The following is a 109,974-nucleotide window of genomic DNA, read 5'->3' on the forward strand; positions in this document are numbered from 1 at the left end:
ATCGTCGTGCGGATGTCCGCTCCCCTGTTCTTCGCCAACGGCACGGTCTTCGCACAGGCCGTCGAGAGAGCCGTCGAGGCCGCAGGCTCCGAGCAGGTGCACAGCCTCGTCGTGGACATGGAGGGCATCACCGATGTCGACGTGACGGCGGCGCACGCCTTCGACGGGCTCCGCACGTGGTTGCGGGACAGGGAGATCGTTCTCGCGTTCAGTCGCACCCGCGTCGGCGCACGTCCTCGCCTCAGCCGCTTCGGGATCATCGGCGACGACGACCCCGTCTACTCGACGAACCGTGCGGCGGTGAGCGCGCTGACCGGCGTCGACCATGGCCCCACCACCACGGAAAGGTCCTGACCATGCTCGCCACCGTCATCGGGGAGATACTGCCCCTCACTCTCGCCATCGCCGTCAGTCCGCTCACGATCGTCGCCGTCATCCTCATGCTGCTCTCGCCGAATGCTCGACGCACGGGGATCGGCTTCCTCCTGGGGTGGGGCATCGGCATCGTGGTGCCCGTGACCGTCTTCGTGCTGGTGGCGGGCGCACTGCCCCCGAAGACCGGTTCCGATGGACCGGACCCGATACGGGCGATCATCCAGTTCGTGCTCGCGGCGCTCCTGCTCCTCCTCGCCGTCGTGCAGTGGCGCAGGCGGCCGGAGCCCGGCGCAGAGCCCGCGCTGCCGACGTGGATGTCGGCCATCGATTCCTTCACCTTCGCGCGCGCCCTGGGGCTCGGCCTGCTGCTCTCGATCCCCCGTCCGAAGAACCTGCTGATCGCCGCCAGCGCGGGAATGCTCATCGGCGGCGCCGGCCTCTCCTCGGCATCCGCCGCGATCGCGACCTCGGTGTTCGTGCTCTGCGCGGTCTCCACGGTGCTCATCCCGGTCGTCGCCTACCTCCTGGCCGCGGAGCGCCTCCGCGCGCCCATGGAGGCGCTCCGCGAGTGGCTCGCGCGGGAGAACGCGGTGATCACGACCGTGCTGCTCGTCGTCATCGGCGTGCTCATGATCGGCAAGGGCCTCGGCTCGCTCTGACTCATCCATCCGTCGGGCCGCGACCTGCGCGCCCGCTCCTCAACGAAAAAAGGAATCACACATGTACTTCTGGGAAATCCTCAGCTGGATGCTCTGGGCCGTCGTCTTCATCAGCTACCTGTTCGCCCTGTTCGCGATCATCACCGACCTGTTCCGGGACCGCGCGCTCAACGGCTGGTGGAAGGCGGTGTGGATCGTCTTCCTGATCTTCCTGCCCTTCCTCACCGCCCTGGTCTACCTCATCGCCCGGGGAGGGGGCATGGCCGAGCGCGGACAGCGGGCGGCAGCGGACGCCGAGGACTCCGCACGGGCCTCACTCCGAGAGCTCGCCGGAAAGAGCCCCAGCGACGAGATCGCCGCCGCTTCGGCGCTCCTGCAGGCCGGCACGATCACCCAGGACGAGTTCGCCCTGCTGAAGTCGAAGGCGCTGTCATGAGCGCGGCCTCCGGTCTCGGACCCGGCACGGCGGGCCCCGCGCCCGTAGCGCGCAACACGTCACCCATCGAGGTCAACGTCCTGAACTTCGCCAGGGCGGAGACCGATCTCATGTTCTCGCGGCTGGATGCCGGCTCGGGCCTCGGCGTATGGAACCACACCTACCAGCTGAAGCCGCTCGACGATCAGCCGATCATCCGCCAGAATCGCGACACCCTGTACAGCAGTTCGATCGTGGACGTCCGGGATGGCGTGACGATCACGATCCCGAACACCCGTGGTCGGTACATCTCCGTGTTCGTGATCAATCAGGACCACTACGGCCAGGCCATCCTCCGCGACCCCGGTGAGCACGTGCTGACCCGCGAACTCGTCGGCACGGACTACGCGGGCATCATCGTGCGCATCCTCGTGGACCCTGCGGACGACGAGGATCTCGCCACGGTGAACCGTCTGCAGGACGCCCTCCGCATCGTCGGAGGCGGCACCGGACCGTTCCCGTTGCCGGTCTACGATCAGGAATCGCACACTGCGACGCGCGCCGCGATCCTCGACCTCGCGCGCGGCGTCAGCAAATACGACCATTCCTTCGGCACGGTAGAAGAGGTGGATCCGATCATGCACCTGCTCGGCACGGCATCCGGCTGGGGTGGACTCCCCGAGTACGAGGCCACCTACATCAGCGTCGACGAGAACCTCCCCGTCGACGAGTACCGGCTCCGCCTCGCCGATGTCCCCGTCGATGCGTTCTGGTCGGTGTCCCTCTACAACGCGGCAGGCTTCTTCGAGGAGAACGCCCTCGGAGTCAACAGCATCAACAGCCTCACGGCGATTCCGGATGCCGACGGCGGCGTCACCGTGCGCTTCGGCGTGCGAGTGGACGGCGTAGCGAACGCCCTGCCGATCATGCCCGGCTGGAACTACGTGTTGCGCCTGTATCGTCCGCGGCCGTCCGTCCTCGACGGCTCCTGGGTCGCGCCCCGTCCGGAGGTTCTCTGAGGAAGACGGGTGGGGGGCGGCCACGCCCCCCACCCGTCTTCCTCCTCTTTCTCCCCCATCCCCGTAAGGACTCGAAGAATGGTCCAGCAGACAGCCGAAGAGCTCACAGAGGAGCTCGCGCGACTCACCGCGGCCAACGCCGAACTCACCCGCGCGCTCGATCAGGAGCGCGAGCGGAGCACCACCGATTCGGAGAAGACTGCCGAGGCTGTTCCGCACACCAGACCACCGCGTCGCTGGGGCCGGACGCTCCTGGCGACGACGCTGATCGCGGTCGGCGTGTTGCTGTCCCCCGTCGCCGTGGTCTCGACCTGGGCGCACGGACAGCTCACCGACACCGCCTACTTCGTCGACACGTTCGCACCGCTGGCGAAGGATCCGGCCGTGCAGGACTTCGTCGCCGACCAGGTCATCGCTGCGATCGAGTCCCAGATCGACATCGATCGCATCGCGGACGACCTCTTCGCCGGTCTCCAGGATCTCGACGTCGGGCCGAGGGCCCAGGAAGCGCTGACGCTTCTGCAGGCTCCTGCCGTGTCCGGCATCCGAACCCTGATGGAGACGACGGTGACGGGCTTCATCACGTCGGACGCCTTCGCGGCGATCTGGGCCGACGCGCTCGAGTTCACCCATCGCCAGCTGGTGAACACGGCCACGGGCAGGGAGGACGCGGCGATCACGATCGGCGCCGGCCAGGTCGAACTGCAGCTCGAGCCGATCATCCAGGCGGTGAAGGACGAGCTCGTCGCCGATGGCTTTCCCCTCGCCGACCGCATTCCGACGATCACTCGGTCGATCGTGATCGCCGAGGGCGATTCCGTCGGCCTCTACCTCGCCGTGTACCACCTCGTCGTCGCGATCGGCGTGTGGGTGCCCTGGCTCATGCTGATCGCCCTCGTCGCGGGCGTGCTGTCGGCTCGCAGCCGGGCGCGCGCGGCGGCCTGGGCATCCGGAGCCGTCCTGGTGATGATGCTGCTGCTGGGGATCGGCGTCGACGCCGGGCGGAACGTGTTCGCGCTGGCCGTTGCCTCCGCCATCCCGCACGACGCGGCGCTGGCCGTCTACAGCGAGGTCCTCGGATTCGTCGCGAGCATGACTCTCGTGCTGGGCACCCTCTCCGCCGCCGTGCTGGTGATCGCGCTCCTCGCAGGCCCGTCGCGCTGGGCTCTCGGTCTCCGACAGCACGCGCGCCGCGCGACCACCGCGTTCAGGAGCAGCGCGGAAGCGCACGGCTTCACCACAGGAGTCTTCGGGGAGCGCGTGGAGCGCGGCAAGAGACCGCTTCGGATCCTCATCGGCGCCTCCTGCGCCGCGTTCATCCTGCTCATGCGGCCACTCACGCCCGGGATGATCGTGGGCACCGCTCTCGTCGGCATCGGCGCGCTCGCGGTCCTCGAGCTCCTCTCGCGTCCGGCACCCGTCCCGACGCGACCAGCACCATCCACCAGCGAAGACCTCTCGAAGGAGATAAGAGCATGAATGACACCCACGACCGCACGGTCCCCCTCGCCAGCGCGCCGAACCTGCGCGATCTCGGCGGGATCCCCACCGAGCACGGGACCGTGAAACGCGGTGTCCTGTATCGGTCGGCGACGCTCTCGTCGCTGACCGATATCGACCAGCACTGGTTCGCCACGGCCGACGTGCGCACGGTGTACGACCTGCGCACAGCGGACGAGGCCGCCGCGTCACCGGACAACCTCCCGGCCGGCACGATGGGCCGGAACCTGGACGTGCTCGCCGACAGCCCGACCAGCGTGGCCGCGGGCCTTGCAGAGCTCGCCGCCGATCCGGGAGCCTTCGCGTCGACTCTCGCGAACGGCCGCGGTGAGGCGCTGTTCGAGGAGACCTATCGCGACCTGGTCCGGATGCCTTCGGCCGTGAGCGCCTACCGCTCGTTCTTCCTGAGCCTGATCGACGGCGACCGTCAGGGTGCTGCCCTGTTCCACTGCACCACCGGCAAGGACCGCACCGGGTGGGCGGCGGCGTCAGTGCTCTCGCTTCTCGGCGCCGACATCGACGACGTGTACGACGACTACCTCCAGACCAACACCGACCTTCTGCCCGCCCTGGAACCGCTGCTGCAGCAGGCGGAGGCACACGGTGTGGAGCGTGACGTGCTCCTTCCCGTCCTCGGTGTGCGCGAGAGCTACCTCGCCGCGGCCTTCGCGGAGGTCGATGAGCGCTTCGGCGGCATGCGCACCTATGCGGCGGAGGGGTTGGGGCTGACCGACGAGGAGATTCACGCACTCTCGGTGCTGCTCACCTGAGCCGCGCGCTCCCGCGCGAAAGCCGACACGTGGCTTCTTCGCCACGGATGCAGAAAAGCCTCGGAGACTGGCGAGAGTCTCCGAGGCTTATCCGTGCACCCCCAGGGACTTGAACCCTGAACCCACTGATTAAGAGAGAGATGAGGTGTGTGCATCGGGCGTACCCGGATCGTGTCGGTTGCGTCTCGGATCCCGCTCGCTACCTGGGCACGACTCGCTCACGACTGACGGAACGTGCTGCACCGTGTACGGACCGTTTGCTAGCAAACAGTTAGCCGATAGCTAGCAAAGACTGCACCCCCCTACCCTCCCGTCTTCGAACGACAGCGCAAGCTAGGCGTAGGTCGCCGCCGCCACAGACATGACGCGCTCAGAAGATCGGGGAGATCAGTGCATCACGACTAACTCATCAAGTAGGCCATGATGTCGGCATGAGCCAATCGAAAGAACCGAGTCGCCATTTCAAGCGCATTGGCATCCTGATGCAAGAATCGCTGGACTTCATCGGCGAATCTGCCGCTCACCACAAGACTCAGATCAAAGTGCTAGCAGTTCCGCGATTTGATCCAGACCACCGGCGCGCGGTGTACGTCGTTCGCGCGCGCGGAGAGCTCGTACCAGTCGAGCTCGAGTACAAGCTCAGCAACATCCTGTTCCAAGCCCGTGCCACGCTTGATCGGGCCGTCTTTGCTGCCTCTCACGCCAACCCTCAACTGACCTGGACGAGGCAAGAAGACGTCCAGACCGCGTTCCCCATCGCCGCGACGGAAGCCATCTGGAACTCGCATGCGGCACGCAAGCACATCGCACATCTCGGGAAACGAAAGATCGCCCAGATACGTTCAATTCAACCGTTCGTGACGGGCGCCTCCCTGCCAGAGCTGCTCAACGACCTTCATCGTTTCGACAAGCATCGAGAACCGCTAACTCTTTCGCTCATCGCTGATCCACAGTTTCCGATGCCGTTCAATCACGTCACAGATCACCCTGCAGGGCCAGGTGAGTGGTGGATCGATTTTGCGCAGCCAAACCCGCCGCTCGCACCCGGCATCGAACTCGTCGAACGTCGAACTACTCGTCCAATGGTCGCCGCCGGGCCCGAGGACATTCCCGTAACGTTGGCTGCACGAATCGGAGGCGAGCTAGTCGACGTGCAGGACTTGCTATGGGACACCATGGAGTATGTGAGCCGCGCCGCCGAAATCCTCGAGGGCCAGAGGCCGACGGTCGCTAACGCGCTGGCAGCCTACTTTGCGGCTGAACGCCGTCAGCTAGCGGCCTTCCAGCGCGGGATGCTCGATGACGATTGGGACGAGTGGCTGAGTATCGCAAACCCCCAGCCTGAGGCTGGCCAGAGCTTTCGTCGTCCGGCGGTCGACCGCGAACATTGAGCAACCGCGACCAACCGAGGACCGGCCACGTGGCAGAAATCACCTAGGCAGAAGAGCCGGGGTGTGCACCATAGAGCGGACGCACCAACTCTCCCAAGTCGATCTCGAATGCCTGGGCGATGCGGAACCATGTGGCCAGAGTGCCAGTCGTCGCTGGCTTCGTAGGGTTGCGCCGGGGACGACCGGACTCGAGGGCCACGATCGTTGCACGACCGACGCCCGATCGCGCAGCCAACTCGTCGTAGCTCCACCCACGGGCATGGCGCAGTTTCGCCAGATGGAGTCGGAGCGCTTCGAAATCGGGGTCAGCTACGGGAGAGGTCACGACACCAGCCCAGCCGTCGGAGCTCTGCGCTACGTTATGGCTAGTCATCACGATGATGGCTAGCCACACTTGAAGGAGACTGACCGTGAAGAGAACCACACCCCGCGTCGCCGCCACGCTTGCACTCGGCATCCTCGCCACCGCGCTCACCGCGTGCTCAGGGGCCCCTGCCTCCTACTCGTCGCCTGAGGCTCTGAAGAGCGCCTACGTCGACGCCGGCGGCGCGTGCGACAAGACGTTGGAAGTAGGCGAGGACATGCTGTCCGAAGGTGCTCACGGGGTCTTCTGCGGGTTCACCATCCTCATTGTGTTCGATGACGAGGATGCGAAGAACCGTTACCTGGCCCGCACCGGCGACGTCGAGAGCTACACAGTCAGCGGTGAGCGCTGGCTCGCCTCGGGGGACGACAGAGACGTGCTCGACAAGCTCGGCGGCTCTCCCGTCGAGTGACAGGGAGATCGCATTCACGCCATGATGAGGGCGTGAATGCGACTCAACTCGAAGCACTTGTCTTGCAAGCGGTCGACGCCGTCAAGGCAGGGGTGAATCCCGAGGACGACCGGATCGAATTCAAGAGGGACTGGCCAGGAATCGACAAAGCACGGCAGCTCGCTGCGGCGGCCAATCAGGCACGAGGTGATCACATCATCTACGTGATTGGGGTCGACGACAAGACTGGCATCGTGCACCCCCTCGACGGCACTGATCCGGCAACATGGTGGGCGCAATTCGAAGCCCGTTTCGATGAGGTGGCCCCCGAGCTTGTACGCCATGTTGCTCTGGCGGTCTCACCTGAGGAGAGAGTGGTCGCCCTACTCTTTCGAACTGATCGAGCGCCGTACTTGGTGAAGGTCGGCGCGGAAGGTGGCGGACAGCTTGAGGTGCCAATCCGTGCTGGGACGAGGACACGCAGCGCCAAGCGTCACGAGCTACTACGAATGCTCTATCCGGCGGTACACGTACCGCAGATCTCAGCCATCGCCGCGGCGCTGTATGTCTTCGACCGCGGCTACTCAGCCCCGCCCGGCGCTTTGGCAATGAGCTTGTGGGTCAAGGCGTACTTCGACTCTTCAGACGATTCGACTCCCTTCCTCCCCTACCACCTTGCCCACGCTGAGGCGATCGGCGGTGAGTTCCACGCTAGGGGCGAGGTCTTCACCGATTCACCCCCTTCAGGCAAGGCCGCTCGTCGTCGTCCCGAGATACGAACCGATGGTGTTGCTGTTGGTGGTCCAGGGACGGCCCCGCTCTACGCCCGCTGGTTTCTCCCTATCGACGCGTTCAGCCAAATACGGGCGATCGCTCGTTGGCGTGTTCGGCTCGCGCTCCCAGTCAGCGGCACAGACAAGATCGCCTCACTCGAGATCGACCTCGGCAATCAGCAACAGGACGTTCAGGATGGCAGGCGCCGGGAGGCGGCCTACGCGTGGTCTCTCTACGGCGATGGGCGCCGCCACGCGTAAAGTAGGTTTCATGTCAAATGACAAGCAAATGACAACGCGAAAGCCCAACGCGAAGTCAATGCAGCGCGTAGCCGACGCGTGGGCGTTACGCGTGCGCGGGTCCACGTGGGACGAGATCGCGGCTGCGGTCGGATACGCGAACGGCCCGAACGCGCTGCGTGCGGTCCGCAACTATGTCGGCCGGCTGCCGGAGCCGTCGATGCCCGAGCTGCGCTCGCTGTGGCGGGAGCGCCTCGAGTTCCTCTGGCCGGTCGCCGTGCGCGATGCCGAGAGTGGCAAGCCGGGGGCGATGCGTGCGGCCGTTGCGGTGGCACAGAGGGCGGCCCAGCTCGACGGCCTGGATCAGCCGCAGCGCGTCGAGGTGAACGCGAGCGCCGCGGAGATCGCGCAGCTGGTGAACCTGCTCTCCCGGTCGCAGGGAGGCGCCACAGAGGCGGACGTCTTCGAGCTTGACGTCATCGACGCCGAAGTCATCGACGGCTGAGCCGCGCCCTGCCGCTCAGCCGTCGATGCTCGGGTTCAGATCGGCCAGCCGCGGTCGGCGTCAGCTTGTCGCGCTTCGGCTTCCTCGAGCGCACGCTGCTCGGCGATGGCGGTGCGCCTGATCTCGTTGACGCGGGCCTGGTAGTCCTGACGCAGGCCATCGGGCAGCGAGCTCGGGTAATTCAGGCGCGCGCTCTCGCGCACCTCGGCCCAGGTATCGGCTGCGTACTCCCAGCGCTCGGCGGTGCCCGGATGCCCCGGGTCGACGAGCTCCGCGAACAGCCGCATGTGCTCGCCGTAGCGGACGCTCATGTCGGCGCCGGACGCCCCGCTAAGCGCTTCGAGCGCGACGGCGCGCAGTCGGAGGATCTCCCTTGATGCGGGGCGCCTGTCTGCAACCTGAGCGCATTCCGCACACCACGGGGCTGGAGCGCCATCCTTCCAGCGGATCGGTGACTGCCGCCAGCCTCGTGAGAGTGCGACACCGCATGCACCGCACGGCCCGTCGGTGCAACGGTGCGCCTCCGTATCGAAGTAGCGCTGGTGCTCAGCGTCCCTGACTGCCTCTGCGAGTGCGTCGCGGGACGTCTCCTTCACGTGCTTCCATGCACCGCCAGCCCAAGCCGATGCAGAGCTGAGCTCCGCGAACCTGCATGCGAAGACCGGGGCGACCTGAGGCAGCGGACGTCCGTCGTCGCCGACGAGTCGCGGCGGCTGCACTGCCCAGAGCGCGTCCTGTGCGATCGTGTCGTTCACGCTCAGCCCGGTCAGTGTGCGCACGACGGCCACGGGATCGTTGCACCCGGTGTGCATGCGCGTCCATCCGTGGAGGGCGGGCAGGCTCTCACGGCGACGCCGGGCATCGATATTGAGTGCGGCTGCCGTTGGCTCGCCGTCGGTGACGCCAGTGCCGGCGGCGACGATTCCGCCGCAGACCGCGCAGACAGCCCGCGGGCGGACAGCTCGGTCGGCGGCGTACTCCGCGAACTTCGCTCGTGCCGCAGCGAGCGGCGTGGTGATTGTGGACATGGGCGGAATCCTCTCGTTGTGCGGAAGAGATGCCGGGGTGACGGGAACCATCGCCACCCCGGCAAGGGCGTGCCGATCGGCGACGCCCACCCGGCCTACGCGCCGGGTGCCTGGTGCGAGGGGCCATGTGGCCATTCGCGAAGTCTGAATCGGTAGGCAGGTGGCTCGGACTTGCTACTCACGCGACGCAGCGTGAGACTTCCGCGCCATTGCGCCCAGCTGATAGCCGCGCCAACGGATCGCTCCGCCCATCCGAGACTCTGCGCGAGCTCCGCGCGCGAGGCGGAGACTTCGCCGCGCGAGTCTGCTCGCCCGCTGAGGGTCGCGAGGAACTCGAGCTCATCGGCAGTCGGCGCGTCGTCGTCGTGAAACGCTTCGAGCAAGCGCGCATGTTCGGCCCCGATCCACTGTGCGCTCATCGGTTCACCGTCCGGCTCTGGGCGAACAGATCCAGCAAGACGGGCGCCCATGCCTCGCGATCGATGGCCGCCATTGTCGTAGCTTCAAGCGGCCTCTCAGGGTTGAACCTCAGCACGCGCTTCGCGATGAGCAGATTCCATGCCTGCTGCGCGGCCTTTACGCCGATCACCTGCTCTGAAACCCGGAGCACGGCGCTCGCTCGCGCATTCGCTCCCGCATTGTCGACGATGGCCATGAGCCGAACGGCGCCGACGATTGGGTCCGGTAGCTTCCGCTGTGCTGCACGAGGCTTGGGCCTCCGCACGGCGAGGACTCGTTGTTGTGCATTGGCGCCTGTCTGCGTGTTTGGGCTTCCTGGCCGCTCAGACCGCGCTGAGCGCCTGGCGGCGATTCTGAGCGCCCAGCGCGCAAGGATCAGCTCATCGACGCCCGGTCCGCCTGCGGAGGCGGTGAGGGAGGCATACAGCTGCTCTGGCACGGCGCAACGCGGATGCATCCCCCCTGCGGCGAGCGCGGCGGGTGTCGGCGCGACGGGACCGCCGCAGAGGTCGCAGCGGAGAGGAAGGACGGAGGCGGTCATGCCTGTGCCTCTCGTTCATTGGCCCACTGCGCGTAGAACGGGCAGCCGGGCTCGTGCAGGACGGCGATGCGTGCGCCGTTCGGGGCCGGACTCGCAATCAGGATGGCGTCGCCGTTGCAGTCGGCGCAGGGGCGGGAGTAGTCGGCACCTGGCGCCGTGGGCAGGTGACTCGTCGGGCGGGTACTCATGGCTGGCTTCCTTCCATCGTGTGCTCGTTGACGTGGGTGAGCATGCCGGGCTCGGCGTGCGTGCGTGCAGCGACCGCTCTCGCTGCGGCGAGCTGAACGTCGGCGGCGGATACCTGTGATTCGAGTTCGCTCACGGCCGCCTCCGCGGCGTCGAGGTGGGTGAACATGTTGGGGATTCGCGCCAGGAAGCGGCTGTGCAGCGCCTCATCCCCCTGCGCGAGCACCGCGAGACGCCTGTCGATCGACTCCCGGCGGCCTCGGTCGCGCTGTCGCACGATCAGGTCTGAGGCCGCGTCGGTCGCGCCCGTCGTGCTCGCCTCTCCGGAGAGCACCTTGGCCGCCTCTGCGATCGCTCGTGTGATGCTCTGGCGAGCGTTCGGCACGCTTGTTGAGACGTGTATCGATGGATCACCTTCATCGACCTGGCAGAAGATGTCATCGCAATCGTCGAGTTCGAGGAGGACACGGAGGTAGGCACTCGCGATGGCGACGAGTGATGTCGCGTAGCCGAGTGCGGTCGCGATGTCATCGAGGGTCAGACCTCGGTAGGTCGCAGCATCCGTCTCCGGATCCGCGTGAAACCAGTTCCGAATGTGGGGGAAGCGCAGTAGCCACGTCTGCCCCTCTCGGGTGAGCGTGCGCACGGTGAGATCGAGAATCGTCATGCCGTCTTCCTTCCTACTGCTCTGATCGCTCGCATTCGCTCCAAGGGGTCTGAGGGCGACGCGCCCGCAGCGGTAGCGGAGGGAGCGGCGGTGTCAGACCCCGCGCTTTCCTTCCCCTCGCCCTCTTCCTCCCTAGGGGTCGGGTCGGGCTCGGGACGGGTACGGGTAGCGGTCACTGACTTGTCATGTGACTGGTCGCGTGACTGGTCACGCACGGCTGAGCAGCGTGTGCATTTCGAGTGGTCGCCAGCGGAGTGCAGCCGACTGCGCTCACGCCAGGTACGGTTCTTCTCTGCGTTGGCCGTCTTGCGCTCCTTGACTATCGCGGCGCTCTCCTGGTCCTTCCACTCGATCTGGTACGAGGTCTCGGCATCGATCCACAGCCCAGCGACCAGTAGTTCCGCAACGACATGCTGAACATCGTCGAGGCCAGCGAGCGCTGCCAACACGGCCGCTGAACGCTTCGGAATGAGACCGTCAAGCAGCATCCGGTTCGCCCACACCAGACCGACGATGTGCAGCCGGAAGGCCTCTGCAGAGAGCCCCATGATGTCTGCGCGGTCGGCGAAGTCGTCAGAGAGGCGAGTCCAGGTCATGGGGTCAGCCTCCCCGTACGCTTTCGGTGTTCGTTGAGGTGCGAACTCCGAGCAACACGACCTCGGGATCGAACCCAAGAGCCCGCAGCACGTCGGAGCCGCGAACGTAGAACCGCGCTCCGATCTGCTGCACGGGAGCCGGGAACTCCCCGAGACGATGCAGCTCGTATGAACGCGCCCGACTCAGTCCGGCGATGAGCCGGCCGGCGGTCGGAAGCGACATACGAGCCGGGATGTCGCGCAGCTCGCCGAGTGCGACGTGCCGGGGTGGTGTCGGTGTGTCCTTGTCCATGCGGTAAGCCTATCCACAAGCAATAATCATTAGTTGCTTTGGTTTATGTGTGACTGCGTATAATCAAGGCATGAACTCTCTCCTGATCCGCCCTCACTTCGCGTACGTATCGCGCTGGGATGACCTTTCGCGACAGTTCGATACACCCGACGCCGCTGCTTTCGTCTCGACCTCCGGCCCGCTCTACAGCGCGTTCCTAGAGAGAACGACACCGCGTCAGATACTGGAGGGAATCACGATTGTCGACTACGACCACGGCGTGCTGTATGAAGTCATCGCCGAGCGCCGAAACGGCGTGCCGACCCTGCTCCGCAAGACGGTTGCACCGTACGGCCGGGATACGTTGAACGATGCCGCTCAGCTCCATGACGGCTTTCTGGCGACCGTCGCAGTCGACTACCTGGAGAACGATGCGCCAAAGACGCCCCTTGGCGCCGTCGAGCGAGAGGTGGAGCCCGAGAACCGCCCTCGCACTACCCGACCCTCGCTCGAGCGAATCGCTAAGTTCGCCCGCGACCAGCAGGCTCTGTACGACGCGGCGCAAGCGGCCGGCGCGAGTCGACAGGAACTGACCAAGCTTGCGGCGCGTCATGCGCTCGCAAAGGCCTTTCACGTGCACGTACAGACCGCCGATGTCTGGCTCAGACAAGCGCGCGAAGCGAAGCTCCTACCAGCAGCCAAAGTAGGGCGACCCAAGAAGGACAAGTCCTGATGAGCATGACGACTGCACGAACCGGCGGCGGCGTTTCCCAGCGCCACACCGCATGCGATTGTGAACGCACCCACACCCCCGGATGCAGCGGCTCCCGCTGCCGGTGTCCGCGCAATCACGGCGCCCGCTGCGCACACCGGGTGCGGCCCGACGGCAAGACGGCGTGCGGCTGCCCCTGGGCGTACGCTGCCAGCGCCGTGCGCGCCGGTAAGCGAGTCCAGGCGACCGGCAGCGGCTACAGCTCGCGCAGTGCGGCGCTCCGCGCTCGCGCGGAGGCGATCGAGACGCTGCGCCGCGCGCCGGCCGCAGCACGCCGCGGCGACACGCTGGGCGAATGGCTGGCGAGCTGGCTCGAACGTCGCTCGAGCGGATCCAACGCACTGCGCCCGGCGACGCTCGCCGAGTACAAGCGCCTGTCCGCGATCATCCGCGACGTGATCGGCGGCGAGCGGCTGCGCGACGTCACGGCAGACACGCTCGACGACCTCGAACGACACCTGCACAAGGCAATCCCCGGCAAGCTCACGACGCACGCCCGCGTCTTCGCCGTGCTGCAGAGCGCGCTCCGCGACGCGTACCGGCGCGGGATGATCGCCGACGACCCCACACGTCGCCGCGACGCCGTGCGGGCGCCGAAGACGCGCCGCGCCATGATGCAGCCGGAGCAGTTCGCTCGGCTCGTCGACTGGATGGCCGGCCGCCGCGAGCGCATGGCACCCGTCTTCTGGGTCGCCGCCGCCACGGGCCTGCGGCGCGGCGAGCTCGCTGGACTCCGCTGGATCGACGTCGACCTCTCAGCGGCGCGGCTGATCGTCGCGCAGCAGGCGGTGCAGGTCGGGCGTGAGGTGATCGTCGGCGCGCCGAAGACGGCAGCGGGCGAAGGTCGAATCGTGATGCTCGACGCGCGCACGGTCGAGACGCTCCGCGATGTGCAGTTGCAGCAGACGAAGGACGCACGAGCGTGGGGCTCGGACTACCGCAACGATGCCGCGCTCGTGTTCACGAACGAAGACGGCTCGGCGCTCGTGCCGGAGCAGCTCACGCGCGCACTCCCCCGCATGATCAAGCGGTACAACGCAGAGCGCCGGGTGTACGCGCTCGACTCCGATCAGGATGCCGCCGAGCTGCAGCGACTCGCACGCGCGCACGGCATGGGCGAGCGTCGCCTCTCGGAGATCCGAGCCGACGAGACGTTGCAGGGCGATGCTCTACCCGCGGTGACGTTCCACAGCTTGCGTCACCTGCACGCATCGATCCTGCTCGCCTCCGGCCGCGGTCTGCAGGCCGTGCAGCGACGTCTGGGCCACAGCTCGATCACGGTGAGCACCGACCTGTACGGGCACATGATCGAGAGCGCCGCGCTGGCCGACGCGGAGGCTGCAGCCGCCCTCATTCCGGCACGGTCACGGGACGTCGGAACGACCTGAACTCAGAGGCTCAGCTAGCAATCAGCTAGCACCGCGACGAATCCGAGCACCCAGCGTCGCGGCGAAGCGTAGCCGTGACACAGAAAGAGCCCCGATCTGGCGAGAGATCGGGGCTTTGTGCACCCCCAGGGACTTGAACCCTGAACCCACTGATTAAGAGTCAGTTGCTCTGCCGATTGAGCTAGAGGTGCGTGGCCCGGTGAATCCCCCGGCCGAGGAATTACATTACCAGCGGATGGGCTCCATGTGAAATCGAGCACATCCCTTCACTCCCGCCGCGCGTGTCGCACTGCGTCCAGCGCGCCGGAGGCCGCTCGCTCCGCCGACTATCCTGGACTGGTGACCGCCTCCCCCAGCGCCGACAGCCTCTCCGCCGACCTCGAACTCGCCCTCCGGCTCGCCGACGCCGCCGATGCGCAGGCGCTGCCACGCTTCGACAGCGCCGACCTCGAGATCTCCACCAAGGCGGACAACTCGCACGTCACCGACGCCGACCTCGCGACGGAGCGCGCGATCCGCGCGATCCTCGAGACCGAGCGCCCCGAGGACGGCATCTTCGGCGAGGAGTTCGGCGCCCAGGGCGACACGCACCGGCAGTGGATCGTCGATCCGATCGACGGCACCGCGAACTTCCTCCGCGGAGTGCCCCTCTGGGGCACCATGATCGCGCTCGCCGTCGACGGCGTGCCGCAGGTCGGCGTGGTCAGCATGCCGGCGCTCGGGCGTCGCTGGTGGGCCTCGACGGGAGCCGGAGCCTGGACGGCGACGGATGCCGGCCCGCGCCGCCTCCGCACGTCCGCCGTCGCCTCCCTCGACGATGCGAGCGTCAGCTTCCAGAGCATCGCGCAGTGGTCGCAAGCGGGTCGCCTCGACACGCTGCTGACCCTGGCCGATCGCGTGTGGCGCGACCGCGCCTACGGCGACGTCTTCGCGTACATGCTGCTCGCGGAGGGGCGCCTGGACATGGTCGCGGAGTTCGACGTCAAGGAGTACGACATCGCCGCCGCCGTGCCGATCGTGCGCGAGGCCGGCGGACGCATGACGGCCTTCGACGGAGCCGAGACGATCTCGGCTCGCTCGACACTGGCAACCAACGGCATCCTTCACGACGCCTTCCTGGAACTCCTGCACGACTGACACTCGACGAGGCCACGAGATGACCCCACGCATCCCCATCGCCGCCGCCGCAACACTCCTTCTCGCGGCGACGCTGACTGCGTGCTCCGGCGGCCCGGATGCGGGCGCCACCCCCACCCCGAAGGCCACGAAGCCTGCTGCGGAGTCGACGGCCGATCCTGCGGCGACCCGGGCTCCGGAGACTCCCGTTGCCGACCCCACGTGCGAGACGATCGTGACAGAGGGAACGGTCGCAGGCCTCACGGACGCGGGATGGACGTCCGAACGCAAGGACTTCATCATCGGCGACATGGCGCTCCCCGACGGCATCCTCTGCTTCTGGGCCGACTTCTCGACCGGCACCGATCACGGCCAGCTGTACGGATGGTCGCCGATCTCCTCCGAAGACGCCGATGCAGCGCAGTCCTCCCTGCTCGCGCAGGGGTGGACGCGCGAAGACGGACCCGAGGGCCGCTACTTCACGGAAGACCCCGAGTTCTCCCTGGGCACCGACGAAGAGGGATACGGCATGACCTACCTCTTCGGCGATGGCTGGGTGAAGCTCGCAGACACGAAGCAGAGTCTGATCCTCATCGACTGGGCGGGCTGACGGCTTTCAGCCATCCAGCATCTTGCCCGGATTGAGGATCCTCCTCGGATCCAGAGCATCCTTGATGGCCCTCATCACGCCGATACCCGACGGATGCTCGTCGATCAGGTCCTGCATCTTGCCCACGCCGACTCCGTGCTCGCCCGTGCAGGTGCCGCCGGCCGCGAGCGCTCTGCGGATCATCCTCGACGTGAGCGCCGCAGCGCGCTCCCTCTCGTCGTCATCGCCGTTCCTGAGCACGAAGGCGAGATGGAAGTTCCCATCTCCCACGTGACCAGCGATCGGCGCCACGAGACCGCTCGCGTCGATGTCCGCCTGCGTCTCCGTGATGCAGTCGGCCAGGTGAGAGATCGGCACGCAGACATCGGTCGACCAGGTGTATGAATCCGGTCTCAGCGCCTGCGCGGCCGGAAGAGCATCATGCCGGACCTTCCAGAACCGCTCGGGATCGTCGCCCTCGATCCGTCGATACTCGAGCATGCCCTGCGCGACCATGATGACCTCGAGCCGCTCCGCCTGATGCGCGATGATCTGCGGATCGCCGCTCAGCTCGACGAAGAGCGTCGGCGCGGCCCGGAAGTCCGTGTGCGAGTACGAGTTCAGCGCCTCGATCTGCACCGTGTCGAGCAGCTCAGCGCGTCCGAGGTCGATCCCCGCATGCAGCGCCCGCTGCACGACGAGGGCGGCGGCTCTCACCGACGGGAAGGAGTACACGGCGAGCTCATGCGCCGCGGGGACGGGCGTGAGGCGCAGAGTCAGCTCGGTGATGATGCCGAGCGTCCCCTCCGATCCGACGAAGAGATGGGTCAGGTCGTAGCCGGCAGCGGACTTCCGCGCCCGACTGCCGGTACGGACGACCGAGCCGTCCGACATGACGACGGTGAGACCGCGCACGTTGTCGGCCATCGTGCCGTGCTTCACCGCATTCGTCCCGCTCGCACGCGTCGCCGCCATGCCGCCGATGGACGCGTCGACCCCCGGGCCCGCCACGAACTGCAGACCGTGGACGGCGAGTGCCGGGTTGAGCTCGCTCCGCCTCACCCCCGCCTCCACGGTCGCGTCGGCCGAATCCGGATCGACATGCAGGATGCGATTCATCCGCATCAGGTCGACGACGACACTCGCGGATCTCGTCGCGTCGTCGAGATCGCTCATGTCCTCGCTGGCGGAGAGGGCGTTCGCTCCACCCTCCAGACCGGTGCCCGCTCCCCGTGCGATCACTGCTATGCCCGCCGCCCCGCAGATCCGCACGGCGGTGGCGACGTCATCCGTCGACTCCGCCAGGACCACGGCCAGCGCGGGCGCCCAAGAGTGACGGGACCGGTCGTGCGAGTAGGCACGGACGTCGGAGAGATCCCGCAGCACGCGTCCTGGCAGCGCGAGCTCCAGCTCCCTGATCGCCGTGTCGGGATCCTTGTCGGCGAGCGCGCCGCCACGGAGTTCGTGCACGTCCATCGCCGACCCCATCACCGCGCACCCTGAGAACGCAGGAACGTGCGTGTGAGCGCGAGCAGGCGGTCGTGCGCCTCGGGAAGCCCGATGGATACGCGGACCCCCTCTCCGGCAAAAGGCCGGACGGCGAGCGCCTGAGCGCTGCACAGAGCCGTGAACTGCTCTGACCCTGCCCCCAGGGGCAACCAGACGAAGTTCCCCTGCGCATCGGGGACGCTCAGGCCGAGAGTCAGAAGCTCGTCCCTGACTCGCGTTCTCTCCCGTACCGTCCGCTCGACGCGATCCCGCACCGCCGGCAGTTCGTCGAGTGAGGCGATCGCCGCCATCTGTCCTGCCTGAGACACGGCGAAGGGGACGGCGACCGTCGTGAGGTGGCGGGCGACCTCCTCCCGAGCCACGCAGTACCCCACCCTCAGCGCGGCGAGTCCATGCGCCTTGGAGAAGGTGCGCAGGATGAGCGCATTCGGGAACTCCCGCTGCAGCGCGAGAGAATCGAGCCGGTCCGCGGTCCGAACGTACTCGATATAGGCCTCATCGATCACCACGAGCACGTGCGCGGGCACCCGAGACAGGAACTCGCGCACCTCGGCGTGGCCCAACGCCGGTCCCGTCGGATTGTTGGGCGTGCAGAGGATCACGATCTTCGTCCGCTCCGTGATCGCGGCGAGCATCCCCTCCAGGTCGTGCGTCAGATCCGGTCTCAGCGGCACGGGCACGGCCCGCGCTCCCGTCTCTCCGATCGAGATCGGGTACGACTCGAAGGACCGCCAGGCGTAGACGATCTCATCCCTGCTGCCGTCCGGTCGCCGTCCGGCGAACACGCGCAGGATGTCGTTCAGGACCGCGAGGCTTCCCGCCCCCGCGACGATGCAGGACGCCGGCACCTGGAGGACCTCGGAGAGCTTCTCGCGGAGCGGAAGCGCCGTGGGATCCGGATAGACGTTGTGTCGGTCGGCGCGACGAATCGCGTCGACGACCGCGGGCAGCGGCTCGAACGGGTTCTCATTGGACGAGAGCTTGAATCCGGTGAGCCCTGCTCTCTGCTGCGCCGGCACACCCGGGCGATAGAGGGGCAACTCCTCGATCTCGGGACGCGGCTGCACCGCTCCCTTCGCGGCTGAGACGGACACGTCAGCTCACCGCGATCTGGCCGGTCTGCGCCGCCGTGTACTCCGGTGGATAGATCATGTCCGCCGGAGGTTTCATCGTCTTCTTCGCCCAGGGATAGTAGACGGCGAACGTGACGACCATCGAGACCGCCCAGGAGATGTCGATTCCGCCGAGGACTCCCGCGAGCGGTCCGTGGAAGTCGCCGAGCATGCTGTAGGTGTCGCTCGTGAGGAAGGGGATCTGCACGAGGATGCCGATGCCGTAGGAGACGATCGCCGTGAGGTTCACGGCGCCGTAGCGGCCGCGACGATCGTAGAGGGCGGGGATGTCGATGCGCTCCTTCGAGATCAGGTAGTAGTCGACGAGGTTGATGATGCTCCACGGGATGAAGACCGCGAGGAGCAGCAGCACGAAGTTCTTGAAGTTGTTGAGGAAGTCGGCGCTGGCGGCGATCGCGATCACCATCGTCAACGCGACGAAGACGATGATGTAGATCGATCGGGCTCGACGCGAGATCCTCGTCTCGGCATTGAAGCTCGTGATCACCGTCACCGTGCTCATGATGCCTCCGTAGGCGTTGAGTGTGTTCGCGGTGAGCTTGCCGACGATGATGACCAGGTAGATCGCGAAGGCCGCGTACGCCGGCCCTGCGAGGTGCCCGACGAAGCCGACGGGCCCCTCCAGCAGCGCGCCACCCGACACGGCGCCGATCAGGATGCCCAGAGTCATCGAGATCTGCGTTCCGGTCACGCTGCCGAGGAAAGTCGACCAGAACGTCGTCGCGACCGACGTGTCGGCCGGGAGGTATCGGGAGTAGTCGGCGACGTACGGCGCATACGTCATCTGCCAGCTCGCCCCGAGTGTGAGGCAGACCATGAAGGTGGCAGGATCCGTGGCCCCGGTGCCGAGCGTCGCGCCGACGTCGTAGTTCGCGAAGAGCTGGATGAACAGGTACGTGAACCCGAGGATGCCCGCTGCCGTGGCGATCCGGCCCAGCACGTGGATGAGCTGATACCCGAAGATCGAGACGATGACCGTCAGCACTCCGAAGATCAGGATGCCGACGATCGGAGCAGATCCTGCGGCGGTCGGGATGCCGAGCAGATGATTGATCGCACTTCCGGAGAGAGCTGCGCCGGTCGAGGCGAACCCGAGGTACATGCAGATCACGAGGACGAGCGGGAGCGTCGCGCCGAGGACGCCGAACTGCGCTCTGCTGGAGATCATCTGCGGCAGCCCCATACGCGGCCCCTGGCCCGAATGCAGTGCCATGGTCACGCCGCCGATGACATTGCCCACGAGGACGGCCAGGATCGCCGTGAGGGGTTCGGCGCGGAAGATCGCGACGGCGATCAAGCCGGTGACGATCGCCGTGATCTGCATGTTCCCGCCGAACCAGAGCGTGAACTGGTTCAGCGGAGTACCGTGCCTCTCGTCCTTCGGCACCATGTCGATGGTCCGGCGCTCGACGGCAAGGGTTCCGGTGCTGGTCGTCTGTTGACTCGTCATCGGGTCAACTCCTTTCGGGTTGGGAGAACGGGCGTCCGTCATTCGCGCGGATCCGGATGCGAATCCGCGCGCCGACGCACGGCGGGTCCTCTCTGTCAGATGTTCAGCTGGTGTCTCGACAGAGCCTGGGCGGCCGAGACGGTCGCGGAGACGGTGGTGCGCATGAGGCGGGCCGCCCGCAGCACTGGTGCCATGGTCGCCACGGCGCCGACCACGCCCCCATCCGCGAACACCGGTGCTGCGACCCCCCAGACCCCCTCGTCGACTTCGCCTGCGCTCATCGCGAACCCCCGCTCGCGCACGTCGGGCAGCAGCGACAGGACGCCGGACGCGGTCGACCCCGCGACTCCATTGCGGGCGAGGATGCCGTCGACCTCTCCCCGCGGCGTGTGCGCGAGGATCGCTTTCGCGCTGGCGCCCGCCACGAGTGGCACGACCTCGCCGACGACGAAGGAGCATCGCAGCACGCTGGACCCGTCCGCCGTGTCGACGCACACCATGTCGTCTCCGCGACGCACGAGGAGTGCCGCGAACTCCAGCGTTCGACCGGCGAGCGTGTGCAGGACGCGCGACGTCGCATCCCCACTGAGCACGCTGCGTCGGTAACGCTCAGCAAGAGAGATCGAGACGATGCCCGCGTGGTATCTGCCTCGCGACGGCCCCTCCTCGATGAGGCCGGCCTCGAGCAGAGACGTGATGCAGCGGTAGACCGCGCTGGCCGGCAGACCGGTGTGCTCGCTGATCTGGGCGACGCGCGGAGCGTCCATTCGCGACATGGCCAGAAGCACCTGCGCGACGCGATCGAAGCTGCCGCTGGGCGGCCCCGCGGGCAAAGCGACCTGAGACATACGTCGGATGCTACAAGGGCGTCATACTCCCAGAAAAAGGGGATTTGCGCTCAGCGAGAATTCATCGGACTGCATTTCAGGAGACCGAAAATCATGTATGCACTAACTGCATCCCGCATATCCCCATTAGTGATGGAATTCTCACCGAAATCACTCTTCGACACGATGGTCGACGGGCACCGTGACGCGCGCGCTCGCCCTGGTGATGGGCACGGGCGGCGGATCGAACATCTCCGAAACGGGACGCCACGGCCCGGAAGGACGGCGACGAGATCCGAACCTCTCAACGTATCGAGTGGATCCCATGCTGTCTGTAGGTAGAAGAGGGGACAGCGAGGAACAGATTTCATCAATACGTTGTGAGTATGAGTCCACCAACGGCATCAGAATCGTCCACGTTCGAATTCTCGCGGCGAGGTCTACTCTTCGGGGCAGGAATCGCGGCAGGAGTCGCAACGCTCGGAGTGCACGCACTCTATCCGGAATCAGCGTCTGCGGCGGGCCAGGTTCTCTGGCCCAACGGGACGACCACCCGGCCGGCCATCTCGAGCCCGTTCGGGCCTCGCACGGCGCCCACCGACGGCGCGTCCACGTACCACCTCGGGTGCGACTTCGTCGGGTACAGCAGCGTCAAGTCGATCGCTGACGGTCGGGTCACGGTTGTCGGCACACCCCCTGGCTGGGGTCCGGGCGGGTTGCAGGTGTGGGTGCAGCACGACGGCTTCCTGACGAGATCGCTGCACCTCGCGTCGACCTCCGTCTCCGTCGGACAGCAGGTCGGCCCGGGCACCCCTCTCGGCATCATGGGCAAGTCCGGAAACGTCACCGGCGTCCATCATCACCTCGAAGTGGTTGTCGGCGGCGCGCAGATCGACCCCGTTCCCTTCATCACCAATCGCATCAACAACACTCCGATTCCTAGTCCCGTCCTGGAGGACAACATGATCCGCATCTCTTCGCCCAGCCGTGGAACCGCTCTGCTCGGCCCCGGCTACTTCCGCCAGCTCAACACCCAGGAGGAGATCGACAACAGCGCACCGCTCGCTTCGGCGATCATCGCCGGCAATGACCGCCAGTTCGACCTGTGGCGGTCGATGGCACTTCATGGCGAGCACGTCTGAGCGCTCGCCTGCCGAATCACCCACAGACGCAAAAAGGCCCGCCTCCCCAGTGATTACTGGGGAGGCGGGCCTCTTGGTTTGCGACAGCGACCTGGTGGAGCTGGGGGGAATCGAACCCCCGTCCAACGCTGAGTCTCCACGCCTTCTCCGGGCGCAGTCTGTGAAGACGTTCTACTCGGCTCCGACCTTTGTCACAGACACCTAAGTCGACAAGCCCAGCCTGGGAAGAGTCCCACGTGACGTCCAGACGCCGTCACGCAGCAAGATTCCTAGATGACGCCAGGATCCGTATCGGAATCACATACGGCCTGACGGACTATCGGGCTCGCTTATGCAGCGAGGGCGAAGTCGTTGCGCTTGGTTTCGGCAACTATTTTTTTGCAGAGAGCGTTTACGAGATAACTCTGCATCCTCGGCCCGCTTCTCGTGGATTCACAGGCGCTGTCGAAACCGATCAGCCCCGTGGTCCTTCTCTCGAAGGAGCCGCTGTCGCACTGTTGACTTTTCAGTTCGGGAGCCGCAGCACCCGAGCATCACAGACTACAACCATTTCGCCTCGTCCGCCATTCCGGCCCCTGGCGTAGAGTCGGCGCATGAGCGAAGTCACGATCACCGTCCGCGGCGAGCACGAGGCTCGTGTCGCCCCCGAACGCGCCACCATCCACGTCGCCGTCCGCGCCGAAGGTTCGGAGCGGACGGAGGTCGTCGACCGACTCACCCGTCTCGCCGACCCGGTTCGCGCCACGCTCGCGGAGCGAAAAGCCGCAGGCACGCTCGTCGATTGGTCGAGCACTCGTCTCTCCGTGCGTGCCGAGCGCCCGTGGAACAACGAGGGCAAGCGTCTCGCGCCGGTCTACTACGCGAGCGTCGACCTATCCGCGATATTCTCCGAGGCATCCGAGCTGTCGATCTGGGTGAGCGACATCTCCCCCTGGGACGGTATCGAGGTCGGTTGGGTCGACTGGCACCTCACGCCTGACACGCGCTCTCGCGTCGAACAGGAGGTCGCCGCATCCGCGGTCGGCGTCGCCGTCACGCGTGCTCAGGCGTACGCGAGCGCACTCGGGCTGAGCGATGTCGTCCCGACCGCGATCGCCGACAACGGGCTGATCTCCGCGGGCCAACCGGTGTCGTCTGCCCCGATGATGATGAAGGCCGCCGCGGCCGACAGCGGCGGCGCAGCACAGTACGAGCCAGAAGAGATCGTCGTGGCGGCCACGGTGGAGGCGCGCTTCGTGGCGCGCTGAGATCGCAACACCGTCCCGAGGGCGCCGCTGCTAGCGTCGGACCATGTCAACGACGGCTACGAGCGGGATGCCGCTGCGCGATTACCGCATCCACCGCTACGTCAACGCGTTCTGCCCCGAGTGCCATGCGGAAGATCCTGACCGCCCCCTCTCCGAAGTGAAGCGCCTGTCGGGTTGGCTGGCCGATCGAGACGGCACGATCTGGCTGGAACGCGGTTGTCGCACCCACGGACTGCAGCGCACACTGTACGACGAGTCCGCGGAGATCCTGCGGTATCTGGAACAGTGGACGGCTCCGACGAAGGTGCACGAGGCCGACTTCACCGGCAACTTCGCCCCTGTGCCCGAGGCCTACCTCTATGGGCTCCCCGAGATGCAGACGCAGCACACCTGCATCCTGCTCGCCGACATCACCGACCACTGCAACCTGCGCTGCCCGACCTGCTTCGCGGAGTCCAGCCCCGCGGCGACGGCGGTCGCTCCGCTCGACGAAGTGCTCGCGTCCGTCGACGCGAAGCTCTCGCGGGAGAACAACCGCATCGACGTGCTGATGCTCTCCGGTGGTGAGCCGACCCTGTACCCGTGGCTCGAACAGCTGCTCGAACAACTCATCGCCCGACCGATCGTCCGCATCCTCATCAACTCGAACGGGCTGCGCATCGCGAACGACGACGAGTTCCTCGCCGCGCTGAAGCGGCACCGCGAGCGCGTGGAGATCTACCTGCAGTACGACGGCGAGGAGCCTGAGACGTCGCGTTTCCACCGCGGCGCCGACATCCGCCACTTCAAGGAGCGGGCGCTCGCCCGACTGTCGGGCGCCGGGATCTTCACGACTCTGACCATGACCGTGGCCCTCGGCGTGAACGACCACGAGATCGGCGCCGTCATCCGCCGAGCCATGGTCACTCCCTACGTCGGAGGCGTGACGATCCAGCCCGTCTTCGGATCAGGACGATCGAGCGGGATCGATGTGATGGAGCGTCTGACCCACACCGGCGTGCTCGCCCGTCTCGGACCGCAGACCGACGGCGAGGTTACCTGGCAGGACCTCACCGCCCTCCCCTGCAGTCACCCGCACTGCTGCTCTGTCGGCTATCTGCTGCGCGACGACTCCGACTCCTGGCGCTCGCTCACCTCGCTCGTCGGTCACGAGCAGCTGAAGCAGTTCCTCGACCTGAACCCCGATCTGATCGCGAACCGGATCGCCGACAGCAACATCAACCAGGCGCTCAAGGACAGCGTGAAGCAGTCGCTTCTCGACCTCCTCAGCGAACAGTCGTCGCTCTCCCATCCGTCGATCGGGTCGCTGTGGAAGGACATCTGCGCCGGCTGCGATCTCGGGATCGGCACGCTCACGAAGCTCGCCACGGCAGCGCTGCCAGGGCAGCACAAGCGTCTGCGGCAGTTCCTCGGCGAGCGGGTGAAGCGCATCACGGTCAAGCCGTTCATGGACATCAACACCATGATCGAGGAGCGCCTGACGCAGTGCTGCGTGCACGTGGCCACGGTCAACGACGAGACCGACGCCCACCAGTGCGCACCGTTCTGCGCCGTGCAGGCGTGGAAGCCGCTGTCCGATCAGAAGCTCTCGACCGCCACAGGTCGCACCTCCCTCCCGCTGATCACGTCTGCCTCGGCGTCATGACCGACTGGCCGCTGAACCAGCGCGACCCGAGCGTCGGAGATCCTCCGAACGCTCGTGATCCGCTGCGGCTGTGCGTCAATGCGACAGTCGCGCTGATCACGTGCGTCCTCGGGCCGATCGCTCTGCTCGGTTTCGCGGGCATGGCCATCGTCGCCTACGCCCAAGCCCGGCGTGCTGGCCTCCTGCGCTCACGCTGCAAGCTCGGCGACACCCGCAACGTGCTCGCCTACCTGATCGTGCTCGCGGTTCTCGCGGCGGTGGCCATCCCGTTCTGGGTGCACCTGTGGATACGGATGCTGGGCTGACGCGTGTTCCCGACACTGAACGACCTGTTCGGCTTCGGCCCGCCCATCGAGACCCACGGGTTCTTCGAGGGGATCGGGATGCTCGCCGGCGGCGTCGTCTTCTGGATCGAAGCGCGTCGGCGAGGCGCGAAGGATCCGCGGATCCCCTACCTCGTGCTCGGCGCGCTGGTCGGAGCCGCGATCTTCGCGCGGCTGGGCACCTGGGCACAGCATCTGGACCCGTCGAAGAACCTCAGCCTGGGTGAGCAGTTCCTGTCGGGCAACGCCTCGATCCTGTCGGCACTGGTCGGCGCGTGGGCCGGGGTGCATGTGACGAAGCGGATCGTCGGCTACCGCGAACGCAGCGGTGATCTGTTCGCCCCCGCCGTCGCGCTCGCACTCGCCATCGGCCGCTTCGGGTGCCTGTTCACCGAGAAGCCCGGAACGCCCACCGGCGGAGACTGGGGCATCGTCCTGACACCCGAGCAGGCGGCGCGAGTGGGCGCACCGGCCGGGGTGGGGCTGCATCCGAGCTTCGTGTACGAGATCGTGTTCCATGCCGCCGCCTTCGCCGTGCTCTGGTTCTGGCTGCGTCATCTCGGCATCCGCAGCGGAGAGACGCTGACGCTGTACATCGCCGCGTATGCGGTCTTCCGCTTCCTCGTCGAGTTCGTCCGCGGCAACGAGGTCGCCTGGCTCGTCTTCACACGTCCGCAACTGTTCCTGCTCCTGACCCTGCCGCTGCTCGCCATCAGGCTTGTCTGGCTGTGGCGAAAGGGCGCGTTCACCCCTGCCGATCGGAGGATCCAGAATGAGCATCAACCCGCCTGACGGCCTTCCCGAAGACCCCGATCCGATCGTTCCGCCGGGGCCGATCGTGCCACCCGGGCCGGTCGTCCCACCCGAGCCCGTCGTACCGCCGGCACCCCCGTCGGCACCGCCCTATCCCGGCTCCGCGCAACCGTACTCGGGAACACCGGCGCCGTACCCCGGCCCGCCGCCGCACCCCGGCCCTCTGCCGCAGCCGGGAACAGCCGGTCAGCCTGCCCTGCCTCCCTATGATCCGTACGCCTACCCGCACCACCCTCAGCAGGGACGAGGACTGGGAAACGGGGCGAAGGTCGGCATCGGCACCGGGATCGGATGCCTGTCGTACATCGTCGCCTTCGTGCTGTTCCTCAGTGTGATCTCAGCGCTCAGTTTTGCGGGCACCGCCGCGTACTTCGTGATCTTCGGGCTCCCGGTCCTGATCGGAATCGGGCTGCTGTTCTCCCCGAGGTCACGAGGCATCGGGGTCGGGATGCTGATCGTCTCGGCGGCCGCATGGCTCATCGTGATCGGGCCGTGCATCGGCCTGATATCGGGCTAATCCGTTCAGTCCCCGTCGGCGAACGGCGCGAGATCTGCCGCGAGCCGCTCCGACACCCGCGCGCGCACGGCGGTTCCCGCCTCGCGGTGCTCGACGGAGAGCAGCATCCCGGTCTCATGGATCGCAGCGACGAGGTCTCCCCTGTCATACGGGATGACGGCATGCACCTCGATCGCCGGCTGAGGCAGCGCCTCCTCGATGGCGGTGCGCAGCTCCTCGATGCCCTCGCCGGAACGCGATGACACGAAGTGCGCGCGCGGCTCCAGGCCGCGGAGCACGAGGCGGTCGTCCTCGCTGATCAGATCGGCCTTGTTGAAGACGACGATCTCCGGCATGTCCCGCACGCCGACGTCGCCCATCACATCGCGGACGGTCTGCAGCTGTCCTGCCGGGTCGGGGTGCGAACCATCGACCACGTGCAGAACGACATCGGCGTCGCCCACCTCTTCGAGCGTCGAACGGAAGGCCTCGACGAGCTGGTGCGGCAGGTTGCGCACGAAGCCCACGGTGTCGGTGAGCGTGTACACGCGACCGTCCGAGGTCTCCGAGCGTCGCACGGTCGCGTCGAGCGTCGCGAACAGCGCGTTCTCGACGAGCACTCCGGCGCTGGTGAGCGCATTCAGGAGACTGGACTTGCCCGCGTTCGTGTAGCCCGCGATCGCCACGGAGGGGATCGTGTTGCGCTTGCGTTCAGCTCGCTTCGCCTCCCGGGCGGGTCCGAAGTCACGGATCTGACGGCGCAACAGCGCCATCTTCGTGCGGATGCGGCGGCGATCGAGTTCGATCTTCGTCTCACCGGGGCCGCGCGAGCCCATACCCGCGCCGCCGGCGCCGACCTGTCCACCGGCCTGCCGGCTCATGGACTCGCCCCAGCCGCGCAGACGAGGAAGGAGATACTCGAGCTGAGCGAGCTCGACCTGGGCCTTGCCCTCGCGGCTCTTCGCGTGCTGGCTGAAGATGTCGAGGATGACCGTGGTGCGGTCGATGACCTTCACCTTGACGACGTCCTCCAGGGCACGACGCTGGCTCGGTGCGAGCTCGGTGTCCGCGATGACGGTGTCCGCGCCGGTCGCCGCGACGATGCCCTTGAGCTCCTGGGCCTTGCCGCGGCCGATGTACGTGGCGGCATCCGGGTGCGGCCTGCGCTGCAGAACCCCGTCGAGCACGACGGCTCCAGCCGTCTCCGCAAGTGCTGCGAGCTCACGCAGGGAGTTCTCGGCGTCCTCCTGCGCTCCCTGCGGGTACACCCCGACGAGCACGACGTTCTCGAGTCGAAGCTGCCGGTACTCGACCTCGGTGACATCCTCGAGCTCGGTGGAGAGGCCGCCCACACGACGCAGCGCATGACGATCTTCGAGATCCCACTGATCTCCGTCCGAACGGGTGTGCGCGGCGGTCGATTCATCCTGCAGCGCCTGTGCGGCGCCGAACACGCGCACCTCCGTGCGCTTCTCGGCGTTCGCGAGAACGCGGTCGACGGCTTCGTCGTCGGTGGAGGGGTTTGTGGTGTCCGTCATCCGTTCCTGATCTCTGGGTTTTGTTGCGAGTCTTAACCTTAGCCCGCCCTGTCCGGTACGCTCACGGTATGGGGTCCGACCATTACTTCACTGCGGCCCCGGCAAGCCCCGAGAACCTGCGGACGATCAGTGTGTCGCTCGCAGGCCGTGAGGTCGACGTCACCACCGCCGGCGGCGTCTTCAGCCCGGATCGGCTGGATGCCGGAACTGCGGTTCTCCTCGCCAACATGCCCCCGGTGCCGCCGGGAGGCCATCTTCTCGACCTCGGCAGCGGCTGGGGTCCCATCACGCTGTCGATGGCGTTGGCCGCTCCGCACGCGACCGTGTGGGCCGTCGACGTGAACGAACGCGCCCTGGACCTCGTGCGGCGCAATGCCGCAGCGCTCGGGCTCACCAATGTCAACGCATCGCTGCCCGATGATGTTCCCGGAGACGTGACGTTCCGCACGATTCGCTCGAATCCTCCGATCCGCGTCGGCAAGAACGAGCTGCACGGGCTTCTGGAACGATGGATCCCCCGGCTGGACGAGCGCAGCGACGCCTGGCTCGTCGTGCAGCGCAATCTCGGGGCGGACTCGCTGCAGCGCTGGATCGCCGCTTCCTTCCATCCCGGGTACAGCGTGTTCCGCACGGCGACCGGCAAGGGCTATCGGATCCTCAAGGTCCGCAAGCACGGGACGCCCCCCACGGAGCCGATCGCACTCACGGGGCTGTGACCCGCGACGGTCACCGCTGAGCGGTCATCCCGAGCAGGCCGGGAAGATCGGCCATGTCCGCGAAGACGGTCGTCCCCTCACCGTCCAGCCAAGAAGGCGGTGTGAGCCCGCCGACGTAGCCGAACGATCGCATTCCGGCCGCACGCGCCGCCGCCACGCCGAAGCGGCTGTCCTCGACGACGACGCACCGGGTCGGCTCGACTCCCATGCGCGACGCCGCATGCAGGAAGAGGTCCGGCGCGGGTTTTCCCTCATCCACGTCGTCGGCGCTGAAGATCCGCCCGTCGAACGTCGGCAGCAGTCCCGTCAAGCCCAGATTCCGTCGGATCTTGTCGTGCGAACCGCTCGAGGCCACGCACATTGCGCCGTCTATCGCGGCGATCGCCGCTTCGACGCCCTCCACCGCGGTGAGGTCGCTCTCGAAGACCTCCAGATACCACTGCTGGTAGGGCGCCTCCCAGTCGTCCGGCAACGGGCGCCCGAGGTGTGCTTCGACGTCGGCGCGGAAGTGAGCAGCAGAGCGCCCGACGAAGCGATGAACGATCTCCTCGGTGGTCAGTGTCCACCCGAGGTCCGCCAGAACCCGTCGATCGACCTCCACGGACAACCGCTCGCTGTCGACGAGCACGCCGTCGCAGTCGAAGATGACCAGGTCGATCGGCTCCGCCACCGACATCAGACCAGATCGACCTCGCCGTGGAACACGAGCGTCGCGGGACCGGACAGCGCGACGTGCTCGCCATCCTCCGCAGGGAACATCCGCACTCCGAGCGTCCCGCCCGGCACCTCGACACGCCAGTTGTTCGGGGCCTTCTCCCCCGCCCAGTACCGGACGGCGAGAGCTGTCGCAGCCACCCCTGTCCCGCAGCTCAGCGTCTCGCCCACACCGCGCTCGGAGACCCGCATCTTCACATGACCGATGCCGTCGCGGACGAGCGGCTCACCCGGGACGACGAACTCCACGTTCGCTCCGGCCGGCAGCGCGGGGTCGAGTTCGGGAGTGCGGTGCAGCTCGAGCGATGCCAGCTCGGCATCCGATGCCAGCGCGACGACGACGTGAGGATTGCCGACGTCGATGCCGAGACCGGGGCGGGTCACGGAGAGCCCGCCTGCGGTGACCAGGGGATCGTCTCCGGAGAGCTTCCAGAGTCCGAGATCGACCTGATATCCGCTCTCGCTGCTCGTCACATCCCGTACTCCGGCGCGCGTGCCGATCGGCAGCGTGGATCCCGGTTCGATCGCGGCGAGTCCCGAACGCACCAGATAGTGTGCGAACACGCGGATGCCGTTGCCGCACATCTCCGCGATCGAACCATCGGCGTTGCGGTAGTCCATGAACCACTCTGCGGCGGGCTCCTCCGCCAGCGCCGCAGCACCGTCAGGGATCGCGGAGGACCGTACGACCCGAAGGATGCCGTCTCCGCCGATGCCGAAGTGGCGATCGCACAGAGCCGCGACCTGTTCGCTCGTGAGGTCGAGTTCCCCATCGGGGTCGGCGATGATGACGAAGTCGTTGCCGGTGCCGTGCCCTTTGGTGAATGCGACCATGTCCCCAGTCTAGGGAGGTCGGCTATGCGTCGGCGATGAGCCGCTTGCCCGTGTTCGCGACGGCGAAGCGTTCGTACCCGAGGGTGTCGTAGAACCCCAGGACGCCCTCGTTGCCTTCGCGCACCATGAGCTGCACCTTCGGGCAGCCCATGTCGAGAAGTCGTGCCTCTGCGTCGTGGACGAGGGCGCGAGCGACTCCCCGACCGCGATGAGAGACCGCGGTGGCGAGGTAGTACAGCCACCCTCGATGACCGTCGTAACCGGCCATCACGCTGCCGACAGGGACACCGGGCATCGACGGATCCTCGGCGACGAGGAAGAGCTCCGGCTGCACCGAGAGCTTTCTCTCTATGTCGATCCTGGGGTCGTTCCATGGTCGCGTGAGACCCGCTTCCGCCCAGAGGGCGATGACGCCCCCGGTGTCGTCGCGGCGGAAGGGTCTCACATGCCAGGTCATGGCCTCCACACTATTGCGCGCGCTCACTCGCCCTTCAGCACCCTGTACCGCCCGCAGACGAAGTTGCGGTTGCGGGCGACGTCGATCAGCTCGAGGTCGAGCGCGCGCGGGAGAAGCGGGGCGCCGGAGCCCAGGGTCACCGGCGCATACTGCACCCAGACCTCGTCGAGGAGACCGGCATCCGCGAACTGCCCCGCCAGGCCGCCGCCGCCGACGATCCACAGGTCCTTCCCGTCGGCAACCTCGATCATCTGGGCGTGCACGTCCCGCACGTCAGATGAGGTGAGGCGCACGTCGCCCGTCTCGGGAAGCGCGAGCTCGCGATGAGTGAACACCCACGTCGGCTGCGCGTAGCCCCACCGGCCTTCTTCGGCGCGCATCACCCACTCGTAGGTCGACGCCCCCATAGCGAGAGCCCCGATCGTCTCGACGAAGCCCGGATAGGCCATCGGCCCGTCCATGTCGATGTCCTGCTTCAGGAGCCATTCCAGCGAATGGTCTGCGGTCGCGATGAAGCCGTCGAGGCTGGACGCCGTGTAGTAGTGGGTGGTCATGCCTCCAGCATGCCGCGGACGTCAGACATCGGCTCGCGCCACTCGATCCCCGGGTACCGCTTGAACCACGACACCTGCCTCCGGGCGTAGCGTCGAGTCAGGGCCTGGGTCTCAGCGATGGCTTCCGCCGGCGTGAGCCGACCGTCGAGTTGTCCGAGTGCCTGTGCGTAGCCGATGGCCCTGCTCGCCGTGACCCCGCTCTCGAGGCCCCGAGCGCGCAGTTCGGCGACCTCGTCGACGAGACCGGCCTCCCACATGCGGTCGACGCGCGCGTCGAGACGCTCGACGAGCGCGGGCCTGTCGATGTGGAGCCCGACGAGCCTGGTCTCGGGATGCCAAAGAACCGGGGCCTCCGGCAGCGCAGCGCCGTGTGTGGTGCCACCCTGCTCCAGCACTTCGAGGGCACGGACGATACGGCGGCCGTTGTGCGGATCGACACGGGCTGCCGTCTCGGGATCAGCCTCACGCAGCCGTGCCATCAGCGCCGCGCCGCCGAGTGACTCCAGCTCGCTCTCCAGTCGCGCTCTAAGCGCGGGGTCGCGAGGCGGGAATCGGAAGTCGAAGACGACGCTCGACACGTAGAGGCCCGATCCTCCGACGAGGATCGCATCACCGCCACGGGAATGGACCTCTTCGATCGCTGCGCGGGCGAGCGGTTGGTACCACGCGACCGCCGCCTCCTCGGTGACGTCCCTCACATCGAGCAGATGGTGCGCGATGCCGCGGCGCTCCTCCGGGGACAACTTCGCGGTGCCGATGTCCATGCCGCGGTAGAACTGCATCGCGTCGGCGTTCACGATCTCCGCGGGGTTGCCGCGTGCGCGGAGCTCCTCGGCGAGATCGAGAGCGAGGTCGCTCTTCCCGGTGCCGGTCGCGCCGACGACCGCCCAGAGACGCGGTCTCGTCACACGCCCACGCGCAGCGTCGGCAGCCCCAGCGAGACCGCGCGCGGCCCGCCGTCCGCCGCCGGAGCGGGCACTGCGCACGATTCGGCCTGCGAGCGGTCCCAGGCGTCTCCGCCGCGGGTGCGCCGGATGCGCAGCGGCCGTCCAGAAGGATCGTCGGCGAGCAGGTGGAACGGAGCAGCGTGCGTGATGGTCACGGTGACGACGTCGCCCGGACGCGGGAGCTCGGAGCCGGGGGTGACTTCGAAATGCACGAGACGGTTGTCCTCGCCGCGACCGGTGAGCCGATGCGTCTCGGCATCCTTCTTGCCTTCGCCGACGGAGACCAGCACCTCGACCTCTCGGCCGACCTGCTTCTGGTTCTCCTCGAGGGAGATGCGCTCCTGCAGGGCGATCAGCCGTTCGTAGCGCTCCTGGACGACGGCCTTGGGAACCTGGTCTGGCATGGTCGCTGCAGGCGTGCCCTCGCGGATCGAATACTGGAACGTGAACGCCCCTGAGAACCGGGACTGCTCGACGACCCGCATGGTGTCTTCGAAGTCCTCGTCGGTCTCGCCGGGGAAGCCCACGATGATGTCGGTGGTGATCGCCGCGTGCGGAATGCGCTCCCGCACGCGCTCGATGATGCCGAGGAACCGTTCGCTGCGGTACGAGCGTCGCATCGCCTTGAGGATGCTGTCGCTGCCCGACTGGAGCGGCATGTGCAGCTGCGGCATGACGCTCGGAGTCTCTGCCATGGCGTCGATCACGTCATCGGTGAATGCGGCGGGGTGCGGACTGGTGAAGCGGATGCGCTCGAGCCCCTCGATCTCACCTGCGGCGCGGAGCAGCTTGCCGAACGCCTGCCGGTCGCCGAACTCGACCCCGTAGGAGTTGACGTTCTGACCGAGCAGCGTGACCTCGATCGCGCCGTCCTCGACGAGCAGTCTGATCTCGTTCAGGATGTCGCCGGGGCGGCGGTCCTTCTCCTTGCCGCGCAGATGCGGGACGATGCAGAAGGTGCAGGTGTTGTTGCAGCCGACCGAGATCGACACCCAGCCGCTGTGTGCCGAGTCGCGCTTCGTCGGGAGCGTCGAGGGGAAGACCTCGAGCGACTCGAGGATCTCGAGTTCAGCCTCGCCGTTGTGACGGGCCCGCTCCAGAAGCCCCGGTAGAGAGCCCATGTTGTGCGTGCCGAAGACCACGTCGACCCACGGCGCCTTGTCGAGCACGGCCTGCTTGTCCATCTGGGCGAGGCATCCGCCGACGGCGATCTGCATGCCGTCCTTGCGGCGCTTGACAGAAGCGAGCTGGCCGAGGGTTCCGTAGAGCTTGCCTGCCGCGTTGTCGCGGACCGCGCACGTGTTGATGATCACGACGTCGGCCTCTGCGCCATCGACCGCCCGGACGTAGCCGGCGCTCTCCAGCGAGCCCGAGAGCCGCTCGGAGTCGTGCACATTCATCTGGCACCCGAAGGTGCGCACTTCGTACGAGCGCTGCCGCCCGTCGCTGTCGACTGCTGCCGACGAGGCATCGATGATCGTCGGTTCACTGCGCGGGATAGTCATGATGGGTCAATTCTACGTTCGAGTGGCATCCTCTCACGCTCAGGAAAGCCCCGTTCCCTTGACCGCGTCGGAACGTCGGCCTGGAACCCGTTGAGATCATGCTCGAAGAGCACGCGGTCGAACGCGACTACTCGAAGCGCACGCCCGAAGAAGGCCGCCGACCGCCGAACTGCTCGGCGGTGACCGTCCGAACCACGTTCGACACCACTCCTCCCGGATAGCCTCGACGAGCGAGCTGGCCGGTGAGTCGGCGCTTCGCGGTCTCCGGATCGAGTCGCGCCAGCGACCGCATCTTGGTGCGAGCGAATTCGAGCGCTCGCTCGATGTCGTCGTCGGGGAGCTCGTCGAGCGCCGCATCGATCACATCGCGAGGGAGGCCACGCTGGGCGAGAGCCCGTGAGACGGCGACCCTCCCCTGCTTCTTCCGCTCCACTCCGGAGGAGACGAGCTGGGCGGCGAGGACCGCATCGTCGAGGTAGCCGCGACGGCAGAAGTCGTCGATCACGTCGTCGATCTGCGCCGCGTCGAGTCGGTGCCCCTGCACCTCGAACCCCTTCAGCACCATCTGCGCTTCCGAGATGGAAAGCGATCTCGCACGCAGCTTGCGAACGAGAAGCTCCTCCGCCGACTCTCGGATCTCGGCCGGATCGAGCCCATCGCCGCCTTCCTCCACCGCATCCGGAGACTGCAGGGCACGCAGTCTCGGAGCGGACCGCTCCAGACCGCCCCGTGCCGGATGACGGTCGCTGGGACGGCCTGCGTCGGCGACGCGACTCGTCGCCGTACGATCGCTCGACGCATCCCAGGTCGACCGCCATGCACCGTCACCGGTGCGGTGAGAGAAGACGTCTTCGACGTTCTCCCCCACCGCACCGGGCTCAGGAGCATCCACGGCAGCGGCCTCACCTTCGACCGGAGCACCGAATCTGTCGCTGCTCGCTGCCGCAGGGTCGCCGAACAGCGGGATCACCGGCGCAATCCGCTCAGACTCGTCCATGGGTCACTCCGATCTTTGAGCAGGGCGGCACGCCCCTTCGGGCCGATACCGCAGCACGATCACGCCGGGCGACGCTCGGCGAGCTCGTCGGCCGGGGCCGCCTCGGCCTGCACACCGATGCCGAGCTTCTGCTTGATCTGGGTTTCGATGGCCAGCGCGATGTCGGGGTTCTTGAGGAGGAACGACCGCGCGTTCTCCTTGCCCTGGCCGAGCTGGTCTCCGTCGTAGGTGTACCAGGAACCGGACTTCTTCACGATGCCGTGTTCGACGCCGAAGTCGATCAGGCTGCCCTCGCGGGAGATACCGATGCCGTAGAGGATGTCGAACTCCGCCTGCTTGAACGGCGGAGCCATCTTGTTCTTGACGACCTTGACGCGCGTACGGTTTCCCACGGCGTCCGTGCCGTCCTTCAGCGTCTCGATACGACGGATGTCGAGGCGGACCGACGCATAGAACTTGAGCGCCTTTCCACCGGCGGTGGTCTCCGGAGACCCGAAGAAGACTCCGATCTTCTCACGCAGCTGGTTGATGAAGATCATCGTCGTGTTGGTCTGGTTCAGGCCACCCGTGAGCTTTCGCAGCGCCTGAGACATGAGTCGGGCCTGGAGACCCACGTGCGAGTCACCCATCTCGCCCTCGATCTCCGCACGAGGCACGAGCGCCGCCACGGAGTCGATGACGATGAGGTCGATGGCACCGGAACGGACGAGCATGTCAGCGATCTCGAGCGCCTGCTCACCCGTATCGGGCTGCGACACGAGAAGAGCGTCGATGTCGACACCGAGCTTCGCCGCGTAGTCGGGGTCGAGCGCATGCTCGGCGTCGATGAACGCTGCGATGCCTCCCGCACGCTGCGCGTTGGCGATCGCGTGGAGGGTCAGGGTCGTCTTACCCGAGGACTCAGGGCCATAGATCTCGACGATGCGGCCACGCGGCAGACCACCGACGCCGAGCGCGACGTCGAGAGCAATGGAACCGGTGGGGATGACGGCGACGGGAGCGCGCTCGTCGCTCCCCAGCCGCATGACCGAACCCTTTCCGAACTGGCGGTCGATCTGAGCGAGTGCTGTCTCGAGGGACTTCTCGCGGTCTGCGGGTGATGGCATGATGTGTTCCTTCTGCTCGCGTGTTGCCGTCTGTAGGCTGTCGCGGCTCTCCCTGGCTGGGTGAACTCTCCGACAAGACGTATGGCGCCGTGGCCATGTCTTCACCGTACGGGGGGCCTCCGACATCGAGTCGGAACACCCACGAACTGTGCAGAACACGGTTCCTGAACCACTTGTGCAGAAGACTACGCGGCATCGAACAGATATTCGAGCAGGTCGCGCTCTCGGCGTGTCGGAATGCGGAGCACTCGAACACTTGTCATCGGTTCAACGCTTGCGCGGTTCCAGACGTCCGGCGCCATGTCGACGCGCCAACGGGACGTCGGTCTCATCGCACAGCGCGAGCCAGATGTCGCGCGGAGGAACACCGGCATCCAGCGCTTCGAGCGCGGTACGACCCGCGAGCTGGGACAGGACGAGGTCATTCACCAGGGAAAGGGCTCTGCCCTGGAACTCCGCATCGACCGCACGGAGGAACTCGCTACGGCGCATGGAGATGCGGGAGACCGATCAGCGCAGCGAGAGCTGCGGCTCGATCGACGCGACCAGATCGTCGGGAACGACGTCAGGGAACACCTGTAGACCCTCGAGCACGGAGATGCGATCTCCGACCTCGCGCATGATGATCGAGATGGGAACGTCGAGCGCATCGGCGACCGACGCGAGGATCTCGCTCGAGGCCTCCTTCTGCCCGCGCTCGACCTCACTGAGATAGCCCAGCGCCACAGACGCCTTGCTTGCGACCTGCCGGAGGGTGCGCCCCTTCTGCAGACGGAAGTCCCTCAGCACATCGCCGATTTCCTGCCTGACAAGAATCATCGGAACCTCCTCCCCGTTCGGTCCGCCGGAGTCTCCTCCGACGAGATCGCCAGTCTAATACCACTGGCATGCACAGAATCTACTCTTTCACCCTGTGGTTTGAATGTGAGCACACTCATGTCAACTTTGCCCTGGGGATTTCTATTCCCCGACGAACTCTCGCAGGATCGCAAGAGCAGCGTCGACAGCCTGGGCTCTGATCGCAGCCCTATCGCCCGTGAACACGAACGCGCGGCTCACCTCCGCGATGGGCGTCGCCACGCCGATGTGCACCGTTCCCACCGGCTGTCCGTCCGGCGAGTCCGGCCCGGCGATGCCCGTCGTCGACACTCCGACATCGGCGGAACGTCCTCCGACGGCCACGGCGCTCCTGACACCCCGCGCCATCTGCGCCGCGACCTCCGAGTGCACAGCCCCGTGCGTGTCGAGCAGGTGTGCGTCAACTCCCAGGAGGGTGTGCTTGACCGGCGTCGCGTAGGCGACGACCCCGCCGAGCAGTACGGCGGACGCGCCGGGGACGCCGACCAGCGCCGAGCAGAGAGCGCCGCCGGTGAGGGACTCCGCGACGCCGAGGGTCCACCCGCGCGCGCCGAGCGCGGCCAGGGCGTCGGAGGCTGCGCTCACGACGCTCGCCGGGCTCCGCGGACCTGGGCGACGATGTAGTCGATGCCGCTGGCGACCGTGAGCACGAGGACGATGACCATGAGGACAGCGGTCACGAGCGTCCACGGCTCTCGTCCGATCAGCACGTGCAGCGGAAGCAGCGCCCACGACAGGGCAACTCCCTGCACAGCCGTCTTGATTTTCCCCATCCAGGCCGCGGCGACCACGTGTTCGTTCACGATCATCAGGCGATGGAGGGTGATGCCCCACTCGCGCACGAGAATGATCGCGACCAGCCACCAGTTCACCTCGCCGAGGATCGCGAGTCCGATGAACCCCGCCCCCGTGAGGAGTTTGTCGGCGATCGGGTCCCACAGCTTGCCGAAGTCGCTGACGATGTCGTATCGGCGAGCGAGGTAGCCGTCTACCCAGTCCGTCGAGATCGCGACGATGAACAGCGCTGCAGCGACCCAGCGCAGAACGATGTCGCCATCCCCGTAGGTGCCGCCGAGCAGAAGAAGCACGAAGAAGACGACGGCGAGCGGGATGCGGGCGATCGTGATCGCATTGGGCAGCTGCCGGGGAATGGACATCAGTCGCGCCCCGTCAGGCCCCAGGCGTCTTCATCGCCCTCTGCCTCGACGACCGGCAGTCCTTCGAACTGCGCCTCGATCGGGTCGTAGGAGTGCGCCGGCACCGCAGGCGCCTGCGCGACCGGAGCCGCCGGCGCGGCCGAGGCCGAGGCCGAGGAAGCTGCGGGCGCGTCGACTCCCCTGAGCTTCGCGAGCACCTGCGGAAGCTGCTCTGCAGTGGCCAGCACGTCGCGGGCCTTCGACCCTTCGGACGGGCCGACGATCTCGCGCGACTCGAGAAGATCCATCAGGCGTCCCGCCTTGGCGAAGCCGACGCGGAGCTTGCGCTGGAGCATCGAGGTGGATCCGAACTGAGAGGACACGATGAGCTCCGCAGCGGCGAGCAGCAGTTCGAGATCGTCGCCGATGTCCTCGTCGACGTCCTTCTTCTTCGCCGGATCCATCGCCTCCTGCACGTCGGAGCGGTACTCCGGGCGCGCCTGGCGGGTGACGTGCTTGACGACGGCGTCGATCTCCTTCTCATCGACCCAGGCGCCCTGCAGACGGAACGGCTTCGACGAACCCATCGGCGAGAACAGGGCGTCGCCCTGGCCGATCAGCTTGTCGGCGCCGGGGCTGTCGAGGATGACGCGGCTGTCCGTCACGCTGGTGACGGCGAAGGCGAGCCGCGACGGCACGTTGGCCTTGATCAGACCGGTCACGACGTCGACGCTCGGCCGCTGCGTGGCGAGCACCAGGTGGATGCCGGAGGCGCGGGCGAGCTGCGTGATCCGCACGATCGAGTCCTCGACGTCTCGCGGGGCGACCATCATGAGATCGGCGAGCTCGTCGACGACGACGAGGAGGTACGGGTACGGCTTGAGCACCCGCTCGCTGCCGACGGGCACCTCCACCTCCCCCGCGCGCACGGCCCGGTTGAAGTCGTCGATGTGGCGGAAGCCGAACGACGCGAGGTCGTCGTACCGCATGTCCATCTCCTTCACGACCCACTGCAGCGCCTCGGCTGCCTTCTTGGGGTTCGTGATGATGGGCGTGATGAGATGCGGCACGCCGGCGTAGCTGGTGAGCTCCACGCGCTTCGGGTCGATCAGCACCATGCGCACGTCGGAGGGGCGCGCGCGCATGAGAAGGCTGGTGATCATCGAGTTCACGAAGCTCGACTTACCCGAGCCGGTGGAACCGGCCACGAGGAGGTGGGGCATCTTGGCGAGGTTCGCCGTGACGAAGTTGCCGCCGACGTCCTTTCCGACGCCGATCGTGAGCGGATGGGTGTTCTTCAGCGCCGCCTGCGATCGCAGGACGTCACCGAGCGCCACCGTCTCGCGGTCGGTGTTGGGGATCTCGATGCCGATCGCGCTCTTGCCGGGGATCGGCGAGAGGATGCGCACGTCGTTCGACGCCACGGCGTAGGCGAAGTTGTTGCTCAGCTGGAGGATCTTCTCGACCTTGACGCCGTGGCCGACTTCGACCTCGTACTGCGTGACCGTCGGACCGCGCGAGAAACCGGTGACCTTGGCGTCGACGTTGAACTGCGACAGGACGCTCGTGATCTGCTCGACGATCCGGTCGTTGGCCTCGGAGCGCGCCACAGAGGGCGGGCCCTCGGCGAGCACGCCGGGAGACGGAAGGATGTAGGGAGCGAGCGGCGCCTGCGGGCCGCCCTCCCCCGGGCCTTCGGTGCCGAAGCCGTCGAGGCCGGGGAGCTCGGGCATCTCGCCCGTGTCGGAGTCGTCGAGGAGCGCGGTCGCCTGCTGCTCCGCCAGCGCGTCGGTCACGGAGCGCACATCGGACAGCACCTCGGTGGCGGCGTCGTAGGGGTCGGCGACGGTGATCGCCTGATCGTAGGCGGGTGTCGCATCGGTCGTGGTGAGCAGCGCCGTGATGTCGTCGGAGTCGAGCGAGCCCTCATCGGGATCCTCCTCGCGACCGGTCTTGTTGCGGCGCCACCACGGCAGGACATCGGGATCGTCGACCTTGTCGGCCTCGTCGATCGCCGCGGCATCCTTCGCCGGCTTCTCGGCGCGCTCCGCGTCGAACATCCAGGCGTACAGGTCGCCGAGGCGCTGCCCGATGCGGTTCGGCGGCGTCTTCGTGAGGATGAGGATGCTGAGACCTGCGAGCAGCGCGAGGACGATGTAGGCGGGGATCGTGGTCAGGTAGCTCAGCGGCTGACCGACCATCCAGCCAAACAGACCACCCGCAGCGCTCAGGGAGACCATGCCCTCCTTGGGCTGCGGCATGCCGCCGGCGATGTGGCAGAAACCGGCCATCGTGATGGCGAAGAGGCCGAAGCCGATGCCGATGCGCCCGTTGTCATGCACCGACGAGGGGTGCCGGAAGAGCCAGCCGGCGAGCAGGAGCAGCAGGACGGGCATCACGAACGCGACGCGCCCGACGAGGAGTCCGACCGAGTAGGCGCTGATGTTGCCCGCGACCTCGTTGCCGATGAAGAACCACTCGTTCACGGCTCCGGCGATGGCTAGCAGGACCAGGAGGAACGGGAATCCGTCACGCCGGTCGTCCTTCTCCAGCGTCTCTGGGCCGAAGGCGCGGAACATACCGCCGACGCCGTGTGCGATGCCGTTCCAGGCACGAACGACGACGGGAGGCTTCTCGGCCTCGTCGATGTACTTCTTCGGCGCGGCCTGGACGCGCGGCGCGGCCTGCCGCTTCGGAGTGGCCTGCCGCTTCGGGCGCGACGGCGCGCTCTCCGATGCGCGCTCGGACTTCGTGGTGCTCCTGGCCATGGGACTCACGTTACGGCCAGCAACCGACAAAGCCGCGTAATGACGCGGCATTCCGGTGATCCGGGCGCTCAGGACAGACGATGCACCATGGTGTCGCGATCGGGCAGAGCGTGCGTGACCACGAAGCCCTCCGACCGGTAGAGAGTGCGCGCGAAGTTGTCGCGCTCGACGCTCAGGCTGAGCCTCCGGTGCCCCTGCTCGCGTGCGCGACTCAGAAGCCGTCGCAGCAGGGCTCGCCCCGCGCCGTGAGCCCGCCAGATCGGCTGCACGCCGATGATCAGCTCGGGGACAGCCGTCTCGACGAAGCCCAGACCCGGATCGCTCGGCGGCAGCATCCGGTACCAGGCCGCCCCGATCGGTCGATCATCGGAGTCGACCGCGACGAAACCGGCATCCGCGGGCCTCATCCACCCGGCGATGTACCGGCGATGCTCGACGGAGGTGAGGATCTCATGCCGAGCACGAGGTGAGCGCCCCCGCCAGTTCGCCGCTTCGACGACCATGTCACCGAGAAAGCTGCCGTCGCTCTGGACGGCGGCGCGGATCGTGAAGTCCTCTGGCATGACCAGAGCCTAAGCCGGTCCCGTTACAACCGGATGACGCGCTCCTGTGAGTCGGAGCCCGCCCTCACGCCTCGATGACGAGAGGGACGATCATCGGACGGCGACGGAGCTTCTGGTTGACCCAGCGCCCGATCGTGCGTCGCACGACCTGCGACAACGCGTGCGTGTCGCGCACGCCGTTGCCCGAGGCCTCCTTGAGCGCCGCGACGATCTTCGGCACGACGTCGTCGAACACGGAGTCGTCCTCGGCGATGCCGCGCGCGTGGATCTCGGGGCCCGAGATGATGCGACCGGTTCCGGCATCCACCACCACGATGACCGAGACGAAGCCCTCCTCGCCGAGGATCCGACGGTCCTTCAGGTCGGCGTCCGTGATCTCTCCGACGGTCGAGCCGTCGACGTACACGAATCCGAGGTCGAGCTGTCCGACGACCTTGGCGTCACCGTCCTTGAGGTCGATCACCGTGCCGTTCGAGGCGATGATCGTGCGCTCCTCGGCGATCCCGGTGTCCTGCGCGAGCTTGGCGTTCGCGATCAGGTGGCGGTACTCGCCGTGCACGGGGAGCACGTTCTTCGGCTTGAGGATGTTGTAGCAGTACAGCAGCTCTCCGGCCGCGGCGTGCCCTGACACGTGCACGCGGGCGTTCGCCTTGTGGACCACGTTCGCGCCGAGCTTGGTGAGCCCGTCGATCACGCGGTACACCGCGTTCTCGTTGCCGGGGATGAGGCTGGAGGCGAGTATGACGGTGTCGCCCTCGCTGACCTCGATCGCGTGGTCCATGTTTGCCATGCGGCTGAGCACGGCCATCGGCTCGCCCTGAGAACCGGTCGACATGTACACGATCTGCTCGTCGGGAAGGTCGCGCGCCTTCTTGAAGTCGATCAGCACGTTGTCGGGCACCTTGAGGTAGCCCAGCTGCTCGGCGATGGTCATGTTGCGCACCATCGAGCGTCCGAGGAACGCGACACGGCGCCCGTGCGCGTGCGCGGCGTCGATGACCTGCTGCACGCGGTGCACGTGGCTGGAGAAGCTCGCGACGATCACCCGACGAGGAGCCTTGCCGATCACCTGATCGAGCACGGGGCCGATCGACCGCTCGGTCGGGGTGAAGCCCGGCACGTCGGCGTTCGTCGAGTCCACGAGGAAGAGGTCGACGCCCTCTTCGCCCAGGCGCGAGAACGCACGGAGATCCGTGATGCGTCCGTCGAGCGGGAGCTGGTCCATCTTGAAGTCGCCGGTGGCGAGCACCATGCCCGCGGGCGTGCGGATCACGACGGCGAGTGCATCGGGGATCGAGTGGTTCACCGCGACGAACTCGAGGTCGAACGGGCCGACCTTCTCCTGCTGCCCCTCCTTCACCGTCAGGGTGAATGCCTTGATCCGGTGCTCCTTGAGCTTCGCCTCGACGAGGGCGAGGGTCAGCCCCGAGCCGATGAGCGGGATGTCGCTCTTCATGCGCAGCAGATAGGGCACGGCGCCGATGTGGTCCTCGTGGCCGTGCGTCAGCACGACGCCGACGATGTCATCGAGGCGGTGTCTGATCGGCTCGAAGTCGGGAAGGATCAGGTCGACGCCCGGCTGGTGCTCCTCGGGGAAGAGCACACCGCAGTCGACGATGAGGATCTTGCCGTCGAACTCGAAGATGGTCATGTTGCGACCGATCTCGCCGAGGCCGCCGAGCGGCGTGACGCGCAGGGTCCCCTCGTCGAGTGCGGCAGGATCTGCGATGGGGATGGACATGCTGTCTCCTCAGTCGGACACTGTGCGCGTCCGTTCGTTCATGGCGACGCGGGTCAGCGCGTCGTGCCGTGCACCTTGGGCAGGGCGCCGCCCGCAGCCGCGTTGCGGTCGGGGCGGAAGTTCGAGAAGTCTGCGCCCGGCACGTCAGTGACGAGAGCGAGCTCGTCCTCGATGAGGGCGGCCTCCCACTCCTCCGGACCGACCAGGGGCAGACGGACGCGCGGGCTCGAGATGCGGCCGAGTCCGTGCAGGATGTACTTCGCCGCCACCGTGCCGGGCACATGCGTCATCGCGGCGCGCACGAGAGGCTCGAGGCGCTTGTGCTCTGCGGTCGCCGTGGCGAGGTCGCCGCGGTTCACCGCGTCGACGATGGTGCGGTACGGGGTGGCGGTGATGTTCGCGGTGACGCCGATGAGGCCCGTCGCGCCGATCGCGAGGTGCGGGAGCACGTTCGCGTCATCGCCCGAGAAGTACATCAGGTCGGTCTGGTTGAGCACCCGGCTGACCTCGGAGAAGTCGCCCTTGGCGTCTTTCACGGCGAGGATGTTGGGGTGCTTCGCGAGGCGCAGGATCGTCTCGTACTTTATGGGCACGCCGGTGCGGCCGGGAATGTCGTAGAGGATCACCGGCAGATCGGTGGCGTCGGCGACGAGCCGGAAGTGCGTGAGGATGCCCGCCTGGGTCGGCTTGTTGTAGTACGGCGTGACGATCATGATGCCGTCGGCACCGGCCTTCTCGCTGGCCTTGTACAGCTCGATCGCGTGCGCGGTCTCGTTGGACCCGCCGCCGGTGATGATCTTCGCGCGTCCCGCCGACACGGACTTGCCGACCTCGACGAGCTTGAGCTTCTCAGGGTCGGTCAGAGTGGAGGTCTCGCCGGTCGTTCCCGTCACGACGATGCCGTCAGCACCCGCGGTGATGACGTCATCCATGTGCTTCTCGACGGCGGGCCAGTCGACTTCGCCGTCGGCCGTCATCGGAGTGACGAGCGCGACGAGAACCTGTCCGAAGGGGTTGCCCGAGTGCGTCATGCCTCCAGCGTATCGGTTCGGATGCCGCTCACGCTGACGAACGAGCCCGGATGACGTCGCCCCGGGCGATGTCGAGCTTCCCTCGGAGCAGAAGACCTGCCATCGTCCCGACGGTCGCCTCGTTCGCCTTCTTGCGGAACATCTCGATGCCGGTGATCTCCGAGACCGCGACCTCGGACGCGCCGCGGTGCACGGTCACCGCGTCACCGACACGGAGCACGCCTGACGAGACCGTGCCGGTGGCGACCTGTCCGCGGCCGGTGATGGTGAAGACGTCCTCCACCGCGAACTCCGCCGCGGATCCCGCTGCGGAGAACGACGGCCGTGCGGCATCCGCTGACGTGCCGTTCGCCAGCCCGGCCAGACGGGCGGCCTCCGCGTCGTTGTACTGCCGCAGCATCTCGTTCGCGTCCTGGGGATCGCGCTTCCTCCCGAACCAGCCCATGAGTCGATCCTAGGCAGACCGGCACCTAGGCTCGTCCCATGGTCTGGGAGACGCACGAATCGACGACGGTCTACGCGAACAGCTGGATCTCGGTCAGGGAGGACCGGGTCACGGGTCCTGCGGGCAACGGCATCTACGGCGTGGTGACGATGAGGAATCCCGCCGTGTTCGTGGTGGCCGTCGACGACGAGGACCGCATCTGCCTGGTCACGCTCGACCGGTACACCACCGGCACATCGATAGAGGTCCCCGCGGGCGGCAGCGACGGCGAGGATCCGCCGGTCGCCGCACGCCGGGAGCTCCTCGAGGAGACGGGGCTCGAGGCGTCGGAGTGGACCGCGATCGGCACCATGAACGCCCTGAACGGCATCGCGGATGCGCCGGAGCACGTGTTCCTCGCCCGTGGCCTCCGGCGTGCGGCCGAAGACCCGAAGCACAGTCAGGCCGAGGAGGGCATCGCCGCCGTCACACGGGTTCCGTTCACGGAGGTGCTGGCGATGATCGCGGACGGACGCATCACCGATGGCGAGACGGTCGCCGCGATCGCGTACGCCGGGATCCGCCTCGGACGCTTCCGCTGATCCCCGTCCTCAGACCCGTCCTCGGCGCGCGACACCCGAGGTGAGCCCACGCGGGAGGATGCGCGTCAGAGCGACGACGGCCTTGTAGCGCAGGGACGGGATCGAGACCGCCCTGCCGCGCGCCGCGTCGCGCAGACCCGCGCGCACGACATCGGGAGCCTGCAGCCACAGGATGCTCGGCACGCCCTCGTGCCCCTGTTCGAGTCCCATGCGCTCGTGGAAGGTCGTGTGCACGAATCCCGGGCACAGGGCCGTCACGGTCACTCCGTCGCGTGCGTACTCCGCGTTCGCCCAGCGGCTGAAGCCGATCAGCCAGCTCTTGCACGCCGAGTAGGTGGAACGGGAGATGAAGCCGGCGACCGAGGCGACGTTGATGATCCTGCCGCCGCGACCGCGCATCGTCTGCAGAGCGGCGTGCATGAGGCGCATGGAGGCCTCGACGTGCACGCGGAGATGGCGCACCTCGTCGGCGATGTCGTTGTCGGCGAACTGCAGCGGAAGGCCGAAGCCGGCGTTGTTGACGAGCAGATCGACGGGGTCCGCGGTGTCGAGCAGCCGGGCGGCCACCCGCTCGACGTCCCCCTCGACGGCGAGGTCGGCGGGGAGCACCTCGACGGCGACACCGTACGCTCCTCGCAGCTCGGTCGCGAACTCCTCGAGGGCGTCGACGGAACGCGCGACCAGGATCAGGTCGGCGCGGCGACGGGCCAGCTGACGGGCGAACTCGGCGCCCAGGCCGGCGCTGGCTCCGGTGATCAGTGCGGTGGGCATCTCAGCGCTCGTATCCGAGGAAGCGGTAGCGGATGCCGGTGCGGGAGGTCTGCCACTCCCCCTCGTCGACGAGACGCCACCCCGCCTTCGACGGGGCGTAAGCGTCGCCCGCGACGTCGACGTCGAGCTCCGTCACCTCGAGACGGTCGGCATCCGCCGACACCTGACGGAAGATCTCGGCGCCGCCGATGACCCATACCCGCTCCTGCCCGCGGACCGCTTCGGCGACGGTGGCTGCGCGCCGCGCACCCTCCCCCGCCCAGTCCTGCTGTCGCGTGATGACGATGTTCTCGCGCCCGGGAAGCGGACGGAACCGCTCCGGCAGCGAATCCCAGGTCTTGCGACCCATCACGACGGGAGCGCCGAGCGTCACGTCCTTGAAGTGCGCGAGGTCCTCGGGAACATGCCACGGCATCCCCCCCTCGGCGCCGATGACGCCTCCGTGCGCCTCCGCCCAGATCAGGCCCACCCACGTCATACGGCCACCGCCGCGCGGATCGGGGCGTGGTGCTGGTAGCCCTCGACGACGAAGTCCTCGTACCGGTAGTCGAGGATCGACTCGGGCGTCCGCGCGAAGCGGAGCGTCGGATAGGGGTACGCCTCACGCGAGAGCTGCTCGCGCACCTGCTCGACGTGGTTGTCGTAGATGTGGCAGTCGCCACCGGTCCAGACGAAGTCGCCGGGCTCGAGGCCGACCTGCTGCGCGACCATCAGCGTGAGGAGCGCGTAGGAGGCGATGTTGAACGGGACGCCGAGGAAGAGGTCGGCGCTGCGCTGATACAGCTGGCACGACAGCTTGCCGTCGGCGACGTAGAACTGGAACAGGGCGTGGCACGGAGCCAGCGCCATGTCGGGGATGTCGGCGGGGTTCCAGGCCGACACGATGAGCCGACGCGAGTCGGGGGTGGCCCTGATCTGCTCGATCACCTCGGACAACTGGTCGATGCTCTCGCCGTCCGGCGTCGGCCACGAGCGCCACTGCACTCCGTAGACAGGACCGAGGTCGCCCTCGGCATCCGCCCATTCGTCCCAGATGGTGACGCCGTTCTCCTGCAGCCATCGCACGTTCGAGTCGCCGCGCAGGAACCAGAGCAGTTCGTACGCGATGGACTTGAAGTGCACGCGCTTCGTGGTGATGAGCGGGAAGCCCTTCGCGAGGTCGAAGCGGATCTGCCGTCCGAACACGCTCGTGGTGCCGGTTCCGGTGCGATCCGACTTGTGCGTGCCGGTCTCCAGCACGTCGCGGAGCAGGTCTTCGTACGGCGTCAGGACGGCTTCGCTCATGACAGCCAGACTACCGTCCCCACGCGGAACGAGCTCGGGCGTCTTACTCCGAAACATCGACCCCGTCGGGGGCGGGACGGACGTACGCTCTTCGCATGTCGCCACTTCTCGCCCTTGCGATCGCGGGAGTCCTCCTCGTGGTCGCCGTGCTCGTCGGAGTGGTCCTGCGCGTGCTCGACGGTCGCCGGCGAGGGGGCGGACATCTGCGATTCGACCCCGCGGATGCCGCCGCAGAGCTGGGCGCCAAGGCCACGCTCGTGCAGTTCAGCACGGAGATGTGCGCGCGATGCCCGCAGGTCAGGCGGATGCTCAGCACAATCGCCACGCAGGACGACGGGCTCGCTCACATCGAGGTCGACTTGACCCATCGCCCTGACCTGTCCACGCGCTACCGGGTGCTGCAGACGCCGACGACGTTCCTCGTCGACGGCTCGGGAGCCGTCCGCGCACGATTCAACGGCGTACCGCACCGGCACGCCCTCACCGAAGCCCTCGCCGCCGTCTGAGGCACAGTCTGGAGTCCCCCATGTCCACTCCCGCCGGCATCGACCCCCGCGGCCCCCGCTTCGCCGCGACGATCACGACCGTGCTGCTGCTCGCGGCCACGTTCCTCGGACTCATCGGGATCTCCACCGCACGCGCGGGCTTCGGCTGGTTCGCCTATCAGCCGCTGGCGGACGCGACGTTCCCCTCGGACGGGTGGGCGCTCTCATCGGCGTCTCTCGTGCAGCGCGTGTTCGACCCCGCGTTCCTGCTCACGCTCGTGATCGCCCTGCTCTTCCTGTGGAGCGTCGTGTCTCCGTCGACCGCCCCCTGGGGCGTTCTCTTCCGCAGAGCCGTGCGCCCTCGCCTCGCTCCCCCGACCGAGCTCGAAGACCCGCGCCCTCCGCGATTCGCTCAGGGAGTGGGCCTCTTCGTGGTCACGATCGGACTCGTGCTCCACCTGCTCGGCGTGCCGTGGGCACTCCCCATCGCGACGGCCGCCGCCTTCATCGCCGCTTTCCTGAACGCCGCGTTCGGACTCTGCCTGGGTTGCCAGCTCTACCTGCTGCTCCAGCGCGCCGGGCTCGTCGGTAGGGCCGCCTCCCCCGCCTGAGCGCGCTGTTCCGCAGGGTCGCCCCGGTAGGTAGGCTGGCCGGGACGCGACGCTGCCGCTCGGGCAGTGCGAGAACCGGAGGTCACCATGCCCGTCACCAGCGAAGCCACCAGCACCTGGACCGGATCGCTCATGGAAGGCTCGGGCACCGTCGCGTTCTCGTCGTCGAACCTGGGCACCTTCCCGATCGACTGGAAGGCCCGCAGCGAAGGCAGCGACACCACCACCACGCCGGAGGAGCTCATCGCGGCCGCCCATGCGTCCTGCTTCAGCATGGCGCTCTCGCACGCCCTCGCCGAGAACGGCACCCCGCCGGAGCGCGTGAACACGAGCGCATCGGTCACCTTCAAGCCCGGCACCGGCATCACCGGCAGCCACCTCAACGTGAACGCCTCCGTGCCGGGGCTCACCCCCGAGCAGTTCCAGGAGATCGCCGAGGGTGCCAAGGTCGGCTGCCCCGTGTCTCAGGCGCTCGCGGGCATCGAGATCACCCTCGAGGCGACGCTCGCCTGATCAGGCGCGTTCGAGGCGGATCGCCTCGCGGATGCTGGCCCGGGCGTCCTTGCGGCGCCCGGCGGCATCCTGCACCACACCGAGCCGATAGCGTGCACGCCAGTCGTCCGGCGCCTCCTCGGCGGCCGCGGTGTACTTCGCGATCATCGGCTCCACGTCCTCGCGGGGCAGACGTCCGCTCGCGCTGACCTCGCCCTCCGCCTCCGGCATCCCGCCCTCGGCGTCGAGCGCACGACCCAGCCGATCAGCGGCGAACCCGAAGCGCGTCTCGCGATAGAGCGCCCACGCGCCGATCAGCGGCATCACCAGGAGCGCGACGCCGATCGCGATGGCGATGGGCTCGCCCGTCATCAGCATGACGATGGCGCGCTGCCCCACGACGACGAGATACAGCGCCAGGCAGGCGCCCATCACGGCGACGCCGATACGCGACATCATGATCGGATGCCGATGTCGATCATGTTCTCCAGCCCCACGACCACGCCGGTCGCGGTCAACGCATGCGGCACGGCCAGGCGGATGCCGGGGGCGTAGGCGAGAGCGGAGTCGACGGTGTCGTGCGTGAACGTCAGCGACTCTCCCGGTCCGGAGAGGATGACCTCCTGCTTCGCGATGACCCCGGGGCGTCGCAGCGAGTGGATCGGCACACTGCCGACCTGCTGGCCACGGGCGCGCTGGTCGGCGTGCGGGGCGCTCACCGGCCCCTGCTCCGCACGCGCAGCGGCGATCAGCTCCGCCGTGCGCACGGCGGTGCCGCTGGGGGAATCGATCTTCGAGGCGTGGTGAGCCTCGATGATCTCGGCAGAGCCGAAGAACGGGGCGGCTGCCGCTGCGAGAGCCGATCCCAGCACCGACCCCAGCGAGAAGTTCGGGATGAACACGGCGCCCGTCCCCGCGGCCTCGACGAGCGGACGGACGAGAGCGATGCGCTCCGCCGACCAGCCGGAGGTGGCGACGAGCACGTTGATGCCGCGTTCGACCGCTGCGCGCACGACGTCGATGCTGATCTGGGGCGTCGTCGCGTCGATGACGAGATCGACGCCGTCCATCTCCGAGAGGTCGCTCGACGACGTCAGCACGCGGCTCACCTCGATCCCGTCGAGCTCGTCGATCACCGCGTGGATGATCTTCCCGAGCTTTCCGGTTCCGCCGACGAGTGCAACGTGCTGGGTCATGGGTCCAGTCTATTTCGGGTGGAGCAGCGCCCGGTCCGCAGCGGAATCCGCCCGCAGTTCGCGTCTCCTGCTCAGACGGGCATGCCGTCGGGGATGCCCGTGCGGAGCTCCACCGGGAGGTGCCCGGTGTCGTTGTGCGTGAGGAGCGTCCAGGGACGCCCCTGCTTCTGAGCGATCACGGTGAGCCCGCAGTGGGCCTGGTTGAGGGTCATCCAGCGCCACTCGGGCGCGCCCAGCACCTCCCGGACGAACCAGGAGATCACGAAGTTGTGCGTGATGAGCACCTCGTGCACGTCACCGGTCTTGCGCACGAGGAACTCGTTCACCGCGTCGGCCATCTGCGCACCGCCCGCCTCGATCTCCGCCTCGGTGACCGAGCCGAAGAAGGGCTCGAACGCCGCAGGCGTCTCCTCCGTCATGCCGGTGGGAACGCAGTCGAAGAGCAGCGCCGTCGGCTCGGGGTCGACGGACGGGAGGCGCTCGGCGACCGCACGCGCCGTCTCGTTCGCCCGCAGCAGCGGCGAATGCCACACCGCGTCGAGAGGGAGCCCGGAGAGGCGGTCGGCGATCAGCTCCGCCTGACGCTGCCCCCTGGGCGAGAGGGGTCCGTCGGCGAGGCCGTGCTCGGCATCCTGATGTTCACCGTGTCTGACCAGATATATGTAGTGCGTCACAACTCGCTCGCTTCATCGCCAGCATCTGCCGGGCTTCACTCCACCATATGCCAGGTATGTGACGGCCGCGTGACGACGCTCAGTTGCCCGCGCGAGTGAGGTCGGCGACCTGCGCGCGGGACAGCGTGACCCCTGCGCCCTGCATGAGCTCGTCGACGTGATCGGTCGCGAAGGTGTTCACGATCGGCGCCGCGATGGTGCGCTGAGCGAGCAGCCAGGCGATCGAGACGGCGGCGACAGGCACCGACAGCTCGGTCGCGACCTGGTCGAGCGCCCGCAGGATCTTGATGCCCCGACGGTTGAGGTGGCTCCTCAGCTGCTCGCCCCGAACCCCCTGGGATGCGAGCGCCTTGCTGCGGTGGCGCCCGGACAGGAAGCCGTGCTCCAGCGCGTGCGACGGCGTGACCGCCAGGTTCTGTGCGCCGGCGACAAGTCGCAGGTCGCCCTCGAAGGGCTGACGGCGGACGAGGTTGTACGGCGCATCGATGACCTCGATGCGCGGATAGCCCGCGGAGGCGAGGATACGCGCTTCGACGAGGCGCTCCGGCGAGAAGCCGAAGGCGCCGACCGAGCCGATCTTCCCGGCCTCGACGAGCCACTCCACCGTGGCGAGCGTGTCTTCGAGGTTGGTCGTGACGTCGAGCGTGGCGTCGAGGTACAGCACGTCGATGCGCTCGACGCCGAGTCGCGTGAGCGAACCCTCCACGGCGCGCACCAGGTTCACCGAACCGAGGCCGGGGTTGTCGGCGTGAGCGCCGATGCGGACGCTCAGCAGGGTGCGGTCGCGGAGCCCGCGAGAACGCAGCCACTGGCCGATGATGTGCTCGCTGCGACCGCCGGAGAATCCGTCGGCGGTGTGGATCGCGTTGCCGCCGAACTCGATGTAGCGGTCGAGGATGCCGTGGCTGGTCTCGAGATCGACGTTCCAGCCGAACTCGGCGGCTCCGAGCATGAGGGGGAACGTCTCGAAGCCCGTCTCGCCGAGCGCGACGCGAATGTTCTCGCCGACGCCTGGGCCGACGATCGGAATGGGCGCGGACGGGTGCTCAGCGGTCTCGTGCTGTGCACGCTCGACCGGCGCTCCTGCGCCTACGCTGAACAACCGCATACTTTCACCCCCGCGTCGATCGGTGCGTTCCGACCTGCGTCACTGCTTGTGTGTGCACCCCCCGGTGCGTACTTCGAGGGTAAGCGACATCTGGGAACGGGCCGTCCATTCCGGCGAACGCCGCGGAAACTTCCCGTAACGTTTTGGTCACATCGAATACGACGGAACCCGGCCCCTCCACGAAGGAGGAGCCGGGTTCCGTGCGAGCATCGATGCTTACTCGGCGGCGGCGTCCTCCGCAGGAGCCGCATCGGCTGCCGGAGCGTCGTCGAGGACGGGCTCGAGCGACAGCTTGCCGCGGTCGTCGATCTTCGTGATCTTCACGAGGATCTTCTGGCCGACGGACAGCACGTCCTCGACGTTCTCGACGCGCTTGCCACCGGCGAGCTTGCGCACCTCGGTGACGTGCAGCAGGCCGTCCTTGCCCGGGAGCAGCGAGATGAAGGCGCCGAAGGTGGCGATCTTCACGACGGTTCCGAGGAACTGCTCGCCGACCTCGGGGTTGGTCGGGTTGGCGATCGCGTTGACCTGGGCGCGGGCGGCCTCGGCCGAGGGGCCGTCGGTCGCGCCGATGTAGACGGTGCCGTCCTCCTCGATGGAGATCTGAGCGCCGGTCTCGTCCTGGATCGCGTTGATCGTCTTGCCCTTCGGGCCGATCAGCTCGCCGATCTTGTCGACCGGGATCTGGACGCTGATGACGCGAGGCGCGGTCGGCGCCATCTCGTCGGGAGCATCGATCGCGGCGTTCAGGACGTTGAGGATCGTCAGACGGGCCTCGCGGGCCTGGGTCAGCGCGCCCGCGAGCACCGACGACGGGATGCCGTCGAGCTTCGTGTCGAGCTGGATCGCCGTGACGAACTCGCTCGTGCCGGCGACCTTGAAGTCCATGTCGCCGAGAGCGTCCTCAGCACCAAGGATGTCGGTCAGCGCCGCGTAGCGGGTCTCGCCGTCGACCTCGTCGGAGACGAGGCCCATCGCGATGCCGGCGACGGGGGCGCGCAGCGGCACACCCGCGTTCAGCAGCGACAGGGTGGACGCGCAGACGGAGCCCATCGAGGTCGAGCCGTTGGAGCTGAGCGCCTCAGAGACCTGACGGATCGCGTAGGGGAACTCCTCGCGGCTCGGCAGCACCGGCACGAGTGCGCGCTCGGCGAGGAAGCCGTGCCCGATCTCGCGACGCTTCGGCGACCCCACGCGGCCGGTCTCACCGGTCGAGTAGGGCGGGAAGTTGTAGTGGTGCATGTAGCGCTTGCTCGTCGTCGGGGACAGCGAGTCGATCTGCTGCTCCATCTTGAGCATGTTCAGCGTGGTGACGCCCAGGATCTGGGTCTCACCGCGCTGGAAGATCGCGGAGCCGTGGACGCGCGGGATGACCTGCACCTCGGCATCGAGCGGACGGATGTCCGCCAGGCCGCGACCGTCGATGCGGACGCTCTCGGTCAGGATGCGACCACGGACGATCTTCTTCGTGACCGACTTGTAGGCGGCGGAGAACTCGCCCAGCGCCGACTCGGGCAGCGTGCCCGCCTCGACCGCTGCGGCGAGCTCGGCCTTGACGCGGTCCTTGATCGCATCGTCGGCGTTCTGGCGCTCGACCTTGTCAGCGATCTGGTAGACGTCGGTGAGCTCGGCGAACGCGCGCTCGGAGACGAAGTCGAGGACCTCGTCGGCGTACGGCGGGAAGACCGGGTACACGCCCGGCTCCTTCGACGCCGTGGCGGCGAGCTCGGCCTGAGCCTTGACGAGCTGCGCGATGAACGGCTTCGAGGCCTCGAGGCCCTGGGCCACGATCTCCTCGCTCGGCTTGGTGGCGCCGGCCTTGATGAGGTTCCAGCTGCCCTCGGTGGCCTCGGCCTCGACCATCATGATGGCGACGTCTTCCGTGCCATCGGACTTGGTGACGACACGACCGGCGACGATCAGGTCGAACACGGCCTCGGACACCTGCTCGGCGGTCGGGAACGCGACCCACTGGTCGGCGTGCTCGCCGTGACCCGGGATGAACGCGAGGCGCACACCGGCGACGGGGCCGGAGAACGGCAGACCCGAGATCTGGGTCGACGCGGAGGCCGCGTTGATCGCCAGAGCGTCGTAGAACTCGCCGGGAGCGATCGACAGGACGGTGATGACGATCTGGACCTCGTTGCGCAGGCCGTCGACGAACGACGGACGCAGCGGGCGGTCGATCAGTCGGCAGACCAGGATCGCCTCGGTGGAGGGGCGGCCCTCGCGACGGAAGAACGAGCCGGGGATCTTGCCGGCGGCGTAGGAGCGCTCCTCGACGTCGACCGTCAGCGGGAAGAAGTCGAAGCCCTCGCGCGGGTGCTTGCCTGCGCTGGTGGCCGAGAGGAGCATGGTCTCGCCGTCGAGGTACGCGGCGACTGCGCCCTGAGCCTGCTGCGCGAGGCGGCCGGTCTCGAAGCGGATGGTGCGGGTGCCGAAGCGGCCGTTGTCGAGAACGGCCTCGGTGGCGGTGATTTCAGGACCTTCCAAGAGGTCTCTCCTTCTTTGTTTAGACTCGCGAATCCGTATGACGCGCGAGCGTGTTCATGAAGGAGCGGAAGGGCAGGGTTCGGGCGCGCGGGCACTCCCGCGAATGTCGCCTGCGCTGGCCACCAGTAGAAAGCCACCCGACGATCGCCGAGGAACCCACCACAGGGGACCAGCTTCTCCGCCGATCGCTCCATGAGTCGATATGAAGTTGTGGGGTTGACACACGTCAACTCCCCCACCCTACCAGCGAGGGGCGGATTCCGACGTGGCGCCGGGGGCATCGCGGATCGGACACTCCCCGGTCATCGACCGTTCAGGCGGCGGACGCCGCGGCGTGGCCGGCATCCGCTGGTCTGTACCCATGCGCATGTCAGTGATCGGCTGCGGGTACCTCGGTGCCGTGCACGCCGCGGCGATGGCCTCGATCGGACACGACGTCATCGGCATCGACGTCGACGAGCGGAAGATCTCGTCTCTCTCCGACGGCGTCGCCCCCTTCTTCGAACCACAACTGACCGAGCTGCTGCAGGAGGGACTCGCGTCAGGGCGCCTTCACTTCAGCGCGCGCATGGCGGATGCCGCAGGCTCCGCCGTGCACTTCCTCGCCGTCGGCACCCCGCAGGTCGCGGGTGGGCAGGCCGCCGACCTGCGGTTCGTGGATTCCGCGGTCGACTCGCTCCTCCCGCACCTCCGACCCGGGGACGTGCTCGCCGGCAAATCCACCGTCCCCGTCGGCACCGCGACCCGCCTCGCCGCGAAGGTCGCGGAGACCGGGGCCACCGTGGTGTGGAATCCGGAGTTCCTGCGCGAGGGATGGGCCGTGCACGACACCATCTCGCCCGACCGCATCGTGGCGGGCGTGCCGGACGGCACAGACGGGGAGAGCGCCGCCGATCTACTCCGGGAGGTGTACCGCCCCGCCGTGGATGCCGGGACGCCGTTCCTCGTGACGGATATCGCCACCGCCGAACTGGTCAAGGGCGCCGCCAACGCGTTCCTCGCCACGAAGATCTCCTTCATCAACGCGATGGCGGAGATCGCGGAGGCCGCCGGCGCGGATGTGGCGCTTCTCGCCGACGCCCTCGGCCACGACACGCGGATCGGGCGACGCTACCTCGGCTCGGGCATCGGGTTCGGCGGCGGCTGCCTGCCCAAGGACATCAGGGCCTTCGCCGCACGCGCGGAGGAGCTGGGCCGCCGCGAGGCCGTGGGCTTCCTGCACGAGGTGGACGCGATCAATCTGCGGCGGCGCGAGCGCGCCGTCCGTCTCGTCGTCGATGCGCTGGGCGGGCTCGTGTTCGGCGCCCGCATCGCCGTGCTCGGAGCGGCCTTCAAGCCGTTCAGCGACGACATCCGCGACTCCCCTGCGCTGGACGTCGCCGTGCGACTGCGGGGTCTCGGTGCGGACGTGATCGTCACCGACCCCGCCGCGACCGAGAACGCCGCCACCGTGCATCCGCAGCTCTCCTACACGCGAGAGAGGGACGAGGCTCTTCGAGACGCCGATGCGGTCGTCATCGTGACCGAATGGGACGAGTACCGCCGCGATCTCACTCCTGAGCACGCCGGCGCACTGGTATCGAAGCGCATCGTCATCGACGGTCGCAACTGCCTCGACTCGGCCGCGTGGCGTGCCGCCGGGTGGACGTACCACGGCATGGGCCGCCGCTAGCGAGACCGCTGCCCCGCGAGCACGTGCCGCGGGGCAGCGGTCAGCGCACCTCCACCGCGCTCTGCACGGACGAGCGTCCGAGGTACACGTAGTCGTCGTGCTTCGCCGACCTGCCGTCTCCCGCGGCGCGGCCATGCAGCCGGCGCCAGACCCAGGGCAGCGCGTGGCGGCGCCACCAGACTCCTGCACCGATCGGCTCGTGCTCGTGCAGAGCGGCGTCCAGCGTTCCGAGCGCCTCCGCATGCGGCACGCCGAGCACCTCACCGGCGCGGTACGCGAGGAACCGGTGCCCTCTGCTGCTGAGGTGCACGAGGTCCTCCCCCCAGTTGGGCCGGTCTCGCAGCGACGGATGCAGATCGGTGTCGATGAGGATCGCGCCTGTGCGCGCGGCGACTCCGCTCAGCGCGGTCGCGAAGGCGGCGAACCGTCGCGTGTAGATCGCCGCCGCGCGACGTCCGGGGAGGAAGGGGGTGACGAGCACCACGTCCGCGCCGCACGCTCTGAGGCGCTCCACCGCGTCCTCGACCCGTCGTGCCAGGGCCGGGACGTCGACGTTCGGCTTCACCAGGTCGTTCGCCCCGACGAGGATCGACACGAGGTCTGGGCGGAGCTGCAGCGCTCGCTCGAGCTGGGGGCCGCACACGTCCGACACCCGCTTCGAACGGATCGCGAGGTTCGCGTAGTGCAGTCCTCCGCGGGCCGCGAGCAGCAGTGCGAGGCGATCCGCCCAGCCCCGCAGCGCGCCGTCCGGCGCCGGATCGCACAGCCCCTCGGTCAGGGAGTCGCCGAGGGCGACGTAGCGCCGCCAGCGCGTCTGCGGGGCCGGCGTCGACCGCTCCGGCCTGACCACGCGGCGAGCGCGCAGGCCGCGGTCCACCGCCCCCAGGAGCATCGCGTCGTCGAAGTGCGAGAGCAGCTGATCGCATACGCCGGCCCAGCTGCGCCCCTGCACGGCCTCGTGCCCCGCTTCCCCGAAGGCTCTGCGCTTGCGGACGTCGCCGGCGAGATCGGCCACGCGCATCCGCAGATCGTCGAGGTCGCCGGGTCGGTAGAGCCATCCGTCGATGCCCATGCGCACGAGGTCGAGGGGGCCGCCGCGCCCCGTGGCGACGACGGGGACGCCGCTCGCGTGGGCCTCCTGAAGGGTCTGTCCGAACGTCTCGCTCTCCCCCGGGTGCACGAAGACGTCGAACGAGGCCAGCGCCGCGGCGAGCGCATCGCCGTCGAGATGGCCGAGGAACAGCGCCTCGGGGAGCAGAGCCTCCAGCCGCTGTCTGCTCGGACCGTCGCCGACGATCACCAGTCGGGTGCCGGGGATCCCGCGCAGCGCGACGAGGTCCTCGACCTGCTTCTCCGGGGCGAGCCTGCCCACGTAGCCGATCACGGTCTCCGCACCCCAGGACCCGCGCAGAGCGGGGTCGCGTCGCAGCGGCTGGAAGCGCTCGGCGTCCACCCCTCTCCCCCAGCGCCGCACCCTGTCGACGCCGAGCGTCGCGAGCTGATGGGCGGAATCCGCCGATGGCGCGAGCGTGAGCGTGGCCCTGCGGTGCAGCCGCGCGATGTGCGTCTGGGCGAGGCCGGTGGTGGCGGCGATCCGGTAGCGCTCCGTGTACGCGGCGACATCGGTCTGATAGGCGGCGACCGATGCGACGCCCAGACGCTCGGCCGCGAGCACCCCGCGCCACCCCAGGGCGAACGGCGAGGCCAGATGCACGACGTCCGGTTGGAACCGGCGCAGGGATGCCGCGACGCGGTGCGCCGGGGACGTGCCCACTCTGACGTTGCGATAGCCGGGCAGCGGGAGGCTGGGGATCGACTCGACGACCGCTGCGTGCACGGAGTCGGGGATGCCGACGGCGTCCGGTGCGATCACGTGCGCCTCATGGCCCGTGCGCTCGAGGTGCCTCAGGATCTGCAGCACGGATCCGGTGACACCGTTCATGTGCGGAAGGAAGGACTCTGTCACGATCGCGACTCTCACACGCTCAGGATGCCGTCGTCTCGAGGGCCTCGGCGTCCGAAACAGCTCTGGGCACCAGATGTTCACCGGATGCTGGAGCGCCCGTCACCGGCTATCCCGCCGTTGGTTGCCGTTCACCTGGGCCGCGCACTCTGGAGCCGTGCCGCTCGATCTGCTCTCCACCCCCTGGGCCCTCGCCGTGATGAGCCTCCTCGTCCTGGGCGACGCCTTCTTCGTGGTGATACCCGGGGAGATCGCCGTCACCGCGCTCGGTGCGATCTCCGCGTCGTCCGGTACCCCTCCCCTCTGGGCGGTGATCGGCTGCGCGGGCATCGCCGCCGCGGCCGGAGACGCCGCCTGCTATCTGATCGGGCGCACGGTCGGCACGGAGCGCTGGCGGTGGATGCGCACCGCCAGGGTGCAGCAGGCTCTCGCGTGGGCTCGGCGCCGGCTCGACACGGGAACGGCCACAGTGCTCTTCACGGCGAGGTTCGTGCCCTTCGCCCGACTCGCGATCAATCTCGTGGCAGGAGCCTCGCGCATCCACCCTCCCCGCTACCTGGCCCTCGTCTTCCTCGCCGCGCTGGGGTGGGCCGCCTATCAGGCCTCGGTCGGAGCGATCGTGGCCACACTCATCCCCGGCGGCCCCGTGGTGGCGGTGCTCGTCTCGATCGCCGTCGCGGTCGGGCTCGGCGCGGCGATCGACCTGTCGACCCGCAGACTGCGGAAGTGAACAGCCGACCGGCGGGGGCGTGCCCTAGGCTGGCGGACATGAGCACCGAAGAAGGCGCGTCCTCGACCGAGGACATGAAGCGCAAGTTCAAGGAAGCGCTCGAGAAGAAGAACGCGCACCACCGGCAGGGCGAGGCCCACCTCGACGGCGACTCCGCCGTCCATGGCGCGCCCGCCCCGCAGACGCGGCGCGAGTTCCGACGCAAGAGCGGTTGACCACACGGATGCGGGAACCGGCTTCCACCGGCTCCCGCATCCCTCACCGCCCGCTCACCCCTGGGAGGCGCGTGCTCTCGCCCTCTCCTCCTTCGCCGACATCTCGGCCACGGCGGCATCGTTGAGCTCGGTCAGATCGGCGGCCTGAGGTGCGGGAGCATCTCCGTGAGCGTCCACTCCGTCGAGCACCGACTCATCGAACGGCAGCTCGCCGCCGAGCACCTGCCGCACACGATCGCGATCGATCTGGCGGGTCCAGGTGCCGATGAGGAGCGTCGCGACCGCGTTGCCCGTGAAGTTCGTCAGCGCGCGTCCCTCCGACATGAACCGGTCGATCCCGACGATCACGCCCACGCCGTCGACGAGGTCGGGACGGTAGGCCTGCAGTCCTCCGGCGAGAGTGGCGAGGCCGGCCCCGGTGACGCCCGCAGCACCCTTGCTCGCGATGATCATGAACACCAGCAGGCCGATCTGCTCGCCGATCGACATCGGCTGCCCCATTCCCGTGGCGATGAACAGCGACGCCATCGTCAGGTAGATCGCCGTTCCGTCGAGGTTGAACGAGTAGCCGGTGGGGACGGTGATGCCGACGACCGGCTTGGAGACGCCGACGTGCTCCATCTTGGCGATGAGGCGGGGCAGCGCGGACTCCGAGGACGAGGTGCCGACGATCAGCAGGTACTCCCGAGCCAGGTACTTCATCAGGCTGAAGATGTTGACCCTCGTCACAGTCCACAGCAGAGCACCGAGCACGACGACGATGAACACGATGCATGTGATGTAGAACGCCACCATCAGCACGCCGAGACTCCAGATCGCCGCGATCCCCGTCTTGCCGACGACGGCGGCGATGGCGCCGAACGCGCCGAGCGGGGCGAGCCACAGGATCATCCCGAGGATGCGGAACACCAGCTTCTGCAGCTGCTTGACGGCGTCCATGATGCCGGCACCGCGCTCGCCGAGCCCCTGCAGCGCGAACCCGACCAGGAGAGCGATGAACAGCACCTGGAGCACGCTCTCCCCCGTGAACGCCGCGAAGAAGGTGGGCGGGATGATGCCGAGCACGAACTCCTGAGTGGTCTTCGCCTCGGTCGTGGTGGCGTCATAGGTCGCCCCCGCCATGTTCAGGCCCTCGCCGGGGTGGATGATGTTGCCGACGACGAGGCCGATGGCCAGGGCGAACGTCGACATCACCAGGAAGTAGCCGAGTGCGAGCCCGCCGATCTTCCCGACGGTGGCGGCTTTCGCGATCGAGCCGATGCCGATCACGATCGTGCAGAAGATGATGGGGGCGATCATCATCTTGATCAGCGAGACGAAGCCCTTGCCGATGGGCTCCAGCGCCTGTGCGAACTCCGGCCAGACGAGTCCGACCACCGCGCCGAGAACGACGGCGATGATCACCGACACATACAGCCAGGTGTGCCGGTCCCAGGCCTGCTTTCCGCGTCGCCAGTGGAATCCCGGCAGTGTGAATCCGGTCGTGATGGCCATGTGTCCTCCTCGGTCATGAACGTCGTCGTGTCATGCGTCTCCCCGCGTCGTCGCGGGGCGTGACATCACCGTCGCCGACTTCACAGACGGGCGCCATTTGTGGTCGTATTGGTCACGACCAGGCCGACGAGGACCGGAGGATGCCGATGACGCAGCGCCGCACGCTCAGCGCCGCCACCCGCGTCTTCCTCGTCCTCATCTCGGCCGCGGCGGTGATCGGCATCCTCGTCGCCGGGTTCCTCGTGGCGGAGACGCAGCGCGCCGTGCAGGCGGAGGCCGAGCGCGTGACCGGGGCCACCGCGGCGGCGATCGCCGCATCCGGTGCGGTGTCGAGCGCCCTCCGAGACGACGATGCCGACGCGGCGACCGCCGCCCTCGAGCCGTATGCGCTCTCCGTCATCGATTCCGCCGGGCTGGACTTCGTGACGATCATGACGACCGACGGCATCCGCATCACCCATCCCGATCTGTCGCAGATCGGCGGACGCTATCTCGGCACGATACCCGAGCAGCCGGCCCCGCTCACCGAGACCTTCACCGGCACGCTCGGCCCTTCGGTCCGGACGATCGTCCCCGTGATCGACGCCGACGGCGTGCTGAGGGGCTGGGTCTCCGCGGGGGTGACGACAGAGACGATCTCCGAGACGCTCGTGCGGCGCCTTCCGCTGTCGCTGGCGATCACCCTTCTGCTCGTGGCGATCGGTGCGCTCGGAGCCTGGGCCGCCCGGCGCTTCACCCGGCGCATCGCCGGCGACCTGCCGCCGGGCACGGTCCGCGACGCCGTGTCATCGTACGAGTCGATCCGCACCCTGGGCGAGGCGCTGCGGGCGCAGACGCACGAACACGGAAACCGGATGCACACCGCTGTCGCGCTGCTGGAGCTGGGGCGCACCGGCGAGGCGATCGACATCCTCACCGAGACCTCCCGGCAGAGTCAGTCGCTGGTCGACCAGGTCACGGCGCGCCGCCACGGGGACCCGGCGGTGGGCGCACTCCTGCTCGGCAAGGCCTCGCAGGCGAAGGAGCGCGGCATCGACTGGAGGGTGCACATCGAACCGGAGGCCCCGCGGTCGCCCCTGTCGACCGTGGACAGCGTGTCCGTGCTCGGCAACCTCATCGACAACGCGATGGACGCGGCCTCCGCGGCGGAAGACCGATGGGTCGAGGTGTCGCTGAGCACGTCCGACGCCGGTGGGATCGTGCTCGACGTCGCCGACAGCGGCGCAGGAGTGCCGACCGAGATCAGGGAGAGGATCTTCGAGCACGGCTTCTCCACGAAGCCCGCCGACGCCCAGGGGCGCGGCGTCGGACTCGCTCTCGTCCGCTCGGTCGTGACGGATGCCGGGGGCACCGTGGAGATCCTCGACGATCCGACGACCTTCCGCGTCACGCTCCCCGCCGCAGGCAGGAGAAGGTCGTGATCCGTACGCTGATCGTCGACGACGACGCCCTGACGCTCGAACTGCATCGCACCTACGTGGAGCGCCTGGAGGGTTTCGTCGTCGGCGGCGAGTGCACCGGAGCCCGTGCGGCCCTCGCCGCGGTGCTCGATCAGCCGCCCGAGCGCGCGTTCGATCTCGTGCTTCTGGACATCACGATGCCGGACGGCACGGGTCTGGATGTGCTGCGCACGCTCCGCGCTCGTGCCGCCGCGATCGATGTGATCGCCATCACCGCCGTACGCGACGCGGAGACCGTGCGGCAGATGGCCGCGCTCGGGGTGTTCCAGTACCTGGTCAAGCCCTTCCCGTTCGCGGTGTTCGCCGAACGCCTCACCGCGTACCGGGAGCATCGCGATCAGGCCCGGACGACCGACGGGGAGGCGACCCAGGCGGAGATCGACGCCCTGCTCGGGCGGACGACGGGCAGAATCGCGCTCCCGAAGGGGCTGTCCGGCGGCACCCTCGACCGTGTCGCCACGATCCTGCGTTCGACCGGCCCGCTGTCGGCGACCGAGGCCGCAGACGCCCTGGGAATGTCGCGCGTCGCCACGCGGCGCTACCTCGAACACCTCGTCGCGGAGGGCGTCGTCGCCAAGGCCGCGCGCTACGGAACGCGCGGGCGCCCGGAGACCGAGTACGCGTGGAGCCGGAACCGGCCCGACATCGGCTGAACACCAACATCCCGCTCGCACCACTGCCCGCTCGGAGATCTTGTCGGGTCGCCGGAACCTACCGGGCGCCACCGCTTTCCGCTTCTCCCGGTCGCCTTGCGACGGAATCCTGCATCGTTCGATTCTTCACCGACCACGCGGGAGAAACGCCCTAGGCGCTGTCTGCGCCTCCATCACGCCCACCTGCGTTCAGGAGACTCTGAAGCTCTCGTGATGCCAGAACATCGCGCATCTGACGTTCGTGGCGAGGATTCTCCATGGTCATCGCGAGAATCGCGGCGACCAACAGGAGCAGTGCGAAACCCACGACCAACAGGGTCACTCCGTCCGGCGCGGCCAGCTGCGTGAGAATCCACCAAGGGAGCGCCACAACCCCGACGCCCCCGATCAGAAGAACCGACACCGCCCAAACGATGGTGATGAGAACGGGCGCGTCGTGGTGAGCACCGACGATCAGCTGGTGCCGTCGTCTATGGCCCGACTCCGATGGAACGATCAGGGGCGCGTCGCGGGGCAGCTTTCTCACGTAGGCGTCCCAGGGGATCCAGGCCTCGTACAAGGGGTTGCTCGACGTGAGATTGCGCAGCTGCAACTCGGCGTAGGCGAAGTATGCCCGCAAGATGTTCATCTCGTGAAAGTGCCGGACGATGACCGCAAAGATGAGCAGTATGACGACGGGAACGATGAGCATTCCCCACAGGAAAGGTGTGCTCTGCCCCCTCGAGGCGAGGGCCGCGGCGGCGCCGACGACAAGTCCCGCGAGCGAGACGAGCCTGATTGCCGCTGCTCCCTGGCCGCCGGCGCGAACCTGGTAGTAGTGCGCTTCACGCTGCCAGAACTGAATGGAGTTCTTGTTCCGGTCGTCGAACGCATCCGTCCCGCCGACCGTGTCGTCCTCGATCAAAATCCCCGCCCTTCGGCTGCCTTGTTCGCGGCGAAACCACGGGTGGCGCGGTCTCGCATGGAGAATACTACTGGCATGCGAACAGTCCGCAGCCTGCCCCGCCCGCGACCCAGCATTGAGGCGCGCAGCACCGTCACCCGCTGGATTCCTGCATCACGCCATGGATTCAACGTGTCGGTGACGAGTCCGAAGGCGCCGGAACGAGCATCTGCGATCGTGTACCCGATGCCGTACGACTATCGAATCGATCGACTGGCGCTGGACCGCATGGAGATTCTTGCCGCGAGAACGAACCGCACCGTGGTGGGTGTGGAGTCTCCGGGCGTCACCTTGGACGAGGCAGACCCGGTCAGTGCCAGCGCATCCTCGGTTCGTGCCGATGTGCTGCTCGCGCAGATCGGTGGCGACTACCGCCCCGCGGCCTCCCTTCAGTTGTCTGCCATAGACGATGTGCTCGGAGGTCTGCCAACTGAGCTTCATCTGGTGGGAGAGTCCCTCGGCGCGCAGTTCAGTGCTGCGATCGCCGGACTGATTCCATGCCGCTCGCTCACACTCGTCGAGCCGACGAACTGCGTGGACAGGGGATGGCGTGGGCTCCTTCGGCAAGGAAAACTCCTTCGGACGATAGAGGAATCGCGGCGCGATCAGTACGTGGCCGTGAACGCGCAGCGCGGATGGCCGCCGACGTTACCGTTCGAGAAGAGCGGTTCGCACGCCGCAGCAGTTGATAGACGACTCAAGCGATTCCGCCATCAGGGCAAGTACGCGCTCGCTTCAGCGCTGGGCATGAGAAAGAGCCTCGCATCGTCGCTGGAACGGGTCGATGCGGGACTCGACGTCGTGCGAGTCTGGCGTGGAATCGACAGCACCGTATGTCTTGCGGCAGATGTCGCAGTACTCTCAGCGAGGATGGCGCCGCGTCTTCGCGTGGAGGAGACGGTGATGGTTCTCGACGGGCTGCCCGCTGGCCATCATTTCCTCACCGAGATGGATGCGATGATGCTGTTCGCCGACACGTTGGCGGGTGATATCCGTCATCCTCCTGAAACGGTTGCTTCCTCATGACGTCGTGAACGGCCGGCGTGTGGCAGGGCGGCAACGCCTGCTGCCCACGACGCTTCGTGCTGTCTGGAACTTCTCTGGGCAGGCTGAGCGTCACGGCGAAGCGCTCACTCGCGTGGCCCCCGTGCGTCGCCGTCAGCCTCGGGGCTGCGCGTTGAGCCAGTCGGCGAAGGTCACGGTGCCGAGGTCGGCATCCGCACTCGGGAGGATGCTGCCGTCGCGGATCGCACGCCCGAAGGCCCCGGGGAGGGAGAGTGCTGGCATCCAGCCGCTCCTGCCTGTGTGCGCGGCCCACGAGCGCATCATGTCAACGAGCTGCTCCTCTTGCGGGCCCGCGATGTCCCGCGCCCGCTCCGACGGTCCTGCCTCGGCGAGGTCGACGAGCCGCGTCGCGACCTCCACGATCGCGATCGGCTGCGTGCGCATCCTCAGGGCGAGATGCAGCGGCCCGACTGCCGCATTGCGGTAGGTCTGCGCGGCGAAGTCGTGGAACTGCGTCGCTCTCTGGATCGTCCACGGCACCTGCCCAGAGCGGACCGTCTGCTCCTGAGCGAGCTTTCCGGCGTAATAGCCGTGGGGCGCCCGATCGATGCCGACGATCGACAGCGCGAGATGGTGTCCCACCCCGGAACGGTGTCCTGCCGCGAGGAGGTGCGAGGAGGTCTCGGTGAAGAACTCGGTGGCCGCACGGGCGCTCTGCGTCGAGGTGCTGAGCACGTCGATCACGGCGTCCGCGCCGGACAGCGCCTCATCGAGTCCGGCCCCGGAGCGCACATCGACGCCGTTGCCACGGGTGAGGACGCGGACTCGGTGACCACGCTGCTGAGCGATCTTCACGACCTCGGATCCTGCGATACCTGTTCCGCCTGCGACTGCGATCTCCATAGCTCTCCATCCGAAGCTGGTGGGTGTGTCGGTTACGACGCTACCCCGAGAGCGGGCGACATCAGCGGGGCAGCCGCCCTTCGTACAGGAGTCCGTTCGGATCGACCTCGGCACGAAGTGCTCTGAGGCGCTCGATCTCCGCCGGTGTGGCGCAGCGGTCGAGCGTCTGCCCCGGGGTGAGGAACGTCGGGATCGTGCGCCCCGCGGCGACCGGAGCGAGAAGGTCGCGGAACCCCGCGATGCTGGCATCTCCCGGCTCCCTCGGCGCGCCCGGGAACAGCGGCGAGAGCGCGTGAAGCAGCCAGCCAGCCGATTCGAGCGAGGCCAGTCCGGACCGACGAGGACGCGCGAGAGCCCCTCCGAGCATCCGGATGTCGATGCCGATGATGGGCCACTGCTCCGGCAGCTCGCGGAAGGCCAGCAGCTCGTCGATCGTGCTGTCGTCGAGGTCCGTGAGCGCCGCGGAGGCGCCCCGGCCAGGCGTGGGATCTGTCGGTTCGTTCGACCCCGCAGCGAGAGCGGCGGGCGACGTCGGACCGGACACCTCTCTGCGCACCGTGCCCGCACGGCGGATGCCGTCGATCAGCCCCTCTGCGGCGCCATCGGTGGACAGCGCCTGCACGGTGAGGAAGCTGCGCCCGCGGATCTCCTCCGGCAGCTGCGGAGCATCGGGCATCCGCATCGAGTTCATGAAGACGTTGAGCGAGGAGGGCGCGGTCGCGGCGAGGTCGCGCACCGCTCGCATGACTGCCGCGGCATCCGCGACGTCGAAGGTCAGCCCGCTGCCCCACAGGTCAGGGGTGCGGACGAGGTCGATCTCGAGCGCCGTGACGATCCCGACGATGCCGCCCGCGCCGCGCAACGCCCACATCAGCTCGGGGTCGCTGTCGTCGTCGACGCGCCCGTGCGTGCCGTCCGGGCGCAGGATCCACGCCGCACGGAGACCGTCGGATCCCAGGCCTGCCGTTCGACTGAACCAGGAGTGACCTCCGCCGAGCGTGTAGCCCGCGACCGTGACGACGGGGCTCGTGCCTGCGGGCGCCGACCAGCCGGTGCCCTCCAGGGCATCGACGACGGCTCCCCATCGAACTCCGCTTCCCACGCGGACGATGCCGGCGTCGAGATCGACGTCGAGCGCGTCGAACGCGCCCATCCGGACGATCACAGCGCCCGCGAGGTCTCCGGACGCGCCGTGCCCGCTCGGCTGCACCGCGAGGCGCACGCCGGTGTCTTCGGCCATGCGCAGCAGAGCCCGCAGATCGGCGACATCGGCCGGCGCGGCCACGCCTTCCGGCCGCTGCTCGACCGCCAGGTTCCACGGACGGCGCTGGGCGTCGAAGCCGTCATCGGACGGCAGGACGAGCGCGCCGTTCACGCCGGCGCGGACGGACTCGAGTGCAGAGGTAAGGGGCATGACGCCACCGTACGATGCCCCACGGACATTGTCGACGGCGCCTGCCCCTGCCGCTCACTCCCCCGCGAGACCGCCCAGCATGTGGCCGAAGGAACGCCCTTCGCCCAGGTAGGTCGCGGGGTCGAACGGGTCGGCCGCCTCGGCTGTGTCCCGAGCGGCGACCGCATCTGCGAGCTCACGTGCGCCCTTCTCCACGCGCTTGGCGAGCGGGGCGACGTCGTCACCCGCACCGCCCCAGTCACTGGAGGCGGCGAACACGCCGGTGGAGACGGCATCCGCGTGGAGGTAGGCGAACAGCGGACGGATCGCGTAGTCGATCGCGAGGGAGTGCCGCGCCGTCCCCGCGTTCGCGCCGATCAGGACCGGCTTCCCGGTCAGCGAATCGGGATCGAGCACGTCGATGAACGACTTGAACAGACCCGAGTAGCTCGTCGAGAAGATCGGCGTCACGGCGATCAGCGCGTCGGCGGACACGACCGTGTTGATCGCGGTCTCCAGCGCCGGCGGGGCGAAGCCCGTGAGCATGTTGTTCGTGATGTCGTGCGCGTAGTCGCGCAGCTCGATCACGTCGATGCTCGCCTCGATGTCATGAGCGGCGAGCGCCTTCACGGTCTCGGCGGCGAGGCGATCCGCCAGCATCCGCGTGGACGAGGGGTTGGAGAGCCCGGCCGAGACGACGGCGATGCGACGCGTGGTGGTCATCTCACGCCTCCTTCCGGCCGAGGCCGAACGCCGAGCCGGCGGGTGCCGGCGTGTCCTGATAGGGCGAGTCGCCGGTGAGGTTGTCGCCGCGGTTCGCACCGGGGCGCGCCTGGCGGGTCGGGCCGTCGCCGTACACCGCCGTGACGCGCGCGGCGTGGGTCGGGGCGTCGGGAACCGACTCCGGGCGGTCCTTCGCGAGCTCCCTGCGGAGCACAGGGACGACCTCGGAGCCGAGGATGTCGAGCTGCTCGAGCACGGTCTTCAGCGGCAGCCCCGCGTGGTCGATGAGGAAGAGCTGACGCTGGTAGTCGCCGTAGTGCTCGCGCATCGCGGCGTAGCGGTCGATCACCTGCTGCGGCGAGCCGACCGTGAGCGGGGTCATCTCGCTGAAGTCCTCGAGGCTCGGGCCGTGGCCGTACACGGGGGCGTTGTCGAAGTACGGGCGGAACTGGGTCACCGCGTCCTGCGACTTCGCCGCCATGAACACCTGGCCGCCGAGCCCGACGATCGCCTGCTCGGGTGTGCCGTGTCCGTAGTGCGCGTAGCGCTGGCGGTACAGCTCGATCAGGCGCTGATAGTGCTCCTTGGGCCAGAAGATGTTGTTCGCGAAGAAGCCGTCGCCGTAGTACGCGGCCTGCTCGGCGATCTCCGGGGTGCGGATGGAGCCGTGCCACACGAAGGGGGCGATGCCGTCCAGCGGGCGCGGCGTCGAGGTGAAGCCCTGCAGCGGCGTGCGGAACTTGCCCTCCCAGTCGACGACGTCCTCGCGCCACAGCTTGTGCAGCAGAGCGTAGTTCTCGATCGCCAGAGGAAGGCCCTGACGGATGTCCTGCCCGAACCAGGGGTACACGGGACCGGTGTTGCCTCGGCCGAGCATGAGGTCCATGCGTCCGCCGGACACGTGCTGCAGCATCGCGTACTCCTCGGCGATGCGCACGGGGTCGTTCGTGGTGATGAGCGTCGTCGACGTGGACACGATGAGACGCTCGGTCTGCGCCGCGAGCGCGGCGAGGAACGTGGTGGGGCTGGACGACCAGAACGGCGGATTGTGGTGCTCGCCGATCGCGAAGACGTCGAGGCCGACCTCCTCCGCGTGCTTGGCGATCGTCGTCGTGGCCGCGATCCGCTCCTGCTCGCTGGGCGTGACGCCGGTGGTGGGGTCGCGGGTGATGTCGCTGACCGACATGATGCCGAACTGCATCGCCTGTGCGCCTGACTGCTCGCTCATGATTCTCCGTGCTCTCCGAAGCGGACGACTCGGCATCCGTTTCTATTCATTTGAATGTATCTGAGTCAACGCGACCGCACCAACTTTATTCCCGGGGGTAGCCTCGGAGGATGAACAGCGCCGGAGCGGATGCGACAGGCCCCGTCACGGGGGCCGTTTCCAGGCCTCGACGCCGCGTGCCGTTCTGGGACAACGCGCGCTACATCTGCATCGTGCTGGTCGTGCTCGGCCATGCCATCCAGCGTCTCATCTACGACTCCGACATCGCGCTCGCCTTCTACCTGGCGCTCTACGCGTTCCACATGCCGGCCTTCGCGATCATCTCGGGGTACTTCTCGAAGTCGGGATCGCCGACCAGGGTCCAGATGGCCCGCGTCATCACCGACATCCTGGTGCCGTACGTCATCTTCGAGCTCGTCTGGACCCTCACGAAGTGGCTCGTCGAGGGGCAGGCGAACCCCAACCTCACCAAGCCGTCGTGGACGCTCTGGTTCCTGCTGGCCCTCGGCATCTTCCGACTGGTGCTCCCCTACCTCGCCCTGCTGCGCTGGCCGCTGCTGTGGACGATCGTCATCTCGATCGGCGTCGGCTACCTGCCGAACATCGACAGCACCTTCTCGCTCTCACGCACGCTCGGCCTGCTGCCCTTCTTCACTCTCGGCTGGTGGCTGCGGGAGCGCGACATCGTCTCGCGCTTCCAGCTTCTGGCACACCGGCCGTGGTGGTCTCGGGTCATCGCCGTCGCTCTCCTGGCGGGAGCCGGGTTCGCGGCGTGGTTCTGGCTTGACGTGTGGGAGAAGATCGACCTGCGGCACTGGCTGTTCTACGAGGACTCGTACGCCGATCTCGGCGGAGAGCAGTGGTGGGCAGGCGGGGCGCGGATCGCCCTGATGGTGGTCGCGGTGCTCCTCAGCGCCGCCTTCTTCACCCTCATCCCGCGGGGGACCTACTGGTGGACCTCGTTCGGCCAGTACACGATGTACGTGTTCCTGCTGCACTCGTTCGTGCTGTACCCCTTCCGCGAGTCCGGCATCCTCCGCGATCTCGAGCCGACATGGCTCTGGCTCCCGCTCGTGACCGTCTCGTCGATCCTCGTCGCTCTCGTGCTCGCCACGAAGCCCGTGCGGCGCCTGTTCCGGCCCCTGGTCGAGCCGCGCCCTGCCTGGCTGTTCGCCGATCCGCAGCTCGCCACCCGCGAGGGGCACCGCAGCGACCCGACCGGCTCCCGGCGACCACGGTAGCGACGATCGCTCTGGAGCATGTCGGGGACAGCGGTTAGCATGCCCCCATGCCCATCACTCTGGAGAACGTCGGGATCGCTGTGAGGGACCTCGACGAAGCCATCGCCTTCTTCACCGACCTCGGTCTGACGGTCATCGGACGGGACACCGTGAGCGGCGAGTGGGCCGACACCGCGGTCGGCCTCGACGGCAACCACGCGAAGATCGCCATGCTCCAGACGCCGGACGGCAACGGCCGCCTCGAGCTGTTCGAGTACATCCACCCCGATGCCATCGAGACCCACCCGACGCTCCCCCACGAGATCGGCATGCACCGCGTCGCCTTCTCCGTCGACGACATCGACGCGGCCCTGGAGACGGCGGCGACGCACGGATGCGTCCCGCTGCGCGGCGTCGCGGACTACCAGGGCGTCTACCGGCTCACGTATCTGCGGGGTCCGAGCGGCATCCTGGTCATGCTCGCGCAGGATCTGACGAAGAGCTGAGGTCGAGCCTCAGGCGAACAGCTCGGCGCCGACGTACGAGCCCGCTGCGGCGCCGCCGGGGATCGCCCAGATCCCCGATCCGACGTGGCGGATGTACTCGTTCATCAGGTCGGTCGAGAGGCGCTTCTGCAGGGTGATGAACTGCTGCGGGTCGCGCTGGTACGAGAGGAAGAACAGTCCGGCGTCCAGGCGTCCGAGCGCGTTGTTCCCGTCGACGTAGTTGAACCCGCGGCGCAGGATGCGGATGCCGTCGTTCTGGTCGGGGTGCGCGAGCCGCACGTGCGAGTTCCGGTCGATCGCCGACCCCGAGAACGCCGGCTCGGTGAACTCGTCGCCACCCGACAGCGGAGCGCCGCTGCCCTTCTCCCGACCGATGATCGTGTCCTGCTCGCTGAGCCGCACACGGTCCCACGTCTCGATGAGCATCGCGATCTTGCGCGCGACGAGATACGAGCCGCCGGCCATCCAGGCGGGCTCGGCGGACGCAGGCACCCAGAGGTTCTCCTCCAGCGCCTTCGCATCGTCGGCGAGGATGTTCGCCGTGCCGTCCTTGAACCCGAAGAGGTTGCGCGGAGTCGCGCCGGCCGATGTGGTGCGCGAGGTCTTGCCGAAGCCCAGTTGCGACCATCGGAGGCGGGCGCGCCCGAACGCGATCCGGCTCAGGTTCCGGATGGCGTGCACGGCCACCTGCGGGTCGTCGGCGCACGCCTGGATGCACAGGTCTCCGTGCGAGTGCGCGGGGTCGAGGTCGTCGCCGAGGAAGGCGGGAAGACGCTCCAGCCCCTCAGGGCGCAGCGCCGCGATGCCGTACCGATCGCCGTCCTCGTTCTCGAAGAGGGTCGGCCCGAAGCCTATCGTGATCGTGAGCCCGGACGCGGGAAGCCCCTGCGCCTCGCCGGTGTCGTCCGGCGGCTGCTCGGCGTCGCCGCCCACCGCTCCGGTCGCGCTCACCTCGAGACCCTGCGTGATGCGAGAGGCCGCGTACGACCAGTCCTGCAGCAGCGAGATCAGATCGCCGCGGTCTGTGCGCGGCATCATGTCGAAGGAGGCGAAGTGCAGGTGCTCCTGCACAGGGGTGGTGATGCCCGCCTGGTGCGCGCCGAAGAAGTCGTAGACGCTCTTCGCGTCGGCATCCGCCCTCGCCCGTCCGAGCGCGACGCCTCCGGCCAGTCCCCCGCCGACGCCGACGGCGAGTCCGGCCACGCCTCCGCCGAGGGCCAACCCCAGCAGCCCACGCCTGCTCAGACCCGGAGAAGCGGATGCCGCGGCCCCCGCATCGTCATCCGACGCGGGGACAGCGGCATCCGTCGTGCTTTCGCTCACCTCGGGATCGTACCTGTTCTGCGAGTCAGTCGAGGACCGTGCCGGTGAGCTGGGACAGCGGCTCCGCCAGCGCGTTGATCAGGTCGGTGAACTCGCGCTTGTCGTCCTCCGTGAGCTGCGAGTAGTTCACGAAGCCGTCGGTGAGAGAGCCATGCTTCGCGAGCGCCGCCTCGAGGGCCGCATAGCCGTCCTCGATCTCACCCACGACCTTCTTACCCTCGGCGCCCTGCGCGTCGGCGAAGTCCTGCACGAGCGAGAAGGCCATCTTGGACCCCTCGACGTTGGCGGCGAAGTCGTAGAGGTCGGTGCCGGACCACCAGTCCTCCTCGCCGGAGATCTTGCCGGTCGCGACCTCGTCGAGCAGCGCGATCGCGCCGTTCGAGATGCCGCCGATGCCCTGGTCGTCGAGCGCCGTGGTGAAGTCCTTCGAGTGCACGTAGTCGTACAGCTCCTGGGTGTCGGCGATCAGCTGATCACCGTATCCGGCGCGCTCCTCGGGAGTGGACGGCGCCCAGTCCTGCCAGGCGGGAGTCTCTCCGTCGGCGTTCAGCGCGTCCTGCGCGGGCACCCAGAGGTCCTTCTCGATGCGGTGGAATCCCGTCCAGTCGAGCCCTTCGGCGACGGCGTCGACCTCGCGGTAGTCGATCCTCGGGTCGAGGTCGCCCAGAGCCTCGGCCACCGGCTCGATGCGCTCGTAGAACGCGCGGGTCTGCGGGAAGAGCGTGCGCGCGGTCTCGTCGTCGCCCGACTCGTACGCGGCCACGAGGGCGTCGACCGCGGGGACGAGCTGCCCGACCTGATCCTTCACGAAGGCCGCGTAGAGGTCGACGGCCTTCTGCTTCTGCTCGGCGTCCTCACCGGTGACGGCGACGCGGTCACCGGTGACCGTGAACTCGGACTTGCCGACGCCGTCGCCGATCATGCCGGGCTTGCAGAGCGTGTAGTAGGTGCCGGGCTGCGCGACGACCGTGAGGGTGCGCGACGCGGCGGGGGCGATGTTCTCGACCTCTCCGACGATCCGGAGGCCGTCCTCGGCCAGCAGGTAGAACTCGCTGGTCTGGCCGCTGGTGTTCTTGACGTCGAAGACCAGCGTGCCGCTCTTCGCGGTGGCACCAGAGACGTCGCACGCGCTGTCGGTCGAGGAGACATCGAACGAGGCGCCAGCGGCGACGTCGGCCTTGGCGACGCAGCCGCTCAGGACGAGCGCAGCCGCGCCTGCGGCGGCGAGGGCACCGAGGATCCGGCGAGAGGTGGTCATGCTGCTCCTTGCTGTGTGAGTGAAGGGGTCGCGGCGTTCTCGACCCGCGCGACCGCTGCCCGAGCAGTCCTGCGGCCGCGAAGACCGCGGAGGAAGAAGAATCCGACGACGAGGATGTAGACCGCCCACGCCACGACCTGAAGCCAGGTCATGCGCGGCATGAAGCCCACGGTCGCCTGGAGAATGGTCGACAAGGGCTGGCCCGGGGCGATGACGGCACTGACGTCGAAGGCCCATCCGAACGGGAAGGCGGCCCAGCCGACGGCGACGGAACCGGTGACCGGGTCGATGGGCGCCAGGGCGGAAGACGGCCCAGGGAGCGCACCCGCCTCCTGGAGGTCCATGATCGCATACGCGAGGACGCCCGCAGCCACAACGACGAGGAACCCGCTCGTCCACGTGAAGAACCGGCGGAGGTCGAGCTTCACCGCGCCCCGTGCGAGGAACCAGCCGATCACCACGGCGGTGCCGAGGCCGAGGAGCGCTCCGAGAAGAGCGGAGGGCGCGTCACCGAAGACCTGCAGCATCGACCACAGCAGCAAGGTGGTCTCGATGCCCTCGCGCGCAACAGACACGAAGCCGATCGCGATGAGCGCCCACAACCCGCCCTGGGTGAGCGCCCTGTCCAGGCCACCCTCCAGGGAGGCCTTCATGGTGCGCCCGGCCTTCTGCATCCAGAAGATCATCCAGGTGACCATTCCGACTGCCAGCAGCGACAGCAGCCCGCCGATGAGCTCCTGCGCCTCGAAAGTCAGCGAGTACGCGCCGAAGGTGAGCACCGCGCCGATGCCCAGTGCGAGGGCGATGGCCAGTCCGATGCCGGCCCACAGCCGCGGCAGCGCATCCTTCCTGCCGAGCCTGCGGAGGTAGGCGACGAGGATGCCGACGACGAGCGCGGCTTCGAGGCCCTCACGAAGGCCGATCAGAAAGCTGGCGAGCACGGGTGGAGACTCTCTCGATACGGACGAAGGTAAGGCATCCCTTACCGATGAGACTTTAGCACCTGCGCATCATCCGCTCGAATGCCGTCACGCTCGGTAATGCTCTGAAACACTCGACGCCGGTGCCCCACAGCCGATCTACTCTCGGGACATGGCTGAACTCTCGCTCCCGATCCTCGACCTCTCCCAGCTCGATGCAGGCCCGGAGGCGGCCGCACGGTTCCGCGACGACCTGCGGAAGGCGACCCACGACGTCGGCTTCTTCTACCTCACCGGCACCGGCGTCTCGTCGGACCTCGAAGCCCGGCTCCACCGCGCCGCCCTCGAATTCTTCGCCCTGCCGGAGGACGACAAGCTCGCGATCGAGAACGTGAACAGCCCGCACTTCCGCGGCTACACCCGCATCGGCGGAGAGCGCACGCAGGGGAAGGTCGACTGGCGCGAGCAGATCGACATCGGCCCCGAGCGCCCGGCGGTCGACGACGGCCCCGCCTTCAACCGACTGATCGGACCGAACCTGTGGCCCGATGCGCAGCCGGAGCTCCGTGACGTCGTCGGAGAGTGGCACGAGACCCTCTCCGATGTCGCCCGGAGGCTGCTGCGCGCCTGGGCGCAGGCCCTGGGCGCCGAGGAGTCGTACTTCGACGAGCACTTCGGCGAGCCCTCCACTCTCATCAAGATCGTCCGCTATCCCGGCACCCACGAGCCCGAGCCCCAGCAGGGCGTCGGCGCGCACAAGGACTCCGGCGTGCTGACCCTGCTCTGGGTCGAGCCGGGCAAGGGCGGCCTCCAGGTCGAGCGGGACGGATCGTGGGTGGACGCGCCTCCCGTGCCCGGCGCCTTCGTCGTGAACATCGGCGAGCTGCTCGAGTACGCGACCGGCGGCTATCTGAAGGCCACGAATCACCGCGTCGTCTCCCCGCAGGCGCCGGACGAGCGCATCTCGATCCCGTTCTTCTTCAACCCCGCGCTGGACAAGCGGCTACCGCTCATCGAGCTGCCCGCCGACCTCGCGGCCGAGGCGACAGGGGTCACCGAGGACCCGAGCAACCCCATCCACGCGCTCTACGGAGAGAACGCGCTGAAGTCCCGGCTGCGCGCGCACCCCGACGTGGCGGCGATCCACCACGCGGACCTGGTGGCGGCGACCGCCTGACCCGACGGCGCTTCCGTTCCGTCGGTACTGCCACCCCCGTGCAAGGCTCGGCCGACCTCCACAGACGAGCCGGCGGGGTCGGCGCCGTGCAACGTGCCCGCCGTCGGCATCCCCGCCGAGGTCGTCCGTCGCCGCGGCGAACTCGCGAGAGACGTCAGAACCCGACGTGCCCGCCGAGCTCGACGATCTCGCGCAGCGCCCGCAGATGCCCGGAGAAGGCACTCATTCCTGCCGGAGTGGAGCGCACCCAGGTGCGAGGCCGGCTTCCCGCGCTCCCCTTGCGTGCTCGCACGTAGCCGGCGGCCTGCAGGTGCGAGATCGCCTTGCTGAGGGCGGAGTCGTTCGCCTGGAGGATGTCGGCGAGCGTGGCGAAGTCGAGTTCGACGCTTTCTCCGAGCGAAGCCATCAGGGAGAACCTGATGGGCGAGGCGAAGTTGTCGTCGAGACGTGTCCGCGGGTGGGCGTCACGGTCGGTCATCTCCCCTCCGAAGGGGCCTCGGCCTCGGCCGTCGTGTCCGGCGCGGCGACCGGCGCGGGCAGGCACGCAGCGATGCACAGCAGCGCTGCGGCTGCTGCGGCCGCTCCCAGGGCCGACGGCAGGGTCACGGCGTCGGAGTACGCACGCTGGAGCGCGAGCCAGGTGACCACGCCCATGCTCGACAGGTAGGCCGCGATCTGAGGCCACCGCCAGTACCGTCCGAGCGCCTGCGGGCCCGCATCCGTCGCCCAGAGGAACAGCCACACGACCACGGCCATCATCACGAGGATGCCGACGATCGAACCGAGCAGCGCGTTCTCGATCCCGATCGACAGCGCGGCGATGCCGATCAGGATGCCGAGGCCCGCGGTGGCGGCTCGAGTCTGGCCCGGCAACGGCTCCCGCGGTCTCGCGGGTCGCCGTTCCTGACCTCGCTCGCGCCACAGCAGGGCAGCGCCGTAACCGCCGAACCCCAGAAGAATGGCGAGGCCGGGGATGAAGGTCATCCACAGCGGGCGGTTCTGCGCGTCGATGAAGATCAGCAGGAAGAACGCGACCATCGCTGCGCCGTAGGCGACCACCGCTACGACCGACCACGACCTCGCGCCGACCGCTCGCCACTGCACGCCCGCGCGCTCGGCGAACCCTGCGCTGATCTGGCCCGTGATGATGACCAGGAAGACGAACGGCTGCGTCGACGTCGCGTCCGCGCGATTGACCAGCAGCAGGGCGGTGATGAGGACGGCGACGGCGATGCCGCTGAGAATGGCCTGCCACGACGACGCACGCCGGTCGACGCGTTCGTCGCGACGACGGTGCACCTCCTCCACCTCGTCGAGGTACTGGCGCGCGACATCGGCGGACGGCGGCGCGAGCGGTGCGGTACCGTCGATCGGCTTCTGTTCCATGATGACCCCGGTTTCCATCGGGAAAGCTTCTTACTTTCCTACGGGAAAGAAGCCGGGTCGTCAACCTGGACATGACGAAGGCCGCCCACACCGTGGGCGGCCTTCTCAAGAATGTTCTGCGCGATTGAACGCTGGGCTCAATGCCTTATCGACGCAGTCCGAGACGCTCGATGAGCGAGCGGTAACGGTTGATGTCGATGTCCTGGAGGTAACCCAGGAGACGGCGGCGCTGACCGACGAGCAGGAACAGGCCACGACGCGAGTGGTGGTCGTGCTTGTGCTCCTTGAGGTGCTCGGTGAGGTCCTTGATGCGCTGCGTCAGCATTGCGACCTGCACCTCGGGGGATCCGGTGTCACCGGGGTGCGTCGCGTACTCTTCGATGATCGCCTTCTTGACGTCTGCTTCCAGTGCCATAGATTCGATCCCCTCTCTGCTTGTTGCGCGGTGCCCGGCACCTGATGTGCGAGCTCTCTTTATCCGCGGCCGATCAAACGGCAACCTGAAGAGTCTACCAGCCATCCGCACCTGCGGGCGACCATGCGCGGCGCCCACTCCCCCGCCCCTCGGATACGCTCGGAGGGTGCAGGACCGAGAAGAACAGTGAGCGCGACGCGCGGCCATCTCATCGATCTGACCCCGCTGCGGCGGAGCCCGGCGTTCGCCAGGATGTGGATCGGATCCACCCTCACCGGCATCGGCGGGCAGCTCACCATCGTCACCGTGATGCTGCACGTGTTCTCCCTCACGCACAGCACCTTCGCCGTGTCGATGATCGCGGTGGCGGGGCTCGTGCCGATGATCCTCGCGGGCCTGTACGGCGGCATGCTCGCCGACGCCTTCGACCGCCGTCTCGTCGCGTTGATCGCCGCCACCGTGACGTTCGCCTCGACGGCACTCCTCGCCGCGCTCACCTGGACCGGCATGGAGACGATCTGGTGGCTCTACGCGCTCAGCATGATCAACTCCGCCGCGAACTCGGTGGGCATGGCCACCCGCACCGCGATCGTGCCCCGCCTGATCCCGAGAGATCAGCTCGCGGCGGCATCCGCGCTGAACGGCGTCGCGTTCGGGCTCACCGTCATGGCGGGGCCAGCGCTGGCCGGCATCCTCGTCGCCCTGATCGGATACGGCTGGACGTACTCGATCGACGTCGTGCTCATACTGTCGATGTTCCTCGGGCTGTGGACGCTCCCGGCGCTGCGCCCCGAGGGCGAGACCGTGCGGCCGGGCCTCGAGTCTCTCAAGGACGGCTGGCGCTTCCTCCGCAGGGCCGGGAACATCCGGATGCAGTACATCCTCGACATCGTCGCGATGACCTTCGGGCAGCCGCTCGTGCTCTTCCCCGCGCTGGGCACGGTGATCCTCGGCGGAGGCGCCGTCACCACCGGCCTGCTCACCGCGGCCGTCGCCGTCGGCACCTTCGGATCGAGTCTGCTCTCCGGCCGCGTCGTGCAGTACCGGTGGCACGGACGCGGCATCGCGAGAGCCGTCGAGGCGTACGGAGCCGCGATCGCCCTGTTCGGCCTGGTCCTGCTCATCGGCGCCCTCACCGGCTCGGCCACCGGGAGATCTCCGAGCATTCCCCTCATCGTGGCCGCCTGCGTCGCGCTCGCCCTCTCAGGAGCCTCCGACAACGTGAGCTCGATCTACCGCAACACGATGATGCAGGCCGCCGTGCCCGACACCATGAGAGGACGCCTCCAGGGGGTGTTCATCATCGTCGTCGCGGGCGGGCCTCGGGTGGGCGCGCTGTACGCCGGCACCCTCGCCACCTTCACGGCGCTGTGGTTCCCGCCATTGCTGGGCGGGTTCATCGTGATCGCCCTCGTGGCGCTGCTGGCCCGGAGGAATCCGCGCTTCCGCGCCTACGACGCGGAGAGCCCTGAGCCCTGAGCCCTGGGTTCTGACGGCAGACCGCAGCGATGTCGGAGGTCGGGTGCAGTGTGTGGGCATGAGCACCTCCATCCGCACGGCCACGCTGCCGCTCACCGGGCCTTATGACCTCCGCGAGGTCGCACTCATGGGTTTCGGACACCGCGACGAATCGTCCTTCGACGGCGTGATGCGCCTGGCCTTCTGCACGGACGCGCTCGACACGCAGGTCGGCGTCGAGGTGCGCCAGACCGAGGGCGCGCTCACGCTCACCGTGCACGGCGACGGAGATCTCGGAGCGATCTCCGCTCAGGTCGCGCGCGTCGTGTCCGCCGATCAGGACGGAGACGCGTGGTCCGCGGTCTGCGCGGCGGATCCGGTCCTCACGCGAGTGCACGCCGAGGCTCCCGGCTTCCGTCCGTCGAACTTCTACAGTCCGTACGAGGCGGCGGTGTGGGCGACGCTCTCTGCTCGACGCTCGCGACGCCGGGGCATCGGCCTCCGCCAGCGGCTCTCACTCGCGCACGGCGCCGCTTTCGAACTCGCCGGCCGCACGGAAGCCGCCCTTCCCCTGCCGCATCAGCTGCTCGCCCTCGATGCGGTGCCGGGGCTGCCTGCCGACCGCATCCCGCGGCTGCACGCGATCGCCCACGCTGCGCAGGAGGGCCTGCTCGACGTGGCGCGCCTCACCGCCATGGACCCCGCTGAGGCCATGTCCGATGTGCAGCGGCTGCCCGGAATCGGCCCCTTCTACGGCGCGCTCATCGTCATTCGCGCGTGCGGGCTGACCGATGTCCTCTCGACTCAGGAGGACCACTCGCGGGCCGCCGTCCAGAGCCTGTACGGCCTCGACCACACACCGAGCGATGACGAGCTCGCGCGCATCTCCGAGGCCTGGAGGCCCTTCCGCACATGGGCGGCGGTGTCGCTGCGAGCCGTCGGTTCGCGTCTCTCTCCCCCGGCCGAAGGTTGACCGCCGGCGGCTGGCGGCCCAGAGCCGGTCTGCAGGCATCCGACACACCCCGGACTCCGGATACGCCGACGGCGGGCGCCGAGAGTATCGACGCCCGCAGTCGGGGATGCGGGTGCGGGATCGATCAGTCCTGCTGCAGGGCACCCTGGAGGTCGAGGTTGATCGTGATGTCCTTGCCGACGAGCACCCCACCGGTCTCGAGGGCGGCGTTCCAGGTGAGGCCGAAGTCCTCGCGGTTGATGACGGTGGTCGCAGAGGCGCCTGCCTTGTACGAACCCCACGGGTCGGAGCCGAAGCCGCCGAAGTCGAACGCGAAGCTCACGGGCTTCGAGACGCCACGGATGGTGAGGTCACCGTCCACGAAGAAGTCGCCGTCCTCCACGCGGGTGCCGGTCGACACGAACTCCATGGTCGGAAAGTTCTCGGTGTCGAAGAAGTCGGCGGAGCGGAGGTGGGTGTCGCGGCCCTCATCCTTGGTGTCGATCGAGGAGACGTCGACGCTGGCGGTGACCTTGGCCTCGAGCGGGTTCTCCGGAGCGACGAGTGTCGCGGACTTGATGCCGAACGTGCCGCGCACCTTCGAGATCATCATGTGACGGACGCTGAAGGTGACCTCGCTGTGCGCGGGGTCGAGCACCCAGGTGCCGGAGCGGTAGCCGGGGATGTCGATGCTGGTCATGGTGTCTCCTCTGAGGATCTGACGAAAAGTCCGGCCGCGTGCGCGGCGTCAGAGTGGTGCAACTTGCATTCACAGACATGTATTCCCGTGAATGAAGATTCTTCTTCGAAATGACGAAGGCGCCCCGCCCCCGAGGGAGCGAGACGCCTTGCGCAGAAGTGCGGATCAGCCGACGGCGACCAGATCGATGATGAAGATCAGGGTCTTGCCGGAGAGGAAGTGCCCGCCGCCGACCGGGCCGTAGGCCAGGTGCGGAGGGATGACCAGCTCACGGCGTCCGCCGACCTTCATACCAGGGATGCCGTCCTGCCAGCCCTGGATGAGCCCGCGCAGCGGGAACTGGATGGTCTCGCCGCGACCCCACGAGGAGTCGAACTCCTCGCCGGAGTCGAACTCGACGCCGGCGTAGTGGACGGTCACGGTGTCGCCGGGCTTCGCCTCGGCGCCGTCGCCCACGATGATGTCGCGGATGACGAGCTCAGCGGGAGCGGGGCCGGCGGGTGCGTCGAACTCAGGCTTCGTACGATCAGTCATGACTCCATCCAACCCGAGCCCCGACCCCCGGTCAACGCGAGCGCACCTGCTCACAGCGAACACTCCGGCGACCGCCGAACGAGGTCTCAGTCCCTGTCGGCGAGGTCCCTCCCGAGGCGCTGCGACACCCACACCGGGATGAACGAGGCGAGGATGACGACGGTGGCGACCACGTTCACGACGTTCGCCTCGTTGGGCCTCGCCATCTGGTTCATGATCCACAGCGGAAGGGTGTCCACCCCGGGCGGGGCGGTGAAGATCGTGACGTAGACCTCGTCGAAGCTCAGCGCGAAGGCGAGGATGCCTCCGGCGATGAAGGCGCTGCGGAACTGCGGGAAGGTGACAAGACGGAAGGTCTGCCACGGCGTCGCGCCCAGGTCTCTCGAGGCCTCTTCGATGCCGGGGTTCAATCGGCGCAGGCGTGCGAGCACGTTGTTGAACACCATCACGATGCAGAACGTGCCGTGGGCGATGATCATCCCGAAGAAGCCGACCTGGATGCCGATGGGCTCGAGGATCTGGTTGTAGGTGTTGCTCAGGGCCACGCCGGTGACGATGCCGGGCAGCGCGATCGGCAGAACGACGAGCAGGTTGACCGCACGCTGGCCGAAGAACGAGTACCGCTGCAGCGCGAAGGCGACGAGCGTTCCGAGGACGAGGGCGATCGCCGTGGCTCCCGCCGCGACCAGGATCGAGTTCAGGAGAGCCGCGCGCACGGGTTCGCTCGCGAAGGCCTTGCCCCACCACTCCAGGGAGAAGGAGCTCACCGGCCAGCTCGCGATCCGCGCCCCGTTGAAGGAGTTCAGCACCACGAGCAGCAGCGGCACATACATGAACACGAGGATCGCGGCGACGAGGATCCCGAGGATCGTCTTGGAGGTCCTGGACAGTCTCAGCATGGCGGCCTCACATCCTTTCCAGTGCGCCGGTGCGCTGGACACCGACCAGGTAGATCACCACGAAGGCGATGGGCACGAGGGAGAACGCCGCGGCGATGGGCGGGTTGAGGTTGATGTTGGATGCGATCACGCTTCCGATCATCTGCGTCGACCCCCCGACGAACTTGGCGACGAGATAGTCGCCGAGACTCAGCGAGAACGTGAAGACCGAGCCGGCGATGACGGCCGGCTTGATGAGCGGCAGGACGACCGTCCTGATCGTGCGCCACGACCCTGCGCCGAGGTCGGCCGACGCGTCGAAGAGATTCGGAGGCAGCTGTCGGATCGCGGTGTACACGGGCACGGCCATGTAGGGCAGCCAGAGATAGGTGAGGGTGAGGATCACGGTGAAGGCGCTGAATCCCGGCCCGCGCCCGCCGACGGGTCCGACCAGCCAGTTGAAGAACCCGTCCTCCGTGAAGGTAATCCTCATGGCGAGGACCTTCACCAGATAGCCCGCCCACAGCGGCAGCGTGATCGACGCCGCGAGCACTCCGCGCAGCCATGGCGAAGCCACCTTCGCCATGAAGATCCCGAGCGGGATGGAGATGAGGATGCACACCGCGGTGACGGCGAGGGCGATCCCCAGAGTGCGCAACGACGTCGAGAGATAGGCCGGATTGGCGATGAGCTGTTCGAAGTTGCCGAGCGTGAAACCCGGCTTCACCTTCGAGGTGAAGGGATCGGTCACCCAGAAGGCGGTCACCAGCAGCATCACGAGGGAGAAGATGTAGACGCCGATGAGCCAGGCCATCGGCAGGGCGAGCAGCCCCGCGATCCGTGCGCGTCGCTTCATGGTCATTCCTGTCTCGAGAAGTCGAGTGCGGTGGGGCGGAGCCCGAACGGGCTCCGCCCCCGGTGGATCAGTTCTTGACCGTCAACCAGGCGTCTGTCCACTGCTGGAAGTTGGTGCAGGTCACATCGGTCCGCCCGTCGATGCACTGCTCGATCGGCGTCGTCCAGAACCAGACCTTCTTGAAGTACTCCTCGTTCGTGGCGTTGTAGTACTCGCAGTGCGCCTTCGCCTCGTCGCTCGTGTCGCAGAACGCCGCGTTCGCAGGCGCCATGCCGAAGTTCATCGCGATCGCGCCGTTGACCTCGGGCGAGGACGCGTAGTCCATCCACGCGTACGCGCAGTTCGGGCTCTTCGCCTCGGCAGCGAGCATCCACGCGTCCGACCATCCGGTCGACCCTTCCTCCGGCAGCACGCTCTTGAACCTGTCGTCCTCGGTGAGCTTGCGCAGCACCTCCCACGACGTGCCCAGCACCGTGGTGCCGCCGGCGAACGAGGTGATCTGAGCAGCAGGATCGGCCCAGTACTCCGAGACGATGCCGTTCTGCTGCTTCAGCAGGTCGACCACGGCGGCGAGCTGCTCCTCGTCCAGGGCGTACGGGTTCTTGATGCCGAGCTCCGGTTCGTGCGCCATGAGGTAGACCGCGGCGTCGGCGATGTAGATCGGCGCGTCGTAGGCGATGATCTTGCCCGCATACGGACTGTCCTTCTCCCAGGCCACGTCCCAGCTGGTGGGTTCTTCGGTGACGACCTCGCTGTCGTACTGCAGGATGTTCGCGCCGCGGCCGATCGGGATGCCGTAGGACTTGCCGTTGATCGTGTCGTAGATCTGCCCCTTCATCCCCTCGACGATGTCGTCGCCGAAGTTCGGGATCAGCTCGAGGTTGAGCGGCTGCACATCGCCGCCGGCGATGAGGCGGAGGCTCGCGTCACCCGAGGCCGACACCAGGTCGTAGTCCCCCGTGCGCATGAGCTGCACCATCTCGTCGCTCGTGCCGGCGACGCGGCGGTTCACGACGCACCCCGTCTCCTCGGTGAACGCGTCGCTCCAGTCGGACTCGACGAAACCGCTCCAGGCGACGATGTTGACCTCTCCCTCATAGTCGCCGAGCTCCTTCTGCATCGGGATGTCGGGGACGTCGATCTCGAGCTGGCCTCCCCCCTCCGCGGGGGCGTCGGTCGTTCCGGAACAGGCGGACAGGGAGAGCACGGCGACGGCGGTCATCGCCGATACGGTCAGGATCTTCTTACGCATGGATCGCTCCTTTGTGATCGGTGCTGCAGGTGGGTGTACGGGTGTTTCAGGGGAGCCGCGCCGCATGGTCAGGTGTCCACGCGACACGGACGTGGTCCCCGCGGCCGAAGGCGGCTCCCGCCGCGGGGTGGTGTGCGTTCGGGCGTTCGGCGATGATGTCGGCCTCGGCGTCCGTCGAGACGAGGAATCGCGTCGCCGGCCCCGTGTAGACGACCTCGCGGACGACCCCCGTCAGCGAGACCTCGCCCTCGTCGTGCGCGTCGTCGACGCCGAGCAGCCGAACGCGCTCCGGCCGGATGCTCATCGTGCGGCTGTCGCCCGTGAGCTCTCCCGCGAGGTCGCCCCCGATGAGGTTGGAGAGACCGAGGAAACGCGCGACGAACTCCGTCTGAGGGAACTCGTAGACGTCGCGTGCTGTCCCGATCTGTTCGATCCGTCCGTTGTTGAAGACGGCGACGCGGTCGCTGAGGGTGAGCGCCTCTTCCTGGTCGTGCGTCACGAAGATGAACGTGATGCCCACTTCACGCTGGATCTGCTTGAGCTCGATCTGCATCTGCTCGCGGAGCTGCTTGTCGAGCGCTCCGAGAGGCTCATCGAGCAGGAGCACCTGCGGACGCAGGATGAGCGCACGGGCGAGGGCGATGCGCTGCCGCTGTCCTCCGGAGAGCTGATGAGGGAGTCGGCCGGCGACATGGTCGAGACGAACCTGCTGGAGCGCACGACGCACGCGCTCGGTGCGCGTGGCCTTGCCCTCTCCCCTCACCTTGAGCCCGTATCCCACGTTCTCCGCGATGGTGAGGTGCGGGAACAGCGCGTAGTCCTGGAAGACCGTGTTCACCTGCCGCGCGTGCGGCGGCGTGCGGGTGACGTCGACCCCGGACAGGCGGATGACGCCGCTCGTCGCATCCTCGAACCCGGCGATCATGCGGAGCACCGTCGTCTTGCCGGAGCCCGAGGGACCGAGCATCGAGAGGAACTCCCCCGATGCGACCTCGAGTTCCAGGTCGCGGACGGCGGTGAACTCGCCGAACGACTTCGTGACGCCGTGCAGAGTCACGGTGCCATCGGTCTTGGGGGGATCGGCGACTGCGTCGGCGACGGGGGCTGTGGCGATCATCTCGCGCTCCTCGGATCAACGTCGAACTCGGAAGGTTTCCTAAACATATAAACACAGAGGTAATATTTCAAGTACCGATTTTGTCGCGTTCACCGACAAGGGTGGAGAATCTGAGGATGGAACCGATTGCAGCGCCCACAGAGGCCGCCGCCGATTCCGCTGCGACGGCGCCGGAGAGCCGCGTGCAGCAGCATCCTCACCGCCTGCAGGGGGCGCTCTTCCAGCCGATCGGAGACGAGGGCCGCGCCGAGCTCGTCGAGCGCAGGCTCGTCGACGCGATCACCCGCGGCCATCTGCGGGCCGGCGAACGGCTTCCCACCGAGGCGGATCTCGCCAAGAGCCTCGGAGTCGCTCCTGTCACGGTCCGCGAGGCGCTCCTCGCCCTGCGCGGGCGCGGGCTCGTCACGACACGGCGCGGACGCAACGGCGGCAGCTTCGTCGCGGAGCACGCGGACCCGCTCTCCTTCGCCCGCGAGGCCGTCCGGTCGACCTCCCGCGTGGCGCTGCGCGATCTCGGCGCGCACTACGCGGCGATCACCGGCGCCTGCGTGCGTCTCGCGGCACGCCGAGCCGATCCCACGGAGACGCAGCAGGTGCGGCGGCGCATCGAGCGGCTGAGCGAGCTGGACGGCGATCAGCAGCGCCGTCTCCTCGACGACGTCCAGATCGAGATCGTGGCGCTGAGCCAGTCCGCGCGCCTGACCAGGGAGCAGATGAAGCTGCAGGCAGAGCTCTCGCCGTACCTCCGCCTGGTCGCGTCTGAGAGCGATGACAGACTGCGACAGGCCCGGCATCTCGCCGCCGTCATCGACGCGGTCGAGGCCGCGGATCCGGATGCCGCGGGCGCCAGGACCGAGCTCATGGTCTCCGAGACCATCGACGCACTCATCCAGCTGCAGGCTGCAGCCGGCTGACAGATGACCGACATCGACGTGCACAGGAGGACGCGATGACCACAGGAACCGAGACCACAGCGGTCGAGGCCGCGGCCGAGATCGTCCGGGGATACTTCTCCGAGCCCATCCGCGCGCTGCGCGCCTGGGCTCCCCGGTTCGCAGCACAGGTGGCGGACGTTCGCGCCACCAGCCCGCTCACCAGCGCGAGGATCGATGCGCTCGTCGAGCCGCACGCCCTCGCATCCCTCGAGCTGCCCGGCGTTCCCGTGTACGGAGCGGGTTTCATCGCCGCGATCGATCTCCTCGCCGACGCGCGCAGCCACCTCGCGTGGTGGCAGGGCGCCGACCACCGTCAGCTGGTGCTCGCCTCCCAGACGGTGAACAAGGAGGACATCGACTACAGCGCCCTGGAGTGGTATCGCGTGCCGATGACCACGGGAGAGCCGCACGTCGCCGGCCCGTACGTGGACTACCTCTGCAGCGACGAGTACACCATCACGATCGCCGTCCCCGCCGACATCGACGGGGAGCGCATCGGCGTCGCCGGCCTCGATCTGCTCGTGGCCGCCGTCGAGAAGGAGCTCACACCGCGCTTCATGGCACTCGGCCACCAGGTGACCCTCACCAACGGTGTCGGACGCGTGGTGGTCTCGACCGATCCGCGGTGCGCGACGGGCGACTCGGTGCGCGGCAGTCGGCTCGCCGCTCTCCCCCGGATCGCGTGCGAGGGTGTGGCCCTCGATGTGATCGTCGAGGAGGTCTGACCCCGAAGGGGGCGCGAAGAAACCTCTTGACACCCGAGAGCACCGGGTGCACCCTGTTTACAGATCAACTCAGCGCCCGGTAGACATGCAGGCATCGCCGCAGCACCGGGCGCTGAGTCTTGCTACGACGTATCACTGCGACCGGTGCCTCGGCCCGCTCACTCCCGTCCGGAACGGGCCTCTGCGGCGTAGCCCTCGAGCATCACCGCGAGCTCGACGGGGTGGCTGAGCGGAACGCAGTGGCTCCCCGTGATGTCATCCGCGACGACATCGAGCCGCTCGAGTGCGAGCGCCCTGAGGAACTCCGGCGGGAAGAAGCGATCCTCGGTGCAGACGATGTACTTCGTGCTCACGCGGGGCCATTCGGCCAGCGGCCAGGGCGCCGCCATCGCGGCAGAAGACGGATGCGCGCGCTCCTTGCTCATCGCCTCCTCGGCGAGTTCGCGCGGCACGTCGTGATAGAAGCTCACGAAGGGATCCTCGTTGCCCGTGAGACCTCCGTCGCGCTCCGCGGCTGCGGCGACCGCGTCGCCGCAGCGGGTGCGCGACCACCATTCGTCGGGCGACTCCCCCGGCGAAGGGATCATGCCGGCGAGGAGCACGAGAACGTCGGCCGACAACCGCTCGGCGAGGATGGGAGCGGTGAAGGCTCCCATCGAGTGCCCCACCACGACCAGATCGTGCAGCTCCCCCACCTCCGCGACGACGGCGTCGGCGTAGTCCGCGAACCCCTGGGTCTCGTCGCCCCCAGGCAGATCGGGCGCGAACACCTCGTGGCCGCGCGCGCGGAGCTCGGCCCCCACGAGGTGCCAGGACCAGCCGACGTCGCCGGCGCCGTGGATGAGGAGGAACGCGCTCATGACCGTCTCCGCTCAGTACGCCAGCAGTGCTGCCCTGGTGGCGCGGGTTCGCACGAGGAGCGCCTGTTCGTCCTGCGCGGCGAGCGGATCCCGCCCGGTGATCGCACGCTGACGCACCGATGCCAGCGTCGTCGCGTCCTTGATGAACTCGCGCATCAGCGGACGCCTGTCGCCCCGGAGCTGCGCGGCCCAGCTCATGCCGACCTTGCGGCCACCGGGGGTCGCCAGCATGTTCACCTCCTCGGGGGTGAACCATCCGGCCGCCGCGTACTCGCCCAGACGCGATCGCGTCAGGCGCGCCTCCTCCCGACGGAGCGCGACGATCCCGAAGATGAAGCCGACGAACAGCGGCACCTGCAGCGTGAAGTACAGCAGGAAGAAGTCGGAGAAGGTGGCGGTGCCGTTCCACAGCGCGTGCAGGAGCATCGCGCCGATCCAGCCGAGAACCCCGAACCCGAGGGCCGCTCCCGCTGACGCGTGACGACGCGCCGCCAAGCCGATCGCGAGGCCGGTGAGCGAGGTGAACATCGCGTGGGCGAAGGGCGACATCAGAGCGCGCACCACGAAGGTCATCGTCAGCTGGGGACCTCCGCCCTCGATGAGGCTGATCGCGAAGTACTGGATGTTCTCGGTGAACGCGAACCCGGCGCCGACCAGCGCGCCGTAGACCACGCCGTCGACCGGCCCGTCGAAGCTCCGCCTGGCGATGAGGAAGATGAGGAAGACGCCGACGCCCTTCCAGAACTCCTCCACGACGGGCGCCTGCACGACCGCAGCGGCCGCGTCGCTGCGCGGGCCGAAGAAAGCACTGAGACCGAAGTCCACGAGCAGCGTGAGCCCGATGGCGGCGATCGCGCCCCAGGCGATCGCGAAGAACACCAGGAGTTTGGGCTCCGGCTCCCACCTGTCGATCATGCGCACGACGAAGAACACGATCGTGAGCGGGATGAGCGCCAGGACGAGCCCGATGACGGATGCCCAGGTGCCGAGGAACATCGCGAAGTAGCCGATCAGAGCCATCAGCAGGAAGCCGAGGACGCCGAACAGGGAGTAGAGGGCGATGCGGCCGCCGCGCCGCGGCGCCGGGAGCGACGGGAGCCCCTGAGCCGGCGACGGCGCGACGGGAGCGGGAGGCGCGTAGGGAGTGGGCTGGGCGAGCACCGATCCGTAGACCGGCTGCTGGGCGAAGGCCGCCGGCGTGTAGTCCGACCGGGCGTACTGCTGAGCACCGTACTGCGGTGCGGGTGCGCCGTAGGGCGGCTGAGGCGACTGCGCCGGCGGCGCATAGTGCGGTGCGGGTGCGCCGTAGGGCGGCTGCGGCGGGGGTGCGTACTGCGGAGCGGGCGCCGCCTGCGGACCGGGCTGCGGTGCCGGCTGAGGCTGCCCGGCGGGCGGCGGAGTGTACGGCGATGGCTGGAACGGTCCTCCGGAACTCATAGGCACAGCATATTGGCCACAATCAGGATCCTCTCGTCATGGCGACTTCCTCCAGGCGGCGCAGCGGCATGGCGGCTACCGTAGAGGTATGCGGTTCGCTCATCTGCGCCGTGCCGACTCCCCCGCCGCTCATCTCGCGGTCGTGGAGGGCACCGACGCCATCCTCGTCTCTGATCTCCTGTCCGACCCTCCTGCCACCCTGCAGCAGCTGATCGAGGGAGGCGACGAGACCCTGGACGCCCTGCGCTCCGCGCTGTCGTCGGCGTCAGCGCCGCGTCATCCGCTCGACGAGTGGGCGTTCGCATCCGCCGTCCTCGCGCCGCCGGCCGTGCTGGCCGTCGGTCTCAACTACGCCGCGCACTCCAGCGAGCTCGGTCTGAAGACCGATGCCGCCCCCACCGTCTTCACTCTGTGGCCCAACTCGCTCACCGGTCACGGAGAGACGACGACCTGGCCGCGCGCGCTCAGCGAAGCGGTCGACTACGAGGCGGAGCTCGGTGTGCTCATCGGCACGCCGGCGAAGGACGTCGCCGAGGCCGAGGCCCTGAGCCACGTCTGGGGCTACACGGTCGTCAACGACATCACGGCTCGCAACGTCCAGTTCGCCGAGGCGCAGTGGTCTCGCTGCAAGTCCTTCGACGGGTTCACCCCAACGGGTCCGTTCGCGGTCACCGTCGACGAGATCCCCGACCCGCAGGATCTCCACATCTGGGCCGTCGTCGACGGCCACACCGTGCAGGACGCCACCACGGGGCAGATGGTGCGGTCGGTCGCGAAGCTCATCGCGCACCTGTCGCAGTCGCTCACGTTGCTGCCCGGCACGCTGATCTCCACCGGAAGCCCGGGCGGCGCCGGCTACTCGCGTGACCCGCAGATCTTCCTGCGCGACCGCTCCACGGTCACGGTCGGCATCGACGGCATCGGCGAACTCACCACGCACTGCCGCATGATCGACTGACCGCGGTCGCCGTCAGCCGGCGCAGCCGCAGCTCTCACCGCGCTGGAGCCCGACGCCGAGGCGCACGGTCCTCGGCGCCATCGAGCCGTCGCCGGGGTCCGTCAGCAGAAGGTGCGCGGCGATCCTGCCCATCAGTTCCATCGGCTGACGAATCGTCGTGAGCGTCGGCGTCGTCGTGCGAGCCGCGAGGATGCCGTCGAATCCGACGATGAGCACATCGCGAGGCGCCTCGACGCCCTCGGCGCGCAGCACGTCCATGAGGGCGATGGCGACCTGGTCGCTCGCGCAGACGAGAGCATCCGGCAGGGTGCCCGCGCGGGCACGGGTGACGACGTCGGCGAAGTCCGGCGCGATGTCGAGATCGACCTCGTCGAGCTGCTCCCCCGTCACGGCGTCTCCGCGTTCGGCGAGGATCCGGAAGAACGCGTCCCCGCGCTCTGCGTAGTCGTGCGAGAGGCGCGCGCCGATCCACCCCAGCGTCGACGCGCCATGCACGTCGACGAGGTGATCGATGAGTAGTCGTTCGCCGCCGACGTTGTCCACGAGAACGTGGTGGCCGTCGCCGGTCTCGCTGCTGAGCACCACGACGGGGAGGTTCGACGCCACGGAGGCGAGAGAGGCCATCGCCGACTTCCCCGGCAGCACCGCGAGCCCGTCCACCCGTCCCGCGGTGTCGGCGACGTCGGACAGTCCCGTCCCGCCCGTGCTGAGCAGCACGGCGCGGCCGTTGCACTTGCACTCCAGCACGAAGCCGCGCTGCACCTCGTCGACGTAGAGCGGGAACGTCTGGGGCTCGCTGAGGCGGGCGTCCTCCGCGGCATCCCAGGGCACGAGCCCCGCGTCGAGATCCAGCGTCTCGATGTCGACGCGCTTCTCGTGGGCGCCCGGCTGCTGCGGCAGAGCGCCGTCCTGCGGGCCGTCGAGGAGCAGATCGAACAGGTGGAGACCGAGGACACCCGTGCGGCCCCTGGCGAGGTTGCGGGCGGAACCGCTCGGGACGTAGCCGATCTCCCGCGCCGCCTCCAGCACGGCATCCCTCGTCTCCGGGCGGACCTTCTCAGGCCTGCGGAATGCGAAGGACACCGTCGCGATGGAGACGCCCGCGCGTTCGGCGACGTCGTAGACGGTGGGGCGGCTGGACGCCATGGACACCTCGCTCTCTGGGCGATTCTACTGACGGCCGCAGACTCCGGCCGCCGTCAGGTCAGGGTGAGTCCGCTGCGCAGCGGGTACAGCGGATCTGCGGTGTCCCCGGGAACATCGGCCCTCGATCGGCGCACGGCCTCCATGGACCGGGGGATCTCCACGGGCAGGGTTCCGCGGAGCGCGATCCTCCCGGAGAGAGCCGCGAGCACCGCCTCGTCCGAGGTCCCGAAGTCGACGACCAGCGCGGATGCGAAGGGCACGAGCGGGGTGAGGATGCCGGGGCGGTCGAGGTTCACGATCACCACGAGCGGACAGTGCGCGGCGATGCGCTGCAGGCGCACGACCAGTCCGGGAGGGAACTCCAGGGACCCCTGATGGAACCATCGTTCGAGGAAGAGGTCGTCGCGCGGTTCGAACGGTGCTCCGATCCTCACGATCGCGAGATCCGCGTCCTCCGGACGCGGCACCGAGTCCGCGTACTCGTCCAGCGCACGCTCGCGCACTCCCTCCGCGTACACGCGGGGGCGCGCGCCGCCGAAGAGCGGCAGCATCCCGTCGCGGTTCTCGAGCACGGTGACCGACTCCGCCTGCGCCCGGAAGCCCTCCGCGCGGAAGGCGGCCGATCCGACGATGCGTTCGGCTTCGCCCTCGTCGACGAACGGGTCGTCGAACAGGCCCAGCTGGAACTTCACGAGCAGGATCCGCCGCACCGACTCGTCGAGCCGCGCCTCGGGAACCGCACCGGACGCGACGAGTTCGAGGAGCAGCTCCACGCACTCCTCCCCTCCGAACTGGTCGGCGCCCGCGTCGAGGAGCATCTGCATGCGCTCGATCGGCGTGAGATGCTCGACGCCCCATGCCCGCGCCGGCAGCACCTGATCTCCGACGTGGTTGTCGTTGACGAGCTCCCAGTCGGTGACGACGACGCCGTCGTAGCCGAGCTCCTCGCGGAGGAGGTCGGTGATGATCTGACGGTTGTACCCGAAGCCGACCTCGGCGATGCGCTCGCCGTTGCGCACCAGATCGACGGGCATCCCGTAGTACGGCATCATGCCGGCGGTGCCCTGCCTGATGGCCTCCACGAACGGCTTCAGATGCTCCTCGAAGCGTCCGCCGGGGTAGACCTGCTCGCGCCCGTAGGGGAAGTGCGCGTCCTCCCCATCCAGCTGCGGTCCGCCGCCGGGGAAGTGCTTCGTGGTGCACGCCACGCTCTGCACGCCGAGCGTCTCGCCCTGGAAGCCCTGCAGGTACGCCGCGGTGATCTCGGAGACGCGGTCAGCGTCGTAGCCGAAGGTCTGCGCCTGACGCCCCCACCGCGCTTCGGTGGGCAGGTCGATCTGCGGATGCAGCGCCGCACGGATCCCCACGGCGAGGTATTCCTGACGCGCCGTGTCGGCGAAGCGCCGGATCAGGTCGATGTCGTCGATCGCGGCGAGCCCCATCGCCTCCGGCCACTGCGAGAACGGACCGGCGGAGAAGGCGACTCCCGTGTTCTCCACGAAGGCGTGCCGCGGGTCGGTGCTGATCGTGACCGGAATGCCGTGCGGCGTCTGCTCGGCGAGGCGCTGCAGGTTGTTGTTCCAGCGCGCCCCGTCGCGCGCCGTCCGCATGGCGTGCACGTTGAAGTGGTTGAGGTGCTTGCGGAGCACGACGTCCGATGTCGGCGACTTGGAGATCGCGCCCGGGGTCTCGAGCACCTCGCCGTCGGGCCCGATCTCGATGACCGTCTGGAACATCAGCCCGGCCTTCTCCTCGACGGACAGGCGTCCGAGCAGGTCCTCGGTGCGCTCAGCGGGAGACAGACGCGGATCCTCGTACGGATCCATCGTCCCGTTTCCGTTGAGATCGCGGTACTCGACGCCGTCGCTCGACGTGCGGAGGTGGGGGTTCATGCGTGTCCTGCTTTCCGTGGGACGGGGAGATGACGAGGGATGCCGTCTACTTCAGCCCGGTCGTCGCGACACCGCGGATGAACCAGCGCTGCAGGAAGACGAACAGGAGGAGGATCGGCGTGATGACGAGGACCGAGCCGGCGAGCAGCAGGCCGTAGTCGGTCGCATTCTGTCCCGTCGAGTAGAGCGACAGGGCGACGGGGAGCGTGTACATCTCCTGCGTCTGCGCCGCGACGAGGGGCCAGAGGAAGTTGTTCCAGGAGGACAGGAACGTGAGGATGCCGAGGGTCGCCAGCGGCGGCCCGCACAGCGGCATGACGATGCGCGTGAAGATGCGCCACTCTCCTGCGCCGTCCAGTCGAGCCGCCTCCAGCAGCGGCTCGGGGATGCCGAGCATGAACTGCCGCATGAGGAACACCCCGATCGGCGCCGTCAGGAAGGGCAGGATGAGTCCGGGGAACGTGTTCACCAGACCGAGCGCGGAGACCATGACGAACAGCGGGACGAACGTGACGACGCCGGGCACCATGAGGGTGACCATGACGAGCCCGAACAGCGCCTTCTTGCCGGGGAACTCCATCTTGGCGAGCGCATAGCCGACCATCGAGCAGAACACCATGTTGCCGAGCACGGTGACCACCGCGACGACGAGGCTGTTCACGAAGAAGTGCCCGAAGTCGAGCGGACCGAACCAGGCGGCGAAGTTCTCGCCCGTGGGGTTCTCCGGCCACCAGGTCGGCGGTCGGCGGAGGATCTCCCCCTGCGTCTTGACGGAGCCCAGCACCATCCAGACGAAGGGGATCAGCCACAGCACGAGTCCGACGGCCAGGACGGTGTAGGTGAGTGCGCGGCCGCTGCGGCCCGTCGAGCGGCGCCGCTTCGGACGGCGGTGCGCCGCAGCATCCGCAGCGGGGGCGAGCGTGGAGGTCATCATGGCGTCAGTCCTTCGAACGGAGCAGCCGGAACTGCAGCAGGCTGATCAGGGCGATCGCGAGGAAGAGCACGTAGCTCGCCGCCGATGCGAGGCCGTACTCCCCGAAGCCGAACTGCTGATACGTGTAGAAGGCGACGGAGAGCGTCGAGTCCAGCGGGCCGCCCTTGGTCATCACGAAGGCCTCCTCGAAGAACTGGAGGTAGCCGACGGAGATGAGGACGGCTCCGAGGAGCAGAGTCGGCCGCAGCAGCGGCAGCGTCACCGAGATGAGACGACGCCAGGGCGAGGCGCCGTCCATCGTGGCGGCCTCGTTCACGTCTTCCGGCACGGCCTGGAGCCCCGCGAGGAAGATCACCATGAGCGTGCCGACGTTGCGCCACACCGCCATCATGATGAGCGACGGCAGCGCGAAGGCGGGATCGTTGAGCCAGTTGGGGCCGTCGATTCCGACCAGCGCGAGTGCCGAGTTCAGCAGCCCGTCCGGCTGCAGGATGTAGCGCCACACCACGGAGATCGCCACGATGCTCGTCACCACGGGCGCGTAGAAGCCCACGCGGAAGAACGAGACGATCCGTCCGCGCCCGTTGTTGAGCGCGAGAGCGAGAGCGAGAGCCACGATCATCGTGATCGGGATGCCGACGAGGACGAAGATGCCGGTGACCCCGAGAGAGGTGAGGAATCGGGAGTCGGCGAACAGGGTGAAGAACTGCTCGAGACCCACGAAGTTCACCGCGAACGGGGACCTGATGTCGCGCGCCGTGAAATCGGTGAAGGACATCGCGAACGATCCGACGATCGGGAACAGCATGAAGATCGCGAACACGACGACGAACGGGAGGGCGAAGCCCCAGGCGACGAAGGCCTGACGCCTGCGACGCACCGCGCCCAGGCTTCGCTTCCCCTCGCCGCGAGGGCCGCGGACGGCCCTCGCGGCGGTGGCGCTGGATGCGGACATCGGCTCAGTCCAGCCCGATGGTGTCCGCTTCGCCCTGCAGCGTCTTCAGGACGTCGGCGACGTCGCCCGTCCCACGACGGAGGGCCTCCAGCGCCTGGTCGCCCTTGGCAGCGACCTTGACCCAGCTCGTCGTCACCGGCGGCGCCTTGGCGGTCTCCAGCTGCGTGCCGAACGTCGCGAGTCCGGCATCGCCGGCGACGGCCGACTCCTTCCACGCCGCGGTGGATGCGGGCAGGTCACCGGTCGCCTCGAAGAACGCGGCCTGCGTCTTCGGCTGGCTCAGCCAGTCGACGAGCTTCCACGCGGATGACGCGTTGTCACTGCCGTCGAACACGACGAGGTTCGCTCCGCCGCTGAAGGACACGGAGCCGTCGAGAGCCGGAAGCACCGCCGTCGTGTACTTGTCGGCGAAGCCTTCGCCGCCGACGGCTTCGAGCTGGCCGCGCAGGAACGGCCCTTCGACGACCATCGGCGCCGTGCCGTCGACGAACTCGGCCTCGGTCGCGCCGGGAGAGGTGTCGACGTTCGGGTCGGCGATGCCGTCCGTGAAGAAGCTCTGGTAGTACTCCAGCCCCTTCGTCATCTCGGGGGTGTCGAGAGTCCATTTCTTGCCGTCGGTGAGCTCGGCCCCGGCCGACCACGGCATCCACATGGCGCCCTGGAAGGAGTCGTTGCCCGCCGGCAGGCGCATGCCCCACGTGGAGCCGCCCTTGCTCTGCATGTCGGCGGCCATCTGCGACAGCTCTTCCCAGGTCTTCGGCGCCTCGGTCCAGCCCGCCTTCTCCGCGATGTCGGTGCGGTAGTAGAGCACGCGAGTGTCCACGTACCAGGGCACCCCCGCGGCGCGGTCGCCCACCTTCGTCGTGCTCAGTGCTCCCTCGAAGAAGCCGTCGGTGGAGATCTGCTCCGGAACCGTCGCGAAGGCGTCGGCGAAGTCGGCCATCCAGGTCGTCCCCATCATCGCGATGTCGGGGGTGTTGCCACCGGCGATGGCGGTCTGGATCTTGTTGTGCGCGGCATCCCACGGGATCGGCGTCACGTCGATCTTCACATCGGGATTCTCCTTCTGGAACGCCTTCACGAAGTCAGGAAGGGCCTCGCCCTCCGCTCCCATCGCCCAGATGGAGATCGTTCCCGTCGCGGGTCCGTCGTCGATCGTCGTCGTCTCGCCGGGTCCGGATGCGGCGTCATCCGTACGCCCGCATCCGCTCAGCAGCAGGGTTGCAGCGGTCAGAGCCGCCACTCCCCCCAGTACGCTCGTGAACTTCACGTCTTCCTCCTCGAATCGCTCGCTCAGAATCTATGCGCTTAAACTCGCATGTCCTGCTATCTAAGCGCATAGATTCCCGATCGGCAACCCCTGCCGCGCGCACCCCGCTCCCGAAACGCAGAACAGCCCCGGCGCGGTGCGCCGGGGCTGTTAGGAGAGGGGATCAGATCTCTACGAGGTCATCCGGGGTGATGATCGGGATCGCCGCCGTCACGGCCTCGAGCCCGGACAGACGCGCCGGGGAGAGCTGCTTCGCGACCTCGTCGCGCGACATCAGCCCGGCCTCCACGACGAGGTCTGCGACGTTGCGGTTCGTCAGCAGCGCCGTCTTCGCGAGGGCTGCGGCCGCCGCGTAGCCGATGAAGGGGGTGAGGGCGGTGATGACGCCCACCGAGGCTCCCACCATCGCACCGAGACGGTCGCGGTTGGCCGTGATGCCGTCGACGCAGTTCACGCGGAGCGTCCACATGGCCTGGCGCATCCAGGTGATCGACTGGAAGATCGAGTGCGCGATGACGGGCTCGAAGGCGTTGAGCTGCAGCTGTCCAGCCTCCGCGGCCATCGTGACCGTCATGTCGGCGCCGGCGACGGCGAACGCCACCTGGTTGACGACCTCGGGGATGACGGGATTGACCTTGCCGGGCATGATGCTGGACCCGGCCTGCATGGCGGGGAGGTTGATCTCGCCGAGACCCGCCTGCGGCCCCGACGACAGCAGTCGCAGGTCGTTGCAGATCTTCGAGAGCTTCATCGCGTTGCGCTTCAGCGTCGAGGAGAACGACATGAACGAACCGGTGTCGCTGGTGGCCTCGACGAGGTCACCGGCGGTCACGAGGTCGAGCTCGGTGATCTCGCGCAGATGCTTGAGCACGGCGGGCGCGTAGTCGGGGTGGGTGGTGATGCCGGTGCCGATGGCGGTCGCGCCCATGTTGATCTCGAACATCAGCGACGCGTTCTCGGTGAGGCGCGAGTGGTCGTAGCCGAGCGTGGTGGCGAAGCCGTGGAACTCCTGACCGAGCGTCATCGGCACGGCGTCCTGGAGCTGCGTGCGTCCCACCTTGAGGACGTCGTGGAACTCGCGGGACTTGCCGAGGAAGGAGCGACGGAGGAGGTCGAGCTCCTCGAGCAGCGAGCGCAGCGTCAGCGACAGTCCGATCTTGACGGCGGTCGGGTACACGTCGTTCGTGGACTGGCTGCGGTTCGTGTGGTCGATCGGCGACAGGAAGGCGTAGTCGCCCTTCTCCCGTCCTGCCATCTCGAGCGCGATGTTGGTGATGACCTCGTTCGCGTTCATGTTTGTCGAGGTGCCGGCGCCGCCCTGGATGACTCCGACCGTGAACTGGTCGTGGAACTCGCCGTCGATCACCCGCTGCGCCGCGCGATCGATCAGGTCTGCGCGCTCGTGGTCGAGGACGCCGATCTCGCGGTTCGCGCGGGCACTGGCCTGCTTGACCATCGCGAGGGCGACCACCAGATCGGGGTACACCGAGATCGGGCGCTTCGTGATCGGGAAGTTCGCGTCGGCGCGGGCGGTGTGGATGCCCCAGTACGCGTCGGCGGGGATCTCCATGCTCCCGAGGGAATCGGTCTCTGTACGGGTGAGGGAGGGCGCGGCAGAAGCCATGTCACATCCTTGTGGGTCGTGGCGAGTGAGAAGTATGGGGGATGCCACAAGTCTACGCCTGCGCCGCGGCCGCGCCCGTTCAGCGACCGCGTTTGCGGGAGAACGCTTCGAGCCGCTGCTCGGGCGAGAGGCGCGCCATCCGCTCCAGCCACTCCGGCGAGAAGTACGTGCCGGTGTCGGCATCGGTCACGGGGACCACCGCATGCGTGATCGTGTCGGGGTGCACGTGCACCAGCTGGAACGCCTGAGCGGCGTCCATCCCGTTGACCTCCGCCGCGGGCAGCGCCACGTTCATCGTGTAGCACGTCGCCGACGCCACGCTCACGGGAACGCCCGCGAACATCCCGTGCGAGGAGTAGTGCAGGTGGCCGGCGAGGATGCCGCGCACGTCGCTGCCGCGGACGATCTCGGCGAGCTCGTCCTGATGCCTCAGCTCGAGGATGTCGAAGAGCGGCAGATGACTCGGCAGCGGCGGATGGTGCATGGCCAGCAGCGTTCCGTGCGGGGCGGGCTCGCGGAGCAGATCGGCCAGCCAGTCGAGCTGCGCGCGGTCGAGGTCCCCGTGATGCCAGCCGGGCACGCTGGTGTCGAGAGCGATCAGCCGGAGTCCGTCGAGGTCCCAGACGCCGGTGACCGGCTCCTCGGTGGGGCTCAGATCGAGGAGACCGGCCCGCAGCGCGGGGCGCTCGTCATGATTGCCCGCGACCCAGACGACAGTGGTGTCGAGCGCGTCCGCCACCGGTTCGACGGCGTCGCGGAGCCGGCGGTAGGCGTCGGGCTCCCCCAGGTCGGCGAGGTCACCCGTGATGACGATGGCCGCCGGATGGGGGTGCACCGCGCGGATCGCGTCGAGGGTTCGCCCGAAGTTCGCCTCCACGTCGTAGCGCCCGCCCAGCCGCGCACCACCCGCGAGGAAGTGCGGATCGCTGACGTGGATGAGCACGTGCGATGCGGGCCGGTGTCTGCCGAACGCGTACTCGGCTCCCTGGGGCTCGGACATGGCTCCAGCCTAGGCGGCGGGACAGACGCCCCGCCGCCCGCCGTCACTCGACGGTCGCGCGGACGTACTCGGACAGCACGACACCCGACCCGAACGCCGTCGTCCCGATCTCGTCGAACCGCTCCGGACTGTAGGGGCGCGAGCCGAACAGCCGGATGCCGCTGCCGAAGAGCAGCGGGTTCCGCTTCAGCACGAGGCGATCGATCTCGTCGGCGAGGGTCGCCGCGAGAGCGCCTCCCCCGCAGAGCCAGATGGCGCCCCCGCTCTGCCGCTTGAGATCCCTGACCACGCGGACAGGATCATCCGCCGTCACCTCGAGGCTCTCCCCGCTCGCCGTGTTCGAGCGGGAGAACACGATCTGGCGCAGGTGCCGGTACGGGCTCGTGACGCCGAACGGCAGGCCCACGGCGTAGGTGTTCCACCCCATCAGCACGGTGTCGAACATTCCGCCGTCGCGGGAGATCCCCTGCGCCTCGGCGATGTCGGTGGGAACGGTGTCCCCGAAGCGCTCGTTGATCGCCGCCATGTGATCGCCCTCGCTGAGGAGCGCGTCGAACTCCCCCTCAGGCCCGGCGATGAAGCCGTCGAGGCTCACGGCCACGTAGTAGACCAGTTCTCGCATCACTACTCCAATCACAACATCTGTCGTGAATGAAGAGTACATCAGCTGTAGTGGTTGCGCTACAGTGAGCGCATGGCGAAGAACGACACCCGCCGCCGGTCTCTGGCGGATGCAGGCCTCACCGTGCTCGCACGCGAGGGTTCACGGGGTCTCACGCACCGCGCCGTCGACCTCGAGGCCGGCGCGCCGACGGGCACCACGTCCAACTACTTCCGGAGCAGAGACGCCCTCGTCGCCGGACTCGTCGAGCGCATCGGCGAGCGTCTCGCCCCGACCGCCCAGGACCTCGACCGACGAGCCGCGGAGGCCCCGAGCCGGGCGCTGTTCGCCGACTACGTCCGCGACATCGTCCGCCGCCTCACCGGCGATCGCGAGGTCACGATCGCCCTGTTCGAACTGCGCCTGGAGAGCAGCCGGCGGCCCGAGGTCGCCGCCGTCCTCGGCGCGTGGCAGCGCGCGGGCTTCGATGGCGACGTCGCCTTCAACAGCGCGGCCGGACTCCCCGGCGGCCGACGCGAGATCGCCCTCTTCCACTACGCGATCGACGGTCTCCTGCTGGACAGACTGACCACTCCGATCGATCCGGACACCTCGACCGACGACGTGATCGACGACCTCGTCGCCGGTCTGCTGGGCTGATCCTCCTGGCGGGTCAGTGCCCGCCGATGACGATCAGCGCGATGCCGCCGATCACCGCGAGAGCGCAGACGACGAAACAGGCGTAGGCGCCGACCAGGGAGAGGCGCTTCTGCGCGTCGGTGAGCGGACTCTTCTTGGCCGCCTTGGCCGCCTGCTTGGCCGCGCGCTTGAGGTCCTTCTCCGTGATCACCGTGATCGCGTCGGTGAACTCGGCGGGGCTCACCACGGGAGCATGCCCGCCGCGGACGAGCAGACGGAGGCCCATCGCGTAGAACCCGACGACCGCACACGCTCCGATCAGTGCGGCGGCGAACACCAGGATGAAGGCGTTCCAGTCGATGACGACGTTCACTTCGACTCCTCACCGGTCGATGCCGCAGCATCCTTCTTCGCCGACTTGGCCTTCGACGACTTCTTCCTGTCGTCGGCGGCCTTCTTCGCGTCGGCCTTCGCCTTCTCGCGGGCGGCTGCACGCGCCTTGGCCTCCGCCTTCGCCTGCTCGATGCGCTGCTGCCTCCGCGTGGGCGGCGGCGTGTCGGGAAGCTCGACGGCGAGACCGGACTCCGCCACATCGCTCATCGCGTTGGCGTGTGTCACTGCGTCCTTGCGCGAGCGCAGGAAGAGGCCGATGATCACGCCGAGAGCGAGGACGGTGTCGATCGCGATGCCCCACGGACCGAGCCAGGTGATCAGCAGGGCGGCGAAGGCTCCGACCGCGCCGGCGGCCGGAAGGGTCAGCAGCCAGCCGATCGCGATGCGCCCCGCTGTGCGCCAGCGGACGGTCGATCCTCGGCGACCGAGGCCGGACCCGATCACCGATCCGGAGGCGACCTGCGTGGTCGAGAGCGCGAAGCCGAAGTAGCTCGACGCGAGGATCGTCGCCGCGGTCGAGCTCTCCGCCGAGAAGCCCTGCGCGGGCTTGACCTCCGTGAGCCCCTTGCCGAGGGTGCGGATGATCCGCCAGCCGCCGAGATAGGTTCCGAGCGCGATCGTCACGGCACAGGCGATGATGACCCACAGGTAGGGGTCCGCCTGGTCGCGGCTCTGCCAGCCGACGGTGATGAGCGCGAGGGTGATGACGCCCATGGTCTTCTGCGCGTCGTTCGTGCCGTGCGCGAGCGCGACCATGGACGACGTGAAGATCTGCCCCCAGCGGAAGCCGTCGCGTCCGTCGGGCTTGTTGTCGTAGCGTCGCGTGATCGAGTACGCGATCTTGGTGGCGGCGAACGCGATGAGCCCCGCCGTGACGGGGGCGATCAGCGCGGGGAGGATGATCTTGGAGAGCACGGCTCCGAAGTCGATGCCGCCGACGCCGACGCCGACGAGGGTCGCGCCGATCAGGCCGCCGAACAGCGCGTGCGAGGAGCTCGACGGAAGGCCGAGCAGCCAGGTCAGCATGTTCCAGGTGATCGCGCCGATGAGACCGGCGAAGATCATCGGCAGGAAGATGCTCGCCTGATCCTGCAGCCCCTCCTCACGGATGATGCCGTGCGAGACGGTCTGCGACACCTCGGTCGAGAGGAACGCGCCGACCAGGTTGAGCCCAGCGGCGAGGAGCACCGCGGTCTTGGGCTTGAGGGCTCCGGTCGCGATGGGCGTCGCCATCGCGTTGGCCGTGTCGTGAAACCCGTTGGTGAAGTCGAAGAACAGTGCAAGTGCGATGACGAGCACGACGATGAGGGCTGCGGTTTCCACCGTTCGCTTTCGGTCGTTGAGGAAGAAGATTCGTGTCGACGGGATCGACGTGACGAACGAAGAGTTCATCGTGGGTTTGACTTCCGTTAACCGGCCCCGGTAAATCCTCCCACCCGCACAGGGGCCGGTCAACTCGACCTGGGCTAGCGTGGAACGGTGACTGATGCCCCGATCGCCGCCCGCCGCTCGACACTCCGCACCCACCACGGTGACACCTTCGAGGATCCCTACGAATGGATGCGCGACAAGGAGTCCGCCGAGGTCATCGCGCACCTCGAGGCGGAGAACGCCCACACGGACGCCGAGACGGCCCACCTCGAGCCGCTGCGCCAGCGGCTGTTCCAGGAGATCAAGGGTCGCGTCCAGGAGACCGATCTCTCCGTGCCGACGCGCCGGGGCGATTGGTGGTACTACAGCCGCACCGAGGAGGGCGCGCAGTACGGCATCCACTGCCGCACCGCCGCAGCGGCAGACGACTGGACTCCCCCACTGCTCGAGCCCGGTGTGCCCGTACCGGGCGAGAGCGTCCTGCTCGACGGGAACGTCGAAGCCGAGGGGCACGAGTTCTTCTCGCTCGGCGCGTTCGACACCACCGACGACGCGACGAAGCTGCTCTGGTCGACCGACTTCGAGGGCGATGAGCTGTACACGGTGCGAGTCCGCGACCTCGTCACCGGCGAGACGCTGCCCGATGAGATCCCGAACACCGGCGGTGCGTTCTTCACCCCCGACGGCACGGGCGTCCTCTACACGACCCGAGACGAGGCCTGGCGCCCCGACACCCTGTGGCTGCACCGTCTCGGCACGGACGTCGCCGACGATCTGCGCCTCTTCCACGAGCCCGACGAGAAGTTCTGGCTCGGGGCGGGCATCACGCGCAGCCGGAAGTACCTTGTGATCACCGTCGGGTCGAGCATCACGAGCGAGGAGTACCTCGTCGACCTGTCCGGTGACCTCACCGCGGAGCCGACCATCGTCTGGCCCCGCAGCGAGGGCGTCGAGTACTCGGTCGAGCACGCCGTCGTCGACGGCGAGGACCGGCTCTACATCCTGCACAATCAGGATGCCCTCGACTTCGAGCTCGTCTCTGTCGCCGCATCCGCGCCGCAGGGCGCGCGCCACGTCGTGCTCCCGCACCGTCCGGGGAGGCGGCTGCTGGGGATGGATGCGTTCCGCGACTTCGCGACCGTCGAGTACCGCAGCGAAGGCCTCGAGCGCGTGGCGCTGCTCGACTACGGCACGGATGTCGTCGAGGACATCGCCTTCGACGAGCCGCTCTACTCGGCAGGCGTCAGCGGCAATCCCGAGTGGCACGCGCCGTTCCTGCGGCTCGGCTACACGTCCTTCGTGACGCCGGGCACCGTGTACGAGCTCGACCTCGCGACCCGCGAACTCGTGCTGCGCAAGCAGGTCGCCGTGCTCGGCGGCTACTCCCCCGCCGACTACGGACAGGAGCGGGCGTGGGCCACGGCATCCGACGGCACCCGCGTGCCGATATCGCTCGTGTGGAAGAGGTCCTTCGGCGACCCCGGCGCGGCGCTCCGCCCCGTCCACCTCTACGGCTACGGCTCCTACGAGCACTCCATCGACCCCGGTTTCTCGGTCGCACGCCTCTCCGAGCTCGATCGCGGCGTGATCTTCGCGATCGCCCACGTCCGCGGCGGCGGCGAGATGGGGCGCCAGTGGTACGAAGACGGCAAGCTCCTGCACAAGCGCAACACGTTCACCGACTTCGTGGCCTGCGCCGAGCATCTGATCGCGAGCGGCGTGACCTCACCCGATCGACTGGTGGCTGAGGGTGCGAGCGCCGGCGGTCTACTGATGGGCGCCGTCGCGAACCTCGCCCCCGAGTCGTTCGCGGGCATCCTCGCCGGGGTTCCGTTCGTCGACGCCCTCACGACCATCCTCGATCCCTCGCTTCCCCTCACCGTCATCGAGTGGGACGAGTGGGGTGACCCGCTGCACGGCGCCGACGTGTACGAGTACATGAAGTCCTACACGCCCTACGAGAACGTCCGCGACGGCGTCGACTATCCGCGCATCCTCGCCGTCACCTCGCTGAACGACTCTCGGGTGATGTACGTCGAGCCCGCGAAGTGGGTGGCGCGCCTGCGCGAGGCGGGAGCGTCCGACGTCCTGCTCAAGTGCGAGATGGTCGCCGGCCACGGCGGCGTGAGCGGCCGGTACAACTCCTGGCGCGAGCGCGCGTTCGAGCTGGCCTGGATCCTCGACGTGCTCGGCCTGGCGGAGTAGCACCCCGGATACCGGCCGCCGGACGCCGGAGGCCGGATGCCCGGATGCCGGATGTATCCCCGGCGTCCGAGATCCGCACATCCGACCGAAATGCGGAAGCCCCCGCCGGATCGATCCGGATCTCGGGTGAGGTGCCGCACCTCGGCCGGATCGCACTTCTCCTCCACAATGGAGGCGATTCACGGATCCGTCCACAGGCGGCGCTATGGGCCCTGCGATGCACCTCCGCTCCCGCAGACTGTGCGGATGCTCCTCGAAGACTGGCTGCGTCTCCACGACGCGATCGCACACACCTCTGAGCTCTACGCCGCAGGGTTCGGCACGCACGCGCTCGCCTCGGCCGTCGAGCGAGGTGTGATGCTGCGTGTACGCCGATCCTGGATCGCTCTCCCCGATTGCGACGGCGACCTCGTCAGAGCGATCACTGCGGGAGGGCGTCTCACCTGCATCAGCGAAGCGCGGCGCCTCGGCCTGTGGGTCCCGTCGGCTGACCCACGCGTGCACGTCAGGGCGCCCGCAGGATCGGGGAAGATGGCGCTCGACGGCGTCCGGATCCATTGGTCGAACGGTCCTGCTCCCGTTCGTCGGCGCGCACCAGCCGAACCGCTCGTCAACGTTCTGCACCATGTCGCGCAGTGCCTGGAGCCCTCAGCCGCGCTGGCGATCTGGAATTCCGCCCTCAACAAGAGGCTGATCGCCCCTCAGGTGCTCGAACGCGTCGCCTGGCGAGGGCGGCTCGAGCGGAGCCTCGCCTCCCGCTCGACGGCGCTCTCGGACTCAGGGCTCGAAACCGAGTTCGTCGAGATCATGAAGGGCATCGGGGTCAGCGTGCGACAGCAGGTCTGGATAGACGGTCACCCCGTCGACGCGCTGATCGGCGACCGGCTGATCGTGCAGCTGGACGGTTTCGCGCACCATGGCGCCGCGGCACGACGTAGAGACCTCGAGGCCGACGCCCGTCTGAGGCTGCGCGGGTACACGGTGCTCCGCTTCGACTATCAGCAGGTGTTCTTCCGACCGGAGTATGTGCGCGACGTGGTTCGGATGGCGATCGCCCAGGGGCTGCACCTCACCGGCTGACGCGCTGAGTTCCGGAATCCCTCTCGAGATCCGGATGCCGACGACGAATTCATCCGGAACACAGGAGGCCCGCCGCAACTCAGCACGGGCACCACGGGCTACTCCAGCCACGACCCGGACGCCAGACCTCAGGCCCATCCGACCACACGACGCTCAGATCCGGCATCCCTCCCGAGATACGGATGCCGGCAGCGCATTCTTCCGGAACTCGTGCGATCTTCCGGAACTCGGGCGATCTTCCGGACCTCAGGCAGCCTGCCGGAACCGGACAGGCCGAACCCAGCCCAGGTTCAACCGAAGAGCGTGGCCGCGGCGTCGTAGCGGACCTGGGGAACCGTGTTCAGCTCGCCGAGAGCGTCGGCGAAGGGAACCCGCACGATCTCGGTGCCCTGCATGGCGACCATCTGACCCCACGCGGCGTCGACGACGGCATCCGCGGCGTGCATGCCGAGGCGCGTCGCGAGAACGCGGTCGAAGGCGGACGGAGCACCGCCGCGCTGGATGTGCCCGAGGATCGTGGCACGGGTCTCGATTCCGGTGATGCGCTCGATCTCGGGGGCGAGCTGATCCCCGATCCCGCCCAGGCGCGGACGGTTGAAGGCGTCGAGGCCCTTGTCGCTGTAGGCTTCGTCCATGTCGCGGAGCTTGAACCCCTCGGACACGACGACGAGCGGAGCACGGCCGCGGTCGTGAGCGCTCGTGACGAGCTCGCAGATCTCCTCGAGCGACATCGGGACCTCGGGGATGCAGATGACGTGGGCGCCGGCCGCCATGCCGGCGTGCAGGGCGATCCAGCCGACGTGGCGCCCCATGACCTCGGCGACCATGCAGCGGCGGTGCGAGTCTCCCGTGGTCCGCAGGCGGTCCATCGCGTCGGTGGCGATGTTCACGGCCGTGTCGAAGCCGAACGAGTAGTCGGTCGCACGGAGGTCGTTGTCGATCGTCTTCGGCACGCCGATGACGTTGATGCCGTCCTTCGCGAGACGGTCGGCCGCGGCGAGCGTGCCCTCGCCGCCGATCGCGATGATGCCGTCGATCTTGTGCCCGTACAGCGTCTTGGCGATGTTCTCCGCGCCGCCGCGGACTCCCTCGTACGGATTGGTCCGGCTGGTCCCGAGGATGGTGCCGCCGACCTTCGAGAGGCCCTTCACGTCGTGGCGGGTCAAGGGGAAGAAGTCGCCGTCGACGACACCTCGCCAGCCGTCGCGGATGCCGACGAACTCGAGGTCGTACGCACGGGTTCCCTTGAGCACGATCGCGCGGATGACCGCGTTGAGTCCGGGGCAGTCGCCACCGCTCGTCAGGATGCCGATCTTCATGCTGCCGCCTTCGGTTGTTCGGGTAAGTGAGGGGAAGGCGACGTTGCCTGCGAACGACACTAGCGCCCCAGAACGATGGAGCGCCATTCCGGGCGGTGAAAACGGAGGATCTTACGGTCGATTCGAGACGAAACCGCAGAAGTTCGAGAGTTGTGCCGATTACGATGCGAATGGGCGTTAAGAACCGAGATTCTTAACGCCCATTCGTCAGACGGCGCCGAGGGCCTGTCGCAGCAGGTGCATCAGGGCCGCCAGCTGCACGGGCTCCCCCGCCACGTCGTCGACGGTCTCGCCGTCGAGCGCGCGGGCTGCGAGCCCCTGCTTCTGGTCGATGAGCTCGGCGATCTTGGTGTCGATCGTGTGCGCGGCGATGATCCGCCACGCGGTGACCGGCTCGTCCTGTCCGATGCGGTGCACGCGGTCGATCGCCTGCGTCTGCTCCGCCGCCGTCCACGACAGCTCGGCGAGCACGACGTTGGAGGCCGCCTGGAGGTTCAGTCCGACGCCCGCTGCGGTGAGCGAGCAGACCGCGATGCCGACGGCGGGGTCGCCGTTGAAGTCGTCGATCGCCTGTTGACGGGCGGTGGTGGTCTGGTCGCCGCGGATCGAGACGGCGCGGATGCCGGCGGCGGCGAAGTGCGCCTCCGCCTGGTCCATGACGTCGATGTGCTTCGCGAAGAACACGACCTTGCCCACCGAGCGCTGCAGCTGCGCGGCGTAGTCCGCGGCGAGCTGAGCCTTCGCCTGGCCGATGCGGCGGACCATCGTGAAGACGTTGTCCCCGCCCGTTCCCGCCGCCTTGGACTCCTCGAGCTCGTTCTGCGCGACGAGACGGACGATGTCGTCGTCGATCTCTCCCGGCGCGAGACCGCGATCTCCGCGGGCCTCGATGATCCGTCGGTAGCGGACGGCGAGCCGTTCGCCGAGCTCGCGCTCCGCCTGGCGGATGCTGCGGCCGAACTCGTCGTCCAGCTGGACGGGGAGGTCGGCGATGAGCTTGTCGGGGAGGTCGGCGGCGACGTCCTTCTTCTTGCGGCGCACGATACCCATGGAGATGACGGCGTCGCGGGCCTCGGGGTAGAACGACTTGTCGGCGGGCGTGAAGCCGGTCGCGTCGAGCTTCTCCATCAGTTCGGGTCCCGGCTTCTCGCCCGTGGTCCATCCCAGGAAGCGCCAGATCGCGTCGAAGTCCTCGACGTCGTTGATCAGCGGGGTTCCGGTGAGGGCCAGCATCAGCGGGTTGCCGCCGGGAGTCCGCTCCCGCACGCGCGACGCGAGCGAGAGGACGTTCTGGGAACGCTGCGACGAGAGGTTCTTGATGAAGTGCGCCTCGTCGACGACCATGCCGCGCAGCCCGATCGACGCGAGCCACGAGAGATGCCGGTCGAGGATCTCGTAGTTGACGATGAAGATGTCCGCGAAGGCGTCGATGTCGGCGCCGTCGCCCTGGATGACGGTCGCACGACGCTGCGGAGTCCACCGCTCGACCTCCCGCGCCCAGTTCATCTTGACGACGTTCGGGACCACGGCGAGCAGTGGATACGCACCGGCGACGGAGGCCGCGAGGATGGACTGCGCGGTCTTGCCGAGTCCGGGCTCGTCGGCCAGCAGGAAGCTGCGGTGCCCGGCGCGCACGGCTTCGAGGAACCGCGACTGGTGGACCATGATCTCGAGGCCCTTGGGCGACAGGTGGTCGAACTCCGGCGCGGGGGGAAGGTCCATGGACGCGGCGGATCCGCCTGCACCGGTCTCGAACGCCTTGTAGAGCGGACCCATCAGCTCCCAGCCGTCCAGACGGCGGCGCGGGGTCGTGGTCACACGGGGCGTGAGGTCGGGAGCGAGGAACGGGTTCGCGAGCTGGCGCGACTCGACGGACGGCGGAGTCACCTGACGCTCCGCGATCGCGGCCGGGACGACCGGCGCCTGCACGGGCGCGACGTCGGCGATGATGAGCTCCTCCGGAGCGAGCTCGGCGCCGGACTCGAGCAGCCAGTCCCTGCGCATGCGCTTGGCGACCGGCGACGTGGCCTGGTCCGCTTCGAGGAGCTGGATCAGCGACGTGTCCCTCGCCGCGGTCTTGGCGAGGATCGTCGCGACGCCGTCGAGCCGCTTGAGCAGCTCGGAGCGTGCGGCATCGCCGATCTCGGCATCCGCTTTGACCCTGGCGCGCTCTTCGCGCACCAGGAAGGCGATGACCTGGAACTTGACGCGGTTCGTCGGTCCGAGCTTCCCTCGCTGCGACTTCGCCTCGATCTCGCGCACCTTGCGCGCGAGGATCGGGATGAGGGGGGCCTCATCGTCGCGACGGGACGTCTTCCTTCGCCGCGTGGCGGCGGTTGCCGTGGTCGGCATGCTCCTCCTGAGCGTGAGGGCCGCGGTGCCGATGTGCGCCGAAGCCGTCTCGATGTCCGCGTGTGGCGCGAGATCTCACCGGTGTCGGCGAATCGTTACCAGGACCGTACGAACAGTGGTACTGATTCCCGTCGATGCACGAAGGACGTGCGAGGATCACCGGGAACCGATCGTCAGTCTACGCCATACGTCTCGACGTCGGCGCGGCAGGACACGGAGAATTCATGCGCCTCGGGTGTCGAGCACCCGCTGCGCGTCGTCCACGTCGGCCGCCATCTGCTGCTTCAGCTTCTCGATGCCCTCGAACGCGACCATGCCGCGAAGGCGCTCCACGAACTCGACGGTGACGTCGTGCCCGTAGAGATCGAGCCCGGTCTCCCCCATGACATGAGCCTCGACCTGACGCACCAGGACATCGTCGAAGGTCGGGTTGGTGCCGACGGAGATCGCCGACCGGTGGCGGATGCCGGTGTCGTGGTCGACCAGCCATCCAGCGTAGACGCCGTCGGCCGGGACGAAGGCGTCGGTGATCGTCGACAGGTTGGCCGTGGGGAAGCCGAGCTCTCGTCCGCGCTTCAGCCCGTGCACGACCTCGCCGCGCACGTCCACGTGACGGCCGAGCACCTCGGCGGCCGCGGCGACGTCACCGGCCATGAGGAGCTCTCGGATCCAGGTCGAGGAGACGCGACGGTCCGATCCTTCGAGGAAGACGTCGTCGACGACCTCCACGGTGAATCCGAACCGGGGGCCCAGCTCGGCCAGCAGGGCCGGGGTGCCCGCCCCTCCGCGTCCGAACCGGAAGTCGTCTCCCACCAGCACGGTGGAGACCTTCAGCGCCGACACCAGGATGTCGGCGACGAAGTCCTCCGCGCTCCGAGCGGCGAGCTCCGCGTCGAAGGTCAGCATCAGGGTTGCGTCGATCTCCAGCTCGCTCAGGAGCTCGAGCTTGCGCTCGATCGTGACGACGTTCTCCGGGCAGAGATCGGGGCGCAGCACGGCGAGCGGGTTCCGGTCGAAGGTCACCGCGACCGCGCGCGCCCCCGAGGCCTCGGCCTGCTGCTTCAGACGGCGGATGACCGCGCGGTGCCCGGCGTGGACGCCGTCGAACTTGCCGATCGCAACGGCCGAGGGGCCGAAATCAGCCGGCACATCGAGCGGATCCCGGAAGACGATCATGCGGTCACCTCGGTGGACTCCTCCTGGGCGACCGGCGCCGGTCGATGCGTGCGCAGCCACCAGATGCCGAAGACGGGGAGGACGAGCGGGATGAACAGATACCCCCGCCCGAAGAGGGACCACACGGTCTCGTGCTGGAAGAGATCGGGCAGGAGCAGACTGAGCGCGCCGACGACGAGGACACCCGTCAACTCGAACACGATCGCGATCCATGCGACCGTGTACCACCCGCGCCTCTTGGCGAGCACCAGGGCGAGCGTCGCGAGGATGTAGACGACGGCGGCCAATGCGGACAGTGAATACGCCAACGGCGCCTCGTCGAACCGGCGGAGGATCTGCACGAAGCTGCGGCCGGTCGCCGCCAGCGCCATGACGGCGTAGACGATCACGAGGACACGGCCGATGCCGGTCATCCGAGAAGGGGGTTCGGTGGTGCTCATAGCTCGATCCATCCTAGTTGCGGGTGGATGCGTCGGGATTCGCGCTCAGACGACCTGGATCGTCCAGATCGCGTGCATGCGCCACACCATGATCGCGATGGCAAACGCGGCCACGCCGAGGAT

114 protein-coding genes, 1 tRNA gene and 1 other RNA gene (2 of these 116 cut by a window edge) are annotated in these 109,974 nt (G+C 68.0%); 42 read left to right on the forward strand and 74 right to left on the reverse strand.

What is annotated here, in order from left to right; translation table 11 throughout:
- The 10 genes from MRBLWH10_RS08335 to MRBLWH10_RS08380 form a co-directional block, all read left to right on the forward strand.
- Positions 1 to 354: the end of a SulP family inorganic anion transporter gene (locus tag MRBLWH10_RS08335; RefSeq protein WP_341942326.1), read on the forward strand. Its footprint begins 1,323 nt before the window's first position; only the last 354 of its 1,677 coding nucleotides appear in the window; its start codon lies off the left edge, out of view; it ends in the stop codon at positions 352 to 354.
- Between the two features lie 2 nt (positions 355 to 356).
- Positions 357 to 1,034, forward strand: coding sequence for a GAP family protein (locus MRBLWH10_RS08340; protein WP_341942327.1), 678 nt, complete (start codon positions 357 to 359; stop codon positions 1,032 to 1,034).
- A 61-nt stretch (positions 1,035 to 1,095) separates the two neighbouring features.
- The gene (locus tag MRBLWH10_RS08345; protein WP_341942328.1) at positions 1,096 to 1,470 is read left to right on the forward strand and encodes a PLDc N-terminal domain-containing protein; all 375 of its coding nucleotides are present in this window, start codon (positions 1,096 to 1,098) and stop codon (positions 1,468 to 1,470) included.
- Positions 1,467 to 2,468, forward strand: a complete 1,002-nt coding sequence (locus tag MRBLWH10_RS08350; protein ID WP_341942329.1) for a DUF1214 domain-containing protein — start codon at positions 1,467 to 1,469, stop codon at positions 2,466 to 2,468. Before MRBLWH10_RS08345 ends, MRBLWH10_RS08350 begins: the two co-directional genes overlap by 4 nt.
- A 78-nt stretch (positions 2,469 to 2,546) precedes the next feature.
- The gene (locus MRBLWH10_RS08355) at positions 2,547 to 3,947 is read left to right on the forward strand and encodes a hypothetical protein (RefSeq protein ID WP_341942330.1); all 1,401 of its coding nucleotides are present in this window, start codon (positions 2,547 to 2,549) and stop codon (positions 3,945 to 3,947) included.
- Positions 3,944 to 4,738: a tyrosine-protein phosphatase gene (locus tag MRBLWH10_RS08360; RefSeq protein ID WP_341942331.1), complete on the forward strand. Its 795-nt coding sequence runs from the start codon at positions 3,944 to 3,946 to the stop codon at positions 4,736 to 4,738. Before MRBLWH10_RS08355 ends, MRBLWH10_RS08360 begins: the two co-directional genes overlap by 4 nt.
- Positions 4,739 to 5,169: 431 nt before the next feature.
- Positions 5,170 to 6,129 carry a hypothetical protein gene (locus MRBLWH10_RS08365; protein WP_341942332.1) on the forward strand — a complete coding sequence of 320 codons (960 nt, stop codon included), beginning with the start codon at positions 5,170 to 5,172 and terminating at the stop codon, positions 6,127 to 6,129.
- A gap of 410 nt (positions 6,130 to 6,539) precedes the next feature.
- On the forward strand, positions 6,540 to 6,905 hold the full coding sequence (locus tag MRBLWH10_RS08370; protein ID WP_341942333.1) for a hypothetical protein: 366 nt from the start codon (positions 6,540 to 6,542) through the stop codon (positions 6,903 to 6,905).
- A gap of 32 nt (positions 6,906 to 6,937) precedes the next feature.
- Positions 6,938 to 7,918 carry an ATP-binding protein gene (locus MRBLWH10_RS08375; protein ID WP_341942335.1) on the forward strand — a complete coding sequence of 327 codons (981 nt, stop codon included), beginning with the start codon at positions 6,938 to 6,940 and terminating at the stop codon, positions 7,916 to 7,918.
- Between the two features lie 58 nt (positions 7,919 to 7,976).
- Positions 7,977 to 8,402 (forward strand): hypothetical protein, encoded by a 426-nt coding sequence (locus MRBLWH10_RS08380; RefSeq protein WP_341942336.1) that lies wholly within the window; start codon positions 7,977 to 7,979, stop codon positions 8,400 to 8,402.
- 35 nt (positions 8,403 to 8,437) lie between these two features.
- On the opposite strand, the gene MRBLWH10_RS08385 is transcribed toward MRBLWH10_RS08380, so the two are convergent.
- The 6 genes from MRBLWH10_RS08385 to MRBLWH10_RS08410 all read right to left on the reverse strand — a co-directional run bounded on the left by MRBLWH10_RS08385 (position 8,438) and on the right by MRBLWH10_RS08410 (position 12,171).
- Positions 8,438 to 9,520: a hypothetical protein gene (locus MRBLWH10_RS08385; protein WP_341942337.1), complete on the reverse strand. Its 1,083-nt coding sequence runs from the start codon at positions 9,518 to 9,520 to the stop codon at positions 8,438 to 8,440.
- Positions 9,521 to 9,845: 325 nt separating this feature from the next.
- On the reverse strand, positions 9,846 to 10,085 hold the full coding sequence (locus tag MRBLWH10_RS08390; protein ID WP_341942338.1) for a hypothetical protein: 240 nt from the start codon (positions 10,083 to 10,085) through the stop codon (positions 9,846 to 9,848).
- A gap of 341 nt (positions 10,086 to 10,426) precedes the next feature.
- Positions 10,427 to 10,618 (reverse strand): hypothetical protein, encoded by a 192-nt coding sequence (locus MRBLWH10_RS08395; protein WP_341942339.1) that lies wholly within the window; start codon positions 10,616 to 10,618, stop codon positions 10,427 to 10,429.
- Positions 10,615 to 11,283: a hypothetical protein gene (locus MRBLWH10_RS08400; RefSeq protein ID WP_341942340.1), complete on the reverse strand. Its 669-nt coding sequence runs from the start codon at positions 11,281 to 11,283 to the stop codon at positions 10,615 to 10,617. The genes MRBLWH10_RS08395 and MRBLWH10_RS08400 overlap by 4 nt, the downstream gene beginning before the upstream one ends.
- Positions 11,280 to 11,879 carry a hypothetical protein gene (locus tag MRBLWH10_RS08405; RefSeq protein WP_341942341.1) on the reverse strand — a complete coding sequence of 200 codons (600 nt, stop codon included), beginning with the start codon at positions 11,877 to 11,879 and terminating at the stop codon, positions 11,280 to 11,282. The genes MRBLWH10_RS08400 and MRBLWH10_RS08405 overlap by 4 nt, the downstream gene beginning before the upstream one ends.
- Positions 11,880 to 11,883: 4 nt before the next feature.
- Entirely contained in the window at positions 11,884 to 12,171 is a 288-nt protein-coding gene (locus MRBLWH10_RS08410; RefSeq protein ID WP_341942342.1) for a hypothetical protein, read from the reverse strand.
- Between the two features lie 70 nt (positions 12,172 to 12,241).
- Here MRBLWH10_RS08410 and MRBLWH10_RS08415 point away from each other — a divergent pair, with 70 nt between their 5' ends.
- Positions 12,242 to 12,883, forward strand: coding sequence for a hypothetical protein (locus MRBLWH10_RS08415; RefSeq protein WP_341942343.1), 642 nt, complete (start codon positions 12,242 to 12,244; stop codon positions 12,881 to 12,883).
- A 197-nt stretch (positions 12,884 to 13,080) separates the two neighbouring features.
- Positions 13,081 to 14,310 (forward strand): tyrosine-type recombinase/integrase, encoded by a 1,230-nt coding sequence (locus tag MRBLWH10_RS08420; RefSeq protein WP_341942344.1) that lies wholly within the window; start codon positions 13,081 to 13,083, stop codon positions 14,308 to 14,310.
- A gap of 118 nt (positions 14,311 to 14,428) precedes the next feature.
- Here MRBLWH10_RS08420 and MRBLWH10_RS08425 read toward each other — a convergent pair.
- Positions 14,429 to 14,501 (reverse strand) — tRNA-Lys (locus MRBLWH10_RS08425).
- Positions 14,502 to 14,649: 148 nt separating this feature from the next.
- Between MRBLWH10_RS08425 and MRBLWH10_RS08430 the strand changes: the two genes are divergently transcribed.
- Together MRBLWH10_RS08430 and MRBLWH10_RS08435 are read left to right on the forward strand one after the other, a co-directional pair.
- Positions 14,650 to 15,447: an inositol monophosphatase family protein gene (locus tag MRBLWH10_RS08430; protein ID WP_223586552.1), complete on the forward strand. Its 798-nt coding sequence runs from the start codon at positions 14,650 to 14,652 to the stop codon at positions 15,445 to 15,447.
- A gap of 19 nt (positions 15,448 to 15,466) precedes the next feature.
- Entirely contained in the window at positions 15,467 to 16,036 is a 570-nt protein-coding gene (locus tag MRBLWH10_RS08435) for a hypothetical protein (RefSeq protein WP_341942345.1), read from the forward strand.
- 6 nt (positions 16,037 to 16,042) lie between these two features.
- Here the strand turns inward: MRBLWH10_RS08435 and MRBLWH10_RS08440 are convergent, their stop codons facing one another.
- The 4 genes from MRBLWH10_RS08440 to MRBLWH10_RS08455 all read right to left on the reverse strand — a co-directional run bounded on the left by MRBLWH10_RS08440 (position 16,043) and on the right by MRBLWH10_RS08455 (position 20,955).
- The gene (locus MRBLWH10_RS08440; protein WP_341942346.1) at positions 16,043 to 17,491 is read right to left on the reverse strand and encodes an FAD-linked oxidase C-terminal domain-containing protein; all 1,449 of its coding nucleotides are present in this window, start codon (positions 17,489 to 17,491) and stop codon (positions 16,043 to 16,045) included.
- An 11-nt stretch (positions 17,492 to 17,502) separates the two neighbouring features.
- Complete coding sequence (locus MRBLWH10_RS08445; protein WP_341942347.1) at positions 17,503 to 18,618, reverse strand: histidinol-phosphate transaminase; 1,116 nt, start codon at positions 18,616 to 18,618, stop codon at positions 17,503 to 17,505.
- Between the two features lies 1 nt (position 18,619).
- Positions 18,620 to 20,107: a cytosine permease gene (locus MRBLWH10_RS08450; protein WP_341942348.1), complete on the reverse strand. Its 1,488-nt coding sequence runs from the start codon at positions 20,105 to 20,107 to the stop codon at positions 18,620 to 18,622.
- A gap of 95 nt (positions 20,108 to 20,202) precedes the next feature.
- A complete protein-coding gene (locus MRBLWH10_RS08455; RefSeq protein WP_341942349.1) occupies positions 20,203 to 20,955 on the reverse strand; it encodes an IclR family transcriptional regulator in 753 nt (250 codons plus the stop codon).
- 464 nt (positions 20,956 to 21,419) lie between these two features.
- On the opposite strand from MRBLWH10_RS08455, the gene MRBLWH10_RS08460 reads away from it, so the two are divergent.
- Positions 21,420 to 22,076: a M23 family metallopeptidase gene (locus MRBLWH10_RS08460; protein ID WP_341942350.1), complete on the forward strand. Its 657-nt coding sequence runs from the start codon at positions 21,420 to 21,422 to the stop codon at positions 22,074 to 22,076.
- A 92-nt stretch (positions 22,077 to 22,168) separates the two neighbouring features.
- On the opposite strand, the gene ssrA is transcribed toward MRBLWH10_RS08460, so the two are convergent.
- Positions 22,169 to 22,538: a transfer-messenger RNA gene (ssrA, locus tag MRBLWH10_RS08465) on the reverse strand.
- Between the two features lie 131 nt (positions 22,539 to 22,669).
- On the opposite strand from ssrA, the gene MRBLWH10_RS08470 reads away from it, so the two are divergent.
- The 5 genes from MRBLWH10_RS08470 to MRBLWH10_RS08490 are packed head-to-tail and all read left to right on the forward strand — an operon-like array spanning position 22,670 to position 26,621.
- Entirely contained in the window at positions 22,670 to 23,323 is a 654-nt protein-coding gene (locus MRBLWH10_RS08470) for an SIMPL domain-containing protein (protein ID WP_341942351.1), read from the forward strand.
- A gap of 43 nt (positions 23,324 to 23,366) precedes the next feature.
- Positions 23,367 to 24,968 carry a radical SAM protein gene (locus MRBLWH10_RS08475; RefSeq protein ID WP_341942352.1) on the forward strand — a complete coding sequence of 534 codons (1,602 nt, stop codon included), beginning with the start codon at positions 23,367 to 23,369 and terminating at the stop codon, positions 24,966 to 24,968.
- Positions 24,965 to 25,273 carry a hypothetical protein gene (locus MRBLWH10_RS08480; protein WP_341942353.1) on the forward strand — a complete coding sequence of 103 codons (309 nt, stop codon included), beginning with the start codon at positions 24,965 to 24,967 and terminating at the stop codon, positions 25,271 to 25,273. The genes MRBLWH10_RS08475 and MRBLWH10_RS08480 overlap by 4 nt, the downstream gene beginning before the upstream one ends.
- 3 nt (positions 25,274 to 25,276) lie before the next feature.
- Positions 25,277 to 26,083 (forward strand): prolipoprotein diacylglyceryl transferase family protein, encoded by an 807-nt coding sequence (locus tag MRBLWH10_RS08485; protein WP_341942354.1) that lies wholly within the window; start codon positions 25,277 to 25,279, stop codon positions 26,081 to 26,083.
- The gene (locus MRBLWH10_RS08490; RefSeq protein ID WP_341942356.1) at positions 26,064 to 26,621 is read left to right on the forward strand and encodes a hypothetical protein; all 558 of its coding nucleotides are present in this window, start codon (positions 26,064 to 26,066) and stop codon (positions 26,619 to 26,621) included. Before MRBLWH10_RS08485 ends, MRBLWH10_RS08490 begins: the two co-directional genes overlap by 20 nt.
- A 5-nt stretch (positions 26,622 to 26,626) precedes the next feature.
- Here MRBLWH10_RS08490 and hflX read toward each other — a convergent pair whose 3' ends face one another.
- Positions 26,627 to 28,138 carry a GTPase HflX gene (gene hflX / locus MRBLWH10_RS08495; protein WP_341942357.1) on the reverse strand — a complete coding sequence of 504 codons (1,512 nt, stop codon included), beginning with the start codon at positions 28,136 to 28,138 and terminating at the stop codon, positions 26,627 to 26,629.
- Between the two features lie 68 nt (positions 28,139 to 28,206).
- Between hflX and MRBLWH10_RS08500 the strand changes: the two genes are divergently transcribed.
- Entirely contained in the window at positions 28,207 to 28,854 is a 648-nt protein-coding gene (locus tag MRBLWH10_RS08500) for a methyltransferase (protein WP_341942358.1), read from the forward strand.
- A gap of 10 nt (positions 28,855 to 28,864) precedes the next feature.
- Here the strand turns inward: MRBLWH10_RS08500 and MRBLWH10_RS08505 are convergent, their stop codons facing one another.
- The 17 genes from MRBLWH10_RS08505 to MRBLWH10_RS08585 form a co-directional block, all read right to left on the reverse strand.
- A complete protein-coding gene (locus MRBLWH10_RS08505) occupies positions 28,865 to 29,530 on the reverse strand; it encodes an HAD family hydrolase (RefSeq protein WP_341942359.1) in 666 nt (221 codons plus the stop codon).
- Positions 29,530 to 30,402, reverse strand: a complete 873-nt coding sequence (gene dapF / locus MRBLWH10_RS08510) for a diaminopimelate epimerase (RefSeq protein ID WP_341942360.1) — start codon at positions 30,400 to 30,402, stop codon at positions 29,530 to 29,532. Before dapF ends, MRBLWH10_RS08505 begins: the two co-directional genes overlap by 1 nt.
- A gap of 22 nt (positions 30,403 to 30,424) precedes the next feature.
- A complete protein-coding gene (locus tag MRBLWH10_RS08515; protein WP_341942361.1) occupies positions 30,425 to 30,859 on the reverse strand; it encodes a GNAT family acetyltransferase in 435 nt (144 codons plus the stop codon).
- A 23-nt stretch (positions 30,860 to 30,882) separates the two neighbouring features.
- Entirely contained in the window at positions 30,883 to 31,413 is a 531-nt protein-coding gene (locus MRBLWH10_RS08520) for a dihydrofolate reductase family protein (RefSeq protein WP_341942362.1), read from the reverse strand.
- Entirely contained in the window at positions 31,410 to 32,321 is a 912-nt protein-coding gene (miaA, locus tag MRBLWH10_RS08525) for a tRNA (adenosine(37)-N6)-dimethylallyltransferase MiaA (RefSeq protein WP_341942363.1), read from the reverse strand. Before miaA ends, MRBLWH10_RS08520 begins: the two co-directional genes overlap by 4 nt.
- A complete protein-coding gene (gene miaB / locus MRBLWH10_RS08530; RefSeq protein ID WP_341942364.1) occupies positions 32,318 to 33,865 on the reverse strand; it encodes a tRNA (N6-isopentenyl adenosine(37)-C2)-methylthiotransferase MiaB in 1,548 nt (515 codons plus the stop codon). The genes miaA and miaB overlap by 4 nt, the downstream gene beginning before the upstream one ends.
- Positions 33,866 to 33,992: 127 nt before the next feature.
- Positions 33,993 to 34,862, reverse strand: a complete 870-nt coding sequence (locus MRBLWH10_RS08535; RefSeq protein ID WP_341942365.1) for a regulatory protein RecX — start codon at positions 34,860 to 34,862, stop codon at positions 33,993 to 33,995.
- A gap of 59 nt (positions 34,863 to 34,921) precedes the next feature.
- Positions 34,922 to 35,968 carry a recombinase RecA gene (gene recA / locus MRBLWH10_RS08540; RefSeq protein ID WP_341942366.1) on the reverse strand — a complete coding sequence of 349 codons (1,047 nt, stop codon included), beginning with the start codon at positions 35,966 to 35,968 and terminating at the stop codon, positions 34,922 to 34,924.
- A gap of 267 nt (positions 35,969 to 36,235) precedes the next feature.
- Entirely contained in the window at positions 36,236 to 36,460 is a 225-nt protein-coding gene (locus MRBLWH10_RS08545) for a DUF3046 domain-containing protein (protein WP_341942367.1), read from the reverse strand.
- An 18-nt stretch (positions 36,461 to 36,478) separates the two neighbouring features.
- Complete coding sequence (locus tag MRBLWH10_RS08550; protein ID WP_105676581.1) at positions 36,479 to 36,787, reverse strand: helix-turn-helix transcriptional regulator; 309 nt, start codon at positions 36,785 to 36,787, stop codon at positions 36,479 to 36,481.
- A 141-nt stretch (positions 36,788 to 36,928) separates the two neighbouring features.
- On the reverse strand, positions 36,929 to 37,411 hold the full coding sequence (locus MRBLWH10_RS08555) for a CinA family protein (protein WP_341942368.1): 483 nt from the start codon (positions 37,409 to 37,411) through the stop codon (positions 36,929 to 36,931).
- On the reverse strand, positions 37,408 to 37,983 hold the full coding sequence (pgsA, locus tag MRBLWH10_RS08560; RefSeq protein ID WP_341942369.1) for a CDP-diacylglycerol--glycerol-3-phosphate 3-phosphatidyltransferase: 576 nt from the start codon (positions 37,981 to 37,983) through the stop codon (positions 37,408 to 37,410). The genes MRBLWH10_RS08555 and pgsA overlap by 4 nt, the downstream gene beginning before the upstream one ends.
- A complete protein-coding gene (locus MRBLWH10_RS08565; protein ID WP_341942370.1) occupies positions 37,983 to 40,730 on the reverse strand; it encodes a DNA translocase FtsK in 2,748 nt (915 codons plus the stop codon). The genes pgsA and MRBLWH10_RS08565 overlap by 1 nt, the downstream gene beginning before the upstream one ends.
- 68 nt (positions 40,731 to 40,798) lie before the next feature.
- On the reverse strand, positions 40,799 to 41,293 hold the full coding sequence (locus MRBLWH10_RS08570) for a GNAT family N-acetyltransferase (protein WP_105676586.1): 495 nt from the start codon (positions 41,291 to 41,293) through the stop codon (positions 40,799 to 40,801).
- A 64-nt stretch (positions 41,294 to 41,357) separates the two neighbouring features.
- Positions 41,358 to 43,034, reverse strand: coding sequence for a ribonuclease J (locus tag MRBLWH10_RS08575; protein WP_105676588.1), 1,677 nt, complete (start codon positions 43,032 to 43,034; stop codon positions 41,358 to 41,360).
- 53 nt (positions 43,035 to 43,087) lie between these two features.
- Positions 43,088 to 44,065: a 4-hydroxy-tetrahydrodipicolinate synthase gene (gene dapA, locus MRBLWH10_RS08580; RefSeq protein WP_341942371.1), complete on the reverse strand. Its 978-nt coding sequence runs from the start codon at positions 44,063 to 44,065 to the stop codon at positions 43,088 to 43,090.
- Positions 44,066 to 44,093: 28 nt separating this feature from the next.
- Entirely contained in the window at positions 44,094 to 44,510 is a 417-nt protein-coding gene (locus MRBLWH10_RS08585; RefSeq protein ID WP_341942372.1) for an EF-Tu/IF-2/RF-3 family GTPase, read from the reverse strand.
- A 38-nt stretch (positions 44,511 to 44,548) separates the two neighbouring features.
- Between MRBLWH10_RS08585 and MRBLWH10_RS08590 the strand changes: the two genes are divergently transcribed.
- A complete protein-coding gene (locus MRBLWH10_RS08590; protein ID WP_341942373.1) occupies positions 44,549 to 45,091 on the forward strand; it encodes an NUDIX hydrolase in 543 nt (180 codons plus the stop codon).
- A 9-nt stretch (positions 45,092 to 45,100) separates the two neighbouring features.
- On the opposite strand, the gene MRBLWH10_RS08595 is transcribed toward MRBLWH10_RS08590, so the two are convergent.
- The 3 genes from MRBLWH10_RS08595 to MRBLWH10_RS08605 are packed head-to-tail and all read right to left on the reverse strand — an operon-like array spanning position 45,101 to position 47,146.
- Complete coding sequence (locus tag MRBLWH10_RS08595) at positions 45,101 to 45,862, reverse strand: SDR family oxidoreductase (protein WP_341942374.1); 762 nt, start codon at positions 45,860 to 45,862, stop codon at positions 45,101 to 45,103.
- 1 nt (position 45,863) lies between these two features.
- Positions 45,864 to 46,340 (reverse strand): dihydrofolate reductase, encoded by a 477-nt coding sequence (locus tag MRBLWH10_RS08600; RefSeq protein WP_223586576.1) that lies wholly within the window; start codon positions 46,338 to 46,340, stop codon positions 45,864 to 45,866.
- Entirely contained in the window at positions 46,337 to 47,146 is an 810-nt protein-coding gene (locus tag MRBLWH10_RS08605) for a thymidylate synthase (protein ID WP_341942375.1), read from the reverse strand. Before MRBLWH10_RS08605 ends, MRBLWH10_RS08600 begins: the two co-directional genes overlap by 4 nt.
- Positions 47,147 to 47,241: 95 nt before the next feature.
- Here MRBLWH10_RS08605 and MRBLWH10_RS08610 point away from each other — a divergent pair, with 95 nt between their 5' ends.
- The 3 genes from MRBLWH10_RS08610 (at position 47,242) to MRBLWH10_RS08620 (ending at position 48,755) form a co-directional block, all read left to right on the forward strand.
- Positions 47,242 to 47,652, forward strand: a complete 411-nt coding sequence (locus MRBLWH10_RS08610; protein ID WP_223586578.1) for a thioredoxin family protein — start codon at positions 47,242 to 47,244, stop codon at positions 47,650 to 47,652.
- A 20-nt stretch (positions 47,653 to 47,672) separates the two neighbouring features.
- Entirely contained in the window at positions 47,673 to 48,242 is a 570-nt protein-coding gene (locus MRBLWH10_RS08615; RefSeq protein ID WP_341942376.1) for a DUF4395 domain-containing protein, read from the forward strand.
- Between the two features lie 87 nt (positions 48,243 to 48,329).
- Positions 48,330 to 48,755, forward strand: a complete 426-nt coding sequence (locus tag MRBLWH10_RS08620) for an OsmC family protein (RefSeq protein ID WP_105676601.1) — start codon at positions 48,330 to 48,332, stop codon at positions 48,753 to 48,755.
- On the opposite strand, the gene MRBLWH10_RS08625 is transcribed toward MRBLWH10_RS08620, so the two are convergent.
- From MRBLWH10_RS08625 to MRBLWH10_RS08645, 5 genes are all read right to left on the reverse strand, one after another.
- On the reverse strand, positions 48,756 to 49,193 hold the full coding sequence (locus tag MRBLWH10_RS08625) for a hypothetical protein (protein WP_341942377.1): 438 nt from the start codon (positions 49,191 to 49,193) through the stop codon (positions 48,756 to 48,758).
- Positions 49,190 to 49,930 carry a 4-hydroxy-tetrahydrodipicolinate reductase gene (gene dapB / locus MRBLWH10_RS08630; RefSeq protein WP_105676604.1) on the reverse strand — a complete coding sequence of 247 codons (741 nt, stop codon included), beginning with the start codon at positions 49,928 to 49,930 and terminating at the stop codon, positions 49,190 to 49,192. Before dapB ends, MRBLWH10_RS08625 begins: the two co-directional genes overlap by 4 nt.
- Before the next feature lie 71 nt (positions 49,931 to 50,001).
- The gene (locus MRBLWH10_RS08635; protein WP_105676605.1) at positions 50,002 to 50,604 is read right to left on the reverse strand and encodes a histidine phosphatase family protein; all 603 of its coding nucleotides are present in this window, start codon (positions 50,602 to 50,604) and stop codon (positions 50,002 to 50,004) included.
- Between the two features lie 79 nt (positions 50,605 to 50,683).
- Complete coding sequence (locus MRBLWH10_RS08640; protein ID WP_341942378.1) at positions 50,684 to 51,712, reverse strand: aldo/keto reductase; 1,029 nt, start codon at positions 51,710 to 51,712, stop codon at positions 50,684 to 50,686.
- A 216-nt stretch (positions 51,713 to 51,928) separates the two neighbouring features.
- Positions 51,929 to 54,205, reverse strand: a complete 2,277-nt coding sequence (locus MRBLWH10_RS08645) for a polyribonucleotide nucleotidyltransferase (RefSeq protein WP_341942379.1) — start codon at positions 54,203 to 54,205, stop codon at positions 51,929 to 51,931.
- Positions 54,206 to 54,566: 361 nt separating this feature from the next.
- On the opposite strand from MRBLWH10_RS08645, the gene MRBLWH10_RS08650 reads away from it, so the two are divergent.
- Positions 54,567 to 55,877, forward strand: a complete 1,311-nt coding sequence (locus MRBLWH10_RS08650) for a UDP-glucose/GDP-mannose dehydrogenase family protein (protein ID WP_341942380.1) — start codon at positions 54,567 to 54,569, stop codon at positions 55,875 to 55,877.
- 40 nt (positions 55,878 to 55,917) lie between these two features.
- Here MRBLWH10_RS08650 and MRBLWH10_RS08655 read toward each other — a convergent pair whose 3' ends face one another.
- Entirely contained in the window at positions 55,918 to 57,843 is a 1,926-nt protein-coding gene (locus tag MRBLWH10_RS08655) for a GDSL-type esterase/lipase family protein (RefSeq protein ID WP_341942381.1), read from the reverse strand.
- A gap of 154 nt (positions 57,844 to 57,997) precedes the next feature.
- On the opposite strand from MRBLWH10_RS08655, the gene MRBLWH10_RS08660 reads away from it, so the two are divergent.
- Both MRBLWH10_RS08660 and MRBLWH10_RS08665 read left to right on the forward strand, forming a co-directional pair.
- Positions 57,998 to 58,570 carry a VTT domain-containing protein gene (locus MRBLWH10_RS08660; protein WP_258132707.1) on the forward strand — a complete coding sequence of 191 codons (573 nt, stop codon included), beginning with the start codon at positions 57,998 to 58,000 and terminating at the stop codon, positions 58,568 to 58,570.
- 38 nt (positions 58,571 to 58,608) lie between these two features.
- Positions 58,609 to 58,785, forward strand: a complete 177-nt coding sequence (locus MRBLWH10_RS08665) for a DUF5302 domain-containing protein (RefSeq protein WP_181155964.1) — start codon at positions 58,609 to 58,611, stop codon at positions 58,783 to 58,785.
- A 54-nt stretch (positions 58,786 to 58,839) separates the two neighbouring features.
- Here the strand turns inward: MRBLWH10_RS08665 and MRBLWH10_RS08670 are convergent, their stop codons facing one another.
- The gene (locus tag MRBLWH10_RS08670) at positions 58,840 to 60,279 is read right to left on the reverse strand and encodes a cation:dicarboxylase symporter family transporter (protein ID WP_341942382.1); all 1,440 of its coding nucleotides are present in this window, start codon (positions 60,277 to 60,279) and stop codon (positions 58,840 to 58,842) included.
- 146 nt (positions 60,280 to 60,425) lie between these two features.
- Here MRBLWH10_RS08670 and MRBLWH10_RS08675 point away from each other — a divergent pair, with 146 nt between their 5' ends.
- Together MRBLWH10_RS08675 and MRBLWH10_RS08680 are read left to right on the forward strand one after the other, a co-directional pair.
- Positions 60,426 to 61,700 carry an ATP-binding protein gene (locus MRBLWH10_RS08675; protein WP_341942383.1) on the forward strand — a complete coding sequence of 425 codons (1,275 nt, stop codon included), beginning with the start codon at positions 60,426 to 60,428 and terminating at the stop codon, positions 61,698 to 61,700.
- Positions 61,697 to 62,392 (forward strand): response regulator, encoded by a 696-nt coding sequence (locus MRBLWH10_RS08680; protein ID WP_341942384.1) that lies wholly within the window; start codon positions 61,697 to 61,699, stop codon positions 62,390 to 62,392. Before MRBLWH10_RS08675 ends, MRBLWH10_RS08680 begins: the two co-directional genes overlap by 4 nt.
- A gap of 151 nt (positions 62,393 to 62,543) precedes the next feature.
- Here the strand turns inward: MRBLWH10_RS08680 and MRBLWH10_RS08685 are convergent, their stop codons facing one another.
- Complete coding sequence (locus MRBLWH10_RS08685; protein ID WP_341942385.1) at positions 62,544 to 63,296, reverse strand: hypothetical protein; 753 nt, start codon at positions 63,294 to 63,296, stop codon at positions 62,544 to 62,546.
- A 75-nt stretch (positions 63,297 to 63,371) separates the two neighbouring features.
- Between MRBLWH10_RS08685 and MRBLWH10_RS08690 the strand changes: the two genes are divergently transcribed.
- Positions 63,372 to 64,361: a hypothetical protein gene (locus tag MRBLWH10_RS08690; RefSeq protein WP_341942386.1), complete on the forward strand. Its 990-nt coding sequence runs from the start codon at positions 63,372 to 63,374 to the stop codon at positions 64,359 to 64,361.
- A 132-nt stretch (positions 64,362 to 64,493) separates the two neighbouring features.
- Here the strand turns inward: MRBLWH10_RS08690 and MRBLWH10_RS08695 are convergent, their stop codons facing one another.
- From MRBLWH10_RS08695 to MRBLWH10_RS08710, 4 genes are all read right to left on the reverse strand, one after another.
- Positions 64,494 to 65,243: an NAD(P)H-binding protein gene (locus MRBLWH10_RS08695; RefSeq protein WP_341942387.1), complete on the reverse strand. Its 750-nt coding sequence runs from the start codon at positions 65,241 to 65,243 to the stop codon at positions 64,494 to 64,496.
- A gap of 61 nt (positions 65,244 to 65,304) precedes the next feature.
- Positions 65,305 to 66,657: an FAD-binding oxidoreductase gene (locus MRBLWH10_RS08700; protein WP_341942388.1), complete on the reverse strand. Its 1,353-nt coding sequence runs from the start codon at positions 66,655 to 66,657 to the stop codon at positions 65,305 to 65,307.
- A 54-nt stretch (positions 66,658 to 66,711) separates the two neighbouring features.
- Positions 66,712 to 67,359 (reverse strand): FMN reductase, encoded by a 648-nt coding sequence (locus MRBLWH10_RS08705; RefSeq protein ID WP_105676615.1) that lies wholly within the window; start codon positions 67,357 to 67,359, stop codon positions 66,712 to 66,714.
- A 1-nt stretch (position 67,360) separates the two neighbouring features.
- Entirely contained in the window at positions 67,361 to 68,587 is a 1,227-nt protein-coding gene (locus MRBLWH10_RS08710) for an LLM class flavin-dependent oxidoreductase (RefSeq protein WP_105676617.1), read from the reverse strand.
- A 110-nt stretch (positions 68,588 to 68,697) separates the two neighbouring features.
- Here MRBLWH10_RS08710 and MRBLWH10_RS08715 point away from each other — a divergent pair, with 110 nt between their 5' ends.
- Both MRBLWH10_RS08715 and MRBLWH10_RS08720 read left to right on the forward strand, forming a co-directional pair.
- On the forward strand, positions 68,698 to 69,828 hold the full coding sequence (locus MRBLWH10_RS08715) for an acyltransferase family protein (RefSeq protein ID WP_341942389.1): 1,131 nt from the start codon (positions 68,698 to 68,700) through the stop codon (positions 69,826 to 69,828).
- Between the two features lie 47 nt (positions 69,829 to 69,875).
- Entirely contained in the window at positions 69,876 to 70,313 is a 438-nt protein-coding gene (locus MRBLWH10_RS08720) for a VOC family protein (protein WP_341942390.1), read from the forward strand.
- A 9-nt stretch (positions 70,314 to 70,322) separates the two neighbouring features.
- Here the strand turns inward: MRBLWH10_RS08720 and efeB are convergent, their stop codons facing one another.
- The 3 genes from efeB to efeU are packed head-to-tail and all read right to left on the reverse strand — an operon-like array spanning position 70,323 to position 73,835.
- Complete coding sequence (efeB, locus tag MRBLWH10_RS08725; protein ID WP_341942391.1) at positions 70,323 to 71,636, reverse strand: iron uptake transporter deferrochelatase/peroxidase subunit; 1,314 nt, start codon at positions 71,634 to 71,636, stop codon at positions 70,323 to 70,325.
- 25 nt (positions 71,637 to 71,661) lie between these two features.
- Positions 71,662 to 72,894, reverse strand: a complete 1,233-nt coding sequence (gene efeO, locus MRBLWH10_RS08730; RefSeq protein WP_341942392.1) for an iron uptake system protein EfeO — start codon at positions 72,892 to 72,894, stop codon at positions 71,662 to 71,664.
- A complete protein-coding gene (efeU, locus tag MRBLWH10_RS08735) occupies positions 72,891 to 73,835 on the reverse strand; it encodes an iron uptake transporter permease EfeU (RefSeq protein ID WP_341942393.1) in 945 nt (314 codons plus the stop codon). The genes efeO and efeU overlap by 4 nt, the downstream gene beginning before the upstream one ends.
- A 151-nt stretch (positions 73,836 to 73,986) precedes the next feature.
- On the opposite strand from efeU, the gene MRBLWH10_RS08740 reads away from it, so the two are divergent.
- Complete coding sequence (locus MRBLWH10_RS08740) at positions 73,987 to 74,991, forward strand: 2-oxoglutarate and iron-dependent oxygenase domain-containing protein (protein ID WP_341942394.1); 1,005 nt, start codon at positions 73,987 to 73,989, stop codon at positions 74,989 to 74,991.
- Between the two features lie 154 nt (positions 74,992 to 75,145).
- Here MRBLWH10_RS08740 and MRBLWH10_RS08745 read toward each other — a convergent pair whose 3' ends face one another.
- The 3 genes from MRBLWH10_RS08745 to rpsO form a co-directional block, all read right to left on the reverse strand.
- Positions 75,146 to 75,469 carry a transcriptional regulator gene (locus MRBLWH10_RS08745; RefSeq protein WP_341942395.1) on the reverse strand — a complete coding sequence of 108 codons (324 nt, stop codon included), beginning with the start codon at positions 75,467 to 75,469 and terminating at the stop codon, positions 75,146 to 75,148.
- Complete coding sequence (locus tag MRBLWH10_RS08750) at positions 75,466 to 76,395, reverse strand: hypothetical protein (RefSeq protein WP_341942396.1); 930 nt, start codon at positions 76,393 to 76,395, stop codon at positions 75,466 to 75,468. Before MRBLWH10_RS08750 ends, MRBLWH10_RS08745 begins: the two co-directional genes overlap by 4 nt.
- Positions 76,396 to 76,522: 127 nt before the next feature.
- Entirely contained in the window at positions 76,523 to 76,792 is a 270-nt protein-coding gene (rpsO, locus tag MRBLWH10_RS08755; protein ID WP_005048780.1) for a 30S ribosomal protein S15, read from the reverse strand.
- Positions 76,793 to 76,978: 186 nt separating this feature from the next.
- Here rpsO and MRBLWH10_RS08760 point away from each other — a divergent pair, with 186 nt between their 5' ends.
- Both MRBLWH10_RS08760 and MRBLWH10_RS08765 read left to right on the forward strand, forming a co-directional pair.
- Complete coding sequence (locus MRBLWH10_RS08760) at positions 76,979 to 78,271, forward strand: MFS transporter (RefSeq protein ID WP_341942397.1); 1,293 nt, start codon at positions 76,979 to 76,981, stop codon at positions 78,269 to 78,271.
- Between the two features lie 58 nt (positions 78,272 to 78,329).
- Positions 78,330 to 79,223 carry a hypothetical protein gene (locus tag MRBLWH10_RS08765; RefSeq protein ID WP_341942398.1) on the forward strand — a complete coding sequence of 298 codons (894 nt, stop codon included), beginning with the start codon at positions 78,330 to 78,332 and terminating at the stop codon, positions 79,221 to 79,223.
- A gap of 124 nt (positions 79,224 to 79,347) precedes the next feature.
- On the opposite strand, the gene MRBLWH10_RS08770 is transcribed toward MRBLWH10_RS08765, so the two are convergent.
- The 6 genes from MRBLWH10_RS08770 to MRBLWH10_RS08795 form a co-directional block, all read right to left on the reverse strand.
- On the reverse strand, positions 79,348 to 79,902 hold the full coding sequence (locus MRBLWH10_RS08770) for a YceI family protein (RefSeq protein ID WP_223586597.1): 555 nt from the start codon (positions 79,900 to 79,902) through the stop codon (positions 79,348 to 79,350).
- A 165-nt stretch (positions 79,903 to 80,067) separates the two neighbouring features.
- Positions 80,068 to 80,436: an FKBP-type peptidyl-prolyl cis-trans isomerase gene (locus tag MRBLWH10_RS08775; protein ID WP_105674561.1), complete on the reverse strand. Its 369-nt coding sequence runs from the start codon at positions 80,434 to 80,436 to the stop codon at positions 80,068 to 80,070.
- An 86-nt stretch (positions 80,437 to 80,522) separates the two neighbouring features.
- Complete coding sequence (locus MRBLWH10_RS08780) at positions 80,523 to 81,335, reverse strand: ABC transporter permease (RefSeq protein ID WP_223586598.1); 813 nt, start codon at positions 81,333 to 81,335, stop codon at positions 80,523 to 80,525.
- A 7-nt stretch (positions 81,336 to 81,342) separates the two neighbouring features.
- Complete coding sequence (locus tag MRBLWH10_RS08785; protein ID WP_341942399.1) at positions 81,343 to 82,170, reverse strand: ABC transporter permease; 828 nt, start codon at positions 82,168 to 82,170, stop codon at positions 81,343 to 81,345.
- A gap of 67 nt (positions 82,171 to 82,237) precedes the next feature.
- Entirely contained in the window at positions 82,238 to 83,422 is a 1,185-nt protein-coding gene (locus tag MRBLWH10_RS08790) for an extracellular solute-binding protein (RefSeq protein ID WP_341942400.1), read from the reverse strand.
- Positions 83,423 to 83,468: 46 nt separating this feature from the next.
- Positions 83,469 to 84,539 (reverse strand): ABC transporter ATP-binding protein, encoded by a 1,071-nt coding sequence (locus tag MRBLWH10_RS08795; protein ID WP_341942401.1) that lies wholly within the window; start codon positions 84,537 to 84,539, stop codon positions 83,469 to 83,471.
- 116 nt (positions 84,540 to 84,655) lie between these two features.
- On the opposite strand from MRBLWH10_RS08795, the gene MRBLWH10_RS08800 reads away from it, so the two are divergent.
- Both MRBLWH10_RS08800 and MRBLWH10_RS08805 read left to right on the forward strand, forming a co-directional pair.
- Positions 84,656 to 85,453, forward strand: coding sequence for a GntR family transcriptional regulator (locus MRBLWH10_RS08800; protein WP_105674571.1), 798 nt, complete (start codon positions 84,656 to 84,658; stop codon positions 85,451 to 85,453).
- Positions 85,454 to 85,488: 35 nt separating this feature from the next.
- Positions 85,489 to 86,199 (forward strand): cache domain-containing protein, encoded by a 711-nt coding sequence (locus MRBLWH10_RS08805; RefSeq protein WP_341942402.1) that lies wholly within the window; start codon positions 85,489 to 85,491, stop codon positions 86,197 to 86,199.
- A gap of 158 nt (positions 86,200 to 86,357) precedes the next feature.
- Here MRBLWH10_RS08805 and MRBLWH10_RS08810 read toward each other — a convergent pair whose 3' ends face one another.
- Together MRBLWH10_RS08810 and MRBLWH10_RS08815 are read right to left on the reverse strand one after the other, a co-directional pair.
- Entirely contained in the window at positions 86,358 to 87,059 is a 702-nt protein-coding gene (locus tag MRBLWH10_RS08810; RefSeq protein ID WP_341942403.1) for an alpha/beta hydrolase, read from the reverse strand.
- Positions 87,060 to 87,071: 12 nt separating this feature from the next.
- On the reverse strand, positions 87,072 to 88,496 hold the full coding sequence (locus MRBLWH10_RS08815) for a PrsW family intramembrane metalloprotease (protein ID WP_341942404.1): 1,425 nt from the start codon (positions 88,494 to 88,496) through the stop codon (positions 87,072 to 87,074).
- A gap of 88 nt (positions 88,497 to 88,584) precedes the next feature.
- Between MRBLWH10_RS08815 and MRBLWH10_RS08820 the strand changes: the two genes are divergently transcribed.
- Positions 88,585 to 89,454: a fumarylacetoacetate hydrolase family protein gene (locus tag MRBLWH10_RS08820; RefSeq protein WP_341942405.1), complete on the forward strand. Its 870-nt coding sequence runs from the start codon at positions 88,585 to 88,587 to the stop codon at positions 89,452 to 89,454.
- A gap of 12 nt (positions 89,455 to 89,466) precedes the next feature.
- Here MRBLWH10_RS08820 and MRBLWH10_RS08825 read toward each other — a convergent pair whose 3' ends face one another.
- From MRBLWH10_RS08825 to MRBLWH10_RS08860, 8 genes are all read right to left on the reverse strand, one after another.
- Positions 89,467 to 90,600: a LacI family DNA-binding transcriptional regulator gene (locus MRBLWH10_RS08825; protein ID WP_341942406.1), complete on the reverse strand. Its 1,134-nt coding sequence runs from the start codon at positions 90,598 to 90,600 to the stop codon at positions 89,467 to 89,469.
- Positions 90,601 to 90,653: 53 nt separating this feature from the next.
- Complete coding sequence (locus MRBLWH10_RS08830) at positions 90,654 to 92,492, reverse strand: glycoside hydrolase family 3 N-terminal domain-containing protein (RefSeq protein ID WP_341942407.1); 1,839 nt, start codon at positions 92,490 to 92,492, stop codon at positions 90,654 to 90,656.
- 46 nt (positions 92,493 to 92,538) lie between these two features.
- Complete coding sequence (locus MRBLWH10_RS08835; RefSeq protein ID WP_341942408.1) at positions 92,539 to 93,426, reverse strand: carbohydrate ABC transporter permease; 888 nt, start codon at positions 93,424 to 93,426, stop codon at positions 92,539 to 92,541.
- A gap of 4 nt (positions 93,427 to 93,430) precedes the next feature.
- Entirely contained in the window at positions 93,431 to 94,381 is a 951-nt protein-coding gene (locus tag MRBLWH10_RS08840; RefSeq protein WP_341942409.1) for a sugar ABC transporter permease, read from the reverse strand.
- Positions 94,382 to 94,385: 4 nt separating this feature from the next.
- Positions 94,386 to 95,651 carry an extracellular solute-binding protein gene (locus MRBLWH10_RS08845; protein WP_341942410.1) on the reverse strand — a complete coding sequence of 422 codons (1,266 nt, stop codon included), beginning with the start codon at positions 95,649 to 95,651 and terminating at the stop codon, positions 94,386 to 94,388.
- Between the two features lie 163 nt (positions 95,652 to 95,814).
- A complete protein-coding gene (locus tag MRBLWH10_RS08850; protein ID WP_341942411.1) occupies positions 95,815 to 97,275 on the reverse strand; it encodes an aspartate ammonia-lyase in 1,461 nt (486 codons plus the stop codon).
- 79 nt (positions 97,276 to 97,354) lie between these two features.
- Entirely contained in the window at positions 97,355 to 98,275 is a 921-nt protein-coding gene (locus MRBLWH10_RS08855; protein ID WP_341942412.1) for a metallophosphoesterase, read from the reverse strand.
- A 43-nt stretch (positions 98,276 to 98,318) separates the two neighbouring features.
- On the reverse strand, positions 98,319 to 98,897 hold the full coding sequence (locus MRBLWH10_RS08860) for a dihydrofolate reductase family protein (RefSeq protein WP_341942413.1): 579 nt from the start codon (positions 98,895 to 98,897) through the stop codon (positions 98,319 to 98,321).
- A gap of 72 nt (positions 98,898 to 98,969) precedes the next feature.
- Here MRBLWH10_RS08860 and MRBLWH10_RS08865 point away from each other — a divergent pair, with 72 nt between their 5' ends.
- Positions 98,970 to 99,536 (forward strand): TetR/AcrR family transcriptional regulator, encoded by a 567-nt coding sequence (locus tag MRBLWH10_RS08865; protein WP_341942414.1) that lies wholly within the window; start codon positions 98,970 to 98,972, stop codon positions 99,534 to 99,536.
- 13 nt (positions 99,537 to 99,549) lie between these two features.
- Here MRBLWH10_RS08865 and MRBLWH10_RS08870 read toward each other — a convergent pair whose 3' ends face one another.
- Positions 99,550 to 99,888 (reverse strand): peptidase, encoded by a 339-nt coding sequence (locus MRBLWH10_RS08870; protein WP_105674599.1) that lies wholly within the window; start codon positions 99,886 to 99,888, stop codon positions 99,550 to 99,552.
- On the reverse strand, positions 99,885 to 101,231 hold the full coding sequence (locus MRBLWH10_RS08875; protein ID WP_105674718.1) for an inorganic phosphate transporter: 1,347 nt from the start codon (positions 101,229 to 101,231) through the stop codon (positions 99,885 to 99,887). Before MRBLWH10_RS08875 ends, MRBLWH10_RS08870 begins: the two co-directional genes overlap by 4 nt.
- 156 nt (positions 101,232 to 101,387) lie before the next feature.
- On the opposite strand from MRBLWH10_RS08875, the gene MRBLWH10_RS08880 reads away from it, so the two are divergent.
- Positions 101,388 to 103,484 (forward strand): S9 family peptidase, encoded by a 2,097-nt coding sequence (locus MRBLWH10_RS08880; protein ID WP_341942415.1) that lies wholly within the window; start codon positions 101,388 to 101,390, stop codon positions 103,482 to 103,484.
- A gap of 246 nt (positions 103,485 to 103,730) precedes the next feature.
- Complete coding sequence (locus MRBLWH10_RS08885; protein ID WP_341942416.1) at positions 103,731 to 104,564, forward strand: DUF559 domain-containing protein; 834 nt, start codon at positions 103,731 to 103,733, stop codon at positions 104,562 to 104,564.
- A 290-nt stretch (positions 104,565 to 104,854) separates the two neighbouring features.
- Here the strand turns inward: MRBLWH10_RS08885 and MRBLWH10_RS08890 are convergent, their stop codons facing one another.
- From MRBLWH10_RS08890 to MRBLWH10_RS08910, 5 genes are all read right to left on the reverse strand, one after another.
- A complete protein-coding gene (locus MRBLWH10_RS08890; RefSeq protein WP_105674605.1) occupies positions 104,855 to 105,883 on the reverse strand; it encodes an ATP-dependent 6-phosphofructokinase in 1,029 nt (342 codons plus the stop codon).
- A gap of 207 nt (positions 105,884 to 106,090) precedes the next feature.
- Positions 106,091 to 108,235, reverse strand: a complete 2,145-nt coding sequence (locus MRBLWH10_RS08895; protein ID WP_341942417.1) for a DEAD/DEAH box helicase — start codon at positions 108,233 to 108,235, stop codon at positions 106,091 to 106,093.
- 222 nt (positions 108,236 to 108,457) lie between these two features.
- Positions 108,458 to 109,411, reverse strand: coding sequence for a bifunctional riboflavin kinase/FAD synthetase (locus MRBLWH10_RS08900; protein WP_341942418.1), 954 nt, complete (start codon positions 109,409 to 109,411; stop codon positions 108,458 to 108,460).
- The gene (locus MRBLWH10_RS08905) at positions 109,408 to 109,824 is read right to left on the reverse strand and encodes a hypothetical protein (RefSeq protein ID WP_341942580.1); all 417 of its coding nucleotides are present in this window, start codon (positions 109,822 to 109,824) and stop codon (positions 109,408 to 109,410) included. The genes MRBLWH10_RS08900 and MRBLWH10_RS08905 overlap by 4 nt, the downstream gene beginning before the upstream one ends.
- Positions 109,825 to 109,896: 72 nt before the next feature.
- Positions 109,897 to 109,974, reverse strand: partial view of a hypothetical protein gene (locus tag MRBLWH10_RS08910; protein WP_341942419.1) — the 3' portion only. It continues 291 nt past the right edge of the window; 78 of the gene's 369 nt are visible here — the last part of the coding sequence; the start codon falls outside the window, past its right edge — the gene reads right to left on this strand; it ends in the stop codon at positions 109,897 to 109,899.

The organism is Microbacterium sp. LWH10-1.2, from assembly GCF_038397765.1.
Classification (GTDB): Bacteria; Actinomycetota; Actinomycetes; order Actinomycetales; family Microbacteriaceae; genus Microbacterium; species Microbacterium natoriense.

Bases quoted from the DNA above. Each gene is read 5' to 3' on its own strand.
- MRBLWH10_RS08340 (WP_341942327.1), top strand. From the start codon at position 357: ATGCTCGCCACCGTCATCGGGGAGATACTGCCCCTCACTCTCGCCATC.
- MRBLWH10_RS08345 (WP_341942328.1), top strand. From the start codon at position 1,096: ATGTACTTCTGGGAAATCCTCAGCTGGATGCTCTGGGCCGTCGTCTTC.
- MRBLWH10_RS08350 (WP_341942329.1), top strand. From the start codon at position 1,467: ATGAGCGCGGCCTCCGGTCTCGGACCCGGCACGGCGGGCCCCGCGCCC.
- MRBLWH10_RS08355 (WP_341942330.1), top strand. From the start codon at position 2,547: ATGGTCCAGCAGACAGCCGAAGAGCTCACAGAGGAGCTCGCGCGACTC.
- MRBLWH10_RS08360 (WP_341942331.1), top strand. From the start codon at position 3,944: ATGAATGACACCCACGACCGCACGGTCCCCCTCGCCAGCGCGCCGAAC.
- MRBLWH10_RS08365 (WP_341942332.1), top strand. From the start codon at position 5,170: ATGAGCCAATCGAAAGAACCGAGTCGCCATTTCAAGCGCATTGGCATC.
- MRBLWH10_RS08380 (WP_341942336.1), top strand. From the start codon at position 7,977: ATGCAGCGCGTAGCCGACGCGTGGGCGTTACGCGTGCGCGGGTCCACG.
- MRBLWH10_RS08390 (WP_341942338.1), bottom strand. From the start codon at position 10,085: ATGGCCATCGTCGACAATGCGGGAGCGAATGCGCGAGCGAGCGCCGTG.
- MRBLWH10_RS08395 (WP_341942339.1), bottom strand. From the start codon at position 10,618: ATGAGTACCCGCCCGACGAGTCACCTGCCCACGGCGCCAGGTGCCGAC.
- MRBLWH10_RS08400 (WP_341942340.1), bottom strand. From the start codon at position 11,283: ATGACGATTCTCGATCTCACCGTGCGCACGCTCACCCGAGAGGGGCAG.
- MRBLWH10_RS08405 (WP_341942341.1), bottom strand. From the start codon at position 11,879: ATGACCTGGACTCGCCTCTCTGACGACTTCGCCGACCGCGCAGACATC.
- MRBLWH10_RS08410 (WP_341942342.1), bottom strand. From the start codon at position 12,171: ATGGACAAGGACACACCGACACCACCCCGGCACGTCGCACTCGGCGAG.
- MRBLWH10_RS08415 (WP_341942343.1), top strand. From the start codon at position 12,242: ATGAACTCTCTCCTGATCCGCCCTCACTTCGCGTACGTATCGCGCTGG.
- MRBLWH10_RS08435 (WP_341942345.1), top strand. From the start codon at position 15,467: ATGACCCCACGCATCCCCATCGCCGCCGCCGCAACACTCCTTCTCGCG.
- MRBLWH10_RS08440 (WP_341942346.1), bottom strand. From the start codon at position 17,491: ATGGACGTGCACGAACTCCGTGGCGGCGCGCTCGCCGACAAGGATCCC.
- MRBLWH10_RS08450 (WP_341942348.1), bottom strand. From the start codon at position 20,107: ATGACGAGTCAACAGACGACCAGCACCGGAACCCTTGCCGTCGAGCGC.
- MRBLWH10_RS08455 (WP_341942349.1), bottom strand. From the start codon at position 20,955: ATGTCTCAGGTCGCTTTGCCCGCGGGGCCGCCCAGCGGCAGCTTCGAT.
- MRBLWH10_RS08470 (WP_341942351.1), top strand. From the start codon at position 22,670: ATGAGCGAAGTCACGATCACCGTCCGCGGCGAGCACGAGGCTCGTGTC.
- MRBLWH10_RS08475 (WP_341942352.1), top strand. From the start codon at position 23,367: ATGTCAACGACGGCTACGAGCGGGATGCCGCTGCGCGATTACCGCATC.
- MRBLWH10_RS08480 (WP_341942353.1), top strand. From the start codon at position 24,965: ATGACCGACTGGCCGCTGAACCAGCGCGACCCGAGCGTCGGAGATCCT.
- MRBLWH10_RS08490 (WP_341942356.1), top strand. From the start codon at position 26,064: ATGAGCATCAACCCGCCTGACGGCCTTCCCGAAGACCCCGATCCGATC.
- hflX (WP_341942357.1), bottom strand. From the start codon at position 28,138: ATGACGGACACCACAAACCCCTCCACCGACGACGAAGCCGTCGACCGC.
- MRBLWH10_RS08500 (WP_341942358.1), top strand. From the start codon at position 28,207: ATGGGGTCCGACCATTACTTCACTGCGGCCCCGGCAAGCCCCGAGAAC.
- MRBLWH10_RS08505 (WP_341942359.1), bottom strand. From the start codon at position 29,530: ATGTCGGTGGCGGAGCCGATCGACCTGGTCATCTTCGACTGCGACGGC.
- dapF (WP_341942360.1), bottom strand. From the start codon at position 30,402: ATGGTCGCATTCACCAAAGGGCACGGCACCGGCAACGACTTCGTCATC.
- MRBLWH10_RS08515 (WP_341942361.1), bottom strand. From the start codon at position 30,859: ATGACCTGGCATGTGAGACCCTTCCGCCGCGACGACACCGGGGGCGTC.
- MRBLWH10_RS08520 (WP_341942362.1), bottom strand. From the start codon at position 31,413: ATGACCACCCACTACTACACGGCGTCCAGCCTCGACGGCTTCATCGCG.
- miaB (WP_341942364.1), bottom strand. From the start codon at position 33,865: ATGACTATCCCGCGCAGTGAACCGACGATCATCGATGCCTCGTCGGCA.
- MRBLWH10_RS08535 (WP_341942365.1), bottom strand. From the start codon at position 34,862: ATGGACGAGTCTGAGCGGATTGCGCCGGTGATCCCGCTGTTCGGCGAC.
- recA (WP_341942366.1), bottom strand. From the start codon at position 35,968: ATGCCATCACCCGCAGACCGCGAGAAGTCCCTCGAGACAGCACTCGCT.
- MRBLWH10_RS08545 (WP_341942367.1), bottom strand. From the start codon at position 36,460: ATGCGCCGTAGCGAGTTCCTCCGTGCGGTCGATGCGGAGTTCCAGGGC.
- MRBLWH10_RS08550 (WP_105676581.1), bottom strand. From the start codon at position 36,787: ATGATTCTTGTCAGGCAGGAAATCGGCGATGTGCTGAGGGACTTCCGT.
- pgsA (WP_341942369.1), bottom strand. From the start codon at position 37,983: ATGTCCATTCCCCGGCAGCTGCCCAATGCGATCACGATCGCCCGCATC.
- MRBLWH10_RS08565 (WP_341942370.1), bottom strand. From the start codon at position 40,730: ATGGCCAGGAGCACCACGAAGTCCGAGCGCGCATCGGAGAGCGCGCCG.
- MRBLWH10_RS08570 (WP_105676586.1), bottom strand. From the start codon at position 41,293: ATGCCAGAGGACTTCACGATCCGCGCCGCCGTCCAGAGCGACGGCAGC.
- MRBLWH10_RS08575 (WP_105676588.1), bottom strand. From the start codon at position 43,034: ATGTCCATCCCCATCGCAGATCCTGCCGCACTCGACGAGGGGACCCTG.
- dapA (WP_341942371.1), bottom strand. From the start codon at position 44,065: ATGACGCACTCGGGCAACCCCTTCGGACAGGTTCTCGTCGCGCTCGTC.
- MRBLWH10_RS08585 (WP_341942372.1), bottom strand. From the start codon at position 44,510: ATGGGCTGGTTCGGGAGGAAGCGCGATCCCCAGGACGCGAACGAGATG.
- MRBLWH10_RS08590 (WP_341942373.1), top strand. From the start codon at position 44,549: ATGGTCTGGGAGACGCACGAATCGACGACGGTCTACGCGAACAGCTGG.
- MRBLWH10_RS08595 (WP_341942374.1), bottom strand. From the start codon at position 45,862: ATGCCCACCGCACTGATCACCGGAGCCAGCGCCGGCCTGGGCGCCGAG.
- MRBLWH10_RS08600 (WP_223586576.1), bottom strand. From the start codon at position 46,340: ATGACGTGGGTGGGCCTGATCTGGGCGGAGGCGCACGGAGGCGTCATC.
- MRBLWH10_RS08605 (WP_341942375.1), bottom strand. From the start codon at position 47,146: ATGAGCGAAGCCGTCCTGACGCCGTACGAAGACCTGCTCCGCGACGTG.
- MRBLWH10_RS08610 (WP_223586578.1), top strand. From the start codon at position 47,242: ATGTCGCCACTTCTCGCCCTTGCGATCGCGGGAGTCCTCCTCGTGGTC.
- MRBLWH10_RS08615 (WP_341942376.1), top strand. From the start codon at position 47,673: ATGTCCACTCCCGCCGGCATCGACCCCCGCGGCCCCCGCTTCGCCGCG.
- MRBLWH10_RS08620 (WP_105676601.1), top strand. From the start codon at position 48,330: ATGCCCGTCACCAGCGAAGCCACCAGCACCTGGACCGGATCGCTCATG.
- MRBLWH10_RS08625 (WP_341942377.1), bottom strand. From the start codon at position 49,193: ATGATGTCGCGTATCGGCGTCGCCGTGATGGGCGCCTGCCTGGCGCTG.
- dapB (WP_105676604.1), bottom strand. From the start codon at position 49,930: ATGACCCAGCACGTTGCACTCGTCGGCGGAACCGGAAAGCTCGGGAAG.
- MRBLWH10_RS08640 (WP_341942378.1), bottom strand. From the start codon at position 51,712: ATGCGGTTGTTCAGCGTAGGCGCAGGAGCGCCGGTCGAGCGTGCACAG.
- MRBLWH10_RS08650 (WP_341942380.1), top strand. From the start codon at position 54,567: ATGCGCATGTCAGTGATCGGCTGCGGGTACCTCGGTGCCGTGCACGCC.
- MRBLWH10_RS08665 (WP_181155964.1), top strand. From the start codon at position 58,609: ATGAGCACCGAAGAAGGCGCGTCCTCGACCGAGGACATGAAGCGCAAG.
- MRBLWH10_RS08670 (WP_341942382.1), bottom strand. From the start codon at position 60,279: ATGGCCATCACGACCGGATTCACACTGCCGGGATTCCACTGGCGACGC.
- MRBLWH10_RS08675 (WP_341942383.1), top strand. From the start codon at position 60,426: ATGACGCAGCGCCGCACGCTCAGCGCCGCCACCCGCGTCTTCCTCGTC.
- MRBLWH10_RS08690 (WP_341942386.1), top strand. From the start codon at position 63,372: ATGCGAACAGTCCGCAGCCTGCCCCGCCCGCGACCCAGCATTGAGGCG.
- MRBLWH10_RS08695 (WP_341942387.1), bottom strand. From the start codon at position 65,243: ATGGAGATCGCAGTCGCAGGCGGAACAGGTATCGCAGGATCCGAGGTC.
- MRBLWH10_RS08700 (WP_341942388.1), bottom strand. From the start codon at position 66,657: ATGCCCCTTACCTCTGCACTCGAGTCCGTCCGCGCCGGCGTGAACGGC.
- MRBLWH10_RS08705 (WP_105676615.1), bottom strand. From the start codon at position 67,359: ATGACCACCACGCGTCGCATCGCCGTCGTCTCGGCCGGGCTCTCCAAC.
- MRBLWH10_RS08710 (WP_105676617.1), bottom strand. From the start codon at position 68,587: ATGAGCGAGCAGTCAGGCGCACAGGCGATGCAGTTCGGCATCATGTCG.
- MRBLWH10_RS08715 (WP_341942389.1), top strand. From the start codon at position 68,698: ATGAACAGCGCCGGAGCGGATGCGACAGGCCCCGTCACGGGGGCCGTT.
- MRBLWH10_RS08720 (WP_341942390.1), top strand. From the start codon at position 69,876: ATGCCCATCACTCTGGAGAACGTCGGGATCGCTGTGAGGGACCTCGAC.
- efeO (WP_341942392.1), bottom strand. From the start codon at position 72,894: ATGACCACCTCTCGCCGGATCCTCGGTGCCCTCGCCGCCGCAGGCGCG.
- MRBLWH10_RS08740 (WP_341942394.1), top strand. From the start codon at position 73,987: ATGGCTGAACTCTCGCTCCCGATCCTCGACCTCTCCCAGCTCGATGCA.
- MRBLWH10_RS08745 (WP_341942395.1), bottom strand. From the start codon at position 75,469: ATGACCGACCGTGACGCCCACCCGCGGACACGTCTCGACGACAACTTC.
- MRBLWH10_RS08750 (WP_341942396.1), bottom strand. From the start codon at position 76,395: ATGGAAACCGGGGTCATCATGGAACAGAAGCCGATCGACGGTACCGCA.
- rpsO (WP_005048780.1), bottom strand. From the start codon at position 76,792: ATGGCACTGGAAGCAGACGTCAAGAAGGCGATCATCGAAGAGTACGCG.
- MRBLWH10_RS08765 (WP_341942398.1), top strand. From the start codon at position 78,330: ATGAGCACCTCCATCCGCACGGCCACGCTGCCGCTCACCGGGCCTTAT.
- MRBLWH10_RS08770 (WP_223586597.1), bottom strand. From the start codon at position 79,902: ATGACCAGCATCGACATCCCCGGCTACCGCTCCGGCACCTGGGTGCTC.
- MRBLWH10_RS08775 (WP_105674561.1), bottom strand. From the start codon at position 80,436: ATGACTGATCGTACGAAGCCTGAGTTCGACGCACCCGCCGGCCCCGCT.
- MRBLWH10_RS08780 (WP_223586598.1), bottom strand. From the start codon at position 81,335: ATGCTGAGACTGTCCAGGACCTCCAAGACGATCCTCGGGATCCTCGTC.
- MRBLWH10_RS08785 (WP_341942399.1), bottom strand. From the start codon at position 82,170: ATGAAGCGACGCGCACGGATCGCGGGGCTGCTCGCCCTGCCGATGGCC.
- MRBLWH10_RS08790 (WP_341942400.1), bottom strand. From the start codon at position 83,422: ATGCGTAAGAAGATCCTGACCGTATCGGCGATGACCGCCGTCGCCGTG.
- MRBLWH10_RS08795 (WP_341942401.1), bottom strand. From the start codon at position 84,539: ATGATCGCCACAGCCCCCGTCGCCGACGCAGTCGCCGATCCCCCCAAG.
- MRBLWH10_RS08800 (WP_105674571.1), top strand. From the start codon at position 84,656: ATGGAACCGATTGCAGCGCCCACAGAGGCCGCCGCCGATTCCGCTGCG.
- MRBLWH10_RS08805 (WP_341942402.1), top strand. From the start codon at position 85,489: ATGACCACAGGAACCGAGACCACAGCGGTCGAGGCCGCGGCCGAGATC.
- MRBLWH10_RS08810 (WP_341942403.1), bottom strand. From the start codon at position 87,059: ATGAGCGCGTTCCTCCTCATCCACGGCGCCGGCGACGTCGGCTGGTCC.
- MRBLWH10_RS08815 (WP_341942404.1), bottom strand. From the start codon at position 88,496: ATGAGTTCCGGAGGACCGTTCCAGCCATCGCCGTACACTCCGCCGCCC.
- MRBLWH10_RS08820 (WP_341942405.1), top strand. From the start codon at position 88,585: ATGCGGTTCGCTCATCTGCGCCGTGCCGACTCCCCCGCCGCTCATCTC.
- MRBLWH10_RS08825 (WP_341942406.1), bottom strand. From the start codon at position 90,600: ATGGCGTCCAGCCGCCCCACCGTCTACGACGTCGCCGAACGCGCGGGC.
- MRBLWH10_RS08830 (WP_341942407.1), bottom strand. From the start codon at position 92,492: ATGAACCCCCACCTCCGCACGTCGAGCGACGGCGTCGAGTACCGCGAT.
- MRBLWH10_RS08835 (WP_341942408.1), bottom strand. From the start codon at position 93,426: ATGATGACCTCCACGCTCGCCCCCGCTGCGGATGCTGCGGCGCACCGC.
- MRBLWH10_RS08840 (WP_341942409.1), bottom strand. From the start codon at position 94,381: ATGTCCGCATCCAGCGCCACCGCCGCGAGGGCCGTCCGCGGCCCTCGC.
- MRBLWH10_RS08850 (WP_341942411.1), bottom strand. From the start codon at position 97,275: ATGGCTTCTGCCGCGCCCTCCCTCACCCGTACAGAGACCGATTCCCTC.
- MRBLWH10_RS08855 (WP_341942412.1), bottom strand. From the start codon at position 98,275: ATGTCCGAGCCCCAGGGAGCCGAGTACGCGTTCGGCAGACACCGGCCC.
- MRBLWH10_RS08860 (WP_341942413.1), bottom strand. From the start codon at position 98,897: ATGCGAGAACTGGTCTACTACGTGGCCGTGAGCCTCGACGGCTTCATC.
- MRBLWH10_RS08865 (WP_341942414.1), top strand. From the start codon at position 98,970: ATGGCGAAGAACGACACCCGCCGCCGGTCTCTGGCGGATGCAGGCCTC.
- MRBLWH10_RS08885 (WP_341942416.1), top strand. From the start codon at position 103,731: ATGCTCCTCGAAGACTGGCTGCGTCTCCACGACGCGATCGCACACACC.
- MRBLWH10_RS08890 (WP_105674605.1), bottom strand. From the start codon at position 105,883: ATGAAGATCGGCATCCTGACGAGCGGTGGCGACTGCCCCGGACTCAAC.
- MRBLWH10_RS08895 (WP_341942417.1), bottom strand. From the start codon at position 108,235: ATGCCGACCACGGCAACCGCCGCCACGCGGCGAAGGAAGACGTCCCGT.
- MRBLWH10_RS08900 (WP_341942418.1), bottom strand. From the start codon at position 109,411: ATGATCGTCTTCCGGGATCCGCTCGATGTGCCGGCTGATTTCGGCCCC.
- MRBLWH10_RS08905 (WP_341942580.1), bottom strand. From the start codon at position 109,824: ATGACCGGCATCGGCCGTGTCCTCGTGATCGTCTACGCCGTCATGGCG.